Source organism: Devosia nitrariae, assembly GCF_030160115.1.
Lineage (GTDB): Bacteria > Pseudomonadota > Alphaproteobacteria > Rhizobiales > Devosiaceae > Devosia > Devosia nitrariae.
On sequence record NZ_BSNS01000023.1, the window covers coordinates 1 to 104,952 of the forward strand.

Annotated in this window: 138 protein-coding genes and 1 pseudogene (1 of these 139 only partly in view); 77 read left to right on the top strand and 62 right to left on the bottom strand. The window is 63.5% G+C overall.

What is annotated here, in order from left to right:
* Window positions 1-186 precede the first annotated feature (186 nt).
* Window positions 187-813, bottom strand: coding sequence for a TetR/AcrR family transcriptional regulator (locus tag QQK18_RS22025; protein ID WP_284342545.1), 627 nt, complete (start codon window positions 811-813; stop codon window positions 187-189).
* 99 nt (window positions 814-912) lie between these two features.
* Between QQK18_RS22025 and QQK18_RS22030 the strand changes: the two genes are divergently transcribed.
* Window positions 913-1,641 (top strand): NIPSNAP family protein, encoded by a 729-nt coding sequence (locus tag QQK18_RS22030; RefSeq protein ID WP_284342546.1) that lies wholly within the window; start codon window positions 913-915, stop codon window positions 1,639-1,641.
* Window positions 1,642-1,868: 227 nt separating this feature from the next.
* Here QQK18_RS22030 and QQK18_RS22035 read toward each other — a convergent pair whose 3' ends face one another.
* On the bottom strand, window positions 1,869-2,441 hold the full coding sequence (locus tag QQK18_RS22035; RefSeq protein WP_284342547.1) for a dihydrofolate reductase family protein: 573 nt from the start codon (window positions 2,439-2,441) through the stop codon (window positions 1,869-1,871).
* On the bottom strand, window positions 2,441-3,295 hold the full coding sequence (locus tag QQK18_RS22040) for a metalloregulator ArsR/SmtB family transcription factor (protein WP_284342548.1): 855 nt from the start codon (window positions 3,293-3,295) through the stop codon (window positions 2,441-2,443). Before QQK18_RS22040 ends, QQK18_RS22035 begins: the two co-directional genes overlap by 1 nt.
* Before the next feature lie 355 nt (window positions 3,296-3,650).
* Here QQK18_RS22040 and QQK18_RS22045 point away from each other — a divergent pair, with 355 nt between their 5' ends.
* From QQK18_RS22045 to QQK18_RS22055, 3 genes are read left to right on the top strand one after another with little or no spacing between them, the layout of a single operon-like run.
* Window positions 3,651-3,998, top strand: a complete 348-nt coding sequence (locus QQK18_RS22045; RefSeq protein WP_284342549.1) for an ArsR/SmtB family transcription factor — start codon at window positions 3,651-3,653, stop codon at window positions 3,996-3,998.
* Window positions 3,999-4,006: 8 nt separating this feature from the next.
* Window positions 4,007-4,495: an SRPBCC domain-containing protein gene (locus QQK18_RS22050; RefSeq protein WP_284342550.1), complete on the top strand. Its 489-nt coding sequence runs from the start codon at window positions 4,007-4,009 to the stop codon at window positions 4,493-4,495.
* Between the two features lie 5 nt (window positions 4,496-4,500).
* Window positions 4,501-5,382, top strand: coding sequence for an alpha/beta fold hydrolase (locus tag QQK18_RS22055; RefSeq protein WP_284342551.1), 882 nt, complete (start codon window positions 4,501-4,503; stop codon window positions 5,380-5,382).
* 217 nt (window positions 5,383-5,599) lie between these two features.
* Here QQK18_RS22055 and QQK18_RS22060 read toward each other — a convergent pair whose 3' ends face one another.
* Both QQK18_RS22060 and QQK18_RS22065 read right to left on the bottom strand, forming a co-directional pair.
* Window positions 5,600-6,112: a cupin domain-containing protein gene (locus QQK18_RS22060; RefSeq protein WP_284342552.1), complete on the bottom strand. Its 513-nt coding sequence runs from the start codon at window positions 6,110-6,112 to the stop codon at window positions 5,600-5,602.
* Between the two features lie 273 nt (window positions 6,113-6,385).
* Window positions 6,386-6,964 (bottom strand): TetR/AcrR family transcriptional regulator, encoded by a 579-nt coding sequence (locus QQK18_RS22065; RefSeq protein ID WP_284342553.1) that lies wholly within the window; start codon window positions 6,962-6,964, stop codon window positions 6,386-6,388.
* Window positions 6,965-7,083: 119 nt separating this feature from the next.
* Between QQK18_RS22065 and QQK18_RS22070 the strand changes: the two genes are divergently transcribed.
* The 6 genes from QQK18_RS22070 (at window position 7,084) to QQK18_RS22095 (ending at window position 11,986) form a co-directional block, all read left to right on the top strand.
* Entirely contained in the window at window positions 7,084-7,347 is a 264-nt protein-coding gene (locus QQK18_RS22070; RefSeq protein ID WP_284342554.1) for a DUF1127 domain-containing protein, read from the top strand.
* Window positions 7,348-7,429: 82 nt separating this feature from the next.
* Complete coding sequence (locus tag QQK18_RS22075) at window positions 7,430-8,092, top strand: hypothetical protein (protein ID WP_284342555.1); 663 nt, start codon at window positions 7,430-7,432, stop codon at window positions 8,090-8,092.
* Window positions 8,093-8,206: 114 nt separating this feature from the next.
* Window positions 8,207-8,584, top strand: a complete 378-nt coding sequence (locus tag QQK18_RS22080; RefSeq protein WP_284342556.1) for a nuclear transport factor 2 family protein — start codon at window positions 8,207-8,209, stop codon at window positions 8,582-8,584.
* 47 nt (window positions 8,585-8,631) lie between these two features.
* Window positions 8,632-8,994 carry a nuclear transport factor 2 family protein gene (locus QQK18_RS22085; RefSeq protein ID WP_284342557.1) on the top strand — a complete coding sequence of 121 codons (363 nt, stop codon included), beginning with the start codon at window positions 8,632-8,634 and terminating at the stop codon, window positions 8,992-8,994.
* A gap of 77 nt (window positions 8,995-9,071) precedes the next feature.
* Complete coding sequence (locus QQK18_RS22090; protein WP_284342558.1) at window positions 9,072-9,356, top strand: putative quinol monooxygenase; 285 nt, start codon at window positions 9,072-9,074, stop codon at window positions 9,354-9,356.
* 482 nt (window positions 9,357-9,838) lie between these two features.
* A complete protein-coding gene (locus QQK18_RS22095; RefSeq protein WP_284342559.1) occupies window positions 9,839-11,986 on the top strand; it encodes a methyl-accepting chemotaxis protein in 2,148 nt (715 codons plus the stop codon).
* Window positions 11,987-12,085: 99 nt separating this feature from the next.
* Here QQK18_RS22095 and QQK18_RS22100 read toward each other — a convergent pair whose 3' ends face one another.
* On the bottom strand, window positions 12,086-14,536 hold the full coding sequence (locus QQK18_RS22100) for an ATP-binding protein (protein WP_284342560.1): 2,451 nt from the start codon (window positions 14,534-14,536) through the stop codon (window positions 12,086-12,088).
* Between the two features lie 111 nt (window positions 14,537-14,647).
* Between QQK18_RS22100 and QQK18_RS22105 the strand changes: the two genes are divergently transcribed.
* Together QQK18_RS22105 and QQK18_RS22110 are read left to right on the top strand one after the other, a co-directional pair.
* Window positions 14,648-14,839 carry a hypothetical protein gene (locus tag QQK18_RS22105; protein WP_284342561.1) on the top strand — a complete coding sequence of 64 codons (192 nt, stop codon included), beginning with the start codon at window positions 14,648-14,650 and terminating at the stop codon, window positions 14,837-14,839.
* A gap of 69 nt (window positions 14,840-14,908) precedes the next feature.
* Window positions 14,909-15,271, top strand: coding sequence for a putative quinol monooxygenase (locus QQK18_RS22110; protein WP_284342562.1), 363 nt, complete (start codon window positions 14,909-14,911; stop codon window positions 15,269-15,271).
* A gap of 697 nt (window positions 15,272-15,968) precedes the next feature.
* Here QQK18_RS22110 and QQK18_RS22115 read toward each other — a convergent pair.
* Together QQK18_RS22115 and QQK18_RS22120 are read right to left on the bottom strand one after the other, a co-directional pair.
* On the bottom strand, window positions 15,969-16,775 hold the full coding sequence (locus QQK18_RS22115; protein ID WP_284342696.1) for an alpha/beta fold hydrolase: 807 nt from the start codon (window positions 16,773-16,775) through the stop codon (window positions 15,969-15,971).
* Between the two features lie 39 nt (window positions 16,776-16,814).
* A complete protein-coding gene (locus tag QQK18_RS22120; RefSeq protein ID WP_284342563.1) occupies window positions 16,815-17,042 on the bottom strand; it encodes a DoxX family protein in 228 nt (75 codons plus the stop codon).
* A gap of 313 nt (window positions 17,043-17,355) precedes the next feature.
* Here QQK18_RS22120 and QQK18_RS22125 point away from each other — a divergent pair, with 313 nt between their 5' ends.
* The 6 genes from QQK18_RS22125 (at window position 17,356) to QQK18_RS22150 (ending at window position 22,820) form a co-directional block, all read left to right on the top strand.
* Window positions 17,356-18,777 (top strand): winged helix-turn-helix domain-containing tetratricopeptide repeat protein, encoded by a 1,422-nt coding sequence (locus tag QQK18_RS22125; protein ID WP_284342564.1) that lies wholly within the window; start codon window positions 17,356-17,358, stop codon window positions 18,775-18,777.
* 125 nt (window positions 18,778-18,902) lie between these two features.
* Window positions 18,903-19,409 (top strand): GNAT family N-acetyltransferase, encoded by a 507-nt coding sequence (locus QQK18_RS22130; RefSeq protein ID WP_284342565.1) that lies wholly within the window; start codon window positions 18,903-18,905, stop codon window positions 19,407-19,409.
* Window positions 19,410-19,840: 431 nt separating this feature from the next.
* Entirely contained in the window at window positions 19,841-20,686 is an 846-nt protein-coding gene (locus QQK18_RS22135; protein ID WP_284342566.1) for an EamA family transporter, read from the top strand.
* 106 nt (window positions 20,687-20,792) lie between these two features.
* Window positions 20,793-21,383, top strand: coding sequence for a hypothetical protein (locus QQK18_RS22140; protein ID WP_284342567.1), 591 nt, complete (start codon window positions 20,793-20,795; stop codon window positions 21,381-21,383).
* A gap of 50 nt (window positions 21,384-21,433) precedes the next feature.
* Window positions 21,434-21,994 (top strand): class I SAM-dependent methyltransferase, encoded by a 561-nt coding sequence (locus QQK18_RS22145; protein ID WP_284342568.1) that lies wholly within the window; start codon window positions 21,434-21,436, stop codon window positions 21,992-21,994.
* 277 nt (window positions 21,995-22,271) lie between these two features.
* The gene (locus tag QQK18_RS22150; protein ID WP_284342569.1) at window positions 22,272-22,820 is read left to right on the top strand and encodes an ATP-binding protein; all 549 of its coding nucleotides are present in this window, start codon (window positions 22,272-22,274) and stop codon (window positions 22,818-22,820) included.
* A 152-nt stretch (window positions 22,821-22,972) separates the two neighbouring features.
* Here QQK18_RS22150 and QQK18_RS22155 read toward each other — a convergent pair whose 3' ends face one another.
* Window positions 22,973-23,608, bottom strand: a complete 636-nt coding sequence (locus QQK18_RS22155; protein ID WP_284342570.1) for an alpha/beta fold hydrolase — start codon at window positions 23,606-23,608, stop codon at window positions 22,973-22,975.
* Between the two features lie 335 nt (window positions 23,609-23,943).
* On the opposite strand from QQK18_RS22155, the gene QQK18_RS22160 reads away from it, so the two are divergent.
* Window positions 23,944-24,327: a hypothetical protein gene (locus QQK18_RS22160; protein WP_284342571.1), complete on the top strand. Its 384-nt coding sequence runs from the start codon at window positions 23,944-23,946 to the stop codon at window positions 24,325-24,327.
* Window positions 24,328-24,446: 119 nt separating this feature from the next.
* On the opposite strand, the gene minE is transcribed toward QQK18_RS22160, so the two are convergent.
* The 3 genes from minE to minC are packed head-to-tail and all read right to left on the bottom strand — an operon-like array spanning window position 24,447 to window position 26,255.
* Window positions 24,447-24,707: a cell division topological specificity factor MinE gene (gene minE / locus QQK18_RS22165; RefSeq protein WP_284342572.1), complete on the bottom strand. Its 261-nt coding sequence runs from the start codon at window positions 24,705-24,707 to the stop codon at window positions 24,447-24,449.
* The gene (minD, locus tag QQK18_RS22170; RefSeq protein WP_284342573.1) at window positions 24,704-25,519 is read right to left on the bottom strand and encodes a septum site-determining protein MinD; all 816 of its coding nucleotides are present in this window, start codon (window positions 25,517-25,519) and stop codon (window positions 24,704-24,706) included. Before minD ends, minE begins: the two co-directional genes overlap by 4 nt.
* 22 nt (window positions 25,520-25,541) lie before the next feature.
* Window positions 25,542-26,255 carry a septum site-determining protein MinC gene (minC, locus tag QQK18_RS22175; RefSeq protein WP_284342574.1) on the bottom strand — a complete coding sequence of 238 codons (714 nt, stop codon included), beginning with the start codon at window positions 26,253-26,255 and terminating at the stop codon, window positions 25,542-25,544.
* Between the two features lie 282 nt (window positions 26,256-26,537).
* Here minC and QQK18_RS22180 point away from each other — a divergent pair, with 282 nt between their 5' ends.
* The 5 genes from QQK18_RS22180 to QQK18_RS22200 all read left to right on the top strand — a co-directional run bounded on the left by QQK18_RS22180 (window position 26,538) and on the right by QQK18_RS22200 (window position 29,671).
* On the top strand, window positions 26,538-27,320 hold the full coding sequence (locus tag QQK18_RS22180; protein ID WP_284342575.1) for a metallophosphoesterase family protein: 783 nt from the start codon (window positions 26,538-26,540) through the stop codon (window positions 27,318-27,320).
* A 104-nt stretch (window positions 27,321-27,424) separates the two neighbouring features.
* Window positions 27,425-27,790 (top strand): alpha-hydroxy-acid oxidizing protein, encoded by a 366-nt coding sequence (locus QQK18_RS22185; protein WP_284342576.1) that lies wholly within the window; start codon window positions 27,425-27,427, stop codon window positions 27,788-27,790.
* Window positions 27,791-28,010: 220 nt separating this feature from the next.
* A complete protein-coding gene (locus QQK18_RS22190) occupies window positions 28,011-28,376 on the top strand; it encodes a hypothetical protein (protein ID WP_284342577.1) in 366 nt (121 codons plus the stop codon).
* A 219-nt stretch (window positions 28,377-28,595) separates the two neighbouring features.
* A complete protein-coding gene (locus QQK18_RS22195) occupies window positions 28,596-29,060 on the top strand; it encodes a GNAT family N-acetyltransferase (protein WP_284342578.1) in 465 nt (154 codons plus the stop codon).
* 101 nt (window positions 29,061-29,161) lie between these two features.
* Window positions 29,162-29,671: a DEAD/DEAH box helicase family protein gene (locus tag QQK18_RS22200; protein WP_284342579.1), complete on the top strand. Its 510-nt coding sequence runs from the start codon at window positions 29,162-29,164 to the stop codon at window positions 29,669-29,671.
* A 403-nt stretch (window positions 29,672-30,074) separates the two neighbouring features.
* Here QQK18_RS22200 and QQK18_RS22205 read toward each other — a convergent pair whose 3' ends face one another.
* From QQK18_RS22205 to QQK18_RS22215, 3 genes are all read right to left on the bottom strand, one after another.
* The gene (locus QQK18_RS22205; RefSeq protein WP_284342580.1) at window positions 30,075-30,605 is read right to left on the bottom strand and encodes an NUDIX hydrolase; all 531 of its coding nucleotides are present in this window, start codon (window positions 30,603-30,605) and stop codon (window positions 30,075-30,077) included.
* A 245-nt stretch (window positions 30,606-30,850) separates the two neighbouring features.
* Window positions 30,851-31,531 (bottom strand): glycerol-3-phosphate 1-O-acyltransferase PlsY, encoded by a 681-nt coding sequence (gene plsY, locus QQK18_RS22210; protein WP_284342581.1) that lies wholly within the window; start codon window positions 31,529-31,531, stop codon window positions 30,851-30,853.
* Window positions 31,532-31,560: 29 nt separating this feature from the next.
* Entirely contained in the window at window positions 31,561-32,340 is a 780-nt protein-coding gene (locus tag QQK18_RS22215; RefSeq protein ID WP_284342582.1) for a class I SAM-dependent methyltransferase, read from the bottom strand.
* A gap of 196 nt (window positions 32,341-32,536) precedes the next feature.
* On the opposite strand from QQK18_RS22215, the gene QQK18_RS22220 reads away from it, so the two are divergent.
* Complete coding sequence (locus QQK18_RS22220; RefSeq protein ID WP_284342583.1) at window positions 32,537-34,066, top strand: aminoacyl--tRNA ligase-related protein; 1,530 nt, start codon at window positions 32,537-32,539, stop codon at window positions 34,064-34,066.
* A gap of 72 nt (window positions 34,067-34,138) precedes the next feature.
* Here QQK18_RS22220 and QQK18_RS22225 read toward each other — a convergent pair whose 3' ends face one another.
* Window positions 34,139-34,951, bottom strand: a complete 813-nt coding sequence (locus QQK18_RS22225; RefSeq protein WP_284342584.1) for an aminoglycoside phosphotransferase family protein — start codon at window positions 34,949-34,951, stop codon at window positions 34,139-34,141.
* A 298-nt stretch (window positions 34,952-35,249) separates the two neighbouring features.
* Here QQK18_RS22225 and QQK18_RS22230 point away from each other — a divergent pair, with 298 nt between their 5' ends.
* Complete coding sequence (locus QQK18_RS22230) at window positions 35,250-35,492, top strand: hypothetical protein (protein WP_284342585.1); 243 nt, start codon at window positions 35,250-35,252, stop codon at window positions 35,490-35,492.
* A gap of 6 nt (window positions 35,493-35,498) precedes the next feature.
* Here QQK18_RS22230 and QQK18_RS22235 read toward each other — a convergent pair whose 3' ends face one another.
* The gene (locus tag QQK18_RS22235; RefSeq protein ID WP_284342586.1) at window positions 35,499-36,791 is read right to left on the bottom strand and encodes a cation:proton antiporter; all 1,293 of its coding nucleotides are present in this window, start codon (window positions 36,789-36,791) and stop codon (window positions 35,499-35,501) included.
* Between the two features lie 229 nt (window positions 36,792-37,020).
* Between QQK18_RS22235 and QQK18_RS22240 the strand changes: the two genes are divergently transcribed.
* Window positions 37,021-38,190, top strand: a complete 1,170-nt coding sequence (locus QQK18_RS22240) for a YihY/virulence factor BrkB family protein (RefSeq protein WP_284342587.1) — start codon at window positions 37,021-37,023, stop codon at window positions 38,188-38,190.
* A gap of 4 nt (window positions 38,191-38,194) precedes the next feature.
* On the opposite strand, the gene QQK18_RS22245 is transcribed toward QQK18_RS22240, so the two are convergent.
* Window positions 38,195-38,452, bottom strand: coding sequence for a methyltransferase domain-containing protein (locus tag QQK18_RS22245; protein WP_284342588.1), 258 nt, complete (start codon window positions 38,450-38,452; stop codon window positions 38,195-38,197).
* The gene (locus QQK18_RS22250) at window positions 38,445-39,176 is read right to left on the bottom strand and encodes an AAC(3) family N-acetyltransferase (protein WP_284342589.1); all 732 of its coding nucleotides are present in this window, start codon (window positions 39,174-39,176) and stop codon (window positions 38,445-38,447) included. The genes QQK18_RS22245 and QQK18_RS22250 overlap by 8 nt, the downstream gene beginning before the upstream one ends.
* 206 nt (window positions 39,177-39,382) lie before the next feature.
* On the opposite strand from QQK18_RS22250, the gene QQK18_RS22255 reads away from it, so the two are divergent.
* Complete coding sequence (locus tag QQK18_RS22255) at window positions 39,383-40,333, top strand: GNAT family N-acetyltransferase (protein WP_284342590.1); 951 nt, start codon at window positions 39,383-39,385, stop codon at window positions 40,331-40,333.
* A gap of 35 nt (window positions 40,334-40,368) precedes the next feature.
* On the opposite strand, the gene QQK18_RS22260 is transcribed toward QQK18_RS22255, so the two are convergent.
* Entirely contained in the window at window positions 40,369-41,049 is a 681-nt protein-coding gene (locus QQK18_RS22260; RefSeq protein WP_284342591.1) for a hypothetical protein, read from the bottom strand.
* Between the two features lie 248 nt (window positions 41,050-41,297).
* Here QQK18_RS22260 and QQK18_RS22265 point away from each other — a divergent pair, with 248 nt between their 5' ends.
* The gene (locus QQK18_RS22265; protein ID WP_284342592.1) at window positions 41,298-42,347 is read left to right on the top strand and encodes an MraY family glycosyltransferase; all 1,050 of its coding nucleotides are present in this window, start codon (window positions 41,298-41,300) and stop codon (window positions 42,345-42,347) included.
* 25 nt (window positions 42,348-42,372) lie between these two features.
* Here the strand turns inward: QQK18_RS22265 and QQK18_RS22270 are convergent, their stop codons facing one another.
* Entirely contained in the window at window positions 42,373-43,218 is an 846-nt protein-coding gene (locus QQK18_RS22270; RefSeq protein WP_284342593.1) for a tellurite resistance TerB family protein, read from the bottom strand.
* Window positions 43,219-43,633: 415 nt separating this feature from the next.
* Here QQK18_RS22270 and QQK18_RS22275 point away from each other — a divergent pair, with 415 nt between their 5' ends.
* Window positions 43,634-44,644 carry an alpha/beta hydrolase family protein gene (locus QQK18_RS22275; RefSeq protein ID WP_284342594.1) on the top strand — a complete coding sequence of 337 codons (1,011 nt, stop codon included), beginning with the start codon at window positions 43,634-43,636 and terminating at the stop codon, window positions 44,642-44,644.
* Window positions 44,645-44,688: 44 nt separating this feature from the next.
* Here the strand turns inward: QQK18_RS22275 and QQK18_RS27635 are convergent, their stop codons facing one another.
* Window positions 44,689-45,138 (bottom strand): TetR/AcrR family transcriptional regulator, encoded by a 450-nt coding sequence (locus QQK18_RS27635; protein WP_284342595.1) that lies wholly within the window; start codon window positions 45,136-45,138, stop codon window positions 44,689-44,691.
* Here QQK18_RS27635 and QQK18_RS22285 point away from each other — a divergent pair.
* Both QQK18_RS22285 and QQK18_RS22290 read left to right on the top strand, forming a co-directional pair.
* Window positions 45,106-45,468 carry a nuclear transport factor 2 family protein gene (locus QQK18_RS22285; RefSeq protein WP_379994170.1) on the top strand — a complete coding sequence of 121 codons (363 nt, stop codon included), beginning with the start codon at window positions 45,106-45,108 and terminating at the stop codon, window positions 45,466-45,468. The genes QQK18_RS27635 and QQK18_RS22285 overlap by 33 nt on opposite strands.
* Window positions 45,469-45,504: 36 nt before the next feature.
* Complete coding sequence (locus tag QQK18_RS22290) at window positions 45,505-45,789, top strand: putative quinol monooxygenase (RefSeq protein ID WP_284342597.1); 285 nt, start codon at window positions 45,505-45,507, stop codon at window positions 45,787-45,789.
* Here QQK18_RS22290 and QQK18_RS22295 read toward each other — a convergent pair.
* The 5 genes from QQK18_RS22295 to QQK18_RS22315 form a co-directional block, all read right to left on the bottom strand.
* Window positions 45,786-46,232, bottom strand: coding sequence for a hypothetical protein (locus QQK18_RS22295; RefSeq protein ID WP_284342598.1), 447 nt, complete (start codon window positions 46,230-46,232; stop codon window positions 45,786-45,788). The genes QQK18_RS22290 and QQK18_RS22295 overlap by 4 nt on opposite strands.
* 308 nt (window positions 46,233-46,540) lie before the next feature.
* Window positions 46,541-47,719: a galactonate dehydratase gene (gene dgoD, locus QQK18_RS22300; protein WP_284342599.1), complete on the bottom strand. Its 1,179-nt coding sequence runs from the start codon at window positions 47,717-47,719 to the stop codon at window positions 46,541-46,543.
* 11 nt (window positions 47,720-47,730) lie between these two features.
* Window positions 47,731-49,005 (bottom strand): TRAP transporter large permease, encoded by a 1,275-nt coding sequence (locus tag QQK18_RS22305; RefSeq protein ID WP_284342600.1) that lies wholly within the window; start codon window positions 49,003-49,005, stop codon window positions 47,731-47,733.
* Window positions 49,002-49,511, bottom strand: coding sequence for a TRAP transporter small permease (locus QQK18_RS22310; protein ID WP_284342601.1), 510 nt, complete (start codon window positions 49,509-49,511; stop codon window positions 49,002-49,004). Before QQK18_RS22310 ends, QQK18_RS22305 begins: the two co-directional genes overlap by 4 nt.
* 180 nt (window positions 49,512-49,691) lie before the next feature.
* Complete coding sequence (locus QQK18_RS22315; RefSeq protein WP_284342602.1) at window positions 49,692-50,714, bottom strand: TRAP transporter substrate-binding protein; 1,023 nt, start codon at window positions 50,712-50,714, stop codon at window positions 49,692-49,694.
* 152 nt (window positions 50,715-50,866) lie between these two features.
* Between QQK18_RS22315 and QQK18_RS22320 the strand changes: the two genes are divergently transcribed.
* The 8 genes from QQK18_RS22320 to QQK18_RS22355 all read left to right on the top strand — a co-directional run bounded on the left by QQK18_RS22320 (window position 50,867) and on the right by QQK18_RS22355 (window position 58,349).
* On the top strand, window positions 50,867-51,604 hold the full coding sequence (locus QQK18_RS22320) for a FadR/GntR family transcriptional regulator (RefSeq protein WP_284342603.1): 738 nt from the start codon (window positions 50,867-50,869) through the stop codon (window positions 51,602-51,604).
* Between the two features lie 78 nt (window positions 51,605-51,682).
* Entirely contained in the window at window positions 51,683-52,810 is a 1,128-nt protein-coding gene (locus QQK18_RS22325; protein WP_284342604.1) for an iron-containing alcohol dehydrogenase, read from the top strand.
* Between the two features lie 348 nt (window positions 52,811-53,158).
* Window positions 53,159-54,124 (top strand): helix-turn-helix domain-containing protein, encoded by a 966-nt coding sequence (locus tag QQK18_RS22330; protein ID WP_284342605.1) that lies wholly within the window; start codon window positions 53,159-53,161, stop codon window positions 54,122-54,124.
* Window positions 54,125-54,232: 108 nt separating this feature from the next.
* Entirely contained in the window at window positions 54,233-54,487 is a 255-nt protein-coding gene (locus tag QQK18_RS22335; protein ID WP_284342606.1) for a hypothetical protein, read from the top strand.
* A gap of 276 nt (window positions 54,488-54,763) precedes the next feature.
* Window positions 54,764-55,747 carry a LuxR C-terminal-related transcriptional regulator gene (locus QQK18_RS22340; RefSeq protein ID WP_284342607.1) on the top strand — a complete coding sequence of 328 codons (984 nt, stop codon included), beginning with the start codon at window positions 54,764-54,766 and terminating at the stop codon, window positions 55,745-55,747.
* Window positions 55,748-55,877: 130 nt separating this feature from the next.
* Window positions 55,878-57,299 carry an aldehyde dehydrogenase family protein gene (locus tag QQK18_RS22345; RefSeq protein ID WP_284342608.1) on the top strand — a complete coding sequence of 474 codons (1,422 nt, stop codon included), beginning with the start codon at window positions 55,878-55,880 and terminating at the stop codon, window positions 57,297-57,299.
* A gap of 318 nt (window positions 57,300-57,617) precedes the next feature.
* Window positions 57,618-57,911: a hypothetical protein gene (locus QQK18_RS22350; protein WP_284342609.1), complete on the top strand. Its 294-nt coding sequence runs from the start codon at window positions 57,618-57,620 to the stop codon at window positions 57,909-57,911.
* 93 nt (window positions 57,912-58,004) lie between these two features.
* Entirely contained in the window at window positions 58,005-58,349 is a 345-nt protein-coding gene (locus QQK18_RS22355) for a hypothetical protein (RefSeq protein WP_284342610.1), read from the top strand.
* Window positions 58,350-58,493: 144 nt separating this feature from the next.
* Here the strand turns inward: QQK18_RS22355 and QQK18_RS22360 are convergent, their stop codons facing one another.
* A complete protein-coding gene (locus QQK18_RS22360; RefSeq protein ID WP_284342611.1) occupies window positions 58,494-59,243 on the bottom strand; it encodes an NYN domain-containing protein in 750 nt (249 codons plus the stop codon).
* A gap of 144 nt (window positions 59,244-59,387) precedes the next feature.
* On the opposite strand from QQK18_RS22360, the gene QQK18_RS22365 reads away from it, so the two are divergent.
* Together QQK18_RS22365 and QQK18_RS22370 are read left to right on the top strand one after the other, a co-directional pair.
* On the top strand, window positions 59,388-59,900 hold the full coding sequence (locus QQK18_RS22365; RefSeq protein ID WP_284342612.1) for an AAA family ATPase: 513 nt from the start codon (window positions 59,388-59,390) through the stop codon (window positions 59,898-59,900).
* Between the two features lie 52 nt (window positions 59,901-59,952).
* Window positions 59,953-60,354 (top strand): DUF1801 domain-containing protein, encoded by a 402-nt coding sequence (locus tag QQK18_RS22370; RefSeq protein ID WP_284342613.1) that lies wholly within the window; start codon window positions 59,953-59,955, stop codon window positions 60,352-60,354.
* A gap of 9 nt (window positions 60,355-60,363) precedes the next feature.
* Here QQK18_RS22370 and QQK18_RS22375 read toward each other — a convergent pair whose 3' ends face one another.
* The gene (locus tag QQK18_RS22375) at window positions 60,364-61,062 is read right to left on the bottom strand and encodes a glutathione S-transferase family protein (protein WP_284342614.1); all 699 of its coding nucleotides are present in this window, start codon (window positions 61,060-61,062) and stop codon (window positions 60,364-60,366) included.
* A 486-nt stretch (window positions 61,063-61,548) separates the two neighbouring features.
* Here QQK18_RS22375 and QQK18_RS22380 point away from each other — a divergent pair, with 486 nt between their 5' ends.
* Complete coding sequence (locus tag QQK18_RS22380) at window positions 61,549-61,698, top strand: hypothetical protein (RefSeq protein WP_239369110.1); 150 nt, start codon at window positions 61,549-61,551, stop codon at window positions 61,696-61,698.
* A gap of 110 nt (window positions 61,699-61,808) precedes the next feature.
* On the opposite strand, the gene QQK18_RS22385 is transcribed toward QQK18_RS22380, so the two are convergent.
* The 7 genes from QQK18_RS22385 to QQK18_RS22415 form a co-directional block, all read right to left on the bottom strand.
* Window positions 61,809-62,429 (bottom strand): dihydrofolate reductase family protein, encoded by a 621-nt coding sequence (locus tag QQK18_RS22385; RefSeq protein ID WP_284342615.1) that lies wholly within the window; start codon window positions 62,427-62,429, stop codon window positions 61,809-61,811.
* Entirely contained in the window at window positions 62,429-62,935 is a 507-nt protein-coding gene (locus QQK18_RS22390) for an SRPBCC family protein (protein ID WP_284342616.1), read from the bottom strand. Before QQK18_RS22390 ends, QQK18_RS22385 begins: the two co-directional genes overlap by 1 nt.
* A gap of 3 nt (window positions 62,936-62,938) precedes the next feature.
* Window positions 62,939-63,280 (bottom strand): ArsR/SmtB family transcription factor, encoded by a 342-nt coding sequence (locus QQK18_RS22395; RefSeq protein WP_284342617.1) that lies wholly within the window; start codon window positions 63,278-63,280, stop codon window positions 62,939-62,941.
* Window positions 63,281-64,028: 748 nt separating this feature from the next.
* Entirely contained in the window at window positions 64,029-64,532 is a 504-nt protein-coding gene (locus tag QQK18_RS22400) for an SRPBCC domain-containing protein (protein ID WP_284342618.1), read from the bottom strand.
* A 15-nt stretch (window positions 64,533-64,547) separates the two neighbouring features.
* On the bottom strand, window positions 64,548-64,889 hold the full coding sequence (locus QQK18_RS22405) for an ArsR/SmtB family transcription factor (RefSeq protein WP_284342619.1): 342 nt from the start codon (window positions 64,887-64,889) through the stop codon (window positions 64,548-64,550).
* 246 nt (window positions 64,890-65,135) lie between these two features.
* Complete coding sequence (locus tag QQK18_RS22410; protein ID WP_284342620.1) at window positions 65,136-65,588, bottom strand: VOC family protein; 453 nt, start codon at window positions 65,586-65,588, stop codon at window positions 65,136-65,138.
* Between the two features lie 118 nt (window positions 65,589-65,706).
* The gene (locus QQK18_RS22415; protein WP_284342621.1) at window positions 65,707-66,723 is read right to left on the bottom strand and encodes a Kelch repeat-containing protein; all 1,017 of its coding nucleotides are present in this window, start codon (window positions 66,721-66,723) and stop codon (window positions 65,707-65,709) included.
* A gap of 165 nt (window positions 66,724-66,888) precedes the next feature.
* Between QQK18_RS22415 and QQK18_RS22420 the strand changes: the two genes are divergently transcribed.
* Window positions 66,889-67,191, top strand: a complete 303-nt coding sequence (locus QQK18_RS22420) for a putative quinol monooxygenase (protein WP_284342622.1) — start codon at window positions 66,889-66,891, stop codon at window positions 67,189-67,191.
* 4 nt (window positions 67,192-67,195) lie between these two features.
* Window positions 67,196-67,945, top strand: coding sequence for a helix-turn-helix transcriptional regulator (locus QQK18_RS22425; RefSeq protein ID WP_284342623.1), 750 nt, complete (start codon window positions 67,196-67,198; stop codon window positions 67,943-67,945).
* A gap of 81 nt (window positions 67,946-68,026) precedes the next feature.
* On the opposite strand, the gene QQK18_RS22430 is transcribed toward QQK18_RS22425, so the two are convergent.
* From QQK18_RS22430 to QQK18_RS22440, 3 genes are all read right to left on the bottom strand, one after another.
* Window positions 68,027-68,842, bottom strand: a complete 816-nt coding sequence (locus QQK18_RS22430) for a hypothetical protein (RefSeq protein WP_284342624.1) — start codon at window positions 68,840-68,842, stop codon at window positions 68,027-68,029.
* A gap of 2 nt (window positions 68,843-68,844) precedes the next feature.
* Window positions 68,845-69,459, bottom strand: coding sequence for a hypothetical protein (locus tag QQK18_RS22435; protein WP_284342625.1), 615 nt, complete (start codon window positions 69,457-69,459; stop codon window positions 68,845-68,847).
* A gap of 384 nt (window positions 69,460-69,843) precedes the next feature.
* Complete coding sequence (locus tag QQK18_RS22440; RefSeq protein WP_284342626.1) at window positions 69,844-70,878, bottom strand: P63C domain-containing protein; 1,035 nt, start codon at window positions 70,876-70,878, stop codon at window positions 69,844-69,846.
* Window positions 70,879-71,142: 264 nt separating this feature from the next.
* Here QQK18_RS22440 and QQK18_RS22445 point away from each other — a divergent pair, with 264 nt between their 5' ends.
* Entirely contained in the window at window positions 71,143-71,940 is a 798-nt protein-coding gene (locus QQK18_RS22445; RefSeq protein WP_284342627.1) for an SOS response-associated peptidase, read from the top strand.
* Here QQK18_RS22445 and QQK18_RS22450 read toward each other — a convergent pair whose 3' ends face one another.
* A complete protein-coding gene (locus tag QQK18_RS22450; protein WP_284342628.1) occupies window positions 71,941-72,258 on the bottom strand; it encodes a hypothetical protein in 318 nt (105 codons plus the stop codon).
* A gap of 73 nt (window positions 72,259-72,331) precedes the next feature.
* Here QQK18_RS22450 and QQK18_RS22455 point away from each other — a divergent pair, with 73 nt between their 5' ends.
* A complete protein-coding gene (locus QQK18_RS22455; RefSeq protein ID WP_284342629.1) occupies window positions 72,332-72,766 on the top strand; it encodes a hypothetical protein in 435 nt (144 codons plus the stop codon).
* A 75-nt stretch (window positions 72,767-72,841) separates the two neighbouring features.
* On the opposite strand, the gene QQK18_RS22460 is transcribed toward QQK18_RS22455, so the two are convergent.
* The gene (locus QQK18_RS22460) at window positions 72,842-73,219 is read right to left on the bottom strand and encodes a hypothetical protein (protein WP_284342630.1); all 378 of its coding nucleotides are present in this window, start codon (window positions 73,217-73,219) and stop codon (window positions 72,842-72,844) included.
* Window positions 73,220-73,343: 124 nt separating this feature from the next.
* On the bottom strand, window positions 73,344-74,231 hold the full coding sequence (gene ligD, locus QQK18_RS22465; RefSeq protein ID WP_284342631.1) for a non-homologous end-joining DNA ligase: 888 nt from the start codon (window positions 74,229-74,231) through the stop codon (window positions 73,344-73,346).
* Window positions 74,232-74,347: 116 nt separating this feature from the next.
* Between ligD and QQK18_RS22470 the strand changes: the two genes are divergently transcribed.
* Window positions 74,348-74,590, top strand: a complete 243-nt coding sequence (locus QQK18_RS22470) for a DUF6894 family protein (RefSeq protein ID WP_284342632.1) — start codon at window positions 74,348-74,350, stop codon at window positions 74,588-74,590.
* Window positions 74,591-74,675: 85 nt separating this feature from the next.
* Here QQK18_RS22470 and QQK18_RS22475 read toward each other — a convergent pair whose 3' ends face one another.
* Window positions 74,676-75,542: a hypothetical protein gene (locus QQK18_RS22475; RefSeq protein ID WP_284342633.1), complete on the bottom strand. Its 867-nt coding sequence runs from the start codon at window positions 75,540-75,542 to the stop codon at window positions 74,676-74,678.
* 333 nt (window positions 75,543-75,875) lie between these two features.
* On the opposite strand from QQK18_RS22475, the gene QQK18_RS22480 reads away from it, so the two are divergent.
* Together QQK18_RS22480 and QQK18_RS22485 are read left to right on the top strand one after the other, a co-directional pair.
* Entirely contained in the window at window positions 75,876-76,211 is a 336-nt protein-coding gene (locus QQK18_RS22480) for a hypothetical protein (RefSeq protein WP_284342634.1), read from the top strand.
* A gap of 55 nt (window positions 76,212-76,266) precedes the next feature.
* Window positions 76,267-76,779 carry a GNAT family N-acetyltransferase gene (locus tag QQK18_RS22485; protein WP_284342635.1) on the top strand — a complete coding sequence of 171 codons (513 nt, stop codon included), beginning with the start codon at window positions 76,267-76,269 and terminating at the stop codon, window positions 76,777-76,779.
* Window positions 76,780-76,889: 110 nt separating this feature from the next.
* On the opposite strand, the gene QQK18_RS22490 is transcribed toward QQK18_RS22485, so the two are convergent.
* The 4 genes and pseudogenes from QQK18_RS22490 to QQK18_RS22505 all read right to left on the bottom strand — a co-directional run bounded on the left by QQK18_RS22490 (window position 76,890) and on the right by QQK18_RS22505 (window position 79,606).
* Complete coding sequence (locus tag QQK18_RS22490; RefSeq protein ID WP_284342636.1) at window positions 76,890-77,123, bottom strand: hypothetical protein; 234 nt, start codon at window positions 77,121-77,123, stop codon at window positions 76,890-76,892.
* 137 nt (window positions 77,124-77,260) lie between these two features.
* Window positions 77,261-77,998: pseudogene (locus QQK18_RS22495) on the bottom strand (phosphotransferase); the annotation flags it as partial.
* A 223-nt stretch (window positions 77,999-78,221) separates the two neighbouring features.
* On the bottom strand, window positions 78,222-79,016 hold the full coding sequence (locus tag QQK18_RS22500) for a transglutaminase domain-containing protein (RefSeq protein ID WP_284342637.1): 795 nt from the start codon (window positions 79,014-79,016) through the stop codon (window positions 78,222-78,224).
* Between the two features lie 101 nt (window positions 79,017-79,117).
* Complete coding sequence (locus QQK18_RS22505; RefSeq protein WP_284342638.1) at window positions 79,118-79,606, bottom strand: hypothetical protein; 489 nt, start codon at window positions 79,604-79,606, stop codon at window positions 79,118-79,120.
* Between the two features lie 196 nt (window positions 79,607-79,802).
* On the opposite strand from QQK18_RS22505, the gene QQK18_RS22510 reads away from it, so the two are divergent.
* On the top strand, window positions 79,803-80,381 hold the full coding sequence (locus QQK18_RS22510; protein ID WP_284342639.1) for a dihydrofolate reductase family protein: 579 nt from the start codon (window positions 79,803-79,805) through the stop codon (window positions 80,379-80,381).
* A gap of 69 nt (window positions 80,382-80,450) precedes the next feature.
* Here QQK18_RS22510 and QQK18_RS22515 read toward each other — a convergent pair whose 3' ends face one another.
* The gene (locus QQK18_RS22515; protein ID WP_284342640.1) at window positions 80,451-81,275 is read right to left on the bottom strand and encodes a class I SAM-dependent methyltransferase; all 825 of its coding nucleotides are present in this window, start codon (window positions 81,273-81,275) and stop codon (window positions 80,451-80,453) included.
* A gap of 228 nt (window positions 81,276-81,503) precedes the next feature.
* Here QQK18_RS22515 and QQK18_RS22520 point away from each other — a divergent pair, with 228 nt between their 5' ends.
* From QQK18_RS22520 to QQK18_RS22530, 3 genes are all read left to right on the top strand, one after another.
* A complete protein-coding gene (locus QQK18_RS22520) occupies window positions 81,504-82,094 on the top strand; it encodes a GNAT family N-acetyltransferase (RefSeq protein WP_284342641.1) in 591 nt (196 codons plus the stop codon).
* A gap of 110 nt (window positions 82,095-82,204) precedes the next feature.
* A complete protein-coding gene (locus tag QQK18_RS22525) occupies window positions 82,205-82,750 on the top strand; it encodes a GrpB family protein (RefSeq protein ID WP_284342642.1) in 546 nt (181 codons plus the stop codon).
* Window positions 82,747-83,136 carry a GFA family protein gene (locus QQK18_RS22530; protein WP_284342643.1) on the top strand — a complete coding sequence of 130 codons (390 nt, stop codon included), beginning with the start codon at window positions 82,747-82,749 and terminating at the stop codon, window positions 83,134-83,136. The genes QQK18_RS22525 and QQK18_RS22530 overlap by 4 nt, the downstream gene beginning before the upstream one ends.
* An 84-nt stretch (window positions 83,137-83,220) precedes the next feature.
* Here QQK18_RS22530 and QQK18_RS22535 read toward each other — a convergent pair whose 3' ends face one another.
* The 5 genes from QQK18_RS22535 to QQK18_RS22555 all read right to left on the bottom strand — a co-directional run bounded on the left by QQK18_RS22535 (window position 83,221) and on the right by QQK18_RS22555 (window position 85,342).
* On the bottom strand, window positions 83,221-83,601 hold the full coding sequence (locus QQK18_RS22535; protein WP_284342644.1) for a RidA family protein: 381 nt from the start codon (window positions 83,599-83,601) through the stop codon (window positions 83,221-83,223).
* A gap of 13 nt (window positions 83,602-83,614) precedes the next feature.
* Window positions 83,615-84,220 (bottom strand): TetR/AcrR family transcriptional regulator, encoded by a 606-nt coding sequence (locus QQK18_RS22540; protein ID WP_284342645.1) that lies wholly within the window; start codon window positions 84,218-84,220, stop codon window positions 83,615-83,617.
* Window positions 84,221-84,275: 55 nt separating this feature from the next.
* Window positions 84,276-84,551, bottom strand: coding sequence for a DUF1905 domain-containing protein (locus QQK18_RS22545; protein ID WP_284342646.1), 276 nt, complete (start codon window positions 84,549-84,551; stop codon window positions 84,276-84,278).
* A gap of 79 nt (window positions 84,552-84,630) precedes the next feature.
* Window positions 84,631-84,915 (bottom strand): hypothetical protein, encoded by a 285-nt coding sequence (locus tag QQK18_RS22550; RefSeq protein WP_284342647.1) that lies wholly within the window; start codon window positions 84,913-84,915, stop codon window positions 84,631-84,633.
* Window positions 84,916-84,934: 19 nt separating this feature from the next.
* Window positions 84,935-85,342: a hypothetical protein gene (locus QQK18_RS22555; RefSeq protein ID WP_284342648.1), complete on the bottom strand. Its 408-nt coding sequence runs from the start codon at window positions 85,340-85,342 to the stop codon at window positions 84,935-84,937.
* A gap of 226 nt (window positions 85,343-85,568) precedes the next feature.
* Here QQK18_RS22555 and QQK18_RS22560 point away from each other — a divergent pair, with 226 nt between their 5' ends.
* Together QQK18_RS22560 and QQK18_RS22565 are read left to right on the top strand one after the other, a co-directional pair.
* Complete coding sequence (locus tag QQK18_RS22560) at window positions 85,569-86,078, top strand: GFA family protein (protein WP_284342649.1); 510 nt, start codon at window positions 85,569-85,571, stop codon at window positions 86,076-86,078.
* Window positions 86,079-86,281: 203 nt separating this feature from the next.
* Window positions 86,282-86,629, top strand: a complete 348-nt coding sequence (locus QQK18_RS22565) for a hypothetical protein (RefSeq protein WP_284342650.1) — start codon at window positions 86,282-86,284, stop codon at window positions 86,627-86,629.
* Between the two features lie 161 nt (window positions 86,630-86,790).
* On the opposite strand, the gene QQK18_RS22570 is transcribed toward QQK18_RS22565, so the two are convergent.
* Window positions 86,791-87,549, bottom strand: coding sequence for a phosphotransferase (locus tag QQK18_RS22570; protein WP_284342651.1), 759 nt, complete (start codon window positions 87,547-87,549; stop codon window positions 86,791-86,793).
* 128 nt (window positions 87,550-87,677) lie between these two features.
* Here QQK18_RS22570 and QQK18_RS22575 point away from each other — a divergent pair, with 128 nt between their 5' ends.
* The 4 genes from QQK18_RS22575 (at window position 87,678) to QQK18_RS22590 (ending at window position 90,621) form a co-directional block, all read left to right on the top strand.
* Entirely contained in the window at window positions 87,678-88,166 is a 489-nt protein-coding gene (locus QQK18_RS22575; protein WP_284342652.1) for an NUDIX domain-containing protein, read from the top strand.
* A gap of 157 nt (window positions 88,167-88,323) precedes the next feature.
* Entirely contained in the window at window positions 88,324-89,046 is a 723-nt protein-coding gene (locus QQK18_RS22580) for a DUF899 domain-containing protein (protein WP_284342653.1), read from the top strand.
* Between the two features lie 346 nt (window positions 89,047-89,392).
* The gene (locus QQK18_RS22585) at window positions 89,393-89,560 is read left to right on the top strand and encodes a hypothetical protein (RefSeq protein ID WP_284342654.1); all 168 of its coding nucleotides are present in this window, start codon (window positions 89,393-89,395) and stop codon (window positions 89,558-89,560) included.
* Window positions 89,561-89,637: 77 nt separating this feature from the next.
* Complete coding sequence (locus QQK18_RS22590; protein WP_284342655.1) at window positions 89,638-90,621, top strand: hypothetical protein; 984 nt, start codon at window positions 89,638-89,640, stop codon at window positions 90,619-90,621.
* 27 nt (window positions 90,622-90,648) lie between these two features.
* On the opposite strand, the gene QQK18_RS22595 is transcribed toward QQK18_RS22590, so the two are convergent.
* Window positions 90,649-91,548, bottom strand: a complete 900-nt coding sequence (locus QQK18_RS22595) for a LysR family transcriptional regulator (RefSeq protein ID WP_284342656.1) — start codon at window positions 91,546-91,548, stop codon at window positions 90,649-90,651.
* A 105-nt stretch (window positions 91,549-91,653) separates the two neighbouring features.
* Between QQK18_RS22595 and QQK18_RS22600 the strand changes: the two genes are divergently transcribed.
* The gene (locus tag QQK18_RS22600) at window positions 91,654-92,643 is read left to right on the top strand and encodes a zinc-dependent alcohol dehydrogenase family protein (protein ID WP_284342657.1); all 990 of its coding nucleotides are present in this window, start codon (window positions 91,654-91,656) and stop codon (window positions 92,641-92,643) included.
* Window positions 92,644-92,843: 200 nt separating this feature from the next.
* On the opposite strand, the gene QQK18_RS22605 is transcribed toward QQK18_RS22600, so the two are convergent.
* Window positions 92,844-93,413, bottom strand: a complete 570-nt coding sequence (locus QQK18_RS22605; protein WP_284342658.1) for an alpha-ketoglutarate-dependent dioxygenase AlkB — start codon at window positions 93,411-93,413, stop codon at window positions 92,844-92,846.
* A gap of 195 nt (window positions 93,414-93,608) precedes the next feature.
* On the opposite strand from QQK18_RS22605, the gene QQK18_RS22610 reads away from it, so the two are divergent.
* The 9 genes from QQK18_RS22610 (at window position 93,609) to QQK18_RS22650 (ending at window position 98,465) form a co-directional block, all read left to right on the top strand.
* A complete protein-coding gene (locus QQK18_RS22610; RefSeq protein ID WP_284342659.1) occupies window positions 93,609-93,821 on the top strand; it encodes a hypothetical protein in 213 nt (70 codons plus the stop codon).
* A 147-nt stretch (window positions 93,822-93,968) separates the two neighbouring features.
* On the top strand, window positions 93,969-94,175 hold the full coding sequence (locus QQK18_RS22615) for a hypothetical protein (RefSeq protein ID WP_284342660.1): 207 nt from the start codon (window positions 93,969-93,971) through the stop codon (window positions 94,173-94,175).
* Between the two features lie 146 nt (window positions 94,176-94,321).
* Window positions 94,322-94,816 (top strand): DUF421 domain-containing protein, encoded by a 495-nt coding sequence (locus tag QQK18_RS22620; RefSeq protein WP_284342661.1) that lies wholly within the window; start codon window positions 94,322-94,324, stop codon window positions 94,814-94,816.
* A gap of 95 nt (window positions 94,817-94,911) precedes the next feature.
* Window positions 94,912-95,163 (top strand): PilZ domain-containing protein, encoded by a 252-nt coding sequence (locus tag QQK18_RS22625; protein ID WP_284342662.1) that lies wholly within the window; start codon window positions 94,912-94,914, stop codon window positions 95,161-95,163.
* A gap of 251 nt (window positions 95,164-95,414) precedes the next feature.
* Window positions 95,415-95,666, top strand: coding sequence for a GlsB/YeaQ/YmgE family stress response membrane protein (locus tag QQK18_RS22630; protein ID WP_284342663.1), 252 nt, complete (start codon window positions 95,415-95,417; stop codon window positions 95,664-95,666).
* Window positions 95,667-95,933: 267 nt separating this feature from the next.
* Complete coding sequence (locus tag QQK18_RS22635) at window positions 95,934-96,281, top strand: hypothetical protein (RefSeq protein WP_284342664.1); 348 nt, start codon at window positions 95,934-95,936, stop codon at window positions 96,279-96,281.
* 273 nt (window positions 96,282-96,554) lie between these two features.
* On the top strand, window positions 96,555-96,881 hold the full coding sequence (locus QQK18_RS22640; protein ID WP_284342665.1) for an NIPSNAP family protein: 327 nt from the start codon (window positions 96,555-96,557) through the stop codon (window positions 96,879-96,881).
* A 348-nt stretch (window positions 96,882-97,229) separates the two neighbouring features.
* Complete coding sequence (locus tag QQK18_RS22645; RefSeq protein WP_284342666.1) at window positions 97,230-97,835, top strand: hypothetical protein; 606 nt, start codon at window positions 97,230-97,232, stop codon at window positions 97,833-97,835.
* A gap of 330 nt (window positions 97,836-98,165) precedes the next feature.
* Window positions 98,166-98,465: a sunset domain-containing protein gene (locus tag QQK18_RS22650; RefSeq protein ID WP_284342667.1), complete on the top strand. Its 300-nt coding sequence runs from the start codon at window positions 98,166-98,168 to the stop codon at window positions 98,463-98,465.
* Between the two features lie 185 nt (window positions 98,466-98,650).
* Here QQK18_RS22650 and nusG read toward each other — a convergent pair whose 3' ends face one another.
* Window positions 98,651-99,268 carry a transcription termination/antitermination protein NusG gene (gene nusG / locus QQK18_RS22655; RefSeq protein ID WP_284342668.1) on the bottom strand — a complete coding sequence of 206 codons (618 nt, stop codon included), beginning with the start codon at window positions 99,266-99,268 and terminating at the stop codon, window positions 98,651-98,653.
* A complete protein-coding gene (locus QQK18_RS22660; protein ID WP_284342669.1) occupies window positions 99,265-99,468 on the bottom strand; it encodes a hypothetical protein in 204 nt (67 codons plus the stop codon). The genes nusG and QQK18_RS22660 overlap by 4 nt, the downstream gene beginning before the upstream one ends.
* Window positions 99,469-99,794: 326 nt before the next feature.
* Here QQK18_RS22660 and QQK18_RS22665 point away from each other — a divergent pair, with 326 nt between their 5' ends.
* The gene (locus QQK18_RS22665; protein WP_284342670.1) at window positions 99,795-100,037 is read left to right on the top strand and encodes a DUF982 domain-containing protein; all 243 of its coding nucleotides are present in this window, start codon (window positions 99,795-99,797) and stop codon (window positions 100,035-100,037) included.
* A gap of 44 nt (window positions 100,038-100,081) precedes the next feature.
* Window positions 100,082-100,291, top strand: a complete 210-nt coding sequence (locus QQK18_RS22670; RefSeq protein WP_284342671.1) for a hypothetical protein — start codon at window positions 100,082-100,084, stop codon at window positions 100,289-100,291.
* 12 nt (window positions 100,292-100,303) lie between these two features.
* Here QQK18_RS22670 and QQK18_RS22675 read toward each other — a convergent pair whose 3' ends face one another.
* The 3 genes from QQK18_RS22675 to QQK18_RS22685 all read right to left on the bottom strand — a co-directional run bounded on the left by QQK18_RS22675 (window position 100,304) and on the right by QQK18_RS22685 (window position 101,953).
* A complete protein-coding gene (locus tag QQK18_RS22675) occupies window positions 100,304-101,197 on the bottom strand; it encodes a hypothetical protein (protein WP_284342672.1) in 894 nt (297 codons plus the stop codon).
* Between the two features lie 334 nt (window positions 101,198-101,531).
* The gene (locus QQK18_RS22680; RefSeq protein ID WP_284342673.1) at window positions 101,532-101,708 is read right to left on the bottom strand and encodes a hypothetical protein; all 177 of its coding nucleotides are present in this window, start codon (window positions 101,706-101,708) and stop codon (window positions 101,532-101,534) included.
* Window positions 101,705-101,953, bottom strand: a complete 249-nt coding sequence (locus tag QQK18_RS22685; RefSeq protein ID WP_284342674.1) for a transcriptional regulator — start codon at window positions 101,951-101,953, stop codon at window positions 101,705-101,707. Before QQK18_RS22685 ends, QQK18_RS22680 begins: the two co-directional genes overlap by 4 nt.
* 114 nt (window positions 101,954-102,067) lie before the next feature.
* Here QQK18_RS22685 and QQK18_RS22690 point away from each other — a divergent pair, with 114 nt between their 5' ends.
* From QQK18_RS22690 to QQK18_RS22705, 4 genes are all read left to right on the top strand, one after another.
* On the top strand, window positions 102,068-102,721 hold the full coding sequence (locus QQK18_RS22690; protein ID WP_284342675.1) for a S24 family peptidase: 654 nt from the start codon (window positions 102,068-102,070) through the stop codon (window positions 102,719-102,721).
* A gap of 291 nt (window positions 102,722-103,012) precedes the next feature.
* A complete protein-coding gene (locus tag QQK18_RS22695) occupies window positions 103,013-103,312 on the top strand; it encodes a GIY-YIG nuclease family protein (RefSeq protein WP_284342676.1) in 300 nt (99 codons plus the stop codon).
* Window positions 103,313-103,637: 325 nt separating this feature from the next.
* Window positions 103,638-104,048, top strand: a complete 411-nt coding sequence (locus QQK18_RS22700; protein WP_284342677.1) for a hypothetical protein — start codon at window positions 103,638-103,640, stop codon at window positions 104,046-104,048.
* On the top strand, window positions 104,045-104,242 hold the full coding sequence (locus tag QQK18_RS22705) for a hypothetical protein (protein WP_284342678.1): 198 nt from the start codon (window positions 104,045-104,047) through the stop codon (window positions 104,240-104,242). Before QQK18_RS22700 ends, QQK18_RS22705 begins: the two co-directional genes overlap by 4 nt.
* A gap of 69 nt (window positions 104,243-104,311) precedes the next feature.
* On the opposite strand, the gene QQK18_RS22710 is transcribed toward QQK18_RS22705, so the two are convergent.
* On the bottom strand, window positions 104,312-104,593 hold the full coding sequence (locus QQK18_RS22710) for a hypothetical protein (RefSeq protein ID WP_284342679.1): 282 nt from the start codon (window positions 104,591-104,593) through the stop codon (window positions 104,312-104,314).
* 95 nt (window positions 104,594-104,688) lie between these two features.
* Here QQK18_RS22710 and QQK18_RS22715 point away from each other — a divergent pair, with 95 nt between their 5' ends.
* Window positions 104,689-104,952, top strand: partial view of a hypothetical protein gene (locus tag QQK18_RS22715; RefSeq protein WP_284342680.1) — the beginning only. 450 nt of this gene lie beyond the right edge of the window; 264 of the gene's 714 nt are visible here — the first part of the coding sequence; it begins with the start codon at window positions 104,689-104,691; the stop codon falls past the right edge of the window.

Below are 104,952 nucleotides of genomic sequence, written 5' to 3' on the forward strand. Positions count from 1 at the left end.
CATGCGACACCTCCCCATCCTCTCAGATTAGAGGTGTTGCGATGACCGGTTGAACTCACCACCCCATTGCGGCCTTTCAGCCAAAATTGCCGCGACCCGAAACCCGCCATCGGAAAGGTATCTGGCTTTCGGCTTGGACAGGACCGTTCACCGCCTTCCTCCAGGACCGCTTTTGATATTGAAGCATTAGCCAGCCGGAACTGTCGGAGAATATTTCGATGCCAGAAGCGCCGCGAGTTCCGCCCGGCAGTTGATGAGCGGGCGAACATCCTGGCCGGCCTTTGCAATCGCCATCGCTCCGGAATAGGCGGCAACGACCAGCGTGGCGAGGCGGCCAGGATCGATGCCGACAACGCGGTTTGCGTCGATGTCCTTCTGAAACTTTGCCGATAAAGCCTCCTGCCAAACGGCGAAAACACTGCTGAGCGCATCGCGCATCTCTTCATCGTGCCGGGAAACCTCCATCGCCATGTTGTTGAGGGGGCAGCCAGAGACCGAGCCTTTGCGCATCAGTTCGCTGACGATGTTTCCAAAGATCAGATCAATGGCCGTTGGCGCGTCCGCACAGGCGTCAAGCGGCTCGATCCATGTCTGGCGAACGGCTTCGGCCACCCGATTGCGGATGACCGCGAGTCCGAGTTCACGCTTCGCCGGGAAATGATGCGCCATGGCGCCACCGGATACTGAAGCCTTTTCGCGCAGTTCCAACATTCCTGTCGCGAGATAGCCCTGGGTGACGAAGGCATCGTAGGCGGCGTCGACAATCCGGCGACGCACGGCCTTGGGGTCAATGGTTCTTCTGTTTCCGGTCATGGAAGCTATTTGCAATTTCGTTCAACAATAGCGTCTTGACAAAACAGGTCAATCGTCCTGTTGATATCAACAGGACGATTGACCTGTTTGAGAGATATCATGGACACGCACACCGTTTTTGAACTGCGCCGCTATCGGCTTCGGCCAGGGGGTGGGGAGACATTGATCAGACTGTTTGACAGCGAATTCGTTGAGCCGCAGGAAGCGCTGGGCATGCGCATCGAAGGCGAGTTCCGCGACCTTGACAATCCCGATGCCTTTGTCTGGGTGCGCTCTTTCAAGGACATGGAAGCCCGAACGGCAGCGCTCGGATCGTTCTATTCAAGTGCGATCTGGAAGAAACACGGACCGGCCGCCAACGAAACGATGCTCAACTCAGATAACGTGTTGCTCCTGAAGCCAACAAACGATGTGCAACCGTTCGCTCACAATCTGCCAAGAAGACAGGAGGGGGAGCGGCCCGAAGCATGCGGCCTCATCGTCGTGAATCTCTGCTCGCTGGCTCCCGGGACAGAGGACGAGTTCGCCCGGTTCGTCAATGAAAACGCGCTCCCAATTATGCGAGACGCTGGCGCCCGCATTGACGCTGTATTTGTCACGGAGCGCAGCGTGAATGGCTTTCCGAGGCTCCCGGTTCGCGAGGGAGAGACTGTGCTTGTCTGGTTCGAAAGCCACAAGGACGAAGACAGCGCAGCCCACTACCGGGAGCGCTTAAGACAGAACGTCAACTGGACCAACGACGTCTATCCCCGAATGGACGGCCAGTGCTGGCGGAAGATCGAGGTGGCACGCTTGACGCCGACGCCGCGGTCGCTTTGCGCCTGGTAGGTGGCTTTGTCCGCTCTTTGGCGCGGTTGCCGTCGAAGTGCGTCAGCCACATGAATGGCCGCTTGCCCAACTGCTCCACCCAGAAGCGGTCCGGCGGTTTTCCACCCCACAATGGTCATTGTCCATGTTGGTCATTTGTAACCACAACATGCCCGTGCATGGACCGTCCGGAACGCGCCAATCGGGCGGGAACACCATTGTCCGGTTCAAGTCGTGGGCTTACGCGCTTACCTTCTCGGCTCGTAGCGCAGCGCTACAGCGCCTGAGCTGAGCTCCTTCCGGTCGACGAGCTTCAGCTCGACGTATTTGGAGAGCCCGGCGAACAAGGTGGGCCCATGGCCGGCAAGTCTGGGCTGCACCACGAATTCGTACTCATCGATCAGGCCCAGCTCCGCCAGCACCATCGGGAGCTTCACGCCGCCCGTGAAGAGTGGACCGCCCGGCTGCTGCTTGAGCTTTTCCACCTCCTCACCCAAGTCTCCGCTCAAAAGCTCCGCGTTCCAGTCGACCCGGTCGAGCGTTGTTGAAACGACGTATTTCTTCATCGCGTCGATGGTGCGCGCGAAAGGTTCTGTCCAGTCAGGTGGCGTCGTAGTTCGTGTATCCAGCCGCCACGCCCCTTCCATCATCTGGTAGGTGACGCGGCCGAACAGCAGGGCGTCGGCTCGGCCGATGCTCTCGGTGGCGTGACGATGCGTTGCCCGCAGTGTCTCCTGCTGGAGCGCCTCGTCCGCCGGTATCGCGTTGTGGTGGACGCACCCGTCGAGCGTTGCGTTGATGGAGTAGAGAAGCGGTCGCATTACGCTCGTTGCTCCTTTGTCGCTCGTGCCGCGATGGCTATGTCGAAGCGTTGCAGCTGGCTGGTCAGTCCAAGGATTGCGCCGCGTGTCATCTCGGGGTCCGGGTGGCGATCGGCCGTCAAGATCATCCGAACCCGCCCGGCCTCGGCGTGGAGCTCGACCATCATGTCGTAGGGGTACGACTCGACGCCGGGGACGAAGTCGATGTCGAAGCGGATACGCAGCCGCCGGTGGCGCACCATCTCAACGAATCGACCGCTTACCCGCACGGTCTGCGGCCTGTCGAGGTTCGCCAGGTAGGCGACCTGCTCGGCGCCCACCGCGGTCATCACGTGATCGAAGGCACCGCCGACCCGCAGCTCGAGGGCCGACACCTCGACGCGCATGCCCTCGGGCGCGAACCACTCCTCGAGCCCTTGTTTCGTGGTCCACAGCGCCCAAACGTCCTCGATCGATGCGTCGTAGACCCGCTCGAACCTGATCGTACCCGCGCCCTGCTCGCTGGCCTGCACCATCACTTCTCCCCCCCCGGGTTGCCGCATGCTCTGCCGTCGCGCCAGGGCTGCGTCGAAGCGATCGAGCCGGCTCTCCCAAAGCTTGCGATAGCTGCGAACCCAGTCGTCGATCGCCAGGAACGGCTCGGGTCGGAGCGAATAGAGGTGCCTCGCCCCATCAGGCCTCATCGAAACGAAGCCGGCTTCACCAAGGATCCGCAGGTGCCGCGAAACGCCGGACTGATCTATGTCCACGGCACGAACCAGGTCACCCACGGCCTGCTCGCCGTCTGCCAGCGCTTCAACGATGCGAAACCGCGTGGGGTCGGCCAATGTCTGGAATACGCTTTGTTGCATCATTATGCATATGTATCTTCGTGCATATTAAGGGTCAAGCCGTTTTCGACCGAGGGTGTGCCGCGTGCGAAATGTGTGCCGCGTTCCGCGACGACGACCGTCACCGATGGTGAGCACCCGGCTGGTCGTCCGTCGTGGGGCTTTCGCGGCTGACCGCGCTGTCACTGAGCGCGATGGCATGCAGCGGCAGCGACGCTCCGCTGCCGACATCGGGTGCCGGCGACCGCCCAGCCTCGGCCGCCGGCGTGAGCTTCAGCGCTCCCGTTCCCGTGAAGGCGATCGCCCACCCTCCTTGACACACCTCCCTACCCGCTGTATCTAACCATCAGGTTAGCTAACCAATCGGTTAGGAACAGACATGCAACCCGACCAGGTCAGCCTCACACTCTCGGCCATTGCCGACCCCACCCGCCGGGCCATCCTGATGCGGCTGATGGATGGCGAAGCGTCGGTGAAGGAGCTCGCCGCGCCGTTCGAGATGAGCATCCCGGCGATCTGCAAGCACCTCAAGGTCCTCGAAGGCGCCGGCCTCATCAGCCGCGGACGCAAGGCGCAGCTCCGGCCCTGCCGGCTCGAGGCGCAGCCGCTGCGCGAGGCCTACAGCTGGATCGAGGAGTTCTCGAAGTTCTGGGACACAAACCTCAACCGGCTCGACGGGCTGCTCGAGCGCCTGCAGTCGGCCGATCCCGCGGCCAAGAAGAACTGAGGCGCGCCATGGCCCGCGACCCGCTGGAACAGCGCGAGCTCGTCATTACGCGCCGCCTCAAGGCGCCCCGCAGCCTCGTCTGGCGCACCTTCGAGGACCCGTACCTGCTGGCCCAGTGGTGGGGCCCCGAGAACTTCACCTCGGTCATCACCAGGTTCGAATTCCGCGCCGGCGGCGCGTGGCACGTCACCATGCGGGCGCCCGACGGCACCGAGCGTCCCGTGCGCTACCACTTCGTCGAGATCCTTGCGCCCGAACGCATCATTTACCGGCCGCTGCCCTCGCCGGCGGCGGTATGGCGCGGCAACCCACCGCCGACCTATCTTGCGACCCTCACCTTCGAAGCGCTCGGCAACGAGACGCTCTTTACCATGCGCGCCGAGTTCGAGAGCGCCGCGGACCTCGAGTTCGCGAGCAAGAGCGGCTTCGTCCGCGGCACCAACCAGGCCTACGACAAGCTCGAGCGCCAGCTCGCGACTTACCGATCAGAGGAGTAACCATCATGCTGAGGCGCGCCCTCTTGACCTTCGCCTTTGTCGCTGCGGCCCTCGTCGCTGCGCCCGTCATTGCCCAAACCGCAGGAGACAACCCGATGAGCACCCCCAGCAGCACGGGCAAGGTCCCGGTCGGCGGCGCCGAAATCCACTACGAAATCCACGGCGACGGTCCGCCGCTGGTGCTGCTGCATGGCGGCGTCAACCCGTCCGACACCTTCGGCGCCCCGCTCGCCGCGATGGGCAAGAGCCACAAGGTGATCGCCATTCACCTGCGCGGCCACGGCTTCAGCACGGACAGCGACGAGCCTTGGTCCATCGAGGCGATGGCCGACGACGTCGCGGCCGTGCTCGGGCAACTCGGCATCGGCAAAGCGCGCTTCATGGGCTATTCGCTCGGCGCCGCTGTCTCACTGCAGGTCGCGATCCGGCACCCGGAACTGGTCGAAAAGCTGGTCGCGGTGTCAATCGCATTCCGCGCCGATGGCAACTATCCCGAAATCCGGCAGGCCTTCGAGCAAATGCCCGGCATGGCCGCCGCCATCGGCCAACAGATCTCGGGCTCGCCGCTCGCGCAGCTCTACCCGGACGTCGACTGGGAGACGATGTTCCGCAAGACCGGTGAGATGTTCCAGGCGGACTACGACTGGACCGAGGGCGTCGAGGCCATCAAGGTCCCGACCCAGCTGGTCTTTGCGGACGCGGATTCCATCCGGCCCGAGCATATGGTCGAGTTCTGGAAGCTCCTCGGTGGCGGCCAGCGCGACGCCGGGCTCGACGGCTCCCTGCGCCCAGCCAGCCAGCTCGCCATCATCCCCAACACCACGCACTACAGCCTGATCCAGTCGCCGCTCCTCACCGAGGTCGCGACGGCCTTCCTCACGCAGTAGCGCTCGGCTCACGCGCAACAGGACGTTGCCGCCCTTGCGGCCGGTGTCGAGTAGCGGTGCGCCTCGACGGTCCCGCCCGGGTGAAGGTGCGGCAAGCTAAGCAGACCGGCGGCTGTTGGGGAAATACCCGAACCGCCAGAATGGCTAGCGCCCATTGGGACGCGCGAACCGTAGCGTTGCGCTGGCGGCCACCGGGAACCGCCAGGCAAACCCGTATCTATTTTCCACCATCCTTTTCCGCCCCGATGTCCTCACCTTCCCAATAGCCAAACGGCGTCAGCTTACCGCCTTCCTTGAAGGTGCCGTCGAAACGATGATAGCCGGTGGCGCCGACATCGACACGGACGCGGCCGCTGTCGGGATATTCGATCACTTCGGCGCTCGTGTTGTTCGACACCGCCAGGTAGCGCAGTGGTTCGCTGCCGGTATTGAAAAGCTGATGGGCAGCGCCGGCGGCGGGTGCCCCCAGGCAGTCGCCCTCACCAACGGGAATTCGCTCATCACCGAGGCGGTATTCACCACTCCCCGAGAGAATGACAAACATCTCGTCCGAGGTGTGGTGGCGATGGAACGGCACCGCCGTCTTGCCGGGTGGAACGATGTAGTATGTGGCCCCGAGCCATTTAAGGCCGAGAGGTGTCCCGATCTCGGCAACTTGGGCGACAAACCGGCTTCCGGTCTGCTCTGGCTTGAGCGGAATGCTGCCAAGGTTGACGATAGCTTCGGTCATGCGCCCGGCTCCCATATGATTGCGTCGTGTCCCGACCGGCGTTCTGCGGACAAACTCCGAGTTGGTCGGGTGGCGCGATGGAGGCTAGGCGATGGCCGAAGGAAAAAACAGAGGCTTGCGTTCGGACGCACCGCTCAGTCCGATCAAGCCGCACGCAAGGCCGCCCGCCTTCGGCCTAAAGCCGCCGAAGCAGACGGTCTGCATATAGATGGATTTGGAGGTCTATCGGAGGTCCGAGTTGGGCAGCGATGTGTATGCATCGCAGAGCACCGCCTACCGCGGAACCAGGATTCTCGCCAGCGCCTCCCGGATCAGGGCTGCGATCTGCTTGGCGTCATCCAGATAGGCGCTTTCCAATAAGCCGTCCGACACCGCAACGAGCAGCGAGGCGGTGACGGCCGGGGCGGGATCGCCGTCTGCTTCAAGCAACTCCCGGAGCACGCCGTGATACCAGGCGCGCCGCGCATCAATGGCCTGCCGCACCGGGCTCGTCGCGTTCGGGTATTCGGCTGCCGCGTTGAGGAACGGGCATCCTCGCCAATCTCCCACGACCACGGCCTCGCTGATACGTCCCATGACGGCCGCGATCATCTCCCGCGGCGGCCGCTTCGGCAACGCGGCCACCGCTTCCCGTCCAATCCGATCCTGATCTTTGATGTAGGCCAGGACGAGGTCGTCCTTGGACGGAAAGTGATTGTAGAACGTCGCCTTGGCCACGCCCGCCTCCGCGATGATGCGGTCGATGCCGACGGCATGGATGCCCTCGGTATAAAACAGCCGGGTCGCGGTCTCGAGCAGGCGCTGACGCGCGGGACTGGCCGACGGCCCGCTATCGGGATTCCGTAAATTCATCGTTTGAGAGTCTCTGTTTTCACCGCTTGACAGTAACAGACAGGTCTGTATAGTGCAACAGACAGACCGACCTGTCTGTTCATCACAACCGAGGACCACCAGGCAAAGGAGATTCAAAAATGACAACTCTCGAACACCAGGAATTCGTAACCGAACGCCTCGGAACAAGCGGCTTCCTCAGCAGCCTTCTGCGCGTCTTCGCCTCGGTGGAGCGCTGGCACGGCCGACGGCAGACGCTGGCCCTCCTGTCGCGCCTCGACGAACACCTGCTCATGGACGTGGGCCTGGAGCCGGGCTTCGAGCCCTCCGACGTCTACGGCGCGCTCGACGGGCAGCACGCCTCGCCGTGGGGAAAGCCCCACAGCCGGCCGGACATCCGGTGAAGAGTGGCGTCGTCCGCCAACCGAAGCGCGGACTCCCCAGCAAGTCGCAGGGTTCTCATCATCCCCAAAAAGGGCATCTGACATGAGCAAGACTCCTCGCATCAGCACCACTGGCCTGCGCCAATTCTTAAATGTTGAGCAGCAGCGCAACTGGATGGAAGGCAACACGGACCTGCCTGACGCCGACGAGCGCTCGCAATCCATGGAACTGCGGTTCAAGTACATGCCGCGAGTCCAGAAGCTGCTTGCTCGCCCGCAGGCACAAGACGTTCTGAAGATTCTTCGGCATTACGGCCGAAACTGCATCCCCATGCCACGCAGGACCGAGCGTCAGTACTGGTCGGTGTCTTGTCTGCCGTCGACGTCCGATAAGCCGCTCGTCCGCGTCAATACGAGCTGGATGGAGCTTTTCACGATCTATGCGGACGGCGAGGGTATCCGCGCGAGAGTCATCGTGCACCTTTCGGATTTCACCGCGGACCGTTCAACCGAGCAGGGCCAGGTGGATGAGGTCCTGCTCGAGCACTGCGTCGCGACGCCAGAAGACGTCAGCTATTTCTTCCCACGCGGCGAGGACATATTCGGCATCAATGTGCGTGGCTCCGCCTCGATCCACACATTCCTCGCAGCCCCCCACGTGCTGCGCGCCATTCGAAGATTCAATCTGACGCACATGAACCGGGGGCGGAACGCCTACCAGGCGAGCCACTGCTACGGCGTCGCCGATGTCATGGTGGGAGGTTGACTGGCTGGGATGCCCGCCGCCTTGGCGAGCTTTGTCGAGATCGGCCCGTCACCGGCTCCGGAAGTCGCCCGAGGCTCGTGGAAACTGACCTGTCTGAAATAGGAGATGGAAAAAATGCAATCGAACGACACATCTGAAATCGTCCGCCGGTTCAACCGAGCGTTTGAGGAGCACGATCCTGCGCTCCTCGAAGACCTGGTCGCACCGGATTGCGTCATGGAGTCGATACAGCCGGCGCCCAACGGCACGCGCTACGAAGGCTCTGCGGTGAACTTGGCGTTCTGGAAAGCAATGGCGGCCGACCGCATCAACCGCTTCGAAGTGGAGGACACCTTCGTGATGGGCGACCGCGCGAACGTGCGCTGGCGCTTTCACTTCGGCGACGGCGGCTCCGTCCGCGGCGTCAGCCTGATGCGAGTCCAGGGCGGCAAGATCGTCGAAGCGCTGGCTTACGCAAAATCACCTGGTGACGCCGCGCCCTTGCCGGAATGAACCCCGGCACCTGGTATCGTAACCAACCGAACTCAAGCAGGTAAGCAATGACTGACGCAAGCAACACTACCCACACGCTCATGCAGCGCTTCCACGACGCGTTTGAGGCGCATCGCCCCGATGACCTCGATGAGCTGATCGGGGAAGGCTGTGTTCTCGAGAACACGACCCCCGCACCCGATGGCGCACGCTACGAAGGACGTGAGGCATGCCTCACGTTCTGGAAGGGAGTCGCATTTAACGCCGACCTCGCATTCGAGCTTGAAGACATCTGGGCCAGCGACGATCGCGGCATCATCCGCTGGCAGCTCCGCTGGGGCAAGCGCGATGCCGACCGGGTCAGGGGTGTCAACATCATGCGCGTGCGGGACGGAAAGATCGTCGAAGGCATGGGCTACGTGAAGGGATAACCCGCCGCAAGGCATATCCTTGCGGCAAGCTGCCTGCGGGAGTGCTGACCTGGCACCACTCAAAAAGGAGAAGTACAATGATCATCATCGCTGGTTACTCGCTTGCAAAGAGCGTCGAAGACCGGGACGCCGCGGTCGCGGCGTTCGCAGAAATGGTCGGACGGGCAAGGACGCAGGACGGATGCATCGACATGGCGATCACGGCGGACTCGCTCGACCCGACGCGCAGCAACATTATCGAGATTTGGCGCGACGAACAGGCATGGAAAGCTTGGCGAAAAGTGGCGAAGGGGCCCAGGTCACGGGCGCAAGAGAGCCATGTTTCGCTCTATCGGAGCGATAGGGTCGAGAAGCTGGCTTAAGCCGCGCACGGCGCATCGATCGTTCAGGTGAGCCGCTTGCGAAGCGTTCGTCATTCTCAACGAACGCGGCCCGAAATACCAGTTGCCCGGCTCGGAAGGCCACGTGAATGCTCCTCTCGGCCGTGAGTCCGTGCTGGAGTGGCGGCGACCTTCTTCTTTGACACAAAGAGGCCGCTTTTCAAAAGATTCTTAACTCGCGCACTCTTACTGTCCTGCCGTCGGTCGGCTTGCGGCCGATCAAGAATCAGCCTCTCTCGACTGTTGCGGTTCTCAGCAGAACCCGCGGATATTCCTGACAGGTCCCACCAACGATTTGGGAGCGTGCTCCCATCCTCCGCTGCGTCGATGTCAGGCATATCCGGAACCTCACAGAACTCCTCGGCCAACAAGGGCGACCTTGTGGGGGAGCAGTTGTGCGTGGGCTCGCGGATGGCAACGGCCACGGCGCAAGTCTTTTAGGCCCCTGAGGAGAAGCTGACGCAATGAACATGTCGACCATCAGAGCGCGCACGATACTTGCCGGCGGCTGCGTACTCGCCGCGCTCGGGCTCATAACCTTCTCAGGATTTCAAACCCGCAGCGCCGCCGGGGCGGTCAAGGCCGCCTATGAAAGCCAGACCTATTCTCTGGAGCTTGCGCAGGAGCTGCTGTCGGATACGCAGAACCTGACACGATATGCCCGCACCTATGCGTCCACAGCCGATCCGTTCTACGAGGAACAGTATAATCGTATCTTGGCGATTCGGTCGGGCGAGGCGCCGCGACCAGAGGAATTTCAGCGCATCTACTGGTCGTTCTACGACGCTGAACGCCGCCCTCCACGCCCAGACACCGCGACCACGGTGCCGTTGCAGGAGCTGATGCGACAAGCCGGATTCACGAAAGCCGAGTTCGACCTTCTTGCCAGGTCGCAGTCGCTCTCAAACGAACTGGTTGCGCTCGAGGTTAAGGCAATGAACGCCGTAAAGGGCATTTTCGCCGACAATCAGGGCAACTATACGGTTCACAGGGAGCCTGATCTCCAGCTTGCAACGCAGCTACTCAACTCGCCCGAGTATCACGGCTATGCGGCTGATATTCAGGAACCCCTGGACGAGTTCAACGTCCAGTTGGCGGCGCGCACCCAGAACGCCATCGAGCAGGCTGAAGCCGGCCAGACTTTTGCCCTCACCATGCTTATCGGCTGCACGATGCTCACGATTATGGTGTGCGGGGCGTTCGGCCTCTATCTGGCGCGCAGCGTCTTGGCACCGATGGGCCGCCTGACTGCAGTGATGGGTAAGCTCACTCAGGGCGACCACGACATCACCGTGGAGGGCAAAGACCGGAGCGACGAACTCGGTTCGATGGCTAAGGCAGTCGAGGTGTTCCGCGAGAATGGCATTCGTATCGCCGCACTTGGCGAGGAAGAGGCCGAACGCACCCGCACAGCGGCCAAGCGGGCGCAGATGATGCAGGACTTCCAGAACGCCTTCGACAGCGTCGTCGAAGCGACCAACAACGGCGATTTCTCGAAGCGCATCGACGCAAGCTTCAACGACCAGGACATCGACCGCATCTCCACCAACTTTAACGCGATGCTGGAGACAGTGAACGCAGGCCTGGACGAGGCCGGCGATGTTCTGGCCGGGCTGGCCAAGGCGGATCTGACCCTGCGCATGAAGGGCAACTACCGCGGTGCCTTCGCCGAACTCAAGCAGGACACCAATGCCGTGGCCGAGAAGCTGAACGAAGTGGTTTCGCAATTGCGGCATACCTCCAGCGCCTTGCGCTCGGCAACCGGGGAAATCCTTGCCGGTTCGAACGATCTCAGCGAACGCACGACCAAGCAAGCCGCGGCGATCGAAGAGACCTCCGCTGCAATGGACCAGTTGTCCTCAACTGTCGTCGACAATGCCAAGAAGGCAGAGGAAGCCTCCGAGCGCTCCGAAGCGGCAACTCGGCTGGCCAATGAAGGCGGCGAAGTGATGGATCGCGCGACTGGTGCTATGGAGCGGATCACGGCCTCGAGCGCCAAGATCTCCAACATCATCGGCATGATCGACGACATCGCCTTCCAGACCAATCTTCTGGCGCTGAACGCGTCGGTGGAAGCGGCACGAGCTGGAGAGGCCGGCAAGGGTTTTGCCGTGGTAGCGGTGGAAGTTCGGCGCCTGGCGCAATCGGCGGCCGAGGCCTCTTCGGAGGTGAAGGTGCTGATCGAGCAGAGCTCCCAGGAAGTTGATACCGGCTCCAAGTTCGTGGCGGAGGCTGCCAGCAAGCTCGCATCCATCCTGGGTGCGGTGCAGGACAACTCGGTGCTGATGAAGGCCATCTCGACGGGCAGCCGCGAGCAATCCTCGGCCATTGCCGAAGTCAGCACTGCAGTCCGGCAAATGGATGAGATGACCCAGCACAATGCAGCGCTGGTTGAAGAAACCAACGCCGCCATCGAACAGACAGAGGCGCAGGCCGTCGATCTGGACAGGATCATCGCGGTGTTCAAGACGGCTGAGAACACAGGTCAGCAGTCGTTCCAGGGCGCTGCCGAGCGCTCTCCGATCAAGAAGCTGCAGCAGAAGGCCAAAGCTGCGGTGAGTTATCTGAGCAACGGCAATGCCGCCGTCTCTACGGATTGGGACGAGTTCTGATAGGCTTGCTGTCATCGGAACCGCCGCCGACGACGACCGTCCGGTCTGCGGCGGTGGCCGGTAACGGTGAGGATGGGAAGGGTAAGCGCGAGGGTCGTGCTACATCGCTGCCAACTGCCGCGCATCCTCGAGGTCGAGATTGGCGCCCTGTTCGCGCAACCGACGGTACTCGCCCTCACCTAGCGCCTCGGCCAGTCGCTCGCGCAGCCGGTCACGCTGGATCTGTTCGGTCGCCTGCCTGCCGTCGGGCCAGGCTTCGACGCGCTTGTCGACGATGCCGAGCAGCAACGACGCGCTGATGTGGTCGCCCCGCCAGTAGTGGCACTCTGCGGCGTTCTGCAGAACGCACAGGTGCCAGTAACTGCCGTCGGGCCACATAACGGGCGCCGATTCCAGATGCGCCCTTTCGGCCTCCTCGATCTCGCCGACCCAGAACAGATAAGCAGCGATGTTGCCGAGTTGATTGGAGAGGTGGAACCGCGTGGCATACTGGCGCACGTCCGGCAGCACCGACTGCGCCAGTTCAAGCGCAAGCCGCGTGTCGCCTTCCTTGTGAACGATCTCGGTAAAATTCATCAGGGAGCGGAAGCGTCCGCGCAAATTGCCGGTTTCGATATGCATGGCGGATCCGGCCTGACAGCGGGCAAGGCCCGCTTCACGATCGCCGCTGAGCCACATATGTGTCCCCAGCGCGACCAGGGCCCACGCCTTGGTCTTGGAGACCGGCATGCGGTGCAGCACGTCGCCCAGTTCCTTCACGAGCGGCAATGCCTCGCTGCGATCGCGCGAGAAGGTCGTGATCCAGGTCAGCATCACCAGTGCTTCGAAGTAGCGCAGGCCCCGATCGTTGTCGCGCAGCCAGCCCAACGCGCTTTCGATTCCCTGCCGGCCCTTGATATCGGCGGCGTTGACCCTCGCCACCTCGGCCAGCGCCAACCCAAGTCGCGCCTGCGCCTGGGCGCTGGCGTCCGGTGCGGAGGGAAGAGCAGATTCTATGGTCGCCAGCCCTTCGGCACCCAACTGCTCTTGAAGGAAGAAGCGCGTCGTTTCGGCGACGAGCTCGACATACCCCGCGCTGTTCGGCTTGGCTTTGGTCCACGCGAGAGCCGCACGCAGGTTGTCGCCATCCGGCCTGAATGTGGCTTCCCAGATCGTATCGGGCATCGTCTCCCATAGCTCGATGCTCGAGGCAAACAGCCGTGTCACGAACGCCGCATGGCGGTCGCGTGCCAGGCTTTCCTCTCCGGCAGCCGCGAGTTCCTGCAGCGCGAAGCGGCGGGTGCTGTCGAGCAGGCGATAGCGTCCGCGATTGGCAGTGTCGCGGGCAACCAGCGAGCGACGAACGAGTTCGCCAATGTGCGCCTCGGCGCTCTCCCCGGCCACGGCGAGGGCACCGGCGAGCGAAAACGAGCCGTTGAAGACGCCAAGGGCACGGAGTGTTCCCCGCACGTCTTCGGGCAGCAAATCGTAGCTCCAGCGCAGCGAGGCGAGCAGCGATCGGTGCCGCGGCAGAGTTGTATTCCAGTCGGCTTCGAGTCCCGCCAACTGCCGCTCGATCTGCTCGTCCACCGCCTCCAGCCCGATCGTTGAAGCGCCGGCAGCGGCCATCTTGAGGGCGAGGGCTACGCCGTCGAGGCGACGGCAAAGCCGCTGAATGACGGGGTAGTCGTCGCGAGACAGGGTCTCCCCCGACATTTCGATGCAGTGGCGCAGAAACTGTCCCGCTGCCGGCAATCCTTCGTCCGCCCCGTCGGCCAAGGCGAACGGCAGCAACTTGAAGATGCGCTCGCCGGCAACACCCAGCGGAACCTGGCTCGTGGCCAACACCCGCAGCGCTGGGACCTCGGCGAGCAGCTTTGCGATGATTTGCGCGGCCTCGGCCTGGACATGCTCGCAATTGTCGAACAGCAGGACCGCTTGGGCACGGCGCAGGTGCTCTGCGACAAGCTGCAATACCTGTGTTTCGCTGCGATAGGGAATGGCGAGCGTCTGGATCAGCGCACTGTCGATGAACGCCCCGCTGTCGAGGGACGCGAGATCGATCAGCCAGACACCGCCCGCCGCCTCGCGGCTGGTCGCCACCGCCGTAGCGACGGTCGTCTTGCCGACGCCGCCGGATCCGACGATGCTCACCAGTCGGTGCTGCTCCAAAAGACGCGCGATCGCGCTCGCCTCGGCCTCGCGCTCGATACAATCGCCCAGATAGCGTTCGATGTTGCCACTATTGTGCTCAGGGGCCGGCTCCGGCACGCCCGGCGCATGCGGCCGCGGGCCGACATACTTGTAGCCGCGCCCGTGGACGGTTGTGATGTAACCGGTGCCGAGCGCCTTGCGCAGCGCCGACATGTGGACCTGGAGCGTGTTGTCTTCGACGATCATGCCGGGCCACGCCGCCGCAAACAGCGCATCCTTGTCGAGCAACCCTTCCGGCTCATCCAGCAGCGCGCGCAGCAAATCGAACGCCCGCGCCGAGAGAGCGACGTGTCCCGCCGGCCCGATCAGTTCGCGCTCGCGTATCTTCAGCCGGTAATCGCCAAAAACGAGTTCCATGAAACGCCTTATAGCCGCTCCGGCGGTTTTTCAGAATTCTTCAGGATTGCGCCAAGGACCTGAAGCGCCTCGCGGTCGCATGCTCCTCCAGTCAGGTCGAGGAGACACAAAATGCTTTATCGCCAACGCCGCTCTTCCGCTGCCTCTATTCTCCGAGCCGTGCTCGCCCGCCTCGTTGGGCTTGTCGCCGAACTCCACCGAACCGGAACAGACACGGCCTATCTCGACCGTCTCAGTGACCATTCGCTGCGTGACATCGGCGTCCGCCGGATCGCAACCCGTGACGACATTGTCTACCGCTGACGGGCGGCGCTCCGAACCATCAATCTCGAGCTTGGCCGGTAGGGCCAGCCATTTCAAAGGATGACAACCATGGATGAAATCAAGGGTATCGCCCGGGCCAAGATCCGCCCCGGCAAGCTGGAAGAATACAAGCGCCTGTGTGAGGAGGCGATGGAGATCGTCCGGACCAAGGACACCGGCACGCTCCAGTACGAGATCTTCTTCAACGAAGACGAGAGCGAGGCAATGGTGTTCGAGCGCTATCGCGACATCGACGCTGCGATGGAGCATTTTGCCCACATCGGTCACCTGATGGAACCGCTGATGGCGACGGCGACGGTCACCGGCGAGGTGTTGGGCAGGCCCGATCCCAAGATGCAGCTCGGAGAGGGCGGCCCAAAGCTGTTCACGCCGTGGAGGGTATTCCAGGACCTGAAATCGGCGGCGGAATAACCGCCGCCCGGTGTGCGGGTCGGGCTTCCGGAGCGGGCTTCGATCGGCCGGAAACAGGCTTTCAGAAGCGCCGCATCCCGGCCTGTGCCGAGTCCTGACGATCGCCCCTGCCCACAGCAGGTCAAACTCGTCACGGGGAGGTCCGACGGCGTTGGTGCGCGGGCCGTCCGGAACGCAGCAAGGATTCCAATATCAATCCATCACGAGAGTGGCAGCAACCGACCCCATTCCAGCCATCGGTGCTTCGCTCTCATATTGACCGCTTTTGGCCCAGAGCGGACCATCGGCCTACCCGCACACCCTCTGTACGGCGGCGGCCTTCGGGAATGAGGGGAGCGTTCGCGTGGGTAGACATAGCTGCTCGCGCTCTCGTCGTGGCTGGGTGTCTACCCGCACCTCGCTCGGGTTTTGTATGCCGTGCATGCTCTCAGAGGCCACCGACACCTCGTGTCGCAGAAGGTAGTCGAGTCCCGGGGTGAGTCCGTGCGCTGGCTGCCCAGTTGACGAGCCCGCGGCAAGGTCCGCGTCATCGGAGCCCCCCGTCACGGAGAAGGATCGCAGGCTTGCAGATCGCGTTCGCGCCAACACGCGGCGAGACTCCGGAACTCAGGAGTCGCCGCTCACCGACCGATGCTGACGTGGCCGATGGGCCTGCGTTCCGAAGCGACCCACGGTCGCGACCTGATCAGTCGACGGGTTAGTGGTTGAAGAACGTCTTCAGTACACGGGCCATGAGTTCGGGGGCGACGACGTGTCCCTGCCCGTCGAGCGTGTGTCGTTCGGTCTGGGGGATGGCAGCGGTTATCGCTTTCGCGGCGCGGTCGAAGAAGTCGGTCGGGAGGCCTGCGAACTGGGGCTCGGTGGTCGGACCCTCGGTGGTCACCAGGACCGACTGAGTGATGCGGGCAAGTCGGTTCGTGGGGATCTTGTAGTCATTGAGGATCACGGCGTCTTTGACGAGCGTGTGGGCGAGCGCGACGGACGAGGCCCACATCGGGTGCTGTTTGCCAGCCGCGATGTCCGCGTCGGGTCCGCCGGTAAGCCTCATGAACAGTTCCAGGAGCTCCTCGTCCCGGCCGGCTTTGTATGCCTCGTGGGTGTCCGCGAGATACTGGTTGAACCTCGGCCACAGGTCGTCCCCGATCACGTACGGCACATCCCACACCGCGATCTTGTCGATCGCCGAACCTGCCGCTGCTGCCTCCAGCGCGAGGGCGCCGCCAGATGAGGCGCCGTACACGTGAGCTGAGCCGCCGGCTGTCGCAATCAGCGCGTCGAGGTCTTCCACCTCCCGCGCCAAGGCGTACGGCGGTGTATTGCCGCTGGCGCCCCGGCCACGTCGTGCGTAATTGTAGACCGTGAAATGGTCGGCAAGGAGCCGGGCCAGCGGCGCGTTCTCAGCGCCGTCGTCTAGGGTGCCGCCGACGAGGATCACCGCCGGGCCAGTGCCTTTCCGGTCGTAGGCGATCCTCGTACCGTCGGCGGACGTCACACGAAGTGTCATCTCGTTCACTGCTTCTCTCCATTTCTCGATGCGTGGTCGTCACCGTCGGAGAATGTCGACCAGGATTGAGTTACTGGATCTGCGAGCCCAGGCGATCACCGCAGCCACTACCAGGAGGGCCAGGGGCAGCCACGGGCTCTCCTCCAGAAGGAACTGGTTGGTCATGGCCGCGCCGACCATCACGGCGGCGAGTCTAAGGGCTGCGAGGCTCGAGAGCAACGGGATCAGCAGCCCGACCGCGCCGGCCACCTCCAGCACGCCGACCACGTAGCGCAGCCTTCATGATGCCGCCCCCCGGCGAACTGGAAGGCCAGGACTGCCTGCAGCACCCACAACCCGACATTATCTGTGGGGGCCTGATGTCCGCTGTTGGCGCTTAACTACCTTTGGCTACCGCCCGTTGGAACGGCTGCTTTCCACCCCGAAGCGGACGTTGACGCGCTTGAGTTCGCAAACGAAATAGCACGTGATAGTCTCGCGGACGCCTCAAGGTGGGGGATGAGTTCACCCTTGGTGGGACCGCATGAAGTTCGGGGACTTCGAGTTCGATCCGGCGACAGGGACGCTCTTTCGCGAGGGCGTGGCCGTTGCGCTCGGCCACCGTGGGAGCGGATTGTTGCGCGTTCTCACGGCGAAGCGGGGCGAGATCATCAGTAAGGACGCACTGCTCCAAGCGGCATGGCCGGGCCAGGTCGTCGAGGAGAGCAACCTATCCGTGCAGATCGCTGCATTGCGTAAGGCCCTCGGCACGTCCCCTGCAGGCCAGGAATGGATCGCTACGGTGCCACGCATTGGCTATCGCTTTCTTGGTCCTGGTAATGCTTCGCGGACAGACAATGCCACGCCGGTCATTGCCGTTCTGCCGTTTGACAACGTGAGCAGCGATCGCGAGCAGGAGTTCTTCGCTCAAGGGCTAGCGGAAGACCTGATCACGGATCTCTCGCGCGTGCCGGGCCTGGTGGTGATCGCGCGCAACTCGTCCTTCGCCATGCGCGAACGGCGCGGCGACACCCGTGGTATCGGCGCTGACCTCGGCGCCAGGTTCATCATCGACGGCAGCGTGAGACGGTCTTCCAACAAGGTGCGTATCAACGTGCAGCTGATTGAGGTCGCCGAGCAGGCACAGCTTTGGGCCGAGCGCTTCGATGGCGATCTCAGCGACGTGTTCACACTACAGGATCAGGTGGTGGGACGGGTCGTGGGTGCCCTGTCGCGAGTGCTGGCTGTCGGCGACGCCCCTCGCAATCGCCGTCCCGTCGATATCGGCGCCTACGACGCTTTCCAGCGGGGCCGTTCGATCTTTCTGCGGTCTCCGGAAGGGTATCGCGAGGGCGTTGCGCTCTTCCACAAAGCTATTCAACTCGATCCTGATTTTGCCGAGCCGCACGCGTGGCTTGCCATGAGCCATGTGCAGTCGGGTCTGCATTGGGGGGTTGAGCCAAGGCAAAGCATCGAGAACGCGGTCACGGAGGCAGAAGCAGCCATCGGTCTCGACCCGGATAATGGCGACGCCCTCGCGCATCTTGGTTACGCGTTGGCCTTCACGCCACGCCTGGGGGAAGCGGGCGCGGCCTTCGCTCGGGCGTTGAACATCAACCCCAACCATGCGGACGCCATGGCCCTCAAAGCCGAACTCCTGGTCATCGAGGGCAGGCCCGGCGATGGTGTGGACCTCGTACGCTCGGCGATGCGCCTCAATCCGTACCCCCCCAGTTGGTACGACTGGATGCTCGCTTTCGCCTACTATGCTGGCGGACGCTACGAGGACGTCGTGGCGACGTTGAATATAAGCGGCGTCGAGCGCGCGCCCTCCGGCCGACTTCTTGCCGCCGCACTGGCACAGCTTGGGCTGACAGACGAGGCTCGCGCGGCGGCCGCGGCGTTCCTGAGGTTGATGCCAGGTTTTTCAATCCAGCGATGGCTGACGACGCAGAACCTGCAGCGCCAGCAGGATGCTGATCGATTTGCCGAGGGTTACCGCAAAGCGGGCCTCCCGGAATAGCCACGGCCCCGGCACGCCTCTTCAAGACTTTTCGGAACTCTTCACCGTCGGCTTCAAGACCGGAAAGGCCATCGAGCCCATAGTCTCTGCATCAACAGCCCGATGGGGCCAGCATGGAGGGAACGATGGACTACCTTACGATGGCATTGCGAGCTAACGAAGTGGCTGTGCGCGAACTCAGGGGATACGCCGATATGACATTGACCTATCGGCTGATCCACCAACTCAATCCTGAGCTGGACGAGAACACGTTTTACTCGCGACTCGACCACATGCTCAAAGAAGGCGGCTATCGCTGCATTGCAGCGTATCGCGATGGAGTGATGGTCGGAGTTGCCGGCTTCTGGGTCGGCACAGCACTCTGGTGCGGCAGCTACATCGAGCCCGACAACATAGTGGTCGACGAAGACGTTCGCGGCGCGGGGATTGGCGCCATGATGATGAAGTGGATTGAGAAGGAAGGCGAGCGTCTCGACTGTGATATCATGAAGCTTGAGTGTTATGCCGAACGACAGCGCACACGCAGCTTCTATCGAGGCATCGGCTACGGTGAGCTGGGTGTGGTCATGATGAAGTCACTCGACGACAAAGCAAGGTCGGCAATCGTCGCCAAGAACGGGGAGTTACGCTAAACCGGCAACGACGTTGGCGAAGCATCCGCCCGGGCTTCTGGCGGGCCTACCAATATAGCGCACCGACAAAGGTGCCGGCTTGGGCCCGAGCCGGTGCCACCAATATCGTTGACTTTCTGTCCCGACGGCAAGGTGAGGCACTTTGATACTACTATTTTGGCGCTGAGGTATCCCGCATCTTGCCCCCGACGGCCCCGTCGGAGAGGCCCAAATTGACCTATGGTCTATGGGTTCGCTTGTGGCGCTTAGCTACCTTTGGCTACCGCCCATTGGAACGGCTGCTTTCCACCCCGTTGGGGATAGTCACCGTCGGACAATTGTGCACACAACATGCTGTTGAGATGACCGCCCGGGAACGCAGCAAGGATTGGAACCCGCGCCAAGCAGTCGAGTTCCTCGACGTTTTGTTCAGATTATGATCGGTTTGGGCTATGAGCTCGGAAATCGTACTCGTCGTCTTGTTTGCAGCGGCGCTCAATGCAGGGTGGAACGCTCTGGTCAAGGTCAGCGGCGACCGGATAGCGACCATGGCGATTGTAACGTTCATGGGCGCGCTGGTCTCTCTCATGGCCCTGCCTTTTGTCGAGCTGCCGGATCCTGCCAGTTGGCCACTACTCGCGTTGGCGATTGCCCTCCACACGGCCTATCACTTTGCTTTGCCGGTCGCGTACAATCACGGCGACCTTGGACAGGTGTATCCCATCTCACGGGGGTCGGCTCCGTTGCTCGTGACGTTGGGCGCGGCTGCCTTTGCCGGTGAGGTCCTGGGGATACCCTCGCTCTTCGGCGTCATCTTTCTATCCGCCGGCGTGATGGCCCTCGCGTTCGACCGCAAATCCGGTCTCAGGCGCCGTCCTCACGCCGTCCTCCTGGCGCTGCTGACGGGCACTTGCATTGCCGCCTACACCCTGGTGGATGGTCTTGGCGCGCGGCAGGCAGGATCGGTATTGGGCTTTGCCGTTTGCCTCACGATTGGCGATGGGCTCCTGACGTTTCTGATCGCCTTGATCTGGAAGGCCCGGGAAATGCGGTCGGTCGTCACAACTCAACTGGGTTCATCTGCACTCGCTGGGGCGATGCAGGTCGGGTCGTACTGGATGATCATCTGGGCAATGGCCTACGCGCCTCTGGGCGCCGTCTCAGCGCTCAGAGAGACAAGCGTTCTCTTCGCAGCACTGATATCGACGTTCATTCTCAAGGAGGGTTTTGGAGTGTGGCGCTTTGTATCTGCCGGAATGATAGCGTGCGGCATTGGCCTGACCCGATTCAAACCTTGAAGCCGAGCCGGAGTATGCCGGGAGTGTCGGGGCATCTCCCGAACGTCACCTCTGCCGGCGTCTGAAATGTGGACCAAAGGGCAATTGTTCACGCGCGACTGGGTAGATGGAGATGCTGGTAAACATCAACGGATGGCCGGGTGTGGGAAAGCTCACAACAGCCATGGAGTTGTCGCTGCTGGTCGACGGTCGCCTCCTCGATAACCACACCATCCTGAATGTGGGCAAGGCAGTGACAGTCGAGGGTAGCGCCGAATTCTATGCTTTGGTGCGAGCGGTTCGTTCTCTTGCCTTCGACGCCATCCTGGCCCTGCCGCCTAAAGAGCCGGTCATCTTCACCAACGTCGTTGCGCGAGGAGGGACGAGCGGATTTTTGGAAGAGAATTGGCAAGCCATCATAAAGCTGGCTGAGGCACGCTGCTGCGACCTCTACTCCGTGACGTTGACGTGCGCCCCAGACGAGAATGCCCGCCGCATCGTGCGCGAGGATCGGGCACTTTCCCGCAAGCAGCGGGATCCAGAGCTCCTCGTCGAACTCGCCAATGAGCGGGTACTGTTCGACGATGGTGCCACGCATCGAATGACGATCGACAACACCTCGCTGTCACCCAGGGAAACGGCCATACGTATCCGCGATTGGATCGATGGAACCTTGCCCCACGCGCGAAAGCCCGGCCAGCGAGCTGCTAGTGATTGAGAATACCCTGAAAATGCTCGCGAGCGGCCGATGTGGGGAGGATGGGTCGAGTGCTGGAGTTGACGATACAGGGGCTCAATCTTCGCCTTCAGACCGAGCCAGGTCTGTTCTCCCCCAGGGGCGCTGATGCGGGCACATTGGCCATGCTCTCGCTGATCGAGTTCTCGCCCGACGACAAGGTCCTGGACCTGGGCTGCGGGTACGGTCTCGTCGGAATAGTCGCTGCCAAGCACGTCTCGCCCGCCCAGGTCCATCTGCTGGACAACGACCCGAGAGCGGTAGAGACCGCCCGGGCCAACGCGGTGCGCAACGGCGTACCTGATGTCACCCTGGAGCTCAGCGACGGCTTCAAGAGCACGCGCGAGATGGACTTCACCAAGATCATCTCCAATCCGCCCTACCACGTCGATTTCTCCGTCCCCAGGCATTTCATCGAGAAGGGATTCAACCGCCTCAGGATCGGCGGCTCGATGTGGATGGTGACCAGGCGGCTGGATTGGTATCGGAACAAGCTCATCGCCATCTTCGGTGGCTGCCGTGTGCATGAGGTCGACGGCTACTTCGTCTTCGAAGCGACCAAGCTCCGATCTCAATACGCGCACGCCCGGTAAGAGCTCAACCACTGCTTGAAGCGCGACCCGAGTGGGTATGGGAAGAGTGCCACCTCCGCACCTCCTGCCACCGGCGCCGCCCCATCCCCGATGTCATCCCAGCGAAAGCTGGGACCCATCCTGAGATTTCTCCACGGCCGCAAGGTGTGTGAATTGGGCGGGATGAGCGAACCCTTCCGTGCGTGTCGAGGTGTTCGGGCGTAAGGCACAGCATCCAACTTCTAGGCGTCCCGCTCACCTGATAGTTTTGGCGCTCACTGTGAATTAGGCTGAGCCGATGGTTCGAATTCATGTTCTGGGCGCGTCCGGGGCGGGGACAAGCACGCTCGGTGCTGCAGTTGCCGATGCGCTGGCTGTTCCTCACCTGGACACGGACAACTTCTACTGGTTGCCGACCGACCCTCCATTCACTTCTCCCCGGCCTAGGGAGGAGCGGATATCCATGCTGATGGACAGGATAGCATTCGAGACTGGCTGGGTGCTTTCTGGCTCTGCGATCGGCTGGGCTCAGCCTCTCGAACCGCTATACGACCTAGTCGCGTATGTCTGGCTCGATCCCAGCATCAGAATGGCTCGACTACGGGAGCGCGAGCAAAAACGTTACGGTCAACGCATCGCAAGAGGCGGTGATCTTGAAGGAGCACATGCGGAGTTCCTCGCTTGGGCAGCCAGATACGATACCGCTGGGCTGGAACAGCGTAGCCGCGCAGCACATGAGGCATGGCTTGCGAAACAAGAAGCACCGGTTATTCGGCTCGACGCATCCAGACCTGTGAATGACCTCGTAATTGAAGTTCTCGCTGCGGCTGGCTCCTCACAGCATTGAGTTGCGGCGTGTCTGTTTGTCACCACCCCTGCCATTAGCCGAGGTGCAGGAAAGTTTGAAGTGTATCAGAAACGGATGCTTGGCTGGGTGAGCGGTTGCGCCCAAAACCTGCTGCTGCAGTGTCCGCCCGCAAGCACCACAGTCATTTCGGTCTACTTCATCCTGGCCGCTTCCAGCAGCAGCTCGGCGGTTCGCTCAGGTGCCGCGAGCATCATGGCGTGACCGGTATGAATTTCGCGCAATGCCCACTCCCCACCGCGCCGCGCGACCGCAGCGTGGCGGGGATAACCCATGATTTCGGTCGGCGGGTCGGTGGCGAGGACATAGGTCTTTTGAACGCCGTCGGCACCGCCATTGGGCAGGTTCACCGGCTCCAGCCAGGTCGTGAGCGGATGAGGCACCAGGCGCGGGGTGACGGCCGCCATCGTCTCCGGCCTGGTGACACCCACTGACGCCAATGCTGGCGGCAAGAGCCATACGCCGTCGGGCGAGAGACGACGGAAGAAGTCGCGGCGTTCCTCTATCTCGACGGCCGTGAGACCGGGCACGGCCGAGGCTAAATCGTCACCGTCCTCCGGCACCGCCGCATCGAAATACACCAGCCGCGCCAACCGCCTTTTTAGTCTGTCTGCAACGCCGGTGATCACCATTCCCGCGTAGGAATGCCCAACGAGGATCACGTCGGAAAGGTCTCTGCGCGCGATCAGGTCAGCAACGGCGTCGATATGGGCCAGAAGGGGATGCGGAAACGGACAGGTCCAGCGTTGGCGACAGCACGCGGTGCCCATTGGCCTCGACAATGGCCTGCACGCCATTCCAGCACCAACCGCCAAGGTTCGCACCATGCACAAGTATGAAAACTGCCGGTTGAGACATGGGCGATATCAAGACGTTGGATCATCATCCTGGTCAACAGTCCGGGCGAACGCTGCGTTGGGATTGTCCGACGGTAGCGACACGGCCGACGTTCAGTCGGCCGGCGCAAGTGCCCAGCGGATCTGGATCGATCAATTTTATGCAATCATTTCACACGATCGCATGATCGAGCGCTTACAAGAGAGACAGGATAATGGGTTGGGGGCTCCTATAAATGTTCAGAAGAACATTGGTCTTCGCGTGCGTCGTGCTGGCAACTGTCGGCGCCGTGCGCGGACAATCGACCATTCAAAGCCTGTCGATGCAGGATCGACTGATTGAGAGCTACATCGCCGAGATCAGTTTGCGCGATCTGTACAACTCCAGCGGGGTCCCATTGAGCAGGCCTTGGCAGGTGCTGAGGCAGGATCGGGCAAACTTCCACCGCTTCGGCTGGCGCGATCCGCTCGATCAGTGGGACAGCTTTTTTGAGATCGAGGAGAACCGGGCCATCATGGAGAACATGCTCTCGCGCGGATCGATCTCCCCGCAAGCGGCACGTGATATCATGAGTGGCGATGCAATTGTTCTCGTTGAAATTCACGGTACCGGGGCGACGGGGCGCGAACTTCACATCACCGTGGCACGATGAATGCACCGCCCAGCCCAGTTCCAGAGCGCGACGCACGATTGACCGCAAGGCCGTTCCACTCGAGCGAGGCTCCTCGGGGAGGACGACACCCCTGATTCTTGTGGAGGATGCTAGCTGAACTAGGCGGCGGCCGCGTTGGGGATGTTGATGTTGATGTCGATCTCGAGTGTCGACATCGTTTCCCCCCGTTCCATGGTTATCTGCACATCGTCCTGGTCGACTGTAACGTGCTTGGCGATCACCGCCATGATCTCTTCGCGCAGGACCGCGACGAGATCGGGCCGCTGACGGTTGCTACGCTCGTATGCGAGCAACACCTGCAGGCGTTCGCGCGCAACCGGTGCGCTGCCCCGACGTTTGAAGATGTCCAGCAGGCTCATGCCGCTCTCCTTCCGAACAGTCGATCGAGAAAGCCCTTCCTTTCGGCCGGCAGCACCAGAGGCACGTCCTCGCCCTGCAATCGCCTGGCGGCCTCTATATAGGCGCGTGCCGCGACATTGTTTGGCTCGTTGAGCGTCACGGGTGAGCCGACGTTCGAGGAACGCAGTACACCTTCGTTTTCGGGGATGATGCCGAGCAGGGGCGTCGAGAGGATATCGAGAACGTCGTCGATGGTGAGCATCTCGCCGCGGGCGGCACGCGCAGCATCGTAGCGGGTGATGAGCACGTGCTTGGCTAAGCTCTCGCCCTTCTCGGCACGCAGGGTCCGCGAGTCGAGAAGACCTATGATACGGTCGGAGTCGCGCACGGAGCTGACTTCCGGGTTGGTGACGATCACGGCCTCGTCAGCGAAGCGCATCGCAAGCTGGGCACCGCGTTCGATGCCGGCTGGGCTGTCGCAGAGCACGTAGTCAAATTTCTCGCGCAGCTCAGCGATGACCTTGGCGACGCCCTCTTCGCTGAGGGCATCCTTGTCACGCGTCTGCGATGCGGGCAGCAGGAAGAGCGAGTCGATGCGCTTGTCGCGAATAAGCGCCTGGGAAAGGTTCGCCACCCCCTGTGTCACGTTGATGAGGTCGAACACGACGCGGCGCTCGGCTCCCATCACGAGGTCGAGATTGCGCAACCCGACATCGAAGTCGACCACGGCCACGCGCTTGCCGCTTTGGGCGAGGGCGGCGCCCAGAGCAGCAGTCGAGGTCGTCTTGCCAACGCCTCCCTTGCCCGATGTGACGACCACTACCTTGGCCATTTGCTGTGTCTCCAAATCTGAATTAGTCGAGGGCCGTGACCCAAAGCACGCCATTGTCGAGATAAGCCTGTATCGGACGCCCCCGAGAGGATGGCTCGATGTCGTCCGCCGTGCGGTACCAGCCATCCACGGCCAGAAGCTCGGCTTCGTTGCGCCGACAGAAGATGCGGGCCGATTCGCAACCGGAGGCGCCGGCAAAAGCACGGCCGCGCAGGGTCCCGTAGATGTGAATGGAGCCGCCGGCGATGATCTCCGATCCCGACCCGACGGAGCCGAGGACGACCACATCCCCATGCGGATGGAAAATCGACTGGCCGGAGCGGATCGGCTGATCGATGATCTTCGTATCCGGCTTCGGGAGTTCCCCCGTTTGGGGGGCATCGAGGGCTTGCGAGGTGCGCTCTATGTCTTCGATGAGCGTTTCCTTGGCACCTATCAGCAGCGGCGGCAGATCGGGCCCCAGGTCCTCAACGCCGGCGGCCTCGATGGCATAGACGCGTATGCGGCGCTGCGAGAGCTGCGATACGAGCGCCGTGACGTCGTTGCTGCCGGGCTTTAGCAGACTCAGGTCGAGCACCACCGGGCGCCCCTCGAAGAAACCTGGCGAGTTCGCGGTCCAGCGGTCCAGCCTGTGCAGCCAGTCGGAAATGGGTGCTTCGGGCGTCAGCGCGAAGGCGACGAAGGAGCGCGCCTTGAAGCGGAGTGATTTTTTCTCGATGGGCGCTGCGGTGGTCACGAGGAATGCGGTCCTTACTGATTGGTTAAGGCTAGCCTCCCATGGTTAATCGAAGGTAAATCGCAGCGTTTTCGTACTCCGGCATCGATCCGATCCGTCTCGACCTCGATGCTACGAGACCGCTGCCGAAACAGGGTGCGCTGCTTTCCAGCCGATCGGGACTTGGCAATTTCGTTGTCCCAGTGGATCTTGTGAGAGGCTGGCCCTTTCGACAGAGCATCACGATTGCTCTAGCTTGCCCATGAAAGCACACTGAAAACTGCGTCAAAACGGAAAGAGTGAATGGCTGGACCACCAGGGGCCAGTGAGCGGATTGCCATTATCTCGGATGTGCATGGGAATCTGTCCGCGCTGGAGACTGTGCTCGCGCATATCCGCGCGGCGGGCATTGAACGGATATTCAACCTCGGGGATCTGGTTGGAAAGGGGCCACGATCGGCAGCGGTCGTCGATCGCTGCCGGGAGGTGTGTGAGGTCACGGTACAGGGCAATTGGGACGCCGCAATTTCGGAAGGTCCTGATCGCGAGCAGCCGGCTCGCCAGTGGCACCGTGCGCAGCTGGGACAAGAGCGCCTCGACTACCTTGCGGGGCTGCCCGGCAGCTTCGATTTCACGCTCAGTGGTCGACGGGCAAGGATCTTTCATGCCAGCCAGCTCAGTGTCCACCATCGCGTGCACGAGACCGGGACGCGTGAGGAGCATCGCGCCATGTTCAGCAACACGCTCTTCACGGGGTTCGGTCAGGAGCCCCAGATCGTCGGGTATGGCGATATTCACACCGCCTACGCACGCAACTTCGAACTTCGCACGCTGTTCAATGCCGGCAGCGTAGGCAATCCGCTTGATATACCCCTCGCCTGCTACGCCGTCCTCGAGGGCAGGTACGGTGTTGAGGCACCACACCCGTGGTCCTTGCACTTCGTCCGCCTGCCTTACGATATCGAAGGCGAAATCGCGGCGGCTGAAGCCAGTGGCATGCCTGCTATCGGCCACTATGCCAGCGAGCTGCGCACCGCAGTCTATCGCGGGCTTACCGCCGCTCCGCTGACGGGCTCGCCTGCGTAGGCTACAGGATCGCGAGCCGGTCATTTTTGCGACGTTGCAGAGGTCAGGCTAACATATCGAGCAAAACTCGGGAGTTTTGCGGATTGGACCACCCAGGAGGCGCGATGAGTGCAGGAGAGGACGCTTTCCCAGCTAGCGAATTCGAGAGCTTGCACGAGATCGTTGGGAAAGCTCACGAGATGCTGCCGAAAGAAAAATGGGACAGCCTTACAGGTGGCGCGGAAACGGAAACCACGCTCAAACGAAACCGTCTCGCCATCGATTCCATCGCTTTTAAACCGAGTGTGTTACGCAACGTCAGCAAAATAGACCTTTCTGTCGAGCATTTCGGCCGCAAGTTGCGACTGCCCGTATTTCTCGCGCCTACCGGCCCACTGAACCTATTCGGCTCTGGCGGAGGCGCAACTGTTGCAACGGCCGCGCGAGCTTTCGACATAGGCCACTCCGCCCGGACGACGCTCAAGGATTAGCATATGCCTCTGCCGATACGGCTCGGCTCATGTGCCTGAATGCGGACGCCGCTCAGTCACCGGCTTGCAGTTCTTGGTGGCTGGTGCATACTCCGGCCCGGCCGTCCCAGCCGAACCTGCCGCCGGGTTGAAGGGGGCACACCCAGGTCATTGCGAGCGACGACCTCAGTCCATGGTCGACGTGTAATCGGTGGACGTCGACCGAGATGAGAGGTTCGTCATGCCTTTCGGCATCGTCCCGTTCACCCGCGACGGCATCACGGCCGTGAAGCATCGCATCCGCGACCAGTGCCCCGATATCAAATCGTCCCACATCGACGAAGCCATCGCTTTTGGATTTGGATTCCACACCTACGCGGCGATGCTGCCGGTGCTGGAACGGGTAGAGGCAGTCAGCAGCTTATCCGCTCAGATGGTGCCCCAATGGGTAATGTTGCGGTTGGCTCAGTTGGGCTACGAACCAACGCGCTTGCAGGAGTTGCAGGGGTTGCTTTGGAACCCGCCGGTCAGGCTATCTGCCGAAGCCCAGGCGCGTTACAGCGATTCGTCCCAACTGTTTAGGCCAGCACCTGCCAACGACGGCTAGTGGCTGCCATCTACAACCAACTGTGCTTACGTGGTGGCGGCGTGGCCTAATGCCTGACCCCGGCTTTGAATGCCCGCATAAGTTCGCAAGCGATCGACGTCGGCAGGATGGGACGACCGGCGTTCACGCGCGACCGGGCTGGCGATGGTTCTCGCATCGAAGAAAAGGGGCGTTCTCGAGCCCGGTCCCGGGAGGGCTTATGAAGACATGAGAGTGGAGATGAGCATACGGGAAGCCCTTCCGGCGGATGTGGACTTTTTGCGCCAGGGGTTGCGTAGCCTCGATGACGAAATGCGCGAGCTGGCAACAGCGTCTGGCTTTCACCGTGAGGGTATGCCGGGCCCTAACATAGAGGCGCTCCTGCAACGCGAATTGTTCTTCATTGCTCTCTATGGTGATGAGCCCTGTGGGTTCCTTTCGATCTGGTTCTCCCATCCGGCACCAGAGAGGGCCCTTGTGCCGCCGCCACAACAGGCCACGATCAATACGATGTACGTGCTGCCAGCGTTTCGCAGGCGAGGAATTGCCTCGAGGCTTCTGGGAGCTGCTGAAACCCGGTGTCGTAGCTTGGGGGCGCCCGGCATCAGCCTTGGTTTCATCGATGGGAACCAACCGGCTGAAGCTGCATACAAGAAGGCAGGATTTGTGACGATACGGCACGCAATGTGGCTGTCGCTGGATTGATTGGCAGGCCTCGACCAGGTCCCAAAAACTGCCGTTTGGCGGAGCGTATTCTCTTGTGAAGTATCTTCTCAGGGGATCGCGGGCCGTGGTAAGCGGCGCTTATGGGCATCAAGAACTACTTGATCGAAGGCAGCTCCGGCACTGGAAAGACGTCTGTCGCTACTGAGCTGGAGCGGCGTGGTTTTCATGTCGTCCATGGTGATCGGGTCTTGGCCTATGTCGGGGACCCCGAAACCGGCGATGCGCTCGAAGGACCGCCGCAAGGTGTGGACCGCGTCGTTTGGGGGTACGCGCACTGGATCTGGCCTGTTGAAAAGGTTCGAGCCATCGCCGCTGACACCACCCATCCTGTCACCTTCTTTTGTGGCGGCTCCCGCAATTTCCATAAGTTCCTGGACGTGTTCGAAAAGGTTTTCGTGCTCGACATAGGTGTCGAGACGTTGAACAGACGATTGGACGGGCGGCCAAATGAGCCGGGTTTCGCGCCGGACGAGCGTGCGGTGGTTCTACGCTACCATAGGAGCAACGAACACTTTCCCTCCGGGATCAGTATCGACACGACCGGAACGGTCCCGAGCGTCGTCGACGATATCCTGGCCCAACTGACCTGACGCCTGGATGGGGGGAAGCACTCGAACATTGGGGGAGAGACGCGAGCCGTCTGGAGCGGCTAGGAAGAAGGTTGCTACAAATTGATCTGGTACCTCTGCCCAGAGGATTTGACCAACTGCCGAAGACTCACGGCACCTCTCATCCTCGAACGCTGACGCACGGCATACGCCAGCTACCGCACCCACCTTTCGTGCATGTTGCACATCCCGCCTGGGCGCAACAGGCACGGGGCCAGAGTGCGGTAGCTGTCGGATTCCGTGTGGCGGGCCGACGCAGTGCTTCGCAACCAGAACCGCTGCACATAGGATTCAACCAGCCACCAAAGAGTCATAACTCCTGTGCAGAGGTACTAGGCTGACCTGGTGGTTGGCAATTTCCCGCCTTTGGGCTTTGATCATGCTCTCAGCGCCAGCGCTCCCAGAACCGCCCGCTGAACGCCGACGACAGGGGCGCGCTCTCATTCCGCGGCCGGAACACCTGGTGCTGCAGGCGTTGATCCAACTCCCATAACGCGGTCCTGTTCGAATCCCAGTTCAGCCGATCGATGGCGATGTTCAGGGGAAACCACCCTGCCTCCCCATGCTCATGGGAAAGGACCAGTTCGCTGTGAGTGGCGTCGACGCCGAAGCTGAATTCGGGAACGACGAGTATCTCAGGCCCCCAATGCCCGTTTCGCTGAAATTGCGTCCTGGGCACCATGGCGATCGTGTCGAGGGGCAGCAGCGGAAGGTTTCGTGGAAGGCCGCTTTCTTCCTCCATCTCCCTGCCGGCAGCGATGAGTGGAGCCTCCCCCTCGTCACCTCCGCCCGCAATCCCCTGCCACTCCCCGCTGTCGCTGCGGCGGAACAGTCCATACTCACGCCCACCCTCAGCCAGGCGAAAGGGAAGAACCAGGACCTGGAACGGGGCGCGTCTGTTTGCGGGATCGCTCACTCATCTCTCTCCATTTGGCGCGACAGGAGGGGCGCCTTGCTAGTATTGGATCACCGGCAGATAGAGGATAGGCAGACCATCGCGGACGAGACAAACGCCCTCGGTCAAGCGAACCCGGGGGGAGCCGCTCGCGCCCACCCATCTGCTCGATTGTCCACTCCCGAAAGTCCTTTCGTGACAATCCTGCGCGGTTCAAAGAGGCAGGCAGCTCGCGTTGACGGTCTCAACAGCTCAGAGTGCACACATCAGCTTGGCGAGCTCGTACTCGATTCCGGGCTGGTTTGCCCCAGGCGTGGCTCTGTCCCCGCCAGCAGTCGCTGGATGTTGGCGCGATGGCGCGCGATCACGTAGATGCCACCCGCGATCACCAGCAACCGGTAGGGTAAGGGCTGCTCCAGGCCGAAGATGAGGACGATCGCGGTCAACGCCGCCAGCATCGAACTGAGGGAAACGATCCTGGAGATGGCCAGCGCAATGGCAAAAACCGTCGCAGCACCTAGACCTACTGGCCAGGACATCGCCAGCAGCACGCCCAGCCCTGTTGCAGCGGATTTGCCGCCGGTAAAATTCAACCAGATCGAACGGCTGTGCCCCAACAGCACGGCAAGTCCGGCCAGGCAAACGGCCCAGGGCACCCAGGTTTGCGGTTCAAGCGGTGGCGTGTCGTTGCCCAACGCATCCAGCCAGGGATAAAACCAGCGGGCAAAGACGATCGCTCCCGCGCCCTTCAGCACATCTATCACCAGCACGACCAGCGCAGGCCACTTCCCCAGAGTCCGCAATACGTTCGTTGCGCCAATGGATCTGGAGCCATGCTCCCGGATATCGATGCCCCTAAGCAGCTTTCCCGCCAGATAGCCCGTCGGCGTGGACCCGAAGAGATAAGCGATTGCCAGTCCAATCACACTCGCTATCCAGAAAACCATAGGACCTCCCCTCATCCCATCCGGCGGCCTCAGCCGGCCCTGATCGCCCCCCACACCAGTTTGGTGCGCACCCGGTACGTCAGCCGCCCGTCGACAGCATGCGGCCGCAGGATCTCCTCGAGTTCCGCATCGAACGCCGCGCCACGTGCGCCGAGCTTGGAGGGTGCGAACGTATCGCGCGAGTGCTGGCAGGCAATGAAGTCGGCAACGCTCTGCTCGAACGGCGCCGAGAGGAACTGTTCCTCCCCCCTGATATCGAGATACGCGCTGAAGCTCCCCCATTGCCGGGCCTTGCCGACAGGATCGAGCGGCCCTCCGGTGACCTCCAGTACCCAACGCCCAAGAAATGTGAGCCAGTCCGCCTGCCACGGCGGCTCGAACGCATCATCGCCCGCAACCACGGCCACGACATGGCCGGAACGTTGGTGCGCGGCTAGGCGCGGAAACAGGCGCGCGTGGTCCATCCAGTGGATGCTGTTGGCGGCAACCGTCAGATCGAACCTGCGGCCTTCGATGGCAAAATCCTCGGCAAACCCTTCGATCCACTCGATATTGGCCGCATCGCCTCCCGGCATCGACCGCCCGAGCGCGATCATCGACCACGACGGATCGACGGCCGTGACTGTCTCGAACTCCCGAGCCAGGACCCGCGAGATCTTGCCCGGCCCGCAGCCGATATCGAGCAGCGCCCCGCGCGCCGGCGCGATCTCGACTAGCCTTGCGAACAGGGCATCCGGATAGGGCGGCCGGAAGGGGTAGTTCTCGACAACGTCGACTTCGGTAAAGGAAGCGCCGGCGCGTTCACTCATCATTCCCCCTGTCTTCATCGTCACCCGCGCCATGTTATGCCGTGTACAAGGACTGCCATCTGCCCTTGTTCAGCGAATGGTGCATGAGTTTTCGACTGTCGCAAGGTGGCGCACCAGAGAACGCGGAAAGCCGCCCCAACTTGACATGATTATCGTCCCTATGGCCTTTCGCACCCCTCGGAAAGGGCAAAATCCCATGATCAAGCACGCATTGACGGTCACTCGCAGCGACGATTTCGCGGCGTGGTACCAGCAAGTTATCACCGAAGCTGAGCTCGCCGAAGAGTCCGGCGTTCGTGGGTGCATGATCATTCGACCGTGGGGCATGGGCATCTGGGAACGCTTCCAGAGATTGCTCGATGACCGCATCAAGGCGCTCGGCCACGACAACGCCTATTTTCCGCTGTTCATCCCCATCTCGTACTTTGCCAAGGAAGCCGAGCATGTCGAAGGGTTTGCCAAGGAGATGGCGGTTGTCACGCACCATCGCCTGAAAGCGGTCGATGGCGCGTTGCGCCCGGATCCGGATGCCGAGCTGGCAGAGCCCCTGGTCGTCAGGCCCACCTCGGAAACGGTTATCGGGGCCGCGTTCAACCGCTGGATCAAATCCTGGCGCGACCTGCCGGTGCGGATCAATCAGTGGTCCAACGTCGTGCGTTGGGAGATGCGCACGCGCATGTTCCTGCGCACCAGCGAGTTCCTCTGGCAGGAGGGCCATGCCGCCTACGCCACCGCCGACGAGGCGCGCCGGGCCACGCTTGAAGCCCTCGAGCTCTATCGCGAGTTCGCACAGCAGTGTGCCGCCATGCCCGTCATTGCCGGCGAGAAGCCGGAGAACGAGCGCTTCCCGGGCGCCGTCTCCACATTCTCGATCGAGGCGATGATGCAGGACGGCAAGGCACTGCAGGCCGGCACGTCGCACTTGCTGGGCACCAATTTCGCCGCTGCCCAGGATATCCGGTATCAGAACGAGGACAGCCAGTTCGAGCTTGCCCATACCATCAGCTGGGGCATGTCGACGCGCATGATCGGCGGGCTCATCATGATCCACGGCGACGACGATGGGCTGCGTGTTCCGCCGCGTGTCGCGCCGTGGCAGGTTGTCATCGTGCCGATGTTGCGGGGAACGCCGGAAGGCGCGGATCTCCTCGCCTACTGCGACGAACTGCAGGCGGCCCTCGTCCGCCAGACCGCCTTCGGCGAACCGCTTCGGGCCTTCATCGATCGGCGGGCGATGAAGACGGCGACCAAGCGTTGGTCCTGGATCAAGAAGGGCGCTCCGATCGTCGTCGAGATCGGCGCAAGGGATCTGGCGGCCCGGAAGGTGACCTTCATTCGCCGGGATCGGCTTTATGGAGAGGACGGCCAACCCTCCAATGCAAGCCTCGATATCGACTCGTTCGCCGGACAAGCTGGAATGACCCTCGATGAGTTGCAGCAGGGCCTTTTCGATGAAGCCAGCGAACGCCTCGAACGCGGCATTCGACGCGACATCTCCGACCTCGGCGCACTGAAGGAGCACTTCGAGGGCACGAAGCACCCCGGCTGGGTCGAAGTCGAGTGGGCCCGCCCCACCGGCGCCGACCTCGAACAGATCGTCGGCCAGTTGAAGGCGCTCAAGCTCACCTTGCGCAATGTGAGCATGAATGCAGCCCCCGCGACCGGCAAGTGCATCTTTACCGGCGAGCCGGCAGCCGAACGCATACTTGTCGCGCGGGCCTACTGACTTCGGAGGAGGCGTCGGGTGCAGCACAGCAGAAGGGCCGCGCAAGCGAATATGGGCACCTGCAGACCGGCCTCACCTGAAGATCAACTCACCTGCATGCTCCTCAACCCACGCAATCTCTTGCGCCCCTTCGTCGAGCACACCGCGACGAGCAAGCTCTACCTCCCACTCGGATCCGTCGGCGACAAGCTTCCACATGTGGTCCTGCAAATGCCGCATCCGCGCGATGCCCGCCTCGACGACGCCGACATCAGGCTCGCAACCGTAGGCGTCGAGCAGCAAGCGAAAGCGGCGGGCCTTTTCGCCAACGCCCGTCGGCAGGCCATGTGCCCGACACTTCGCGTCGCGCCAGAACGGCACCCAGCGCCAGGCGACAAAGCCGAGGTCTGCGGCGCGAGGGCCCGGCGCCGCGGCGTCCCAATCGATGAACGCCACCGGCAGGCCGTCTCGAAACACGGTATTCCAGGGCGTCAGATCGTTGTGGCAGATCGTCTCGACAGGCAGACGAGGCTCCAGGCGCCACGCGCGGCCGGCCCATGGAAAGCTCGCCGCGGCATCGTGATAGGCACGTATAAGCGTGCCCAGATGCACGAGCACGTCGTCACGCCAGACATAGTCCGGGAGGCGAAGGTCGAAGCGGCCGCCTTCGTCCGGGATGAAACCGGCGCCTTGCCCGACCTCCCCCTCGATGTAGCTCAGGACCTCCCGCCCCTGGTCGTCGAAGCCCAGCGCTCGGGGCGCCCCGGCAAATCCTTGACGCTCGACGTGCCGCAGCAGATCGAGGACGGCGTGAGACCAGGAGCGAGCGTCGCGCCGGACCGTCTCGCCGACGCGAACGACACGCGAGTCCGCACCGCCCTCCAGCGGAATCTCTGCCTCATCCATACGTCCGGCTAACTCCCACCGTCGTGCGTCGACGGTGTCGATGGTAAGGCCGACACTGCGCCATCGGCAATGACCCAGGCCTCTGGCTCTTCGTCGTCGCCGGTTACGATTGCCGCCCCCTTCGTCTTTTGGGCTGCAACGCCGGCTTCCGCGCGGCGTTATCAAAATTGAGTCCAACCAGCCGCTCGGGTGACTTGGAGCGCCGGTCATTCGGAGAGGCGATCCATTGCGCCGGGACGAGCCTCTGTCCGGCGTGGCAAGGCGACGGCAGCGGGAAAAGGACCGACCGGATCTTGGAATGACCACCTCTCGGGACCGGTACTACCCTACCACCATCCTGGCCTGGCGCGCGCACGTCGATGCCTTCTATGGGGATCTCGCGCATTATGACCGGGCACCCGCCGTGCGTACGATGCTGTTTGCCTGCATCTCCTGGCTGAACACCGACCCTGGGGACACGCAGTTGCGCGACCGTATTCAAAAGGTCAAGGACGAGCTTGAAACGTGGCTTTCAGATCGCGGAGAACCCTACTTGGGGTGAGGGATGTCACCTTTCGACCTCGGCCGGCTGCTTATTGTGGCCCGCGGCAAGCTGCCCGTCGCGCGTCACCCGCTCCACCACGGCCCCTGCGGTCAATCCGTGGATGATGGTGGAGAGCGTGATGGTCAGGGCAATGGTTGCCCAGAGCTGCCCCTCGTTCAAGAACTCGATGTGAGCGGCTGCGTAGGCGAGATAGTAGATCGAGCCAATTCCGCGAATGCCGAAGACAGCAACGACCATCCGCTCGCCCGACAAGAGCTGCGTCCCTGCCAGCCCCAGCCAGCCGACCGCCGGACGGATGACGAGCAGCAAGGCGAGGCTGATCGCGATGTGCTGCCAGTCGAGCACCGGCAGGAGCACCGGCAGTACGCTGCCGATAAGGATGAGAATGACGGACGTCAACGCGTGCTCGATCGCCTGGGTGAAGCTGTGAAGGGTCACGTGGAATTCGTGCCGGGCTTCCGCCCGCCGCAGCACGAGGCCGGCAACGAACGCGGCGATGAAGCCATAGCCCTCGATGAGCTCAGTCGCGCCGTAGCAGAGGAGGATACCCGCAAGCGCCAGCACGCCCGAGCCTGTATCGGCCAACGCATTGCCTCTGGGCACGACGAACAGGATCCTGCCGATCAGCCAGCCGAGCCCCGCGCCGGCCACGAGGCCGACGATGATGCGATAAAAGACATCGAGCGCGAGCCACCGCAGTCCCCAGGCTTCCGGCGCGAACCCCTCGGCGGCGATGATCAGACCCAGATAGACGAAGGGAAAGGTGAGGCCGTCATTAAGGCCGGCCTCGGCCGTCAGCGAGAAGCGCACCGGGTGCTCTCCGCCTTCCGTGGGCGGCCCCACCTGCACATCCCCGGCGAGCACCGGATCGGTTGGCGCGAGCACGGCACCGAGCAGAAGCGCTCCGGCAAGAGTCATTCCGGCCAAAAGCCATCCAAGCAGAGCCACTGCGGCAATCGTCAGCGGCATGACGACGGCGAGCAGCCGCACTGTGGGTTGCCACTTCCGGTAGCTGCTCAGATTGTCGATGCGCAGGCCCGTGCCGAAGAGGGCGACGATCACCGCCAGTTCGCTCGTCAACTCCCAGATCCGCGGCTGCGTTCGCGGGTCGATCACCGCCGGCATGCCCGGAATCCAGCTGAACGCCAAGGCCCCTGACAGGATCAGCAGCGCCGAAGCTGCCGGTTCGCGTCCTGAAAGGAACCGGGGGATCCAATAAGCTAGTATCATGCCGGCGCCGATCGCCACCATGGCGACATGGTAGGGGTCCAGCCCGAAAAAGGATTCACTCTGCATTAAAAGCCCAAACCACCTCCCGACGCTGATGAAGGTAAGCGCGAATGGGCTGTCCGGGTTCCGGCACCCGTGCCGATCGGCCGTTTCCGGAGGTTCGGCACCGGACGGCTTTTCCAGTCCATGGTCAGGAGCAATGACCTTGTCCAAGGCCTAACCGATGTGCAGGCCAGCGCCAAACTGCAACCGGGCAGGGTTGTGTTCGTTGGGCTGTGAGGAGCCGGGAGTCGCCATGACAGATGCCACCCAAAAGCTCTCGCAGCAGGAACCCGGCCGCGGCAGGGGAGCCGAAAGCCCGCAGGAGATTCCCTTCCGAGGCTGGAAGGATGTGCTCTGGCGCACCTACCATGAGATCAGGGAGGATCGGGTGACGATGATCGCGGCGGCCGTCACGTACTTCCTGTTGCTGTCGATGGTCCCAGCGTTGACAGCGCTGGTGTCGATCTACGGGCTCTTCACCGATCCGGGGACGGTGACCGAACACATTCGCCTGCTTTCCTCGGTCGTGCCTGAAGGCGGCATGCAGATCATCGAGGAGCAACTGACGCGCCTTAGTTCCGCCGGCCGCACGACACTGGGCTTTGCCCTGCTGTTCTCGGTCGGCATCGCACTCTGGAGCGCCAGTGCGGGGGTCAAGAACCTGTTCGAGGCGATGAATATCGCCTATGAGGAACACGAAAGTCGGAACTTCTTCCAGCTCAACGCCGTAGCGCTGCTCTTCACCCTCGCCGGGCTCGTAGCGATCGTCGCCATGATCGGCGTCGCCGTGGTTGTCCCGGTGGTGCTCAACCTGCTGGGTCTGGGTGGTGGGCTGGACTGGCTCGTGCAGATCGGTTCCTATGTTCTCCTGGCCCTGTTCCTTCTCACCGGTATTGCCGCCCTCTATCGCTTCGGGCCCAGCCGGCAGCAGGCGACCTGGCGGTGGATCACTCCCGGGGCGGTCTTTGCGGTCGTTGCCATCCTCGTCGTCTCCATCCTCTTTTCCTGGTACGCCAGCAACTTCGGCAATTACGACAGGACCTACGGATCCCTTGGCGGCCTCATTGCGCTTTTGACCTGGATCTGGATTTCCATGATGGTCCTGATCATGGGTGCCGAGCTGAACTCGGAGGCCGAGCGCCAGACCAGCAAGGACACTACCATTGGCCCCGACGAGCCGATGGGAGAGCGAGACGCCACCGTTGCCGACACGGTCGCCCCTTGGGACGGCAAGCACGACCGCGGTGACGGCCATAGCGGGGAATGGCAGGCCGGCTACAATGCAGCCATGAGGATGCGGCCAACCGCCCGCCGTCCACTCTCCCTCAGCTCACTGCTGATCGCCATACCGGCCGCGGCCGCCGTCGCCCTGCTGGACCGGGGTAGGCGGGAAAGCAGCGACAAGGCCAACAGGCCGCCTTAGAGCCTCATTCGCCCCCGAGCGCGATCATGTTCCACGACCGATCGACGGCCGTGACCGTCTCGAACTCCCAAGCCAGCTGCCGCGAGATCTTGCCCGGCCCGCAGCCGATATCGAGCAGCGCCCCGCGCGCCGGCGCGATCTCGACAAGTCTTTCGAACAGGGAATCCGGATAGGGCGGCCGGAAGGGGTAGTTCTCGACAACGTCTGCTTGCGTAAAGGAAGCGCCTGCGCGTTCGCTCGATGTCCATCCCCGATCAGCCAAGTCTGTCCTCCATCCATGTCGTGGCAAACTCCACAAAGTCCCGCGCCGGAACCAGTTCTGCGTTGCACCGCCCTACCAGGCCGGTACGTGCCTTACCAGTGGCCAGGAAGTCGATGAGGATGCGCGCGAAATAGTCGTCGTCTCCGCCATTCTCCCAATCTGCTATGCCATCGGTATCATCAAGGGATTCGATCCATTGCTCCCCGATGTCAGCACGCAAATAGCGTAGTCGGCTGCGCCGCTTTTCAGGAAGCTCGGCCAGGTACTCCGCATAGTGGGTCAAAGTCATGGTGTCGGTATCTGCGCCGAGGCGGAGCACCGCGCCGCCGATCTCCACAAGCCGTTCGAGCACCGATCGCGGCCCATGATAATCGTGCAGCGGCATCGGTTCGAGGAGTGGTGCAGCTAGCGGCCCGATCGCCGCATATCGAGATGCTGCATGATCGTTGACACGAACACCAGGCCGCCTGCGAAACGTTTCAGCAAGAACGCCCATTTCTGGATCAGCCGGGGTTGTCGCGGCGTCGAAGGGGACGGAGGCATCCGCGCCGAGCATCATGAGGAGCGTGCCGTCCGGGGCGAGCGCCTCCTGCAAGGCGTCGAGTACGCCATCGGCCCCGCCTGCCACGGTACCGAGCCGCCGCAGGCTGGCATGCACCATCAGCGCCCCGCCCCCAACGCCGAGCGCGCGCAATTGCTGAGCAAGTTCTTGGCGGTCGATCATGCGCGCGCAACGACGGTGTCTGCTTGCTCGACCCATACCTCATTGGAGGGCTGTAGAGTAGACGTCGTTCTCCGTTTCGTCGGCCTCTGCCCACCCAACACCGCCGATTGCCGTGCAAATTGGTCCTCGCAGGATGTCTCCGGCACAGCGGCCGTGTCGATGTGGCGCCAACCAGTCTTTCCGCTAATATCGGACGCGGAGGAACCATGACCGAACTCGTCATCCGCCCGCTGCGACCGGGCGAAACCGAGCTTTTCCTGTCGTACCCGTTTCCGCGCCAGCGCGAATTGTGGGAAACGGGGCGCGACCACGCCGCCTTGCTTGCGTCCGGTGAGTATCGGCCCGAGCACACCTGGGTGGCGATCCGGGACGGGATTGTCGTCGCCCGGGCGTGCTGGTGGACGGGACAAGGGGATGAACGGCCGGCATCGCTCGATTGGATCGAGGCCGAGCCGGGGCCGCAGCAGGTCGAACTCGCAACGAGGCTCCTGCTCGCTGCGCACGAGACGATGCGCAACGACGAGGGCAAGCGCCCAGACTGTCACCTGTTCCTGCCGCCCGGCTGGCGTGACAACGAGGCGCTGCGGGTTGCGGGGGAGGCCAGGCTGCAGGCGGCGCAGAACGCCGGGCTGACGCTGTTCGTTGAAAGATTTTCATACCGCTGGTCGGCCGAACGTGACGGCCTGCCGGCGCGCAGCGATCGACTGGAGTTCCGCCCCGCCGAGGATAGCCAGATGCTGGCGGCGCTCCGCCAGGTGTTGATCGGCACCCTCGATGCACACGACCGACGCAACGTTGCCGCCCACGGCATCGACCGTGCGGCCGAGCTGCAGTTGCAGGGCCTCAACTGGTTTCCCTCCCCGCGTGACTGGTGGCAGTTGGCGTACACCGGGTCGGGCGAGCTCGTGGGCGTGATCGTGCCGGCGCGTAACTACACCATGCCGACGATCGGCTACCTCGGCGTCGTCCCCAGGGAGCGCGGCCGTGGCTACGTCAACGACCTCCTGGCCGAAATGGCCTGGCGCCTCAGCGAGCTCGCGCCCGGCGAGGAAGTCGGCGCCGACACCGACTTCGACAATGTGCCGATGGCGAGGGCATTCACGCGCGCCGGTTTCCGCACCACCGAGGAACATCTCGTGCTAACCGACACGCAATGATGTCTTTCAGGCGGACGCCCCCGTCCCGCAGCCGCCTAGTCAACCCACGGAAACCCATCAGGATCGGCCTTGGCGCGCGCCAGAACCGTGTCATCGTCATGGCCACGGATGTGTTCGAGAAATGGGAAGTCGTCCGGGCTGACGGTGATCCGCGCCATGGGGCGAACCGATTCAAGGCTCGCCCACTGGGGAACATGCGCGCGGCCGCCGTGGACGTCCTGTGGCGGCATGAGCTCGAACGTGTCGCGCGGCAGGAAATATACGACGCCGCTAGCGAAGGCGCGCGCTTCGAGCGCCGGGCGGCTGACCGAGAAGAAGTAGTGAGGAGCGCCGAGTCCGCCATCGGTCTCAAGGCGCAGCGCGGCGTTGACGATGAACATTGGAGTGGAGGGTCGGTCGAGGACTGCATAGAACATAGACCACAGCCCGTCAGATGTGGCGTACACGGCCTTGCGGTCTCCGAAAGGGTGCACGTCGTTCGACTGGCGCGGCTCGAATACGTCGATACCCGCGTTCTGTGAGCCATGCACCACAATCGGCCGGGTTTCGGCAATGTGGCAGATGAACTGCCAGCGCGGCCAAGGAAGGTCGTATGCGATGGGTGCGTTGCCGCCGCGGCGGACGGCTGCATCGAAAAGCGCGTCAAATGCCGCGCGCGCCACGGGGTCGTCGACGTGCGGCGGGCGAGGCATGAGGAAGTCAGGGTAAGCTGGCATCGCGCGAATCGTCCTCTTTCGCGCATCCTATCAGGCGAATGACGGAGTCACTCGGTCCGGTGGGCTCGGTCTATGCGCAAGCCTGGTACGAGCGCCTGACGAGCTTGGGCTCAGTCCCGATTTTTGGAGAGTGTGTTCGGCCTACGCTTTCGCTCCATCCACAGCCTTCGACGCCACGGGCTTCAAATTACCCCGATTCTCGGGGCATCTCTTGTCTCTAACCCAACAGCTCCTGAGAATTCCGGCCGATGCTCCCTTACCTGTCCGAACTGCTCGCCCCGTATTGGGGTCCGGCGAGGCTCTTTTCCTCCTACGCCATGCTCGCCACGGTCGGATCGTTCTTTTCGGCCTTGGCGAGCGTGCTGTTGCTGCCGCGCCTGTGGCATCTGGCGACCAAGGACAAGGGGCGGGCCCACGCGGTCGACTCCGAACAGAGCGTCGGCAAGCCCGTGGGTGTGGGCATCTTCGTCGTCCTCATCACCGCAATTTTCCTCGCCCTGTTTGCCCCGGTCGATGCCCGGATCTACTTCTGTTTCGGTGCGGTGCTGCTGGCATCCTGCGTCGGTTATGTCGACGATTTCAAGCCCGGCGGCCTCAGCCAGCTGACCCTCGGCCTCACCGACCTCGCCATGTCGATCTTCGTGTGTGTCGTGATCCTCAGCGGCTACGACGCCGAGCTATGGCTTCCGTTCACCTCGACGCATTTCGACGTTCCGTTCTGGCTTGCCATGCTGATCTACGCGCCGGTCGTCTGGATCTGCATCAACGCCATCAATTGCAGCGATGGCGTGGACGGGGTCTCCGGATCGCTCTCGGCTGTGACCATCGGCGCCCTCGGCTTCATCCTTTATGTCGTGGTCGGTGATGTGACCAATGCGCAGTATCTGCTGGTTCCCTTCCGCGCCGACGCCGCCAACTGGGCGATCGCCTCCGCCATCTTCTGCGGGGCAATCGTCGGCTATCTCTGGCACAACGCCCCTCCGAGCGCGGCGCTCATGGGCGATGCGGGCTCACGTCCGATCGGGCTTTTCATAGGCATGTGCATCGTCGTCTCCGGCAACCCGGCGATCGTGTTCTTCGTCGCGCCCCTGCTGCTGTTCAACGGCGCCACCGGCCTCGTCAAGGTCGGCCTCATCCGCGTGTTCGGCTGGCGCACCCTCGATTCGATCCGGTTTCCGTTTCACGATCACGCCCGCAAGAACCTGCAATGGTCGACCTCGCAGGTCCTGCTCCGCTTCCTGCTCATCCACCTGGCGAGCCTCTGGTTCCTGCTCACGCTTCTGATCAAGGTGCGGTAAGGCCGGCGCCACCGCCCGGAAATGATCAGGGCGCAGGCGACTCCGTCAGGCCGTGCAGGCGTTCCACCACGCCGCGATCGAGGCGAAGTGCGTTCGCCAGTCGTTGCAGGTAATCCCGCTCGGCCTCGGTATTGATGTCGACCGCCAGTAGGGCACCCAGGTAGACTTCGGTGGCGACCTCCGGCCGGCTCACTTGCACGCCGAGCTGCTCAGGGTCGACCGGTCGGCTCATTTCCTGGCGAACCGCCTGCCGCTCCTCTTGCGTAGCTTCATCATTGCTGAGCTGGCCGAGAATCTTCTCCATCTCCTGCTCATCGAGGTGACCATCGGCTTGCGCGGCCCCGATCATTGCACGCAGCACCAGCCGTTCGGTCGCAACGCTCGTCATCGCCTCGACCTGGCCGGACGTCGGCGCCTGGTCGCCCTGCTGGTTCTGGTGATCCTGCCAGGCCTTGAACGCAAGCGTGCCGAGCACGGCCATCGCGCCCCCCTTGGCTGCGCCACCCAGGCCCCCACCAAGCAGGCCTCCCGCAAGAGCGCCGAGGCCGCCGATCTTGGCGCCGCTCATCCCACCCACCTGCTCCTTGCCCAGGAAATCCTTCGCCATTCCGGCAAGACCCCTCCCGCCCTGCCCGTGAGAGCCGGATCCGCTGCCCAGAAATGAGCCGAGCATCTGCTCGACGCCGCCGGAGCGGTCGGCGTTCTGTGCGCCCGATCGGAGCCTGTTGTGCGTTTGACCCGACATTCCCTGGTTCAGCAGGCCTCCGATGATATTTCCAAAGCTCATCGTCTCCACCCTTTGTTCGGTCACTGGTAAGCACCAATGCCGAAGGCTTGGCTCCGTTCCGCGCAAGTGCGGCAGATCGAACACATGCTCACGCCTGAAGACTGGCGGCGCAGGAGGAACGTCGCATTTAAACCGTCCCTCGCCAGGACGCGCGCCGTGGCCTCCACCAGCGCCCTCACCGTCTCCTACGCCCGCGTCTGGCGACCGTCTTTCTGGGCTTGAGGTTCCGCAACGGTCATGAGAGAGGCCACCCGGGCAAGCGGCATAGGCCGTCGCTGGAAGCATGCTCGACGTCCTGGACAAGTACCTTCGCAGGTGAGCTACCCGTTTCCGGGCGGCCGCTGACCGAGGGGTCGTCCCGAGGCGGCCGAACGAACGCGCCCCTCGCACTGCAGGTCATTGACACCCTGACGCCCCTGCATTTCAGTGCCTCTTGAAGGGCGATCGGATCCGCATGCGGACACGTGCGGCCGGCTTCGAACAGAAGAGGAACGCACAAGTGGCAGAATACGCATCCCGGCAGGCGCTCCCGCCGCAGCTCTGCCGCTGGAACAACGGCCAGGTCGATCGAACGGGGACCTTGGTGATCCCGGCAGGCGTCGGGACCGTACCCGCGGTCATCGTACTGCATTCAGCTGCCAATCCGATCGGAAGCGCTCCACTGTACCGGCATCTGGTCGATATCCTGGTGCCGCGGGGCGTTGCCGTGCTGCGCTACGACCGATGGCGCGCAGACGGAACCGAAGTGCGCCCACCAAGCTACCAGGACCTCGCGACCGACGCGGCCGCTGCGTACGACAGCTTGTGTCGTCACCCGAGAATCGATCCGACCCAGATCGGCTTCTGGGGACTTAGCCAGGGCGGATGGCTGGCGCTGCTGGCGGCGAGCCTGGTGCATAGCGCTGCGTTCACCGTCGTTGTCTCTTCGCCCATGTGTACGCCCAAGACACAGATGGAACATGCCGTCGCCAACGTTCTGCGCATTCGAGGTTTTGAAGAGCAGGACGTTGCTGATGCATTGTCGCTCCGCTCCGCCATCGATCATTTCGCCCTGACGGGAGAAGGGAAGGAGCTGGCATCGCAGCGCCTGGCGCTGGCGCGATCGCGTCCATGGTTCGACCACGCCTATGTCGCACCTGACCTGCCGACCGCCGGGACCTCCCGGTGGGGGGAGGACATGCGGCAACAGCCATTGGACGCGATCGCAAAAGTTCGGGGTCCTGTTCTCGCCGTTTACGGCGGACACGATCCCTGGGTGCCGACGGAAATGTCGATGGAGGCCTTGAGACGGTTGCAACGTCCCAATGTCACTGTTCTCGAGATCGAGGACGCCGATCACGTGATGATGGTGGGGCGTCCGCCTTTCGACCAGGTGGACCCGGGCCTGTTTGCCAAGGACGCTCCCAACAGCAGCGCATACTTCAGTGCGCTCACCGAATGGTTGGCCTTGCATGTCGCACTCGACGAGGGGAACGATCGCGGCCTTCGCATGTCTGCGATGAACCCGTAGCGCCGTCCTGGAGCCGGAATATCCGACCTGATCGATGGGCCCTTCTATGACGGCTCGATCTGCTCGATCTGCTCGGCCATGACAGCGCAGGATCGCACGACAGGTTTGACCGCCATGTCGCGTGGACGTTGCTTCGGCAGAGCTGCGGTCGCTTGCCGCCCGAGCCGATCCACCTCTTCGATATAGGCGAGGACGAGATCATCCTTGGATGGGAAGTGATTGTAGAACGTCGCGTTGGCGACGCCCGCTTCCGCGATGATGCGGTCGATGCCGACCGCATGGATATCCTCTGCATAAAAGGGCTGTGTCGAGCAGGCGGCGCCGCGCCGGGCTGGTTGCAGGGTTTCTGTCTGAGTCGATCTTGTTCGTGGGTTGACTCTACCAGACAGATCTGTATGCTGTAGTAGACAGACCTGTCTGTATAAGAGGATAAAATGCAGTCGAACGAAACAACTGAAATCATGCGCCGCTTCAACCAGGCGTTTCTCGAGCACCAGCCGGAGATCCTCAGGGATCTTGTCGCACCCGATTGCGTCATGGAGTCGATCCAACCGGCGCCGAACGGCACGCGCTACGAAGGCTACGATGTGTGCGTGGCGTTCTGGGAGGCTCTGGCCGCCGATCGCGCGACCTGGTTCGAGGTGGAAGACACCTTTGTCATAGGCGACCGCGCCAACATCTGCTGGCGCCTCAATTTCGGCGAAGGTCAGTCAGTCCGCGGCGTCAACCTGGTGCGCGTCCGCGACGGCCGCATCGTCGAAGCGCTGGCCTGTTCGAAGATACCCGCCGAGGCCGCGCCTTTGCCCGAGACGCCCGCCGCATAGCGGATTCCAACCCAGCAAGTTTCAAAGGAGGAACACATGATCATCATAGCTGGCCATTCGCGGGCCAAAAACGCAATCGAGCGCGACGCTGCCGTTTCTGCGTTCGCCGACATGGTCGAAACAGCAAGGCAGCAGGACGGCTGCCTTGATTTCGCGATCACCGCCGACTCGCTCGATCCAGAGCGCGTCAACATTTTCGAATGCTGGCGGGACCAGCAGACCTTGAACGCCTGGCGCAAGATCGCCAGAGGCCCGAAGGTCGTCCTGCGGGAACCCCAGGCAAAGCTCTATCGCAGCGACAAGGCCGAGAAGCCGTTTTAGACTAGTTCGGCCAGGCCGGCTCCGGCTTGGTGCTCATCATCGCAAAGATCAGCGCGAAGAGGGTGATGGACGCCAGGCGCGCCAGCAGCGCGCGATTGTCCCTGACCAGGGCTTGGGCGCTGGTGCTGCCCCCGGCATCGATCGGGAGTGAACGAAGGTTGGCGGTCCATGCTGCCGTCGACGACGATCAACAGGCCAATCATGGCGAACGAGCACAGCAGCCATGGGGTCAGCAGCGGCCATCCTCCCACGATGACGACGCCGATCCCGGCCAGGAGCCCGACCGGGATGAGAACGCCCACCGCTCGCGTTGCGAGCAAGGCCAGCCTCAGCGATGCCAGTTGCCCCAGCCGTGCCGGAATGAGCAGCACCTCGCCCAGCACCATCAAGGCCAACGCCGCGGTCATGGCGGTGGCATGAATTGTGACGACACCTGCATACATTGGCACTTCCCCCGCGTTGCAGCGTCAGCGACGCCTGATCCTTGAGCGCGTCCGTTTGAAGACGCCGCACCTCAAGGCAATATGGCGGTCGATCCGGAGCGCATCAACGTCTTCGAATGCCGGCAGGACCAGCGGGGCTTGAACGCCTGGCGCAGGATCGCCAGGCCGCCGCGAGTTGCTCTGCGGATACCTGAGATAAACCTCTATCGCAGCAGCACGGCCGATAAGCCGTTATGAGGCGGGGCGGCATACGGCTTTCGCGCGAACGCGACAATGTCGTGGCGCGCGTCGACTCCTTGCCTCCTGCCCTACCAGTTGGCGATGCGGCCGTCGGGCAGGATGGCTTCGAGCGCGGGGATCTCTTCCTGCTTGAAAGGATGGCGGGCCGCGGCGGCCTCGTCGATCTCGATGCCGAGCCCCGGAGCCTCGGGCACGCCCCAGACTCCGTTCTGCATGTCGAGCGGATAGGCATCGGTGCAGATGTCGCGGAACCAGGGGACGAGCCCCACCGCCTCCTCCTGGATGAGGAAGTTGGGGGTGGCGAGATCGAAATGGAGCGCGACCGCGCCGGCGACCGGGCCCATGGGATTATGGGGAGCGACGCCCATATGGGCAGCCTCGGCTATGGCGGCGATCTTGCGCCCGCCGGTCAGGCCGCCGCAATGGGCAAGATCGGGCTGGATATAGGCCACCGCCCGGTGCTCGGCGATCTCGGCGAACTCGCGTGGCGTGAACAGGCGCTCCCCGGTGGCGAGCGGGCAGTCGACGCGCCGGGCGAGATCGGCCATGGCCGGAGCGTCGCCGGGCTGGATCGCCTCTTCGACGAACAGCGGGCGGATCGGGGCGATCGCATCGATATAGGCCTTGGCGGCCTCGATGCTGTCCGGCCGGCCATGGAAATCGGTCATGATCTCGATTTCGTCGCCCACCCGCTCGCGCACGGCCGCGGCCAGCTTTTCCACATGGCGGACCGCGGGCAGCGGCGCGTCATAGCCGGTATAGGGGACGAAGCCGAGCTTGATCGCATTGTAGCCCATCTCGACGGTTTCCTGCACCGCGTCGCAGAACACGCCGATATCGCTGGTCGGCACCTGCGCCCCGATCTTGGCGCGGCGCAAATGCGTATAGACGCGCACATGGTCGCGCACGCGCCCGCCGAGCAATTGGTGGACGGGCACGCCCAGCGCCTTGCCCTTGATGTCCCAGAGCGCCTGCTCGATGCCAGAGACGGCGGTGAGCCCGATGGCCCCCAGCGGCCAGAAGCTGAAGCCGGTCATGCGACGCACCATGTGCTCGATACGCATGGGATCCTCGCCCACGACGAACGGCGCCAGGTCCTCGATGGTGGCGCAGACTGCCCGGGTCTTCCACTCGAGCGTCGCCTCGCCCCAGCCGTGAAGGCCTGGCTGGTCGGTCAGAACCTTGACGAAGATCCAGTTGCGATGAACGGCGTTCACGACGACCGTTTGAACGGCAGTGATCTTCAATTGAGCCTCACTCAGGGATTGAGAACTTTTGGAAGCCAGGTCGAGATTTCCGGGACGAGGCAGAGGATGACGACGGCAACAAGCTGGGCGAGGAGGAAGGGCACCAGCGCCCGCATGAGCGGGATCATGCGGATATTGCCGACACGCATCACGACGAACAGCACGACGCCGACCGGGGGTGTGACCAGCCCGATGGCGAGTGTCACCACCACGACCATGCTCGCCTGCAGCGGATCGATGCCAAGCGCCGCGGCCGCGGGCATGATCAGCGGCATGAAGATGAGGATCGCCGCGCCGATATCGAGGAAGGTACCGAGGATCAGCATGAGCACGGCCAGCGCGAAGAGGAAGTTGAGCGGCTGGCCCTCGAAGATCATCGCCGCGTCACGCACGAATCCGGAAATGCCGAGAAGGTTGAGCGCATAGGAAAGGATGGTCGCCGCCGCGACGAGCAGATAAATGGTGGCCGAGGTGCGCGCTGCCCGCATGAAGGCCTGCCACAGCCCCGCCATGTCCATCTTGCGGAAGACGACGACGGAAAGGAAAATGGCATAGGCGACCGCGATGCCCCCGCCCTCCGTCGCCGTATACGCACCGAGCACCATGCCGCCCACGATGATGAACGGCAGGGTGGCGACGGCCATCCCCTCTACGATCATGCGCACGCGCGATTGCGAGCTTTCACCGATCCGGGGCTTGGGGAGCTTGCCACGCAGCGCGCCGATGAAGACGACGCCCGCGCAGGCGAGGCCGAGCAGCAGGCCGGGGCCAACCCCGGCAAGGAACAGGTCGATGATCGAGACGCCGGTAACGGCGCCGATGAGGATCGCCAGCCCCGATGGAGGGATGATCGGCCCGATGATGGAGGAGGCGACGGTCACCGCGGCCGCATAGGGGCGGGTATAGCCTTCCTTGGGCATCTCCTGCATGAAGACGCGGCCGAGCGCGGCCGCATCGGCCACCGCCGAGCCGGAAATGCCTGCAAACAGGACCGAGGTGCCGATATTGGCATAGGCGGTGCCGCCGCGCAGCCAGCGCGTGGCCCCCGAAGCGATGGAGATGAGCCTGGTGGTGATGCCGCCCTGGCTCATGATCTCGGCGGCCAGGATATAGAAGGGGACGGCCAGGAACACGAAGCTGTCGACCCCGGTGAACAGACGCGTCGCGACGATCGAAAAGGGGATGTCGGCGATCCACACCCCGACGAGCCCGGCAAGCCCGAGAGAGAAGGCGACCGGTACGCCGATGAGCAGCAGGCCGAGCCCGGCAATGGCGACCCAGATCATGCCGCGCCCCCGGTGGTCTCGGGCGTGATGCGGTCCGCATCGAACGCACCGAACCAGGAGAGCGCGATCTGCACGAGAATTAGGAAGGCCCCGACCGGCAGCGCCATATAGGGGTAGATCATCGGGATTCCCGAGGCCGGGGCGACCTGGCCGGCATTGCGCATGGCGAGCGGCCAGCCATAGATGAGAACCACGACGCAGAAGATGCCGCCGATTGAATAGAGCGCCGAGCGCATCAGCAGCGCGTGTCGGGCGGGAACCATGGATTCCAGCGTTTCCACCCCCATGTGCTCGACCCGGTAGATCGCGGCGACCGAGCCCAGCATCATCAGCCAGATCATCAGGTAGCGCATCAGCTCCTCTGTCCAGCTGAAGCCGATGCTGAAGGCATAGCGGCCGATCACCTGGGTGAGGTTGAGCGCAGTGACGGTGATGAGCAGCAGCGTTGCCAGCGTCTCGGTGGTTCGGGCGAGCAGCAGCGCGGCACGGCGGGCTAAAGCCTGCATGGAAACATCCCTCCGGTGCCGCGGGCCAGAGCCTTTCCCGTTCCGATTGAAATCGGAACGGGAGCTCCAGCTCGTTGTATGTTCGCGTCTTCGAACCGCAAAAGTGGTGTCCACCCCGGATCAAGCCCGGGACAGGCTTGTTGCTGAAAACGCTCTAAAGTCCGCGGCAAGGTGTTGAGCCTACTGGGCGCCGTACATGCGGGCCTTGACGGCCTCGACTTCGGCGAGCAGCTCGTCGACCAGCTCGTCACCCACATTGCCGCGGATGAACTGCAGGACGGGCGCCTGCACGACATCGCGGAAGGCGGCCTTTTCCTCGGGCGAGGAGACGTGAATCTCCATGCCGAGCTCTTCCTGGAGACGGCGGCTGTAGAGCCAGTCGCCCTCGGTCTTTTCCAGGTTCTCGGTCAGGGCGGCGAGCTCGGCGGCGTCCTGGATGATCTGCTGGTGGCCGGGCGAGAGGGCTTCGAACCAGTCATTGTTGGCAACGATCACGTGCAGCCCGAAGGTGTGCTCGTTGAGCGTATAGTATTGCTGCACTTCGCCATGGCCGCCGCTATAGACCACGGCGGGCGGGTTTTCCTGCCCGTCGACTACGCCCTGGCGGAGCGCCATCACCACTTCGGCGCCGCTGATTGGCACGGCGGTGGCTCCGAGCGCCTTGACCATCTCCATATAGACCGGGCTTTCCATGGTGCGGATCTTGAGGCCGGCCATGTCGTCGGGATCGACGATCGGACGGACATTGTTGGTGAAGGACCGGAAGCCATTCTGCGAGAAAGCCAGCGCGCGCATCCCGGTCTCTTCCAGGATGTCCTGGCGCATGGCATCGCCGAAGGGGCCGTTCATCACCTCCCAGGCGATCGGAGCGCTCTCGAAGAGGTAAGGCACCGACCAGACCTGCATGGGCGGATAGAAGCCGGCCATGGCCCCATCGGCCGGAAGCGTCAGCTCGAGGCTCCCCTGCTGGACCTGCTCGAGCATCTCGCGCTCGCCGCCCAGCTGGTTGCCTGGGAAGAGGCGGACGGTGATCTCGCCATTGGTCTTGAACTCGACATATTCCTTGAACCGGACGACGGCGTTGTACTCGGGGTAATCCCCTTCGGCGACGCCGATGCCGAACTTGATTTCGGCGGCCACGCTAGCCGATGAAAGAGCAATGGTTCCCAACAGGGCAATGGCTGCGGCACGCGTTATAAACATTTCGATCCTCCCAGGATGCGGCCCTTGAGGCCGGATTTGCATTGACGCCGAGCGCGACTGGCGGCGACATGGGGCTACCATGCAATTCTTTAGATCATATGTAAAGATTCAGGATGACCGATACGATCCCTTCGAGACCAAAGACGCGGCCAGTGGTCCTGACCCTTCCGGTGGATCTGGGTTCGTCGCTGCCCACGGGCGCCACCAAGATCGCGGTGGACGTGCTCGGCCGTCGGATTGCAAATGACGCCTATCGGCCTGGCGAGGTGATGCCGACCGAGCCGGAGCTGGCAAGTTCGCTTGGCGTGAGCCGGGCGACCGTGCGCGACGCAATCAAGGTGCTGTCGGGCAAGGGCATGGTGCGTACGGCACGCCGCTATGGCACGCGGGTGCGGCCGGTGGAGGAGTGGAACCTGCTCGATGCCGACGTCGCCGCGTGGCACGACCCGACCCATCCCCGCCTGCAGGTGATGTTCGCCGAAACCACGGAGCTTCGCGGCATCATCGAGCCGCAGGCAGCGGCGCTGGCGGCGGCGCGGGCGACGGACCGGCAGGTCTCGGCCATCGTCGAGGCCGCCTATGCCATGCACCCGCAATCGGGACCCGTGGAAGAGCTGTTTGCCGCCGACTGCACGTTCCACGCCACTATCCTCGACGCAACCGGCAACCTCCTTATGCGGCAATTGCGCCCCATTATCCTCACCATGCTGTGGATTTCCTATGAATACGGCGTGCTCGCCAGGAGCGAGGAACCGGTGTCCCGGGAGGGCCATATCAAGGTGGCCGAAGCGATCAGGAAACGGGACGCAGCGGGCGCGCAAAGGGAGATGACCCAGATGCTCGAGCTCAACCGCCGCACGGCGGCGCTCCCGACGCCCGAGCCGGACTGACGGCCGAAACTTGAAGGGAAAGCCTGCATATCTGAAAGCGCGTAGCCCCACGCACCCACGCCAAGGAGCCGGAAACAGATGAGCCTCATCACCTATCTCACCACGATCGAGTTCGGCGCCGGTTCGCTGGCAACGCTCCCCCAGCATCTCGAGGCCCTGGGCATCAGGCGGCCGCTGCTGGTCAGCGACCACGGACTTGCGGGCACCGGTCTCGTCAATGACGTTCGCGCGCTTTGTCCCGATGGCGCCACGGTCTTTCTCGACGTCCCCTCCAATCCCACCGAGGAAGCCGTCAGTGCTGCAACTGCCCTGTTCAGGGCCGAGGCCTGCGATGGCGTGGTTGCCCTTGGCGGCGGCTCGCCCATTGACCTTTCCAAGGGCGTGGCGCTGCTCGGCACACATCCCGGTCCGCTCGAACCCTATGCGTCGATCCTCGGCGGCCTCGATCGCATCAGCGAGAAGGTGGCGCCGGTCATCGCAATTCCAACGACCGCCGGAACAGGTGCCGAGGTCGGCCGCGCCGCGCTCCTGACCCTCTCTGACGGGCGCAAGCTCGGCTTCATCAGTCCGCACCTGATCCCCCGTCGCGCCATCTGCGATCCCGAGCTCACCCTCGGCCTGCCGGCGGGACTGACGGCCGCGACCGGGCTCGACGCCTTCTCTCACTGCATCGAGACCCTCTTCTCCCCCCGCTACAACCCACCGGCCGAAGCGATCGCGCTCGATGGTGCCGGCCGCATCTGGCGCGCCATCGCGCGCGCCGTCGCCGATGGCGGGGACATCGAGGCGCGCACCGAGATGATGATGGGCTCGCTGCAGGGCGGATTGACCTTCCAGAAGGGCCTCGGGGCCGTGCATTCCCTCTCCCATGCACTGGGCGGGTTGAAGGCGGTGTCACTGCACCACGGAACCCTCAACGCCATCCTCATGCCCGAGGTCCTGGAACTCAACGCGAGCGCCGCTCCCGATAAGCTCGAGCGGCTGACCCGGGCGCTGGACCTGCCAGCCGACAGCGACGTGCCCGAGCACCTGCGGGCCCTCAACCGGCGCCTCAAGATGCCACCGGGCCTCAGAACGCTCGGGGTGACCGACGACATGCTCGAAACCGTCGTTGCCGGCGCCCTGGCCGACCACAGCCACCCCACCAACCCGAGGCCGATGTCCGCCGAGGACTATATGGGTATCCTCAAGAGAACGATGGTTTGAGCTTGAGGCTGAAGCGGATCGGCAGGGGAAGATCCGGCCCTCTGCGAGCTGGATTGTCAGGCGCTCACCGCCGCGGTTGCCGCCACCGACGTGACTCCTGCCACCAACGCCACGCCACCCACCGCTGTCATCCCAGCGAAAGCTGGGACCCAGCCTGAGATACCGCGCCAGCCGCAAGGTGTGTGAACGGGGCACGCGACACAGAATAACCGCTCCCTCCATGCACGTGATGTGTTCAGGGCTGGGTCCCAGCTTTCGCTGGGATGACACCTTGTGGGCCGGAGCCCACAATATTGTCGGCACCCGGGCGTCTGGCGTAGCATTCCTGCCATAGGGAGGGGCGCCGCCATGGCGAACGATCAGGAAGACGAGGCAGCCATAGTCGAGCTTCTTCATGCCAACCGCATCGCCATGTGGACGGCCGATTTCGATGCATGGCGGGAGTGCTTCGTGCATGCCGACTACACCACGCGCTGGGGCTGGTGGCGAGCGGGCGGCGTTTTCGTGCGGCGCGGCTGGCGGGAGATCGAGGGGCGCGTCGGGCGCGACTTTCCCCGTGTCCGCCACGACTATGCCTATGACACCAAGATCCGCAATCTCACGATCCGCATCGTCGGTGACGTGGCCTGGGCGGTTTTCGAGCAGCTTTACCCAGGATACGACATGCTGCCCGGTCACGTCGGGCCGAGCCTCATCCATGAGATGCGCATTCTCGAGCGGCATGATGGGCGCTGGAAGATCGCGTTCCTCGGCTTTCTCGACGGCAATGCCGGCGAACCGGGCGCCAGGATTATTCAGCTTGCCCCGGATGCCACAGTGCTGTGGGTCAACCCGGCGGCCAGCGAAGTGCTACCGGACCATGACGATCTCGTCATCCGCAACAACCGGCTGCGCTTCCGCCAGACAAGCATTGACGCCAGGTTCCGCAGCGCACTCGACTGGGCCGCGCACCTCGATGACGGACTGATGTCCCGCCGGGGGTCGATGCCGCTGGTGGTCGAAGCTGGGCAGGGATTGCCGGTCAACGTCTATTGGGTGTCGGTGGAGGCGGGAACGCTGTTCCTCAGCTTCGGGCCCCTTGGATCGGCCGAACGCCGCCTCGGCCTTGCCGCGAGGATCTTTGGGCTTTCAGAGGCACAGACGCGGTTGGCCACTCACATTGCCGAGGGACTGACACTGCCCGATGCGGCGGCCGCCATGGGCGTGACGCTCAACACCGCCCGCACGCACCTCCAGCGCATCTACGAAAAGACCGGCGTTCATCATCAGACCGCGCTCGTGCGCGTGCTGCTCTCGGTAGGCGCGGCGGGGTAATTACGTCACCCGATCGGGTGACAGGCAACCGTCCCCTGCCCGGATGACAAGCGTCCACGCTGCCCGGTGCTAGATTGTCCCCATCCACTCGGTCACAGGAGGATGGAAGTGGCTGTTCTCGATCAGCGCTTTGACGCAAACCCATCACCCGCCGCCCCAACACTTCACGCCTCATGGTGGAAGGACGCCTTTCCCAAGCAACGCTTTCGCGCATGGCTGCGCCTGCAGCGCTGCCGGCGCCGGCGTGCGCTTCTGGCCCGGACCATCGCCTTTGAGCGTTTCGACGGATCGCCCCGCACCCCGGGGCAACGGGAAAGCGAACTATTCTTCGCGCGGCTGGTGCAGGCCATGCTGGCGCGCTAGAGCGTTTTCAGCAAAGAAACGTGCCCCCTCCTGACCCCGGGGTGACTACCGGTCCTTGGCAAAATCCCCGAGTTGCGTCTACCGCCAGCCCATGAACAGGCCTGGATCGCTCTTGCAACAGTTCACGCCTATGTAAAAGCACGAAGATAAGTTTTGAACTTCGCCGGTTACTATCGGCGCGCTTGGCTCAACGATGGCGTCTGGCCCAGAGCAGTCTTTTCGCGTTCGAAAGGGTGCGATATTCTTGCGCTGAGGGTGCGCCGTCGGAGGGCGGGCATGAACGTCGCGACACCGACTGTAGTAGATGACATCGTTGCCGTCATAAAGGCCGAGCATGTCGCCTTCTGGATGAAGGACCACGACGGCTACGCGCGCTGCCATCTCCACGCGCCGCATACCTGGTGGTGGAGTTACTGGCGTCACGGAGGCCTTGCCATACGGCACGGATGGGACGAGATCGGCGAGCGCTCTCGTAAAGCCATGGCCGCCTTCATCGCCCCCAGTCCGAGCTACGCCTACGAAACCACCTGGGATAACATGGTGGTACGGATATGTGGCGACATGGCATGGGCGACGTATCAGCTGCACTACCCCAGCAGTGACGGACCGATCAGCGAACTGCGCGGCACCACCAGCCTCGCCTATGAACTGAGGATTCTCGAAAAGCATGCTGGCGAATGGAAGATCGCGCTCTGCAGCGTCATGGTCCCGGGCCTCGACCAGCTGGGTGGCCCGCTGCTGCAGCTCGGCCCGGATGGACGGGTGATGTGGAAGAGCAGGGACGCCGGAGCCGCCCTCGATGACGACGATGACCTCGTCATCCGGGGCGATCGTCTGCGCATCCGCGGTCGAGCGGCCGATCTGAGGCTGCAATCAGCGATCCAATGGGCCGCCAAGCGGGATGGATTCCTGATGGCGCGCCGGGGAGCGATGCCGATCGTCATGGACGCCGGCGAAGGACTGCCGACTAAGCTTTGGTGGGTGATAGCGGAATCCGGCATGATCCTGTTCTCGTTCGGCAATCGCCACCTGGCCGAGGAGCGGCTGGCAATGGCTGCCTCGGCCTTCGGCCTGTCTCCCTCGCAACTGCGTGTTGCCAGAAGGATCGTCGAGGGGCTCTCGCTGGTGGAGATTGCCGACGACAGCGGCGTGAGCGTCAATACGGCGCGCACGCAACTCCGGCGCATGTTCGAAAAGGTCGGCGTCCACAGCCAGCCGGCGTTGGTTCGGGCGCTGCTTTCGGTCGCCGTGCCGCGGTAGGCGTTTTCAGCAAAGAGCCTGTCCCGACTTGATCCCTACCCTGATTTGTCACGCGATCGGATGACAGAGGACAGCGCGCACATCCGTCAGGCTGAAGCGGTGGATTGGCACATCTGCGAAGAGTTCGGCCATGATCTTCAAGCTTCTCATCGACGGACGGTCGGTTGCTGGCGACGCGTCTGCGCCCGTGATCAATCCCGCGACCGAACAGGTACTGGCTGAATGCCCGCGCGCCTCCGAGGCGCAACTCAATCAGGCGGTAGCCGCGGCCAAGGCGGCGTTCCCCGGCTGGGCAGCAACGCCGATCGACGAGCGGCGGGGTATCCTTAAGGCCACCGCCGATCGCATCGACGCCCACGCCGACGAACTGGCGCGGCTCCTGACAAAGGAGCAGGGCAAGCCGATCGGCAGCGCCAAGCATGAGCTCCGGTTCCTGGCGCATGCGTTGCGCACGCATGCCGGCTACGAACTGCCGTTCGAAGTTATGAAGAATGGCGCGGGCCATCGGATCGAGGTGCGCCGCAAGCCCCTGGGCGTCGCGGCGTTGATCCTGCCCTGGAACTACCCAATGGCGCTGCTCGGGTTTAAGTTGCCCTTCGCATTGCTCGCCGGCAACACGGTTGTCACCAAGCCCGCACCTACGACGCCCCTGACGACACTGCGCCTGGGGGAGTTGATTGCCGATCTGTTGCCGGCCGGCGTGCTCAACGTCATTGCCGACGCCAACGATCTCGGCGACGCGCTGGTGCGGCACCCGGACGTGCACAAGGTCGCTTTCACCGGCTCGGCCGTGACCGGCCGCAAGGTGATGGCCAATGCCTCGGCAACACTGAAGCGTTTCTCGCTCGAGCTCGGCGGCAACGACGCCGCCATTGTGCTCGAGGATGCCGATCCCAAGGCCGTGGCGCCAAAGGTGTTCGCCTCGGCCTTCGGCAATAGCGGCCAGGTGTGCATCGCCATCAAGCGGCTCTATGTGCATGACGTGATCTACGATGCCATGTGCACCGAGCTAGCGACGCTGGCGGATGCGGCGATTGTGGGCGACGGGTCCGAGCAGGGGACGACGCACGGGCCGCTTCAGAACAAGGCGCAGTTCAACAAAGTTCTCGAGATCCTCGACGACGCGAGAAAGCACGGAACGGTGATCGCCGGCGGCACGATACCGGATCGGCCGGGGTATTTCCTGCGGCCGACGATCGTGCGAGATATCGCCGAGGGGACGCGGCTGGTTGACGAGGAGCAGTTCGGGCCCGTGCTGCCGGTGATCCGCTTCAGTAGCAATGAAGACGCCCTCGCGCGCGCAAACAACTCGCCCTATGGGCTCGGCGGCTCGGTCTGGTCGGCGAATGTCGAGCGGGCCCGGGCGCTGGCCGAGCGGATGGATGCCGGAACGGTCGGCATCAACCAGCACGCGGGCATCGACGCGGACGTGCCACTAGCTGGTGCTAAGCAGTCGGGCATCGGCACCGAGCTCGGACAGGACGGGTTGCTCGAGTTCACCCAGCTCAAGGTGCTTGCCTCGCCCAGCCCGCAGAAGCCAGATCCTGCTTGAGCCCCGCCTTACGTTCGTGCGACTGCCCCCATCTGGCGCCAAGCGGCCGTTCCGGGGCGGATGGGGCCGGTGCGAAGCCAACGACGATCTGGATGGGGTGATGTCCAGTTTGGCTGAGGGCCCCATCCGGCATGAAGTGATCCCGTCGCCTGTTGGTGAGTTGACCGATCGCGGCGAGATACGGGCATACTACCAGATGCTCTATTCGAGTGCCCCGGGGCGAACGAGCCACCTGTATCCGGCGTCTCTACGGAGATGATTTCATGGTCGGCGAGACGCTCTGGGAGGGGGAGGGGGAGGGGGAGGGGGAGATGGTGGATGGCAAGCCATTCCTTCTCGACGGGAAGCGTGGGCGCGGCGCAAACCGGCTCCTGCAGTAGCAACCAGCCCCGCCCGCGGATGTGGTCCCGCAATGACCCAACCCTCTTCATCATCACTGGCGCCATGGCCGCCGGCAAATCGACCGTCGCCAAAGCCCGGGTCCAGCGCTTCCCCCGCTCCGCCCATGTCGGCGGCGATGCGTTCCTCAGGATGATCGTCAATGGCGGCGCCGTCATGGGCCCGGTGCTCAAAGCCGAGGCACGCGCCCAGCTGACGCGCCGCCTTCAATAGGCCGCGTTGGTCGACCCTATTGGAGTAACCTCGAGCAAATCGTCGGTCTCAATCCAAGGCTTGAGCTGAGCACCCCGGAGACGCTGACACGCGATGTTCGATGCCCAAAACTCCAGCTCGATTTCCCGCGCCGGCGCGGCAATCGCCTCGTATTTCACCTCCCGGCTTGCCGGCACCGCACCTCTCGCCATCGTTTTCTGGCGCGACATGGTCGCCATCGGCTCAGGCCTTGTCCTGCTCAGTCTTGCGCTTGTCGTCGTTCTGGCGCTCAACAATGCGCCCACTGCGTGGATCGTCATCGCCTATGTCGCGAACTGGCCCTACTGCGTCTTTGCGACATTTGCCGTCTGGAAGGCTTCTTTGCAAAGCAGTCCGGTACAACGAGGACTCGCCCGTCTGGCCGCGCTTGCCTGGCTTTTGTTTGCCCTGGTTGTGTAAAGGATCCAGCAACACAGTCGGCCATCGCGCAGCAGCGTTCATCATGCCAGGGTGGAACCCCCTGCCGCTTCCGGCACGTGTGACGCCACCAGCACCAGAGCCACAATTCGGCTTTTGGGAAGCCCAATGGCAAGGCCGTCAGAATCACCGTCTCGCAGAGGCTTTGGATGGTGATGGTTTTTCGCGAATGCGAATGGCCCGCCCTTCCGGGTGGTCGATCTCGAAAGCATCGGTCTTGCGCACGAGATCGCTGAGCTTGCGAAAGCCGTAATTGCGCGGATCGAAATCCGACGAGAGGTTCGCCAGTTGCGTTCCGACAGCTCCGAGCGGTGCCCAACCGTCTTCTGTCTCCATCTGGCCGAGAACGCGCCGGATGATCGTCGCGGCCGCACCCGGTGGCTGCAGCGGCTTGGCTTTGCTGCCTGCGGCCTCCACATTGGCTGGCGCATCGGGGAGCAGGTTTTCGGTGTAGGTGAAGCGCCGGCAGGCCTGACGAAAGCTCTCTGGCGTCTTCTGTTCGCCGAACCCGAAGACGTCGATGCCCTGCTCGCGAATGCGAGCGGCCAGCCGCGTGAAGTCGCTGTCCGATGAGACCAGGCAAAAGCCGTCGAAACGGCCGCTATGCAAAAGGTCCATCGCATCGATGACGAGCGTGATGTCGGAGGCGTTCTTGCCGGTCGTATAGGCGAACTGCTGCTGCGGGATGATGGCATGGCGTGCCAGGACATCGATCCACGCTTTCGATCTCGAGCTGGCGAAGTCGCCATAGATGCGTCGAACGCTGGCCTCACCGATCTTGGCGATCTCGTCGAAAAGACCGTCGACGATCTTGGCCGACGCGTTGTCTGCGTCGATCAGAACTGCCAGGCGTGGAGAGCGCTTCTCGGTAGCCACTGATCAGGAGTCCTTTCAGGCACGGGTTGTTTTTGTCTACCTATCACGCGTTTCGTTTAAACAACGATGCCTGAGATTCAGTTCAATCGGTTTGCCAGGTACCCTGATGTAGCCAACGACTGCACCCACTTGTACCGTCGGCCAATGAGCCAACCCCTCTTCATCATCACCGGCGCCATGGCCGCCGGCAAATCGACCGTCGCCAAGGCGCTGGTCCAGCGCTTCCCCCGCTCCGCCCATGTCGGCGGCGATGCGTTCCTCAGGATGATCGTCAATGGCGGCGCCGTGATGGGCCCGGTGCTCGATGCCGAGGCCCGCGCCCAGCTGACGCTGCGCCAGGAGATCGCCACCGACGTCGTCCGCCGCTACCACCGGGCGGGCTTTGCTGTGGTCTATCAGGATATCCTCATCGGCGAGGATCTCCTTTCCGCCATCGACCGCCTCGCCGACCTCGAGCCCCGCGTCGTGGTGCTCGCGCCTTCCATCGAGACCCTCGCCGAGCGTGATCGCGACCGGGCCAAGACTGGCTATTCCGACGGTTTCCCGCCATCGGTGCTGGCCGAGGCGCTGGTCCGCGAAACGCCACGGGTCGGCAAATGGATCGACTCGTCGGGGTTGACTGTGGAAGAGGTGGTGGCGGTGATATTGGGGGAGTGAGGGGGAGCGGCTGCAACCGACGCCGTTGAGGAGATTGGACAAGGACGGCCCCATGACGGCAGAAAAGATCAAGGACATCCTCGCCTACAATGATGCGCAGACCGGCGAGGACCGCCAAATCTGCACTGCGCTGAAAGAGATCATCGATCGGCAGCTCCCGGAGGCCGAGAGCAAGATCTGGCATGCGCATCCCGTCTGGTTCCTCGATGGCAACCCGATCGTGGGCTACAGCAAGCTCAAGTCGAGCGTGCGCCTGCTCTTCTGGAGCGGCCAGTCCTTCGCCACGCCGGGCCTTACGCCCGAAGGGACCTTCAAGGCGGCCGAGATCCGTTATACGTCCCCTGATGAGATCGACGCTGCCGCGCTCGCCCGCTGGCTGGAAGAGGCGCGGCTGATCCAGTGGGACTACAAGAACATCATCAAGAAGAAGGGCCGGCTGGACCGGATATCCTGAAGCGGCCCTCTATCCGACTGCCACCGGCCTGTCGGTGTTGACCGCCCGTTGCGCCGCGAACGCGCGCCGGTAGGCCGGTCGCGCTTCGGCGCGGGCGACATAGGCGGCAAGCCTGGGAAACTCCTCGAGCAGGCCCGACGGCTTCAACCTTTGCAGCACGCTGACCATCATCAGGTCGCCGGCGCTGAACGTGCCGTCGAGCCAGTCGGCATCGCCAAGGCGATCGGAAAGCTCGCGCAGCCGCTTGCGCACACGCTCTGTAACGAGCGGCAGCCGCTCTGCCGACCAGATCTCGCCCCCCTCGAGGAGCCTGGCGTTCTCGCGCTCGAGGATCGGCGGCTCCACGGTGCTCACCGCCGCGAACATCCAGGTGATGGCGCGCGCCCGGGCATCGGCATCCTCGGGCAGCAGGCCCCGATGACGCTCCGCGATATGAAAGATGATCGCCCCGCTCTCGAAAAGCGCGAGATCCCCCTCCTCATAGGTCGGGATCTGCCCGAACGGATGCACCGCGCGATGCGCCGGCTCCTTCATCGCGCTGAATGAGACCAGGCGCACCTCGTAAGCCTGGTCCACTTCCTCCAGCGCCCAGCGCACGCGCGTATCCCGCGCCAGCCCCATCCCGCCATCGGGCGAGCGCTCGAAGGCGGTGATGGTGGGGGTCGTCTGCACGCTGCGGGCAGCTGCAATGGCGGCGATGTTGCTCATCTCTGGTCTCCTTTTTATGGAGTAGACGAACGGCCGGCCGGGCGATCGACAGGGGGCCGGGTGTTTTTTCGCCAAGGGATTTGCGGTGGGAGGGGACCAGGCCGAGGTGAGGCACCACACCACCCCACCCACCGGCTGTCATCCCGACGAAAGTCGGGACCCATCCTGAGATGCCGCAGCAGCCGCAAGGTGTGTGAATGGAGCACGGGTAGCGAGCGTCACTGCACTCTTGTTGCAGGGCAGGTCGTCAGAGCTGGGTCCTCGCCTGCGCGAGGATGACACCCGGTGGGTGGGGGGCCTTATGCCTCACTGCCGCTCGGCCTTGTCGCCCCTACCTCCACAACCACCGGCTGTCATCCCGACGAAGGTCGGGACCCACCCTGAGATGCCACACCAGCCGCAAGGTGTATGGGCAAGCCCCGCAGCTCCGACGCACCCAGGAACCCGGACGGCCACAAAGGATTTATGGACATCAAGGAGGTTGCCATGATCCGCAAGCTGAAATCGGGCGAATATCGTCTCTATTCGCGAAAGGTCGATCCAAAGACCCACAAGCGCAGGAATCTCGGAACGTTCAAATCTCGCGAGGCCGCTGAAAAGCACGAGCGCGAGGTGCAATACTTCAAGCGTCACTAGAGCGTTTTCAGCAAAAGTGGACACCACTTTTGCGGTTCGAAAACGCGCCACTTCAAAGATTTGGAGCCAACGCTGCCGCCCTCGGCAGGGGAGCGCCGAGGCCGAGACCGTTACCGCTTCCGGACTGCGTAGGTCAGGTGGGTCACGCGCTGCGACGGCTCCGCGCGGACCGGCTCCAGGGCGACGCGGCTCGCGTCCACGCCCTCGAACAGGCGGATGCCCGAGCCGAAGAGCATCGGTGAGAGCGCGATCGAGAACTCATCGACGAGGCCCGCGTTCAAATATTGCAGAATCGTTGCGCCGCCGCCCGCGATGCGCACATCCCGGTCGCCGGCGGCCGCTCGAGCCTGGTCGATCGCGGACTCGATGCCATCGTTGACGAAGAGGAAAATGGTCCCACCCGGCCGCTCCCAGGGAGCACGCTTCTCGTGCGTCACGACGAACACCGGCGTATGGAACGGCGCCTCCTCCGGCCACGCCTTTTCGCCGGCGTCGAACATGCGCTTGCCCATCACGCTCGCGCCGGTGCGCTCGAACGTCTCGCGCGCAATATCATTGTCGCGCCCCTCCTCGCCGCCCTTGCCGAGCTTCAGGTTCTCCCGGATGAACCGCAGCGGGAACAACCATCGCTGCAGTTCCACCCACTTGGGCCCCATCAAATCCTTAGGGGACTCGGGTGCGATGATACCGTCCAGCGACATCGTGACGCTAAAGAACACCTTTCCGGCCATCAGTCCTCTACTCCCTTGCGAGCGATCTGGGCGACATAGGCGGCGAGCTTCATCAGGGTCTGCTGGCCGCCCTCGATTGCGTGGTATTTCTCGACCGCCGCGTCGCGCAGCTCTTTGGTGGGGAACACTGTGCGCATCTCGACCCGGGTCGCCGCGCCCTCGGGCGCGAAGGTTAAGGCCGACTCGAAGGCGTTCGGGTCGCCGCGGGACTCGCCGTGCAGCATCGCGATCTGCTCCGGCGGGGTGATTTCGGTCCAGGAGATCCACTCCTGATAGTCCGTCCCGTCGGGTCCGTGCATCACGAAGTCCCACACCCCGCCGACGCGGAACTCGAACGCCCGCGTGGTGGTGGTGAACCCCTCCGGTCCCCACCATTGCGACAGGTGCCGGACGTCGGTGAACGCCTCGAACACCAGCTCGCGCGGGGCGTTGATGACCCGGGAGATCACGATCTCGCGGTCGGTAGTCGCGGACTGCGCGGGCATTCCTCGTCCCATCGCGCTCATCGGCTATTCCTTCTGCCTTGCCTGCTTGAGGCCCTGCACATAGGCATCCAGCCGGTCGAAGCTCTCGTTCCAGAACCCCTCGAACCCGCCGGTCCACTCGTGGACCGCTCGCAGCTGGCGTGCATCGAGGCCGTAGAGGCGCTGCTTGCCTGCCTTGCGGTCCCGCACGAGCCCGACTTTCCGGAGAACCCGCAGGTGCTTCGACGCCCCCGGCTGGGTCATTCCCAACGCCTGGGCCAACTCGGTCACCGGCCGCTCACCCGCCCGCAGCAGGACCAGGATCTCCCGGCGCTGCGGCTCGGCGATCGCGTTGAAGACATCCGACGTTGTCGCTGCTCGTGCCATGAACGCATCATATGCCGATATAGGCATATGTCAAGACGACACCCGATCACCTCCCCCGGTCGCGTCCACCAGAATTTCAGTTTTCGCTGGAATGACACCTTGTGGATGCGGCATCACCTCTGACAACCCCGGTACCGCTCTGGCTTAAGGCCGCATCTGGGGCGGTCGATTCCGGTTGCAAGCAGTGGACGACGAATGCCGATGATGTTGTCGGCACTCCGGCGTCTGGCGTAGCGTTCCCGGCACGGAGAGGGGGCGCCGCCGCAGTCCCCCGCATCGACCGCCGTCCAACAGCGACCGCACCCCGGCGCCGGGCGTGTTGTGCGCTCGGCCTGGGTCCTCGCGTCGAAGCGCGAGGATGACAGCGGTGGGTGGGTGTCCTTGGTGGTCGGCGGAGAGATCGGGAGTGCCCGTCCGGTTGGCCAGGGGCGAAGATGTGGAGACGCTGCTGCGGCTTTAGCACTGCCGCCTCACACCCCGCGATGTCATCCTCGCGCCTCGACGCGAGGACCCAGGCGGGGTGTGCGACGTGCTCGCAGGGTTGGATGCGGTAGCTGGGCGCGTGCCGTAGTGGCTCCTTGGTTGTTGTTCAAATTCTCTGCGCAGAGACGATGCTCTGGATGGTGTTAGCTTGTCACGAATGCGCATGCCCCCGTCGAAATCGAGAGCCACGCCGACAATGCAGGCAGCAAACGTGGCGCGGTCCCCACTCGAGTTCCGCGCCACGCGATTTTGAGGCAGGGTGGATCTACCCTTCGGCTTTGAGCTGTTCGAGGATTTCGTCGAATTTGACCATGGAGACATTGGCGCCCCATTCCATGCCGGTATCGACCGTGGCGTTGCGCATCTCGAAATCGGGAAAGTTCGAGATCGAACGGTAATAGGTCTTGCCGTCGCGCTCCTCGAAGTGATGCTCCTCGTAATAGCGCGGATCCTCTTCGAACATGCCTTCGACGACAAAAGTGTTGCGGATCATCGACTTGGGTTCGACCGCCAGGTAGGTGCCGAAGAAGGTGATTTCGGACTTGTCGGGCATGGTCGATACCACGCGCCATTTGCCGCCGGTGCGAACATCGTATTCGACGACACGATTGGCCTCATGCGGCCCCCACCATTGCGCAACGTGCCGGGCCTGGGTCCACACCTTCCACACCAGGTCCAGCGGTGCATCGAACGTGCGCGACATGATGATCAGCGGTTCGTTGGCGGGCAGTTCGGTCTTGAAAGGATTGGGGAAAGTCTGGGCGTTCATCGCAAGTCTCCTCGTTTAGTTTTTCGTGTTGGAGTCCGGGGTCTGAAGTTTCCTGAGATAGGCATCGAGCTGATCGAGGTTCTGTTCCCAGAAGCGGCGATAGGTCTCGACATAGGTGGCCACCTCGCGCATTGGCGTGGCGTCCAGCGCGCAGGGGCGGTACTGCGCCTGCTTGCTCCGGCTGACGAGTCCCGCATTCTCCAACACCTTGATGTGCTTGGAGACGGCCGCCAGCGTCATGTCGAAAGGTTCGGCCAATTCATTGACGCTCGCCTCCCCCGTGGACAGGCGCGCCAATATGGCCCGTCTCGTGGGGTCGGCCAGGGCAGCGAGCGTCGTGCTCAGAGGATCGGTCATCGTGCTCAACCATTCGTATTTTACTGATGAGTAAAATACCAAACGGTTTAATACAGGTCAAGCCGATTTGAGCGGAAACGCGAAAGGGCCCGTGTCCTTGGACAGGTGCGCGAGTGGAGGTGACTGTGGCGGGCGGAGCGCTACGGCATTGCGCCAGCGGCCCGTGGCAAATCCGAGAGGATCCCGCTGGAGCGGGGATTGCTTGCGGTTGCGACCCAAGATGCTGAGCGGCGGCGCACCCCGCTTCTAGCCGGGCGGAGGCTCAGTCGTGCGCTCTTGAAATGTTCGGGGGGTGCCGTCCTTGGGAAAGCTGACTTCCGCTTCCATCCCGTCGGGGTCGAGGAAGGAAAACTGCTCCAGCATGCCCCAATCCGCAATCGTGCCGTCCGTTACGCCCTCGGCCATAAGACGATCGCGCAAAAGATGCAGCGTCTCCTTGTCCGAAACTGCAATCGACAGATGGTCGATATGACCCCGTGCGAACATTCCCGGTTTTGCGTTCGCTTCTGGATTTCCGTCGCCGAATTCGAAGGGGTGAAGGCAGAAGCCACCGCCGAGATCGACAAAGGCGTGTTTCACTTGTCCCTCGTCAAGAACCCAGCGGGTGTTTGCGTCGAAGACGCGCTCATAGAAAGAGATGAACCGCTCAAGGTCCGCTGTCACCAAAGCAATATGCTGGCAGCCGGATGCTAGGGGCATGCTTCTCGTCCTCCCAAGCGTGGCAGTCCAAGCCTACAACAGTCTCCTTCTTTTGTCAGCTTTGGGCCGCTGGCCGCCAGTTGGTGCGCGCCACACGGCCCGACCGAACGCGCCAGCGTCAATCTTCCGGTGCGAGAACTTCGTGTGTGTCGCTAAAGGTAAGCCCGGCTTGCGGCCCGCCGGCAACGGTGTGGATGTGTCCTCTGAGAACCGCAACACCAAGGCCGTGGCGCGCCGTCGGCATGGCCGGCAGCGTCGCCCAGCTGTCGCTTGACGGGTCGTAGCGCTCGGCCTCGTCAAAGGTGGAGCGCGGGTCAAGCGCTTCGCCCCCGAAGAGATAGACTTGCCCGCCCAGCACCGCGGCCGCGACGCCGCTGCGCCCGGTCGGCACATCGGCACCACTGCGCCAGCGGTCGCCTTTGGGATCGTAGATCTCGTTGGCGGTCAGGGTGGAGGTCTCCCGGTTGCGACCGGCGAGCACGATGATCTCGCCGCCGGCAGAGGCCGCGGCATGGTGATTGCGGGGCGTCGGCAGGGCGGCCGCATGCGTCCAGCTTTGCGTTTGCGGGTCGAAAATCTCGTGAGCGCCAGTGTTCCCGTTGTGGTCAACGCCGCCAATGGCGTGGATGCGGCCCTCGTGCACCGCGACCGCAAGTGCACCGCGCGCCGTCGGCAGTGGCGGGCCCTCGCTCCAGCTGTTTCGCTCGATGTCATAAATGCGCAAAGCGTCGATGGGCTCGGAGGTTGTCTCGCGGTAGCCGCCGACGACGTAGAGCCTGCCATCGAGATGGACGAGTGGAGCGTGGTTCACGCCTTCCGGAAGCTCGCTCAGTTTGGTCCAGGCATCCGCGTCGGGTTCATAGGCAAAGAGCGCGCGTGATGCGCCGGCCGAAGTCCCGCCCGTCTGGGAAAAGCCGCCGGCGAGATAGAGACGCGTGCCGTCACTGGCCAGGCTCACTTCGGTGCGCGCTTCCGGCAGCGCCGCCGCATTCATCCAAACGCCTGACGCTTCCGCAAGCTGAGCGAATGCGAGGTTCGGCGCGATGAGCGCGAGCATCCCCGCGAACAGGAACATGCGCAGATTGGCAAGGATCGGCATGGTGGCCTCCAGTGCGCGGCGGCCCGGAGCCGTCATGCGCACCAAATCCGTTTCCACCACTGAATTTATCCGGCATTTCGGGCGGCAAGTTGGCAGATCGGAGCAAAAGATTGTCCGGCGAACGCAAGCCTGCCATTTCGGGCGATGGCACTGTTGAGGCGTGGTCTTCATCACCCCGCCAGGACACGAAAGGACTGTTCTATGCTGGTTGTGCATCTTCGCTTCACCGTCGCACCCGAAACGCGTCAGCAGACCCTCGAAACCCTTGTCGCCGGCGCACCTGTCGTGCGGGCGATGCCGGGTTGCATCGCTTATATTCCCTTCTCCGATCCGACTGACGACACGGCTGTCGGTATCCTGCAGGAGTGGGAGGCCGGGGAGGACCTTGCCGCCTATACCGCTTCCGAGACCTTCAGGAGCTTTGGTGCGGCTCTGCGCCCGATGATGACCGCCAAACCCGTCAGCAAGCGCTTCAGCGCGGAACTCATTGAAGTGATAAACTGACGGCATGGAGCCGCAAGCCTATTGCATCCACCGCGCCTTCGAAGCCGCCGGTCCACGCTTATTCCGCTTGGACCGGCACTATTTCGTCTATGCCCTCGAAGGCTCGTTGCGACTCGAGGCAGACGGGCGGCGCTGGACGCTGCCGCCGGCGCGCGGGGCGCTGATCGAGGCGGACCATCCGGTGAGGATATCGGTGCCGGCGCGCTTCATCTCCGCCTCGGTTCTCTTCGACAGCGCGATGTTCAAGCCGTCCCAGCCCCTGGCGGTGTTCGACGTCTCGCCCCTTGCCCGCGAGCTGGTGCGCGAGTGCCGCCAATGGGGGCGCGATGACGAAGACCAGACCCCCCATGCCCGCCAAATGTTTCGCGCCCTGGCCTCGGTGATCGGCCAGCTGGCGCGAACGCCCAGCCCCTGCGTGTTGCCCGTCCCCACCAGCCGGGAAATGATGCGGGCGCTCGCCATGATCGAGGACGCCCCTGCCGACCAGCCGGACTTTGCCGTGATCGCCCGCGCCACCGGCCAGTCCCCGCGCACGCTCGCCCGGCGCTTCGCCAGCGAAATGCGCATGACCGGGCGCGAGACGCTGCAGCGCATCCGCATCATCCATGCGGTCGAGATCCTGGCTCTTGGCAACGCATCCATCACCGACGTCGCCTTGCAGGTCGGCTACACCTCGCTTTCGGCATTCAACGCCGCCTTTCGCCAGGTGATGGGTATGACGCCGTCACAGTATCGGATGGCGTATCGGGGGTGACGGGGCTGGGCGCGCCAGTCTTCACGCCGGCGGCGATGGGGCTCTGAGGATGGTCGTCAACAGCGGCGTCGTGCGGCCAAATCACTCTGGCTGAAGTTCACATACGACCGTCATCATTCCGCGACCCACGCCCTCGCTGCTGCTGGCTTGGGAGTAGGGGCAGTCCTGATAGTTAGCCATCTTAAATGTATACGAACTCAGATTGCCTGGCATTGTATCGAGCTGTGCGGTTGTTTGGGCAACATGAGTTTTTCCTCGATAAAGATCCGCACCTTCCGGAATCGACTGGAAGGTGACGAGCACACGCTCGGTTGGTCCGATCTCCCATCTGAAGGTCATAGCCCACACCATCGCGGCTTGTGATCGATCCTCCAGCACCGCCGGGTCTGGCCCGGCAACACTATACCCATAGCTAGTGGGCTGGTCACTGCCATCGTCGATATACGGCAACATCGCCTCTAGGTCAGGCAGGACTAGGGATTTCACGTTAAGCGTGACCTCCGGTTTCCATTCAGCAATTGCCGCCTCTACCGCGTAGAACTGACTGGTTTTTGTGTCCTCGACAAGCCAGTAGTCAGCAACCTTAGCGACCGTTCCATCACTCTCCGGAGTAAGTGCAGCAAAGAATGCACGCACGCTCCGGTCCGCAAGCGGATCTGCATTCACCACCACGGTCACCGGCCAGTTGGTCAGGTCTTCAAACTGGCAGCCATAAGCGGACGAGAGTCGTTCGATCCCTTCGCTTCCATCAACCACGATCTCATCTGGTAGGCCTGCCATGGCCTTCGACACAAGTTCGGGCGTACACGGCGCCAGTGTGTCCTGCGCCGAAGCATTGCTCGATAGTCCTGTCGCAGCGGCAGCAATAACCGCTGCCTTCCAATAGAGACGAGCCAAAATTATCCCCCCTGCTCCAACGCCTCTTTGGGCGAAACAGCCACCTTCCCGCCAGCATGCACTGTTACGATGATCGGGAAAACGATTGCATCGTCGCGGGCCACCCCCCCTTTGTCGACAATCGCTCTGAGAGCCAAGAATATTGCGAAAACCGCCGCAAGCCCCGCGCAAAACGCCTGTCGACCTAGGTTAGCCGACAGCGCGACTTCCAGTAGCTTTATAGCCTCTACCTCGTCGTAGGGCTTCGGCAGGTGAACTACGGCCTGGATCCGGGCAGCATGGCCCAGATAGACAGCGAGAAACACGAATATCAGGAACAATGCTCCAGCCGATCGGTCCCAGGCATTGAAACTCGAGAAATGCCTGTCAGAGCGACTAATGGCGAAACCGACCAGGACAAATAGTCCAAAAATCAGTCCTGTTATCATCGTTACCGACTGGTCAACTGCGGTCAAAAGACGGGTTGTTGACTGCGAAAGTTCCAAGCTGGTGGCGTCGCTAGAGACCACCACATCTTCCACGGGCACAATAATCAGCCAGCCCACCAGCCACACCAGAATGAACAGCAGCGCGAGCAGCCCGGACGCGATGAATGGTATTAACTTGATATTGAGCATACCCCTCCCCCAAAAGGTATTCATCAAGTGAAGTTATAGACTATCACGCCCCTCGCCAAGGCACAACGCGCCTCCTGCCAAAGTCAGATCTCCAATGAACCGCTCGTGTCAAACCTGTTCAGATTACTACTCACCCGTCCGAGCGCAGGCCGCAAGTGGTTGTCGAGTTATATTCGCACGGCATTGGGCAGATGCCTCACACGGTTGCCCTTGAACGAGGGATGCCTCAGCGTCTCCTCCTCGGGCACCTCCGTAAAGGCGACGTCCGCGATCACTCGCGGCCCGGTCTAACGGCCCAGGCGCTTCTCCTCGCGCGGTACCGAGAGGGCTGGTCGATCTCGATTAGTTCAACAGCTCCCAAAACCCCCGTCGCTCCCTGTTCACTTAATTGTCGAACAGATCCGGATCCGTGCCCACCTTCGGGAACCGCCGGGCAAATAGTTTTTTGAACTGAGAGACGTTGTCGGACACCTTGATGAGGGTAAGGACCTCTTGCACCTGCCGCTTGAGCTTCTCGATACCATATCCCTCAGTCAGGTGTTGGTGGAACCGAGCCCTACGCGTACCCTTTGCGTCGATCTTGGGGTTGATCCGGTCCAATTCCTCCAAAACCGCTCCATTCTCAAGCGGGTGATAGACGTAGGACCGCGTGAACCTAGCGAAGTGCTGAGGACGGTTCTGGATCACCGTGCCGTTGGCGGTCGTGGTCAGCTTGCGGCTGCCATATACCCGGTTCAATTCATCGTAGTAGTCGTTCGGGAACTGCTTGTCCCATTCCCTCTTCTCGACCTCGATGTACTGCTGCACCAAAAGCCGAAGTGCGTCAGGCTGCCGGATCTCCTGGAAACCCGTGGCCTCATCGATCAGCGCGGTAACGCCAACCTTGGCGAAGGCATTCAAAAGGATCCGCGCTTGTGCCGCCAGCCCCTCTTGCGCGCTCGTCAGCTTGCCGGCGTCGTCTGCACGGATGATGGCCTTGCACACGTCGACCAAAACCTCTGCGTCGTAGCCGTGGCCTAGATCCAAGGTCAAAGGTTTGAAATTGATCGGGTTTTCGATCTTTTGAACCAGCTTTTGGTCGAGTTCGGATCCAAGCCCCTTGCGACGCATCGCCCGCATGAAGACGTTCCCGCCCCCGGACTTCATGTTCAGCGCCCGTGCCATCCCGCGCTTGTGGAACAACCGCCGCCCATCAGCCAGGACATAGCAATCAAGTTCCAACGCGCCCACCGTCATCTTTCCCTGATGAGTGGCGACGGGCAGACCCGGAGCAACGTCCTTCCCGCGAGGCGAACCCCATCTGGCCGCTGCTCCGCGCCGCGCAATATCGCTCTTTTCTTCAGGAGATAGGGTTTTGGCTCGCGCCTTGCCCCCCTTCTGCTGGGGAGTCTCGCCCGGACCGAATAGATCTTCAACCATGTGGAATCACCTTGTGTCTGCTCACAAGGTGCGTACCGTATGCTTGCTGGCCTTAGCAAGCATAATCAGCTAGAATTTCACAAATTATGCTTGCTGATAGGTCCAGCGCTTGGCCGCTGCCTTCAGAGCAATCTCCGCCCGACGCTCCGCGTCATGGACTCGCGCGCTTCCTGCCGCACTTGCGCCCTAGCCCTCGGGCCTCTTGCCATCAACACGCAAAAGGACCTCAATACATCCCGGTCCTGTCCATCGCCCTGAGCGCCCATGTGCAACCTCTATTCGATGACCTCGAACGTGCAGGCGATCCGCGATTTCGTGCGGACCAGCCGGCAGTGGCGTGAGAACCAGAACCTCGGGAACTTCGCGCCGATGCCGGGGATCTTTCCCGACCAGTTCGCGCCGATCGTGCGCAACACCGAGGCGGGCGTGGAGCTTGCCATGGTGCGCTGGGGCATGCCGACCTCGTCGCGCGAGCTGTTCGAGGCCGCCAAGCGGCGGGCGCAGAAGATCCGCCAGAAGGAAGGGCGCGACCTCGACAAGGACGAGTTCAACGCGCTCCTCAAGATGGAGCCCGACCGCGGCGTGACCAACATCCGCAACACCACGAGCAAGCATTGGGAACGCTGGCTCGCGCCCGAGTTCCGCTGCGTCGTGCCCTTCAACAGCTTCTCCGAGTTCAAGGCCGATGAGGGCGGGGACATCTGGTTCGCCTTCGACGCCGAGCGCCCGCTGGCCTTCTTTGCCGGCATCTGGACCCCGCAATGGACCAGCGTCAGGAAGATCAAGGAAGGGGAGGTCACCATTGACCTCTTTGCCTTCCTGACGACCGAGCCCAACGCCGAGATCGCGCCGATCCACCCGAAGGCCATGCCGGTGATCCTGAGGACGCCTGAGGAGGTCGAGACCTGGATGACCGCGCCATGGGAAGAAGCCAAGAAGCTTCAGCGCCCCCTGCCCGACGGCCTGCTGAAGATCATCTCGCGCGGCTTCAAGGAAGACCCGCCGCCGGAGGGTGAGACGCCGGCAGAACCACCCACGAACCCCCAGGGCTCGCTGTTTTAGTTAAACCTTGTCCCCCAGCTTCACCGTCTTCCACTTCTGGATCGTGACCACCTTCCACGGCCGGCGGATATCCATCACACCCACGTCCGCCTTGGTGGCCTCCTTGAGAAATACGCCCATGGCGTCGCGCGTGCCGCAGGTCGAGCAGGGATAAGGCGGACAGGTGATGTCCCAGTCCTCGCCCTTGACCGCGGCGATGTCCTCGACGAGGTAGCGCACGATCCGGTGGCACCCGCCGCACTTGACCACCATCACCCGGTCCTTGCCCATGTAGTTCCTGACCCGGTACTTGCCCGGCGGTGGATAGCGTTCCGGCACTCTCTTGACCTCCTTTCGAGGTCTGAGTCATAGAATAAGAACATAACAGGAACAAATCACATCGAGACGACCGATGAGCAAACCGCCCCGCCTGCCCTGGCGCCGTAGCTCCGACGACAGGCCCGACGACTACCAGGCCGATCTGCCGATCGACCGCATCGCCTGGGCGCGGATGTTTCGGGCCACCTCCGGCGAGAAACGCTGGGTGTGGTCGGCATGCGTCGGCGACTTCAACGACCATGGCAGGTGCCTCGGCAAGCAGGAATGCGCCGACGCGGCAACTCTGGCCGTCTGGCAGCTCAAGCGCCGCGACGATCTCGCCCGCAACCTGCCGAGGAACGAGCCGTTCGAGATCGATCTCGATGGTCCGACCGAAACGCTCGAGGACTATCTCTTCATCATCGATTTCCGGTGGGGCGAGCGGCTGATGCACGGCACCGCGCCGCCTCACATCGCCGAGACCCATGCGGTGCTATCCCGGACGCTGCTCAAGCGCGCCGGCGGCTAGAACGATTGCGGTCACCCTCAACCTCCAGGCGCGCCGTCCGGTCACAAGACCAGGGGAGCGTGCGGCGCGCCTGGCTCAGCGGTCTTCCGCCTCGCAACCGATGCCGTCACCGTCCTTGTCGAGGCCGAAGGCATCGGGACCCGCAATTGTGACGGGGCCGGTGAAGTTGCTGCAGTCCACCTCGACGCTTCCCACCTGCTGCGTCGATGCAGCCGGGACCGGCGTCGAGTAGATCACCTGCGTTGCCACCTGGGGGGCATCGGCACCCGGCATCATCAGGAACGACGGCAGGCCGACGACAGGAGCAAACGCCTGCGGCGAAGTCGGGAACACATAAACGATCGTTGTGTCACCACCGGCAACGATGGGCGCGGACGTCACGTCCTGCGCTGCGGCGGGGACGGCTGCGAAGGCGGCAAAAGCCACTGCCGTCACTAAATCCAAGTGCTTCATCATGGGCCTCATCTGAATGCCCCGCGCTTTTCTAGAACGCAGCGCGTCGGCTCATGTGTCCCTTGCAATTTGAAACAAGATGGAGGGGTCGGGGCTTTCCAAGGCCGTTTTCGTCGGTCATCGGTCACCTCACACGGATGCCCTTGAACGAGGGGTGACGTAGTGTCCCCTCCTCCGTCACCTCTGTAAACGCAACGTCGGCGACCAGCCGCGGTTCAACCCACCGGCCAAGCTTACGCTCTTCCCGCGGCACTGCCAGGACCGGCTCGTCGACCTCGATGAGTTCAACCGCACCCAGAAAACCCGGCCGCTCCCTGTCGGTGATGCCCGAGCCGACGCGGCCGCGATAGACGAGCTTGCCCTCGATCTCCTCGGCAAGATGAAACGCGCGCAAATCCTCACCCTCTTCATTGGTCCGCCAGCCGACCACGAGGAATTCCTGCCGCTTCGTGCATTTGACCTTCAGCCAGGTCGGCGAACGATCACCGCTCTGGTACCTCGCGTTCAGGCGCTTGGCGATCACGCCCTCATGGCCGCTGGCGCACATTCTCTCGAACACCTCCTGGCCGTGGCCGATGATGTGGGAGGAAAACTGGATGGGATCGGTCGGTCGCCGTTCCCCAAGCAAAGCTTCAAGGCGATCCTTGCGCTCGATCAACGGCAGGCCGCGCAGGTCCTCGCCATCCTGCTCGAGGAGGTCGAAGGCATAAAAGACGATAGGGGCTTTCCGCTTCAGCGAGTTCTGCAGAAGGTTGAAGCTGGCGCGGCCCTCATCGTCGATGGCGACAACTTCCCCGTCTATCGATGCCGAGCCCTTGGTCAGCTTCTGGAATGCGGGCACCAGATGCGAGAAGATCCCGGTCCAGTCATGTCCGCCACGCGAATAAAGGGTCACCTTGCTGCCGAAGAGTTCGGCCTCGCATCGGTAGCCATCGAACTTCATCTCGAAGAGCCAGTCGTCACCGTCCGGCACTTTGTCGACGAGCCTGGCAAGCTGGAAGCGCCGGAACATCGTTTGAGGTAAACGCAGCGTCGACAGAAAAGATGGATTTTTAACTATACGAAGTGAATGCCGGCAACGAGCCGGCATGGAACGGCATTGGGACGTACTCTGAGGAGGTGACGTCCATGCCGCACTACTTCTTCGATGTTGAGAACGGAAGCGCCTTTCGTGACTATGTCGGGCGGGATCTGGCAAGCCTGCAGGCAGCAAAGAGAGAGGCAGACGAGGCGCTCAGCGCCGCTGTGAAAAACGATCTCTCCCGGGACACACGACGAGACATAGCCATCAACGTCCGGGACGAAGCCAGCATCGTGGTCCTACGGGTTGCTCTCTCTTATTCCGCAACGCCGCCCCTGCCCCAGGGGTGACTGGCGGAAAGCATTTGCCGTCTTTTGATCATCCTCGACAATCGCGACGGGTCCGCGCCAGGTGGAGTTCGCCCCTGCTGATTGACTACTCCAGCCGAACGAACATCGCCGGACCGACGGCACCGGCAGGCGGAGGCGTGAACAGCCCGCTCGCAATCATCGCCTTGGCGGTGGCCCAGATCATCTCGTGGCCGAAGATGACGTTGAGTTCGGCTTTGGTCAGGTGCACGTCGAAATCGGCGAGCCGCGCCAGCAGGTCCGTCTCTCCAGCCATCCGATCCGCGATGATTTCGGCGAGTCGCGCGCACTGATCTTCGATCCAGAGTCCTGCGGTTGCGCCGACAACGGGCAGTTCGGCGCCCAACAGTTCAGTCCTTCTGCTGGATCCGGAGACCCCCTTCAGAACTATTTCGGTTTGCGGGGCAGCGGCAATGGCGCGCAACGCATCGGCATTGGCCTCGTCCCACACCATCACTAGGCTCGCTCGCCCGCAGGTCAGTTCGTTGGTCCCGCCGGCGTAGTCGGCCTTGGGGTAGCTCGCCCAGAAGAGACCGTTCCAATCCGGCCGTTCCGCGGTGAGCGTCGTTTCGGGCAGATCGGCCTTCACGCGCACAGCGTTCCAGGCGAGCCCATCGAGGACATGACCGAAGAGGATGGCTTGGCCATGCGCGCCGAAGCCCTCGTCACGCAAGGCGTCGACGACCGCTTGGGCACCCGCGCGCATGTCCTCAACCAATTCGAGCGCAACCGCGCCGGCACGCCGCCTCAGAACATCGGTCGGCTCCGGGCCAAGAATGGGAAAAGCGGGTCTGACACTGTCGCCGGTTCGCACCAGCAGGCGCGTCGCTTCCAGCCGCGCCAGGTCGGAATGCGCCACGCTCCTGACAGGGACACCCGGCAGGGCCGCGAGCAGGAGACGGCCATGCGCGCGCACCTCGGCGTGCGGCGTCACGCGCGCACCGAGGCAAAAGCAGTGAAGGCTCCAATCCGTCAAATCGTCAGGTGCTTGCATGCGGCAACAATATTGACCGGTACTGCCGGCGCAAGCCTCCGCGGGACCTTGGGCGGCGGTGCATGAGCGGGGTAGTTCCCGCAACTGATGGCCGTCACTGCCGGAACGTCAGCCGCCCGCGCACGGTGTCGAGGATAGTGACGTAAGGCAGGCTGACGGCAAACTCTCCCGTCGCCGGTCTGTAGATCGAAAACCGGATCCCCGCCTCCAGCATCGACGCAGCTTCTCGTTCCGTCAGGGGCGGCTTGTGCGCCGGTCGCGCCCCGGGCGCGGATGTTCCTGGCCACCTCCGGCGAGAAGCGTTGGGTATGGTCGGCAAGCGTCGGCGACTTCAATGACCATGGCAGGTGCCTCGGCAAGCAGGTATGCGCCGACGCGGCAACGCAAGCCGTCTGGCAACTCAGGCGCCGCGACGATCTCGCCCGCAACCTGCCCAGGAACGAACCGTTCGAAATCGATCTCGATGGTCCGACGGAAACGCTCGAGGACTATCTCTTCATCATCGATTTCCGCTGGGGCGAGCGGCTGATGAACGGCACCGCGCCGCCTCATATCACGGAAACCCATGGGGTTCTTTCCCGCACGCTGCTCAAGCGCGCCGGTGGCTAGCCAGGCAAGGTGCCGCCCGGCTAGCCTGTCCGCAGCAGCGATCCGGAACCCGCCAATGCCCTTCACCCCCATGCCCCTCCACCTCGAGACCGCACGCCTGACCCTCCAGCCCTTCACCCAGGCGGACGGAGCCTGGTGGCGGCAGCTTGTTGTCGAGCGCAATGGACAGATGCCGTCGGCCGACGAGGCGCGGGAAGTCATGGGGGTGCAGGAGGATAGCGCGGCAAAGACCGGCATTGCCCTGTTGACCGTGCGCCGGCGCGCCGAGGGCGATTGCATCGGCTATTGCGGGCTGATCATCGGCCGGTCCACCATCGAGGAACCCGAGATCGCCTATGAGCTCTTCCGCGGGGCCCACGGCTTCGGCTACGCCACAGAGGCGGCCACCGCCATCGTCGAAGCGGCCATCGCCACCGGCCGGCGGCGCCTGTGGTCGACGGTGCGGGCGTGGAACACGCCTTCGTTCCGCGTGCTGGAAAAGCTCGGCTTTTCCCGGCACCACAGCACGGATGACGAGCGCGGAGAACTGGTCTGGCTGGTGCGGGAGCTGACAGCGCCGAAGCCGTAGGCCGGCCTGCTTCCGTCCGGTATTATCACGCCAGACGACGTGCCCGTCCTGATCCGGTAAATCATTATGAAGTATCCGCGTGTACCGCGGATTTTCTGAAACGCTTTTCCTCATTGCCGGAATGTCAGTCTCCTGCGCACGGTGTCGAGGATGGTCACGTAAGGGAAGCTTACGGCGAACTCACCGGTCGCCGGTCGATAGATGGAGAACCGGATACCGGCCTCCAGCATCGACGCTGCTTCCCGTTTTGTCAGGGGCGGCTTGTGCGCCGGTCGCGCGCCGAGATCGATGGTGAACTCGATGTATTCGGGAACTTCGACGGGTTCATATGCGGAAGTAGGCATGGCGGGACTCTGCAATTGTTCTCGTTTTGTTCGCATATTGCAAAGGCCACCAATGGTTGTCGAGTCACATTTGCACGGTGTCGGGCGCTCCACTCCGCAGCCTGGGTCGGCACCCTGCTGTGATCTCGGCCGCGCAGCTACCCGAAGACATCCGCGCCGGCCGCGTTCAGCAGCTCGATCTTTTCCCGCTCGCCCGCGATCTCAGAGCGATCCCCCCAGCTGATCCCGAGCAGCACGATGAGCTTGAGAGCATCGATGATATGCGCGCGCTCGGTTTCGCTCAGCGACCGATGCTTCTCGTATTCAGCCACGATGAAGCGCGTCGCCTCGCGTCGAAACCCCCCTTCAGGCGGCATGGCCCACCAATAGATGAGGCTGGCGATGTCGTAGATGAGGAAGCCATAAAAGCTCATGTCGAAATCGAGGACGGCGACGACCTCGCCGTCCCTGAACAGGAAATTGCCGTAGTTGAGATCGGCATGGCAAAGGCCTTTCGGCATGTCGGGCGGAAACACCAGCCCGTCGAGCTCGGCCTTGAACCACCGTCCATCCGCGGTCTCGATCAAGTCCTGGTGCTTCCTCTGGAACTGCCGCCAGCAATAGGCGACGTCGAACGCTTCGCGGTTGGAAAAATATGCGGGGCAATAGTCCTGGATGGTGGTGTGCAGCCGGGCAACGGTCTCCACCACCAGAGCGGCGTGTTCGGCATCGAAGCGGGCGTTCGGATTCGCGCCGTGCTCACCCTCGATGAACGCGATGAGGATGTAGGGCTTGCCGCGATAGGTGCCTGCATATTCCCCGGCGCGATTTTTGATGATCGCCGGCACGGGATACCGCTTGCTCGTAAGGCGGAAACCTGCGCTTCGAAAGCGACGTGCTCGACCGTGCGGTTCTCGTAGTACCGCAGCACCACCTTTCGCCGGGTGGTTTCCAACAACACAGTGGTCTGCCCGGCACCGTTGGCGAAGGTCTGGAAACCGCGATAGCTGCCCAAATCGTAATTGGAGAGGATGGCGGGAAAATCATTCTCAGAGATGCTGGTTTCAACGGGCATGTCGTGAAGCTAGCAGCCCTCCCGAGTGGACGAAACAGCCCGATCTATACGATCCACTCCGGAGTGGCGGCGATCAGTTCCTGCTCCAGCCGCGCAGCAAGGCTGTCGAGCAGCTGCAGCTCCTCATCGCACACAGTTCGCGATGCAGCCGGCGCCTCCCGCCAGCGGTCCCAGAGCGATGTTTCGCGCCCGTTGAGCACATGGTGGTCGCGCAGCACATTGACCTTGATGAACCACATGCCCGTCGTCTCGCCATGGCCGAAGTCGCCGGCATCGGCCTCTGCCCGCCGGCACTTCGTCCACGCCTCGCCCGCCGTCAGGAACACCTCGCGCGGCATGTCGGCCGGATTGAAATCGATGCGATTCTGCCGCTTGAGCATGGGATCGATCTGCGCATCGCTGAGGCGCCAGGACCGGCGCCTCGCATCCCAGTATTCGCACACCCAGTGATCCTCCCAGACCAGGTGGAAGTAGGCGGCAAAGCCGCAGCGCACGCGGGCGGGAATACCCTTGGCGCGGAGGATCGCGCAAAGCATCAGCGCATAATCCCGGCAGGTTCCGATGGACCTCAGCTCGGGTGGTCGCTGTGCCTCGAGAGGGCGTGGATCCCTTGCCAGGATATCGTCCAGCCGCTCGGCAAACGGCAACGTCGTTCGAGCCCCGGCGTCGAGTCTCGGTGTATCGAGCCCGTATTCCCTCAGCCAGCTGGAATGCACCAGCACGCCCTGGATGATCTCGTTGAGACGCGCGACATCGGCGGAAAGGGCGGCGATCGACCGGGCATGGCGGCCAGGATTGGAAAAGCGCGTATGGGTGAGCCAGCGATCGAGATCTTCCATGAGGTTTGCCGGCGGTCGGTACGGGAAACCCAACAGAACCCGGTTCGGCGACATGAGGGAAGGCCGGCAACGGGCTGAACCGTCCAGTCGCGACGGGCAAGTTACTCCAGCCGTTCACGCCGCGCGATGCCGACGCGCCGGAGATAGGCAAGTGCCGATCCGCTTATCCGCACTGCGGTGGGATGGGCCATCACTCGAATGTCAGGAGGTCCGTCCAGCCCCGTGGCATCGCGAATGGATTGGTGCGAGGTCTCGAGCTCTTCGGGCGTCGCGCCTGCGACATGCCAGGCAATGCCAAAGAGGAGCTCCGCGAGCGTCGAGGCTGGAATGGTGCGGGTGACGTGGATTTCGACGTTCGCGTGAACGTTTGGCCTCTCGAGCGAATAGTCGTCCGCGTTCGATAGAACAAGCGTGCCCACCTGATGCGAGGCGTTACGGATCGCATAGCGCCTCTGATACCTCGACCCTCGCTCACCCCTGCTCGATCCATCGGTGTCGGAGATTTCCCGCACGCTCCACGGTGACCGCTCGAAATAGTGGTTGAGCATACTCCCGAAGCCTTCGAAGTGGTCCAGGAAGAGCTGGGTCATGCCACTGGTCCCTTTTTTTGCAGCTCGCATGCCGGACCGCGCTCGGTCGCATGAACTGAAGTACTGCATTGGCCCGTGCAGAACAAACCCCCTCAGCAACCGCCAATCGCGCCGCCAATGTTACTCACGGGCGACCTCCGCCAGGATGTAGGCATCCCCCTCGCGGCGACGGGGCCGCCAAACACGAGGAATTGCCATGAGAAGAATGATCGCTGGGATGCAGGTGTCGCTGGACGGGTTCACGCAAGGGTCCGACCAGACGGGAGAAGAGTGGGTGGATTCGTGGGCAGATGCGCTGGAGCTCATTCCGGACGTCGATGCTTTCGTCCAGGGCGCGGGCATGTATCCGGGCTATGGCGACTACTGGGCGGCCATCCACGCCGAGCCGCAGAGTATTCCGCCCTTCCAGGCACGCCTGCCCTACGAGCGCGAGGTCGCCTATGCGCGGCGGGCTGCCGAGACGCCCCACTATGTCGTGTCCAAGACCTTGGAGAACGTCTCCTGGCCGCCAACGGCGCAAATCGTCAAGGATCTCGATAAGCTGCGTGAGCTGAAGGACAAGGAGGGCGGAAACATCTACGTCGTCGGCGGTCCGACGCTGGTCACGAACCTCCTGAATGCGGGGCTCCTGGACGAGCTCCGGCTCATCGTGCATCCGCTCCTTCTCGCCGGCGGCCGGGCCTTGTTCGAAGGCGTCAGCGACAGGCGGCAGCTCACTTTCGTCGGCGCGCAGCCGGCCGCCTCCGGCCGAGTGGTGTTGAGCTACAGGACGTGACCCAACGGCTGCGGCGCCATCGATCCGCCACCGCATGGAGCTCCCGTTCCGATTCAATCGGAACGGGCTCTACCCCGTGGCTGTGAGCAGGTTGGTGCGCACCTCGAAGGCCAGCGTGGTTCCGTCACTATAGGATTGCTCCACGGGAACGCTCTCGCTGACGATCGCCTCCATTACCCGGCTGCGTTCGTCTTCGCTCATGGCCTTGCCGGCAGCGCTCATGCCGATCAGCGCCATCGTGTTCAGACGCACGAAGGGCGTACCCTCCTCGAACCTCAAGGTGAGCGACAGGATCCTCGAGGTGATGTCTTTAAAGCCCGCGTGCTCGAACAGCGTCTCGAGCCGGGTCGCATCGCCAAAACCGTAGCGCGGATCGGAGATGGGCCCCAAATATCGCTCAGCGATCCGCCGCAGCTCTAGATAGAACGGGACCTCCTCATCGGGGCGCCATGTGGCCACCGCCAGCCGTCCGCCCCGCGCCGTCGCGCGGCGCATCTCACGCGCGGCCGCCGGCTTGTCGGGAAAGAACTGCAGGCCCTGCTGGCAGGCGACGATGTCGAACTGCTCTCCCTCGGCGAGCGGCAAATCGCCCGCATTGCCCTCGCGCCAGTCGATTTCCGGCGCTTGCGCCCGGGCAACTGCAAGCATGCCCGGGCTGACGTCGATACCGACGACGCGGCCGTCGCCGCCCAGCTGCTCCCACGCCACCCGCGCCAATATGCCCGTGCCGCAGGCGATGTCGAGAACCCGATCGCCCGGAGCCAACCCCACCTCCGCCAGAGCCGTTTCGGCCCATGGCCGGAACAGGGGCCGCGCGAGCCAACGCTCGTACATCTGCGGAAAATTCGCCTGGTCGAACGCAAGACCTGGCAGGGTCATCACTGCCTCCGCCATTGCCGTCTCCTCCCTCGAGCCGCCGGCGCTCCGGCTGTCGAACGAGAGTAGGTTTGCTGACGCGATGCAGCAATTGCCGAGATTTCATCGGGCCGATGACTGGAAGGCATCGCGTGGGGGCCATCCTGCCATCACCCCGGTGGCCTGGTGCGTACCCCCACCGCACTGGATTTGGCCGCGGGAAATCAATATTGCATTGGTCCCCCACCATATCCCCAGCTTCCTGCCATGCCCCTTTCCCCCGTCACCCTCTCCGGCCGCCACGTCGACCTCCTGCCGCTCTCGCCCGACCATCACGACGGCCTCGTCGAGGCGGTCAAGGACGGCAGCCTCTGGGAGCTCTGGTACACCAAGGTGGCGACACCCGAGGCGATGGCGGGGGAGATCGAGCGGCGCCTGGGGCTTTTGGCTGGCGGCGCGATGCTGCCCTTCACCGTCTTCGACAAGGCTGCCCAACGCATCGTTGGGATGACAACCTACCTCAATGTCGACCTCGCCGTACCGCGCGTCGAGATCGGGGCGACCTGGTATGCGCGCGGCGCGCAGCGCACGCCCCTGAACACCGAAGCCAAGCTCCTGCTGCTCTCCCACGCCTTCGACGCTCTCGAATGCCGCGTCGTCGAGTTCCGCACGCATGTGCTCAACCAGCAGAGCCGCCGCGCCATCGAGCGGCTCGGGGCAAGTCTCGACGGGATCCTCCGCCAGCACATGCGCATGCCCGACGGCACCATCCGCGATACCTGCGTCTACAGCATTATTGCCCAGGAGTGGCCGGCGGTGCGCTCGCACCTCAACTGGCTGCTTGAAAAGCCGCGCTGAAAAGGAGGGGCAGGCGAGCTGCGGCCGGCGGTCCAACCTCAAGCCGCCCGCTTGCATCGCCGTACTTTCGCCCTTCTATTACGTTCGGGCGGAAACGCGGGAGGCACCCAATGCTCGGTCTCAAGCGCGGTGTGAACGTGCTGGTCGATTACGATCCGGCCTGGCCGGCCGAGTTCGTCGCCGAGCGAGAGCGGCTGACGGCGGCGTTGGGGACGATTGCTAAGGGCATCGAGCACTACGGGTCGACTTCCGTCGTCGGCATGCGGGCCAAGCCCCTCCTCGATATTCTCGTCGGCGTTCTGCCACTGGCGGATTGGGCATGCTGCCCTGAGCCGCTGGCCGCGCTCGGTTACGACTATGCTGAGAACGCAGGCGTTGCCGGCCACTACATCTTCGGCCGGGGCCCGGAGGCGGGCGTGCGCACGCATCTGGTGCATGTGGTGGAATTCCAAGGCGAATCCTGGCGCTCGAACCTGGCCTTCCGGCAGGCCCTGCGCGGTGACGCGGCCTTGCGCCAAGCCTATGTCGCGATCAAGGAGGCGGCGGTTGCGCAAGCGCCTGTCGGCCGCGGCAAATATACGGCGCTGAAGCGCGATTTCATCGACACGGCCAAGGCTGCGCTGGCGGGGTCACCGCAAGCGGAGGACCACCCATGACCACCGAACCCATCCGAGCCGGCGGGTGCCTTTGCGGCGCGGTGCGCTATGAGGTGCGCGGCGAGCCCTATCAGGCCGGCGTCTGCCACTGCTTGACCTGCCGCAAGCTCACCGGCTCGGCCTTCTCGGTCACCGCCGACTGGCGCCTCGACCAGTTCTCGATGACCGGAGAGGTGAAGACGTTCGAGCGCCGGCAATTCTGCCCCGCCTGCGGCGCGCGCCTTTTTTTCCTCTATGACCAAGGCGTCGAGATCTTCCTCGGCACCCTCGACGAGGCGCCGAACGGCATTACGCCGTCGGTCGAGATCTGGACCAACCGCCGCGAGCATTGGCTGGCGCCCGTCGCCGGGGTCAGCCAGCATGAGGGGAATCCGCCGAAGGGTTAGAGCGGGATGCAGGGTGACCGGGAATGCGACACTGACTTCTTCCGCACCCTCGATCAGGCCCCTGCACCGCCCCAGGTGCGCGGCTCAGTCGACGGCGATCGCCTCGATTTCAACGAGAAGAGATGGCGCCGCCAGCGCCTTGACGATGAGCAGGGTGGTGGCCGGCGGAGGTGACGGCAGCGCATGGGCAGCCGCCTCCATGAAACCCGGCACCGAGCTTTCATCGGTCAGGTAGATGGTGACCTTGGCGAGGTTGCGATTGTCCATCCCAGCCTCGCGCAGCACGGCATCGAGATTGGCGACGGCGATCTTCGCCTGCTCGCCGATGTCGGCTCCGACATATCCCTTGGCATCCACGCCCACCTGCCCCGACACGTACACGGTGCGCTGCGCCCCTCGCACCTCGGCTGCCTGGCTGTAGCTGGGCGACGTCGGATAGCCGGCAGGGTTGATCATGGTGAGCATGGAGGTTTCCTGGTCAGGGAGTGTTGGCGTGGGCAGAAGCGTCGTCCCTTTGCGCGCGCAATTGCCTGAGGCGGGTGAATTCAGCCCGCACCGTCTCGGCCATCGCCTCGAGCGGCGTGCGGCTTCGCGAGAGGGTGAGGATGCCGAGATAGAGGACGAGAAGGTGCGTGGTCTCGGCATCCGATGCCTGCGGTCCGAGTTCGCGCTTCAGCACCCCGTCGATGGCATGCCGCACCATGGAGAGGGTCTCATCGATGTGTTTCGAGGCAATGCCCTCGGCATTGCCGAACTCAATGATCGAATTGGCCACCAGGCACCCATAGCCGTCGGCAAGAGGCGGCTCGAGCGCCGTAATGAACAGGCCCTCGAGATCCTCGAGCGCCGCACCCTCGCCCGCATGGACGACCAGCCGCTGTTTGACGAACCCATGGACATACTGGTGCAGAGCCGCCTTAAAGAGACCGGCCTTGTCGCCGAACGCATTGTAAATGCTGCCGGAGGCAAGCCCCGTCGCCTTTTCGAGGTCACCGATCGAGACATCCCTGTAGCCGCGCTGGCGAAAGGCGTTGGCGGCGGCAAACAGGACAGTGTCGCTATCGAATGCGCGTGTTCTAGCCATGGAGGGCATTATAGAGAGAACATTCTAGAATGCAAGTTCTAAAAACGCCTGCGTATCAGTCCAGACGCTCGGTAAGGCGCACCTCCACCTGCTGACCGGCCGCCTTTCCCAATGCCTTGCAAAGCTCGGCCTTCACCGGGAGCTTGTGGTTGCCGTCACCCAGAGGCATGAACGAGCTCGCGAAGGGCTTTCCATCGATGGTTCCGCGCACCTTCACCAGGCCACGCGTTCCAAACGTTGCTGCCGACTTCGGCCAGACAAGGAAGGTCCATCCGCCCTTGGCAGGGCTTTTCTGCAGCTCGGCGCGAAAAACCAGATCGAGTTCGGACATGGTCGGCTCCCCCTTTGAGCGTACACCACAGTGTCGTTCGACAAGGGCGCATTTCGACAGCCGCCGGACTTCGATGCCGTTACCGCGTCATCAGCGCCAGCACGCCCACCCCCAGCATCAGCACGTAGGCCATGCCAACGAGCCCGAGATAGTAGAGCATGCCCCGGTCCTGTTCCGGACCCGAAGCTCTGGGCCGCGAGCGCACCTCGGCCTGGCGTTCCGTTGCGGTCGGCGGCTCACCCGCTGCCTCCGCGTCGGTGCCAAGAGGCGCCGCTGCGGGATCGGGAAAGTTCACCTTCTCGCCGGTGCTCTCGCTGTCGATCGCCGATCGCAGCTGGTCCGTCGTCGGCGTCCGGTCACCCATGACTTTCCCCCTCAACGCTTCAGCCCGCCTCGCCCCCGGATGCCCCGGCGGATCCGACCCGGTGGTACTCGATCGTGTTGCAGAGGATTCCCTGGCAGCCTTCGATATCGATGGTGTCGGGTCCGGTCATGGTCACCGTGCCCGTGGCCTCGCCGCCGCCAAGCATCATCTTGCCCTGCCACTGGTTGGGCGCGATCATCTGCCCCTGCAGGACCTCCTCGTTCAGATAAGCAAGGTTCTCCTCGGTGCGCGACTCGCCCTGGAGATCGGTCATCACCACGCAGAGCTGCGTGCCGTCGTCGCCGCACAGCGTCATGTGGAACGACGTCCCCCATTTGTCTATCCAGTCACCCTCGATCGAGGCCTCCTGCGCCAGGGAACCGGCGGACAAGAGCACGAAGGAGAGAACGGCCAACAGCGAGCGCATGATTCACCTGCCATACAAAGGTTCACATCAGGAACGAAAGCCAACAACAAACGTGGCTCCGCACCCAGGGTTCCCCGCGGCCGCCTCGTCTTCATCTGGTTAAGCCGATCCCATCATAGAGGAACGCCGCGGCCGGATTGGGGGAAACGCCCGCCGGTGATTCCATCAGACCGCATCGCGCTCTAGACTGGCTGAGTCTTGAACCGCCAGCCGATCGGGGGATGATTTGGCCTACGAAGACCGCATTCCGGTGGATCTCACCGGCGGCTGCCAGTGCGGGGCGGTGCGTTACCGCGCCAGCGAGCGCAACGACAACGCGCATATCTGCCACTGCCGCATGTGCCAGAAGGCGATGGGCAATTATTTTGCCCCTCTGGTTTCCGTAGATCGGCGGGCCTTCACCTGGACACGGGGCGCGCCGGCGCGCTTCCGCAGCTCGGCCAATGTCGATCGCGGCTTCTGTTCGGCCTGTGGCACGCCGCTGTTCTATGACGATGTCACCAGCACCCATATCAGCATCACCCTCGGCTCCCTCGACCACCCCGAGCTGGTACCGCCGGTCACCCTCGACGGCACCCAGGGCGTGATGCCGTTTTTCGCCACGCTCCACCAACTGCCCGATACCGGCGTGACCGGCGACGACGATCCCGACTGGGCCGCGGCGATCGCCGCCAGCAACCGTCAGCATCCCGACCACGACACCGACGACTGGCCACCGGTGCATCGGCCGGGTTGAGAGGTGAGTGCGATCGCCGCCTCATCCCCAATTCTTTTGCGCATTTGAGTATTTCCGAGAATTTCCGACCCCGTGCGCTCTCATGACGAGAATTTGACAGGGGGGAACGTCCGATATTAACCGTTTTGCCTGCCGCCCCCGTGCTAACGTTACTGCAAGGCGAGCAATGCTGCCGCCTCCAACGAAATGGGATTGGGGACATAATGAACATTCCTGCATGGACTAAACCCGCGCTATATGGCGCGGTTTCTGGCGCTGTTCTTCTGGCGATCGTCGGCTTCATGTGGGGCGGCTGGGTCACTGCAGGCAGCGCGCAGGATCTGGCGACGAAGAAATCGGCTGCCGACGTGGTCGTCGCCTTGACGCCTTATTGCGTGGAAAGGTCGAGGACCGATCCTGCCCGCGTCACCGTCCTTGCAGAACTCGAGGCTGCCAGATCGACGGCCAAGCGCGCCGTCATTGAAAAGGCCGGCTGGGCGACCCCGCTCGGGTCCGAAAGCCCCAACCGCGCCCTCGCCACCGCCTGCATCACGGCCCTCGAAGCCGCCTGACGCTGGCAACGGTTGCACGCGTATCGAGAGCCGCCGGGCGATCCGCCCGGCGGCTCTCGACCACCAGCACTCCACCACCTTCGATGACACCCGGTGGGTGGGGCGGCCGTGTGCCTCCATCAATTTCATTTGGCGGTTCCGGCTCTCGGATAACCAGCCGGCTACTCCTTGCCGGATACGAAACCCGCTGCCCTCGAGGTCATACGCGCTTCCGGAAATGCCGTCGGCAGAATCGGCTCCAGCACCTCTCGAACCGTCCATTCCCGACACGCCGCCGCCCATTCGGCCATTTCGGGCTTGCCCTGCATGTGCGCCCATGTCGAGAGCGCCGACTGGCGGGCGACGACGAAGACCGCAAGTTCGGATACCGAAAGAGAAGCCATTCCGTAGCCGTCGAGGAACACCCCAAGGCGCCGGATCTGCTCCTTGCCTGAATACTCGTCGTCGTTGCCGATATCGAGCCACGAAAAAGCCGAGTAGCCGAGGTCCCAAAGCCTTGGCCCGGGCGCCAGCGTGTCGAAATCGATGATGCCGCAGGGCATCCCGTCGATGAGCACGCAGTTCGGCGGGCCCCAGTCATTGTGGCACATCACCTCTGCCCCGGCTGCCACCACCGCCGGCAGATCCACCGTCGCATCATGAAAGCGGCGCAGCAGGCGCGCTGCCTGGTGCAGTTGCTCGTCCGTGAAATGCCCGAGATCTGCGGGCACCTCTCCGGCGATGAAAGACAGCACCTCCCGGTTCATCTCATCGACGCCCAGCAAGCGCGGCGTTCCCACAAAGCCCTTTGCTTCCAGATGGCTGAGCAGGTCATGCTGCAGCGTGCGGTCGCGCGATATCGGCCGCCTGACCGTGTCGCCTATCCTGACGACCCCGGCTGTGACGCGACCACCCGTCAGCGCAATCTCAGGCTCTTCCATACCCAACGCTTAGCGCGTCGCCGCGCTCGACGCGAGAACTGAGGCGAAGCGAAGTGCCACGAGGTGGTGACAGCGCCCACCAGACGCGTGCTAGGTTCCCCGCCCGACTGTCATCTGGGAAGGACCGCATGGCCGATTTCTCGCAAAGTTATCTCGGGCAGCTGCGCCAGTTGGTCGGCGACCGCCTGCTCATCGTTGCCGGCACGCGCATCGTCATCGAGAACGAAACCGGATCGGTCCTCCTCGATCTGCGCGCCGATTTCGAGGTCTGGGCGTTGCCCGGCGACGCCTGCGAGCCGGAGGAGGATGCAGCGCAGACCATCATCCGCGAGGTGCGCGAGGAATCCGGGCTCACCCTCGAGAGCGTCACGCCCTTTGGCTTTGCCAGCGACCCGCACTGGGAAACGACCACCTTTCCCAATGGCGACGTCTGCCGCAACTTCTCCCTGATGTTCACCACGCGCGCCTTTTCCGGCACGCCGCGCCCGCTCGACGGCGAAGCCCTCGAATACCGCTGGTTCGACCCCCAGGACCTTCCCGAAATGGTGCCCAACCACCTCCGAAGCATCGAAGCCTGGATGCGCTGGAAAGCCGGCGAGGGGTTCCAGTTGATCTAGGGCAACGTACGATCGGGGTAAGACGGTCGCATTCAGGGAGAGTCGAAGCTTCTAACCGCAACCCGCGTGCTGCATAGCCGTTGCATGCGGACATGCAACACGTTCAGCGGAGGAGAAAATGGCTCGACAAGAAGGTCCCGGAGTCCCTGCTCCGTCCATGCGCGAACCCATTGGCGACTTCGATGTGGTTTCGCAAGATGAATGGAAGGCTGCCCGCGAGAAGCTGCTCGCGGAGGAAAAGACCCTGATGAAAGCCAAGGACCGTCTGGTCGCCAAACGCAGGCTCCTCCCGGTGACCGAAGTTGACCGCAGTTACAGATTCATGGGCACGAATGGCGATCGGGATCTGCTGGGGCTGTTCGAAGGACGACGACAGCTTATCGTCTATCGTTTCTTCTATGCGCCCGATGTCGAGAATTGGCCGGATGGGGCGTGCAGCGGTTGCTCGATGTTTGCTGACACCGTGGTTCATCCTGCGCACCTTGCAGCACGCGACACGACCCTCGCCTTCGTCACTGCTGCTCCTGTCGACAAGATCGAGAGCCTGCGCGAACGGATGGGATGGGATCACATCCCTTTCTATTCGCTGCCCGACGAGCGGTTCTCTCGGGATTTCGGTGTTGAAGAGCTATTCGGCCTCAACGTCTTCATCCGGCGCGGTGAACGGGTTTTCCGCACCTACTTTCTGAACGGACGCGGCATCGAGGAAATAGGTCCCGTCTGGTCATTTCTCGACATGACGCTGTTAGGTCGGCAGGAGAATTGGCAGGAGGTGCCGCCTGGGCGCCCTCAGCGCGATCCCTACACGTGGTGGCGTCTTCACGACAACTACGGCCCAATCGCTGCTCCCAACCCTCCGCAACCGAAGGGAGACGCATGAGTTGGCGAGCCTCTGAGCGTATCGCAAACGTGAGCGGCGATCTCGGGGCCGATTTCGAGGGGCAACGGGGCCGCAACCCTACGCGTTCCGCGGCGCGTGGCGGCGCTGCCGCAGGATCGTGCGTAGAGGCACGAACCCCACGGCTGCATGCCTGCCGCACCCCGCGTGCGCGTCTATGCGCCCCGGTCTGCCCAAGATCATCGGCACCATCTCACGCAAACCTGTTCTACCCGACCACCCCAAAACCACCTCTGTGAGAACGCTATTCCACCGCAGCGACACGATAGGTCGTTGCTGTTGATGCGCGATGGTGGTGGACTAAAGTCAAACGCGGGAAGGAACAGCAATGGACTACAAGTCATTGAACACCCGGCTGATGGCGCTCGTCCTCGGCGCGGTCGCGGCTCTCGCCCTCGTCATGTTCGCCAGCACCATGTTCAACGCACTCGAACCCGTCGGCGTCGCCGTCACAGGCGGCCCGGTGACGACCGCCGGCGTCTCCGCCAACTCTTAGCCTCCTCACGCAAAGCGCCATCAGCCGATCGGCCTTGGCTACCCTGATGTCAAAGCCCGGCAAGGGAGGGCCTGCCCATGGCGCGACGGGCACCTGCACTGATCTGGGCACTGAGCCTGTTCCTTCTCGCCCCGCTCATCGGCGAGTTCCTGCTCGGCAACTTGCCGATCACTTTCCTCCCGGCCCTGATCGCGCTTGCCCCCCTCTATGGTGGTGGTGCGCTTCTCATTCGCGAGACCGCCCGGCGGGCCGGGCTCGGCTGGCCGGGCATGCTCCTCCTCTGCCTCGCTTTCGGCGTCATCGAGGAAGCGTTCGTCACCCAGTCGCTGTTCGATCCCGACTATCTGGGGCTCGGCCTCACCGCCCACGCGGAGGTGCCCTGGCTCGGTATCGGCATGTGGTGGACGGTGTTCGTCCTTGGTCTGCATGCGGTGTGGAGCACGGCCGTCCCCATCGCGCTGATCGAAACGCTCGCCGGCGCAGAGCGCGAAACGTCCTGGCTCGGCAGGTTCGGGCTCGCGGTCACCGCCCTCCTTTTTCTCGCCGGCTGCGCGATGACGGTGATGTTCGAGCAGTCATCGTTCATCGCCGCGCCACACCAGTTCGCCATCGCCGCGATTGCCGTGGTGGCACTGGTCGTCGGCGCATTCATGCAGCGCGGCCGGGCAGGCGCCAACGACACCACCCGCACGGCGCCCCGCCCGCCTGTCGCCGGCCTTGCAGCCTTTGCCGCCGGCAGCATCTTCCTTGGGCTCGCCTATCTGCGCGATATTCCCAACGCCTGGGTCAGCGCCGCGCTCATGCTGCTGACGGCGGCGGCCTTCGGCCTCACGCTCCGATACTGGTCACGCCGAGACGGCTGGACGCAGACCCACCGCTTCGCCGTGGCCGCCGGGATGACCCTTACCTATGTCTGGTTCGGCTTCCTGCAGGTGCCCTCGATCGGCGGCGTCGACCTCATGACCGACCTTGTCGGCAACGCCGTGTTCTCAGCCGCAGCCATCGCCCTATTGTTCGCTGCCGGCATGCGCGTGCGCCGGGAGGGTGACGCGCGCCGGTGATTGAACGACCGGACTCATCGTTCCCGGTCACGCCAACACCCCCGGCAATTCCGCCGCGAGCGCATCGATGGCGAGGCGGATCTTTGCCGGCAGGTGCGGCGTCTCGAGCCAGAGGACGTGGTTGTCGAACACATAACCCGGGTGATCTGTCAGCAACGGCACCAGCGTGCCGACCGCAAGGCGTTCGCGCACCAGGAACGAGGGGAGCCAGGCGAGCCCCATGCCGGCCTCCGCCGCATCGGCGATCGCCTCGAGGTCGTCGAGGCGCAGTCGCGCCGGCGGCGACACCCGCGCCGGCTCCTCCCCCTCGCGCGGAAAGAGCCAGGCATGGGTCCAACCGGGCCGGCTGTAGATGATCGCCTTATGCCGTTCGAGGTCCTCGAGCTGACGGGGCCGGCCGTGTTGGGCGATGTGCGAGGGTGCCGCGCAGACGATCATGGTGTGGCGCCCGATCCGGCGCGTCATCAGCCCGGCTCCCCCCGTAAGCGTCCCGGTGCGGACGGCAAGGTCGAAGCCGTCCTCGGCAAGGTCGACGATACGGTCACCGAACGAAAGCTCGAGCTCGAGCTCCTTGTGCCGCTGCGCCAGCGGCAGCAGGATCGGCGCGATGCAGCGTCGCCCGATAAGGGCCGGCATGGTCACCCGCAGCTTGCCCACCGGCGCGCTGATCTGCCCGCCGACCAGCGCATCGGCGGCCTCGGCCTCCGCCAGCACCGTCCGGCAGCGCTCGTAATAGGCGCGCCCGAATTCGGTGAGGCTCTGGCGGCGGGTGGTGCGGTTGATGAGGCGCACCCCGAGGCGCTCTTCGAGGTGCCGCACATGCTTGCCGACCATGGGCCCGGAAAGTTCGAGCGCTTCCGCCGCCGCCGCGAATGAACCGAGATCTGCGGCCTTGACGAACACGGCCATGCTGGTCAGGCGATCCATGATTTAGAAACTCCTGGTTTCGACTCTCCTGCCTGAACGGCTGTTTATCGGCGAAAATGCCTGAGGCAAAGCTCATTGCGCTCAATTGTTTTCGGAGTTTGTGCGATGGCGCGTGTCGTTCGCTTTCATCAGCTTGGCGGTCCCGAGGTGCTGCGCATCGAGCATATCGATGATGCCGAACCCGGCCCGGGTGAGGTCCGCATCCATGTCAGGGCGCTGGGCCTCAACCGGGCCGAGGCTCTGGTCCGCCGCGGCGCCTATATCGAGACCGCGACCCTGCCCTCCGGCCTCGGCCTCGAGGCCGCGGGCATCGTCGACAAGGTCGGTGAAGGCATTGCCGGCTTCGAATCCGGCGACGCCGTCAGCGTCATACCGCCAAAGTCGATGCTCTCTTCGCCGGCCTATGGCGAACTCGTGACCTACCCCGCCGGCCTCGTCGTCAGGCACCCGCCATCGCTGTCGATGGAAGCGGCGGCCGCCAGCTGGATGCAATACCTCACCGCCTATGGCGCCCTCATCGACATAGCCGGGATGCGCAGCGGCGAACCCGTCGTCGTCACCGCCGCCTCGAGCAGCGTCGGCCTCGCCGCCATCCAGATCGCCAACGCCGTCGGCGCCATCCCGATCGCCGTCACGCGCACCTGCGCCAAGAAAGATGCGCTGCGCGCAGCCGGGGCGGCTCACATCGTCGCCTCGGCCGAGGAGGATCTCGAGCTCGCGCTACGCGAGATCGCCGGGCGGGACGGTATCCGTGTCGTCCTCGACGCAGTCGGCGGCCCCATCTTCGAGCCCCTGACGGCGGCCATGGCGCCCGGCGGCATGCTCATCGAATATGGCGGCCTCAGCCCCGAGCCGACACCATTCCCGCTCCCTGCGATCCTGCGCAAGACCCTGACGCTGCGCGGCTACCTCGTCCACGAGATCACCGGCGATCCGGCCCGGTTGGAACCGGCTAAAGCCTTCATCCTCGATCACCTGGCCACGGGCGCGCTCCGCCCGGTGATCGCCCGCACCTTTCCCTTCGAGGAGATCGTCGAAGCGCACCGCTACCTCGAGTCGAACGAGCAGTTCGGCAAGATCGTGGTGACGGTGTGAGGGCGTTGGGGCTCCTGCCGGCGCAGCTGCTCCTTCCGCGCAGGCCGGGATCCATCCTGAGACCCAGCCCCAGCCGCAAGGTGTGTGTACCGGGCACGAAACCGCAGCACCCGCACTTCCCGTGCTCGCTGATGTCTTCAGGGCTGGATCCCGGCCTTCGCCGGGATGATACCCTGTGGGTGTTGATAGATGGTGCTTCCCTACCCCCGCATCGATCGGAACGTCACCGAGTACCTCAGCTCCTCTACCGGCGGGATCGAGTGCTCCCAGAGCGTGCGCGCCTCGCCGCTGATGAGATAGGCTGAGCCCGGCTCCAGGGTCAGGTTGCGCCGCTCCCACTTCGCCCCGGCCTTGCGCCGGAAGCGCATCGTGCAAGGCGCGCCGAGCGAGATGCCGATGACCTCGTCGAACACCGCCTTGTCCTTGTGCCAGCCGATGGCGGCGCCCGGCTGGTATTCGGTCACCAGTGCCTGCTCGAGAGTTTCGGGGGGAAGCCCGCCGAACGAAGCGGCCTTGTCGCGCAGCGGCACAAGGAACGCCGGCATCGGCTCTATCCTCTCGACGCGCTCCGAGGCAAAGTCATATTTCCAGCCGAACGAAACGACCCGCCGCTTGCCGGTGAACCCGTGGAACTCGAACGCCTTGAACGGCAGCTGCGCGATTGTCTGCGTCAGCCGGTCGGCCTCGTCGACGCCCATCAGCCCCGGCTCGTAGCGCAAGCCCGGCGGCAGGTCCGGCAAAGGCTCTCCAAAGAGGTCCGGCTGGCTCATGGGGCATGAATGAGCCTCCCTCCTGCGAGGTTCCTTCGCGACAATTCCAAGGTTCTTTCGCGACAGATCAAGCTGTTGGCCTGCAGGCCGGCAGCGCGCGGTTTGCCAGATCGATTAAAATCGTGATGGATCGTTTGCGTGGATTATTTCATTTTTGTGACTTAACATCAGTGGCAACCCTGGGAGTTGCGGCCCGTGAAGCTATTGCTGGCAGTCGACATCGCCGATCGCGTCAACCGCGCGGCCGAAGCGGCCGAGACCATCGACTTCGATGCCGAAGCCGACGCGCTCATCGCGCGGCACCCGGAAGCGCACATCTCGCATAACGAGGTGGTGGCGGTGCTGATCGAGGAAATCCAGGCCTTTTCCGGCGACGAAGAGAGCAAAGACGAACCCGTGCGCGCCTGATTTGAACGGCACGGCTTTTGCGCCACCGGTGCCGTGGGTCCCACCTGAGGCCGGCCCCTTCCGATAGCCTGGGTTAACTTCTTGGCGTTCGCGGCACCGGCGGCGGGTTTGCCGCATTGGTGCTGCAGTACGCCGGGAGTAACCCCTATGGACGAATGGACTTTCGACCCGGTGGTGGCCGACGCCATCCTTCGCACGCGCAAGCTCCACCTCAAATCGCTGCGCGAGACGGCCGAATACGCCCTCGACACCAAGCTCGGCGAAGCCGATTGGGCGATCCTCGAGCCGATCTGGCGCTGGCACGACGCCATGACCAGCGAGGAACTGGAGGATCGCCTCAAGGCCGGCGCCTGACCAGGCCGGCGTCCCTGCGCAACCGCCCCGAGCAGTGCGCCCGCCCACCCTTTTCGCCGGCGCCTTCGGTGGCCACCCATTTGAACCGCCGCGCATCCCCGGCGATTACCCTGATTAGGCAATGCTGCGCGAGAAGGGAGAGGCCCATGGACTGGACGGGGATGTTCTTCCAGGGTTGGCAAGGGATCGTCAGGACGCTGGTCGTCGGCGCCCTCGCCTACATCACCCTGGTCCTGTTCCTCAGGTTTTCGGGCAAGCGGACGCTCGCCAAGCTCAACGCCTTCGACCTCGTCGTCACCATCGCGCTCGGCTCGACACTATCGGCTATCCTGCTGCAGGAATCGATCGCGCTGGCCGAAGGTGCGGTGGCCTTGGGCCTCCTCATCCTGCTGCAACTTCTCGTAGCCTGGTTGTCGGTGCGCTCGCGCCCATTCGCCCGACTGGTGCGCTCCGAGCCGACCATGCTCGCCCGCTCCGGCGCCTGGTGCGAGGAGGCAATGCACCGCGAACGGATCACCAGGGAGGAAGCGATCAGCGCCATTCGCCAGTCCGGGGGGTCGGACGTCGCCGACGCCGAATTCCTCATCCTTGAAAGCGACGGCTCGATCAGCGTGGGCCTACGCCACCAGGTGAGCCGCTAGGACGGCGCCGTCCATCTCCGGCGAACTCCCAAACCGATAAGTTCTCACCGACTTCCTTCAGCCCGCGTAAGCAAAATCGGCGCACACCACGTGGGATGAAGCTCCTCGAGGAAAAGCGCCGATTTCGCCGGTACCGCCTGCACATCGGCGCCCAGGTTGTCATCGATGACGGGCTGACGCGCGTGCCCGCGCAGGTGCTCGACGCCTCGACCTTCGGTGCCCGCATCCGCCTCGCCGAGGACGTTCCATTGCCCGCCGATTTCTACATGCTCTTTGCCCACCGCATCGAGCAGTGCCGCATGATCTGGCGGCACCAGCAGACGGTGGGGCTGGAATACGAGGATTGAGTGTCAGAGCCTCTTGAAGAGGCACCATGCCGCCCCACCCCACCGCGTATCACCGCGGTTGTGGTCGTCGCGCGCCACCCACCCACACTGAAGGTGCGCACCATTCCCCGCACCCACCGACACACCTGCCGCCGCTGCATTTTCGGAACGAACAACGCCTTGCCCGTGTTATAAAAACCAGGGGTCGTGCGGCGACCCGATACCTGTCGGCCGCCCGATCCATCTGAGGTCAACTTCTCGAGGAGGACACCATGGGTTTTGACGGGATAGGCTGGCTCGCAGCGATCATCATCGGCGGTCTCGCCGGCTGGATTGCCAGCATGATCATGAAGACCGACACCAATATTTTCCTCAATATCATCCTCGGCATCGTCGGGGCAGCGATCGCCAGCTTCCTCTTCGGCATCCTCGGCATCTCGTTCGGCGGCTGGCTCGGCTATCTCATCGCCGGCCTCGTCGGCGCCTGTATCTTGATCGCCGTGGTACGGGCTGTAAGACGCTAGCGCGTTCACCGATCGCAGCATGGGGGCCGCTGGGCGGATGAGCCCGGCGGCTCTTTTTGCTCTCTGTTGGTGGGTGAAGCACCAGACCACCCCAGCCACCGCATCCCACCCCCGCGCAGGCGGGGCCCGGCCCTGATCACCTCACCAGGCACGAAAAGTCCGGCACGGCCTGACACAGTGCAATTTCGCTTCTGCCTTCAGTTGGTTGCCGAAACCAATCTCCTCTCCGACCATTGTCCGGTCAAGGCATCTCTAAAGGAGATCACCATGCGTAAACTCACATCCTTCAACTTCGTTTGCGCCCTCGCCTGTGCACCCGCCGCGCTCGCCCAGGAAGCGACCATCTCGGTCGACATCTCCGCCATCTCGGCCGACCTGGCGACGGAACTTGATGTCGAGGCGAACGAGCTGCCGACCGCCGTCATGGTCTCGCCCGATGTCGCCGCCGTCGTCTGCGGCGTCGATGTCAGCTCGCTGACCGACACGTGCGTCGCTACGACCTCGAGCACCGAGCTGACGACGCAGCTCGGAAGCGAGATCGAGATCGAGGTCGAGAGCAACGGCGCCACCGAATCCGGGCAGGACGAGGGAGACGAGGGAGACGACGGCTACTGACGCCGCGGCCCGACTGGCGGGCCAGATCAGGAAGGACGAGAATCGGTCCGGCCCGTGCGGCCGGGCCCTTCTCCATGAAAAGCCGTGTCATCGGGATTCCCGGTCGGGTGAAGTACCGGGGGAGCGACGTGATGACCCGTTGCGCCATTCATGCCGGCTTCCCCGCCGCCGTGTCCGCAGCTACGGTGGCGCGGCCGCTGTTCGAGGGCCTTAGCGTCACCGAGAAGCTAAAAGCCCGATGCGGCCAGGACCGACTGATAGGAAGAGCACATCATGATACTTGAGACCTGGGTTTACCGCTGCCTGCCGGGACGACTGCCGGCCCTTCTCGCCCGCTTCGAAAACGCCACGATCGAACTCTTCCACAAGCACGGCTTCAAGCCGCTCGGATTTTTCACCACCCTTGCCGGCCCCTCGCACCAGTCGCTGACCTACCACCTGCAATGGGACAGCCTCGAGCAGCGCGAACGCTGCTGGGCGTCCTTCATCGCCGATCCGGAGTGGCACAAGGCGCTGGCCGAAAGCGAGAAGGATGGTCCGCTCTTGGTCGACAGGTCGAACACCCTGCTGCGCCCCACCAGCTTCTCGCCGATGCGCTAGAGGCAAGCTGGGCAAACAAGCCCCAAAGCATCATCCTGACGATCTTCCGCCCAGTCGAGCTGCCGGGGCGCAACGGAGAGTGTCGCGGGGCCGCATCCTGCTCGATCATGACCGATTTCTGGACATCAATCAGCGGCCCCTTCTTTCGCAGCATCGTTTCCGAGCGGGCGCACATGCTGCTCGCCGTTAAACCCGCAACAGCATCAGGCAGTTGAAGCCCCGGGCCGCGCGGTCGCCACAGCTGGCTGCCCGCCCGCGCCTGACACCTCGCTGACACAAGGCGTCATCCACATTTCATGATGAATTTCATAAGCTTATGGCCATCCGGGGCTCGCAAAGGAGATTACCATGCGTAAGTTGCAAGCCATCATGGCCATATCGGCCCTCGCTTTGACGCCCGCCGCGCTCGCCCAGGAGATGACGATCATCGTCGACCTCTCCGACATCTCGGCCGATCTCGCCGCCGAGCTCGAGATCGAGCTGGAGGAGGTGCCGACAACGGTGAACCTCTCACCGGACATCGCCGCGGTCGTCTGCGGTGTCGATGCCGGCTCGCTGGCCGACAGCTGCATCGCCGTCACCTCCAGTGCCGAGCTCACCGCCCTGCTCGAGGACGAGCTCGATGGCGACGAGGACACCAACAGCGCCGCCGCGTTCGCCCCCGGCCAGCAGGAAGGCCCTGCCCGCGACTTCGCCCCCGGCCAGCAGGACGGCCCGGCGACCGACTTCGCCCCCGGCCAGGTCAAGAAGGACATCGGCGGCGATGACGACCTCGATGAGGAGGACGACGTCACCAGCCGCGGCAACAGCGCCAATGCTCCGGGTCTCCAGGAAGGCGACGCCCGCGATCACGCCCCCGGCCAGACGAAGCAGGACGAGCACGACGGATCCGATTCCGCCAGCGATGAGGACGACTCCAGTCCCTCCGACGACGCTCCCGGTCAGAACAAATAGCCGGACGCACTATCGACAGCCCGACCCAGGCGGCCGGGCTTTCGCCGTGACGGCCGCTGGCACCAAGCCCACCGCACCCACCGGGTGTCACCCCAGCGCAGGCTGCTGCGGGTGACCCCGAGTTGTTGATCGTTGCGGGCAAGAGCACTGGCGCCAAAGATGCGCACCAGGCCCCTCACCACGTACAAAAACTGCGGCTGCGCCTCCAAAAACTCCGCTCATTTGCCACCACCGCGTCAACCCTTTCCCCACCATCCGCAAAGTTGATCATTGCTTGACCCGCAATGCCGCTGTTGCTTGTCCATGGCGGATCTTGGGGAGGGCCTGGCGATGAGGCGCGGGCTGCCGTTTCCGATTCAACTGGGCGCCATGGCGGCCATCGGCTTTGCCGGCATGTTTGCCCTGAACTGGGCAACGACCGATGCTGTCGGCGCGGCCCAGACGCTGCTCGGGCAACCCTCCACCGACTGCCGCATCAAGGGCAACATCTCGCACGGCGGCTCACGCATCTATCACCTGCCCGGCCAGGACTATTACTACGTTACGCAGATCCGCCCCGAATACGGCGAACGCTGGTTCTGCAGCGAGGCCGAGGCCCTGGCGGCCGGGTGGCGGCGATCGAAGGTTTAGTTCGGGCGCCAAGCTGGTCTACCCCACCGACGGGATGGCGACAGAGCCGACGCCGCATGGAGGTACCCTCTCCCCCCACCCACTGGCTGTCATCCCCGCGTAGGCGCCGCCTGCGCGGGGATGACATGCGGTGGATGGTGGAGCAGCAGTGCGGGAGCCGCACCAATGCCGCACGGATACACCCCTCAAGCCACCTTCTCCAGGTGCTTGACCGGCACCTCCACCGCCCGCGCCTCCCCGAACAATTCCAGCATGATCGTTGCCATCGGCCCGTTGATCTCCTCGACCGTCACCATCCGGTCACGGAACGGCCCCTCGACGATCTCGACTTCATCCCCGGCAGAAAATTCCTTGCCCGAGGCCATGAAGCGCTGCTCGGCCGGGGCGTGCGCCTCGCTGACGATCCGGTGCTTGACGCCCTTCTCGATCGTGCGCCCGCCTTTGACGCGCACCTCGACCGTCTCGATGGTCAGCCGCCCATTGGGGATGCGGGCGCGAAAGCGCGCCATGCGCCCCTCCTCGATCAACTGCGGCACGCCGCCGATGCCGACCACGGCCTTGACCAGTGAGACCGAGAACACCCGGTGCCAGGGCACCGGCCCGGCAAAGCCGGCGAAGACGTAGCGCGGCGCCACCGGAAAGGCGAACTCCTCCTTGGTCTTGGCGTAGCGGTTCTTGCGGCGCCAGCGGGTTTCCGTCGGCACATAGACGTCCGCCCCCACCTTTTCGAGCAGGAACGCTGCCACATATTCCTTCTGCGCCGGAACGACGAGCACGTACCAGTTGCGCTTAAAGCCTGTCATGGCTGCTGCCTCCTCTTTTCCTGCTGATGGGGCCGCGCCTGCGGCCGGCGCCGGTCGTATTCGCGCAGCGCCGCGAAGATCTCAGCCATTGAGGCCGTGGGGCCGAGGCCGAGGCGGTATTCCTCGGCGATCTCGCGAATGCGGGCGATGAACGCCGCCCGCGCCGAGCCGGAAGATGAACTGTGCGGGGAATAGGTCATGGTGCCCTCCTCTCGGCGGCTTTCGGCCGCTGCAGGGCACGCCATCGCCTCACCCACCGGCTGTCATCCCGGCGCAGGCCGGGACCCAGCCCTGAACATCTCAACACGCGCGGAAAGTGCGGTTGGCTGGTGATCCCGCCCCATCCACGCACCTTGCGGCTGACGCGGTATCTCGGGATGGTTCCCGGCCTGCGCCGGGATGACATCGAGGTGGTGGGAGCATCAGTGCAGGAGGCGCGAAGGCGGTTCATAAGGACCACCCGCCCCATGCAACCGCCCTCCCGGCCAGCCGTTGAGCTACGCTTGTCCTCCAAAGGGACCGACCGATGCTCGACACCACCAACCGATGGAAGCGACCCGTGACCATCATGCTTTCCGGCGTGCGCAACGACGTCACCGGACCGGTGCAGGCGCGGCACATCCTCCTGGTCGATTGGCCGGCCGAGCGCACGGACAAGCACAAAATCGCCAGCGACATCTGCCTTGCCGCCATGGAGGGCGCCGATCCCGAACCTGCCTGGATCGCCTTCATGGAGGCGGCGATCGAGGCCGGCATCTTCGTCGAGTGAGCGCCTCCGCCCGCTCCGATGACATGACCCAGGAGGTGAGGCTGATGGCCCAGCGCCCCAATGATTTGCCGCATGACGATCCGATCGAGCCCGAGGAGCCGGGTCCCGTGCCGCCGATGCCCGGGGAACCGGGCCGGCCGCAGGAGCCGCCGACGCCGTTCCCTGACCAGCCGCCGGGCGAAGTACCAGAGCCGCAATACCCGCCCGACCGTGACCCGTTCCCCGATCGCGATGTGCCCAAGGAGCCTTTCTGAGCGTGACGAAGGTCATGCCGCGCTCCTTGCCGCATCGAGTTCGCTCTTCAAAACCGTGATCCTGCCGCTGGCGCCAATGACGAACGGCCGGCCGCGCAGCGTCTCGAGGCGGGCAACGATCGGGTCCGTGGCATCGACGACGGCCATCTCGCTGCCGTCGGCGGCCTCGCCGTTGAGCCGCAGCTCGCCTGCACTGCGCCAGGCGCCCTCCCCGATCCACTTATCGAGCGGCGGCGCGTAGCTCAGCGCCTCGATGATCGTGCGCTTGCGCCGCGCCTGCTCCTCGCCGAACCAGGCTGCATAGCGCCTGGCCGCCGCGACGAGCGCGACCTGGTCGTCAAGCGAATGCCCGTCGAACGCCTTCCTCGCCTTGGCCTCTTTGACGTGCGGCGAACGCGGGAAGACCGAGACCAGTTCGTCGAAAAGCCCGCCCGCCCCGCCCCCTTGGGGGGCTGCGGGGGGTTTTTCTGGATTCTGGTTTCTGGCTTCTGGATTCTGGGTAATGGGGTACCCATTGGGCAACCCATTAGGTCCGCCGGATTCGTGAGGAAAATCAGCGCCTTGCGACCAGCGCTTTGCCGCCGATTTTCGGCCCTTGGCCGCCTGGGCGTTGTCCCTGATCATCCGGCGGGAATAGACGACGCCCTTGGCCGTCACGCTCAGCACGCCCGCTTGTGTCAGCTCGGCCATCAGCGCCGAAACCCCCTCCGCGGGCACGCCTGTCATGCGGGCGAGTGCATCGTCGTCTATCGTCCTGCCGTTGAGCAGCAGATGCCCATAGGGCTTGGCCTCGTGCATGATGCACAGGCACTCGATCCAGAGGCCGCGCGCGGCAACGCTCACCGCCCGCAGCGACTGGTCTCCCCGCCAGTCGCGGGGAAAGAATTTCATCCACGGCGCGCTCATCGCCCCGCCTCCCACGTTTGGTTCAGGGCACCACGCCGCCCCACCCACCGGCTGTCATCCCGGCGAAGGCAGAGACCCAACCCTGAACGCCTCACCACGCACGGAAAGGTCGACTTGCACGCGATCCCGCCCCACGCACACACCTTGCGGCTGGCGCGGTATCTCGGGATGGGTCCCGGCCTTCGCCGGGATGACACCGGGGTCGTGGGGGCAGCGGTGCAGGAGCACGGGAGAAAGGAACGGCCGGTGCGCCGAGGGAGGAGGACACAGCGCACCGGCCTGCGGACCCGCGCGGGAGGAGCAACGCGGGACCGATGGGAAACGAGCGGAGGGCTCATGCGATCCCTCCGAGGCTGAGATAAGCGCCGGCAATGAGCCCGCCGGCGCCGATCGCCAGCACCACGCAGAGGGCCGGGCCGCCGGCCTCACCGCGAGCGCCCGGCCGCCAGTAGAGCGCCAGCGGCGTCACGACCACCGCGCCGAAGAGCCAGAGGAAGATGAGCCAGGTCATGCCGCATCCGCCTCCTCGTCGTCCGTGTCGATCTCCGGCTCCGGCTCAGGCCGGATGAAGATCGCTGCCAGGTCCGGCCGCAGCACCTCCCGGCTGATACCGGTGACGCGCTCGACCTGAAGCACGCGCTCGGCCGGCACCTGCCGCCATTGCGAGATCGCCTGCGGCGTGATCCCAACAAGCGCCCGCGCCAGCCGGGCCGGCGTCCATCCATGATTGCGAAGTTGATCTATCGGTGTGTCCATGCACCATTTGAAAGCATAACTTACATCGTAATGCAAGTGCAACTTTCAGTGCATGAAAGCATTCCTTTCGCCATAATGTCGGCCATGGATACGAAAGGTCAGAGAATCATCGCGGTGCGCCGCAAGCTTCAGCTCACCCAGCAGGCGTTCGCCGATACGCTCGGCGGCGTGTCGCGCGGTGCCGTCGGCAATTGGGAGCGCGACCAGGGCATCAAGGAAGAGAACCTCGAGCTTATCAGCCAGAAAACCGGCGTCTCCTTCGAATGGCTGGCGACCGGCCGCGGCAGCATGGACCCGACCGGCCAGGCTGTGGTGCCCCAGAGCCAGAAGATCGTGCGCGTGCCCGATCTCAACATCTTCGGCGGCCTTGGCGGCGGTGGTCTGATGGAGGTGCTGGCCGACGAGGGCACCCCCGTCGATCCCGGGCAGTTGCGCGGCTACTGGACCTTCCCCGATTACATGCTCAACGCCTTCCGCTCGATGGAAGGCATCTATGCCTGGGAAGTGCGCGGCGACAGCATGCAGCCGACCCTGCCCGGCGGCTCGGTGGTCTTCGTCGACGTCACCCAGAACACCCTGCCCCCCGACGACATCTATGCGCTCGATGCCGGTGACGGCCTCGTCGTCAAGCGCCTGCACCTGGTGCCGCGCTCGGACAGCATCGACGTCATCTCCGACAACAAGGACCGCTACCCCGTCGACCGCCTTAAGCGCGACGACGTCGACGTCTACGGCCGCATCGTCGGCTGGTTCCAGTGGAGGAAGTGAGGGTTTGCCGCGCTACTGCGACGCCCGGACGCTGTGCGTCTCTTGATGCACCGTGCCGCCCCACCCACCGCGTGTCATCCCAGCGAAAGCTGGGACCCAGCCCTGAACACCTCACCGCGCATGGGAAGATCAGTGGCTTGAGATAGTGCCTCATCTACACACCTTGCGGCCGGCGCGGCATCTCAAGATGGGTCCCAGCTTTCGCTGGGATGACATCGAGGGCGGTGTGGCGCTGGTTCAGGAACCGAGGGCACTGGTGTAGCGGAGCAACACCCGTCCCTGTACCCGGCTATGCAGCGCACCTACTACGCCTACATCATGGCGAGCCGCAGGAATGGTACGCTCTATACCGGCGTCACCAACGACATCGTGCGTCGGACATGGGAGCACCGCGAGGGGCAGCTCAAGGGTTTCACCAAGGATCACGGCATCAAGCGCCTCGTCTGGTTCGAGGTGCACGCGAGTATCGACGCCGCCATCAGACGTGAAAAGCAGATCAAGGCCTGGCAGCGCGCCTGGAAAATCGAGCTGATCGAGCTGAACAATCCGGACTGGCGGGACTTGTGGTGGGATGTGACAGGGCAGAAATGACCCTGCCCGTCCAGCAATGCCCGTGTAGCGAAGCCGCGGGGTTGCCGGGCTGCGTGCGCGATTGAGGCACCACGCCGCCCCACCCACTGCGTGTCATCCCAGCTTTCGCTGGGATGACATCCGGGGTAGTGGCAGGATAGAGCTGGAGCCGCACCATACCTACGCTCCACCATGCACCGCACCTACTAGGTCTGCGTCATGGCCACCCGCAGGAACGGGAGACATTGCTTTCAACAGTTTGAAAGTAAAACTTGCTTTCACGTAACAGTTATGCTTTCATCACCCCATCACCAATGCGCATTGCCCAGGGCTGGATGGGGACAACATGGCCAACGACGACGCGCTCTGGCGCGCACGCTCACGCATCTTCGCACTTGCCGACCGCACCAACACGCTGAGCGATCTCGAGGACGCAGCAACAAACCTCATCGAAGGCAGACCCGCCTTCTGGACAAACGCCCAATTCGGCAACCAGCCGGCCACCCTCTTCAAGGCCACCGTGAATCGCCTGGCTTCCATTAAAGCCGCCCAGGCCGAGCTTTCCGCCCACTTCACCCGCAACCGCCGCAACGTCCTCTCGCCCGACTGGCTCGACACGCTCCTTCCCCTCAATCCGGCGGCGCTTGCCGATCTCCTTTCCGCCTACCGCCGCGCCGGCAGCTTCCGTACCGCCGAGGAGCTCCTGCGCCGCACCGAGCGCGCCGAAGGCCTCGACACCGTCGAGGTGGCGGCATGAGCGCGGTCGCAGTGGGAAGCTCCTCCGCCCTGCCCGAAGCCGGCCACCCGACATCCCCGCCCGCACCACAGCCTGTCGACGCCACCCAGGACGCCGTCGACCGTGCCCTCGACAGCGCCCAGCGCCTCATCTCCGAACTGCGTTCGGCACGGTTCGCGGCCCTCGCCCGCCAGGCGAGGGATACCGGCGCGTGACCACGCCCGGCTTTGCCACCACGCATCCTGTAGTCACCGGACGCAGCGGCACGCTCCGCCCGGCTCACTTTACTCGGCGGCAGCCCCCATCGCGGCAACGATATCGGGATTTTCCGATTGCAGGCGTCCGCCCGCGCCGGCCAGTTCCAGCGGATATTCGTTGAAGAGGATGAGGATGTCGTCGGTGTTGGCAAAGCCTGCGAAGGCCTTGGCCATGGCCCCGTTCAGCGTCTCGACCAGCTCGCGCCGCGCATCGAGGTTCGGCAAGCGCGGTGCTTCGACAAAGCACACTGGCCGGATCGGCTCGGCCTCAATGCGACCGGACGCAAACGCGCAGCTAGCGTCCGCCACGCCCCCCTGCGCTCTCCCGTTGCCGTTGTTCGCGCCAAGGCGCACAATGCGCCGAGGACAGCTTGTCCTTGAAGCCTTTGGAAGGAGGCAGAGCGATGCATACGGGGGCGACGCGCGAAGGCGCGATGAAACCGACCGCCAGGCAACTGTTGCGGTGGAGCGGGCTGGCCGCTGTGGTGGCCGGCGTCATCTTTGCGGGCATCCAGCCGATCCATCCGCCCGATTTTCTGGCCTCGGTCACCACGCAGGCATGGGCCGTCATCATGCCCCTCAAGACCCTCATGTGCCTCCTGTTCCTCATCGGCATTGCCGGCCTCTATTTCCGGCAGCTGGGCAACGTCGGCTGGGTGGGCTTTCTC

Coding starts and splice junctions, on each gene's coding strand:
- QQK18_RS22025 (WP_284342545.1), bottom strand. CDS start 813: ATGACCGGAAACAGAAGAACCATTGACCCCAAGGCCGTGCGTCGCCGG.
- QQK18_RS22030 (WP_284342546.1), top strand. CDS start 913: ATGGACACGCACACCGTTTTTGAACTGCGCCGCTATCGGCTTCGGCCA.
- QQK18_RS22035 (WP_284342547.1), bottom strand. CDS start 2,441: ATGCGACCGCTTCTCTACTCCATCAACGCAACGCTCGACGGGTGCGTC.
- QQK18_RS22040 (WP_284342548.1), bottom strand. CDS start 3,295: ATGATGCAACAAAGCGTATTCCAGACATTGGCCGACCCCACGCGGTTT.
- QQK18_RS22045 (WP_284342549.1), top strand. CDS start 3,651: ATGCAACCCGACCAGGTCAGCCTCACACTCTCGGCCATTGCCGACCCC.
- QQK18_RS22050 (WP_284342550.1), top strand. CDS start 4,007: ATGGCCCGCGACCCGCTGGAACAGCGCGAGCTCGTCATTACGCGCCGC.
- QQK18_RS22055 (WP_284342551.1), top strand. CDS start 4,501: ATGCTGAGGCGCGCCCTCTTGACCTTCGCCTTTGTCGCTGCGGCCCTC.
- QQK18_RS22060 (WP_284342552.1), bottom strand. CDS start 6,112: ATGACCGAAGCTATCGTCAACCTTGGCAGCATTCCGCTCAAGCCAGAG.
- QQK18_RS22065 (WP_284342553.1), bottom strand. CDS start 6,964: ATGAATTTACGGAATCCCGATAGCGGGCCGTCGGCCAGTCCCGCGCGT.
- QQK18_RS22070 (WP_284342554.1), top strand. CDS start 7,084: ATGACAACTCTCGAACACCAGGAATTCGTAACCGAACGCCTCGGAACA.
- QQK18_RS22075 (WP_284342555.1), top strand. CDS start 7,430: ATGAGCAAGACTCCTCGCATCAGCACCACTGGCCTGCGCCAATTCTTA.
- QQK18_RS22080 (WP_284342556.1), top strand. CDS start 8,207: ATGCAATCGAACGACACATCTGAAATCGTCCGCCGGTTCAACCGAGCG.
- QQK18_RS22085 (WP_284342557.1), top strand. CDS start 8,632: ATGACTGACGCAAGCAACACTACCCACACGCTCATGCAGCGCTTCCAC.
- QQK18_RS22090 (WP_284342558.1), top strand. CDS start 9,072: ATGATCATCATCGCTGGTTACTCGCTTGCAAAGAGCGTCGAAGACCGG.
- QQK18_RS22095 (WP_284342559.1), top strand. CDS start 9,839: ATGAACATGTCGACCATCAGAGCGCGCACGATACTTGCCGGCGGCTGC.
- QQK18_RS22100 (WP_284342560.1), bottom strand. CDS start 14,536: ATGGAACTCGTTTTTGGCGATTACCGGCTGAAGATACGCGAGCGCGAA.
- QQK18_RS22105 (WP_284342561.1), top strand. CDS start 14,648: ATGCTTTATCGCCAACGCCGCTCTTCCGCTGCCTCTATTCTCCGAGCC.
- QQK18_RS22110 (WP_284342562.1), top strand. CDS start 14,909: ATGGATGAAATCAAGGGTATCGCCCGGGCCAAGATCCGCCCCGGCAAG.
- QQK18_RS22115 (WP_284342696.1), bottom strand. CDS start 16,775: ATGACACTTCGTGTGACGTCCGCCGACGGTACGAGGATCGCCTACGAC.
- QQK18_RS22130 (WP_284342565.1), top strand. CDS start 18,903: ATGGACTACCTTACGATGGCATTGCGAGCTAACGAAGTGGCTGTGCGC.
- QQK18_RS22135 (WP_284342566.1), top strand. CDS start 19,841: ATGAGCTCGGAAATCGTACTCGTCGTCTTGTTTGCAGCGGCGCTCAAT.
- QQK18_RS22140 (WP_284342567.1), top strand. CDS start 20,793: ATGGAGATGCTGGTAAACATCAACGGATGGCCGGGTGTGGGAAAGCTC.
- QQK18_RS22150 (WP_284342569.1), top strand. CDS start 22,272: ATGGTTCGAATTCATGTTCTGGGCGCGTCCGGGGCGGGGACAAGCACG.
- QQK18_RS22155 (WP_284342570.1), bottom strand. CDS start 23,608: ATGGGCACCGCGTGCTGTCGCCAACGCTGGACCTGTCCGTTTCCGCAT.
- minE (WP_284342572.1), bottom strand. CDS start 24,707: ATGAGCCTGCTGGACATCTTCAAACGTCGGGGCAGCGCACCGGTTGCG.
- minD (WP_284342573.1), bottom strand. CDS start 25,519: ATGGCCAAGGTAGTGGTCGTCACATCGGGCAAGGGAGGCGTTGGCAAG.
- QQK18_RS22180 (WP_284342575.1), top strand. CDS start 26,538: ATGGCTGGACCACCAGGGGCCAGTGAGCGGATTGCCATTATCTCGGAT.
- QQK18_RS22185 (WP_284342576.1), top strand. CDS start 27,425: ATGAGTGCAGGAGAGGACGCTTTCCCAGCTAGCGAATTCGAGAGCTTG.
- QQK18_RS22190 (WP_284342577.1), top strand. CDS start 28,011: ATGCCTTTCGGCATCGTCCCGTTCACCCGCGACGGCATCACGGCCGTG.
- QQK18_RS22195 (WP_284342578.1), top strand. CDS start 28,596: ATGAGCATACGGGAAGCCCTTCCGGCGGATGTGGACTTTTTGCGCCAG.
- QQK18_RS22200 (WP_284342579.1), top strand. CDS start 29,162: ATGGGCATCAAGAACTACTTGATCGAAGGCAGCTCCGGCACTGGAAAG.
- plsY (WP_284342581.1), bottom strand. CDS start 31,531: ATGGTTTTCTGGATAGCGAGTGTGATTGGACTGGCAATCGCTTATCTC.
- QQK18_RS22215 (WP_284342582.1), bottom strand. CDS start 32,340: ATGAGTGAACGCGCCGGCGCTTCCTTTACCGAAGTCGACGTTGTCGAG.
- QQK18_RS22220 (WP_284342583.1), top strand. CDS start 32,537: ATGATCAAGCACGCATTGACGGTCACTCGCAGCGACGATTTCGCGGCG.
- QQK18_RS22225 (WP_284342584.1), bottom strand. CDS start 34,951: ATGGATGAGGCAGAGATTCCGCTGGAGGGCGGTGCGGACTCGCGTGTC.
- QQK18_RS22230 (WP_284342585.1), top strand. CDS start 35,250: ATGACCACCTCTCGGGACCGGTACTACCCTACCACCATCCTGGCCTGG.
- QQK18_RS22235 (WP_284342586.1), bottom strand. CDS start 36,791: ATGCAGAGTGAATCCTTTTTCGGGCTGGACCCCTACCATGTCGCCATG.
- QQK18_RS22240 (WP_284342587.1), top strand. CDS start 37,021: ATGACAGATGCCACCCAAAAGCTCTCGCAGCAGGAACCCGGCCGCGGC.
- QQK18_RS22250 (WP_284342589.1), bottom strand. CDS start 39,176: ATGATCGACCGCCAAGAACTTGCTCAGCAATTGCGCGCGCTCGGCGTT.
- QQK18_RS22255 (WP_284342590.1), top strand. CDS start 39,383: ATGACCGAACTCGTCATCCGCCCGCTGCGACCGGGCGAAACCGAGCTT.
- QQK18_RS22260 (WP_284342591.1), bottom strand. CDS start 41,049: ATGCCAGCTTACCCTGACTTCCTCATGCCTCGCCCGCCGCACGTCGAC.
- QQK18_RS22265 (WP_284342592.1), top strand. CDS start 41,298: ATGCTCCCTTACCTGTCCGAACTGCTCGCCCCGTATTGGGGTCCGGCG.
- QQK18_RS22285 (WP_379994170.1), top strand. CDS start 45,106: ATGCGCCGCTTCAACCAGGCGTTTCTCGAGCACCAGCCGGAGATCCTC.
- QQK18_RS22290 (WP_284342597.1), top strand. CDS start 45,505: ATGATCATCATAGCTGGCCATTCGCGGGCCAAAAACGCAATCGAGCGC.
- QQK18_RS22295 (WP_284342598.1), bottom strand. CDS start 46,232: ATGTATGCAGGTGTCGTCACAATTCATGCCACCGCCATGACCGCGGCG.
- QQK18_RS22305 (WP_284342600.1), bottom strand. CDS start 49,005: ATGATCTGGGTCGCCATTGCCGGGCTCGGCCTGCTGCTCATCGGCGTA.
- QQK18_RS22310 (WP_284342601.1), bottom strand. CDS start 49,511: ATGCAGGCTTTAGCCCGCCGTGCCGCGCTGCTGCTCGCCCGAACCACC.
- QQK18_RS22315 (WP_284342602.1), bottom strand. CDS start 50,714: ATGTTTATAACGCGTGCCGCAGCCATTGCCCTGTTGGGAACCATTGCT.
- QQK18_RS22325 (WP_284342604.1), top strand. CDS start 51,683: ATGAGCCTCATCACCTATCTCACCACGATCGAGTTCGGCGCCGGTTCG.
- QQK18_RS22330 (WP_284342605.1), top strand. CDS start 53,159: ATGGCGAACGATCAGGAAGACGAGGCAGCCATAGTCGAGCTTCTTCAT.
- QQK18_RS22340 (WP_284342607.1), top strand. CDS start 54,764: ATGAACGTCGCGACACCGACTGTAGTAGATGACATCGTTGCCGTCATA.
- QQK18_RS22345 (WP_284342608.1), top strand. CDS start 55,878: ATGATCTTCAAGCTTCTCATCGACGGACGGTCGGTTGCTGGCGACGCG.
- QQK18_RS22350 (WP_284342609.1), top strand. CDS start 57,618: ATGGCAAGCCATTCCTTCTCGACGGGAAGCGTGGGCGCGGCGCAAACC.
- QQK18_RS22355 (WP_284342610.1), top strand. CDS start 58,005: ATGTTCGATGCCCAAAACTCCAGCTCGATTTCCCGCGCCGGCGCGGCA.
- QQK18_RS22365 (WP_284342612.1), top strand. CDS start 59,388: ATGAGCCAACCCCTCTTCATCATCACCGGCGCCATGGCCGCCGGCAAA.
- QQK18_RS22370 (WP_284342613.1), top strand. CDS start 59,953: ATGACGGCAGAAAAGATCAAGGACATCCTCGCCTACAATGATGCGCAG.
- QQK18_RS22375 (WP_284342614.1), bottom strand. CDS start 61,062: ATGAGCAACATCGCCGCCATTGCAGCTGCCCGCAGCGTGCAGACGACC.
- QQK18_RS22380 (WP_239369110.1), top strand. CDS start 61,549: ATGATCCGCAAGCTGAAATCGGGCGAATATCGTCTCTATTCGCGAAAG.
- QQK18_RS22385 (WP_284342615.1), bottom strand. CDS start 62,429: ATGGCCGGAAAGGTGTTCTTTAGCGTCACGATGTCGCTGGACGGTATC.
- QQK18_RS22390 (WP_284342616.1), bottom strand. CDS start 62,935: ATGAGCGCGATGGGACGAGGAATGCCCGCGCAGTCCGCGACTACCGAC.
- QQK18_RS22395 (WP_284342617.1), bottom strand. CDS start 63,280: ATGGCACGAGCAGCGACAACGTCGGATGTCTTCAACGCGATCGCCGAG.
- QQK18_RS22400 (WP_284342618.1), bottom strand. CDS start 64,532: ATGAACGCCCAGACTTTCCCCAATCCTTTCAAGACCGAACTGCCCGCC.
- QQK18_RS22405 (WP_284342619.1), bottom strand. CDS start 64,889: ATGACCGATCCTCTGAGCACGACGCTCGCTGCCCTGGCCGACCCCACG.
- QQK18_RS22410 (WP_284342620.1), bottom strand. CDS start 65,588: ATGCCCCTAGCATCCGGCTGCCAGCATATTGCTTTGGTGACAGCGGAC.
- QQK18_RS22415 (WP_284342621.1), bottom strand. CDS start 66,723: ATGACGGCTCCGGGCCGCCGCGCACTGGAGGCCACCATGCCGATCCTT.
- QQK18_RS22420 (WP_284342622.1), top strand. CDS start 66,889: ATGCTGGTTGTGCATCTTCGCTTCACCGTCGCACCCGAAACGCGTCAG.
- QQK18_RS22425 (WP_284342623.1), top strand. CDS start 67,196: ATGGAGCCGCAAGCCTATTGCATCCACCGCGCCTTCGAAGCCGCCGGT.
- QQK18_RS22435 (WP_284342625.1), bottom strand. CDS start 69,459: ATGCTCAATATCAAGTTAATACCATTCATCGCGTCCGGGCTGCTCGCG.
- QQK18_RS22440 (WP_284342626.1), bottom strand. CDS start 70,878: ATGGTTGAAGATCTATTCGGTCCGGGCGAGACTCCCCAGCAGAAGGGG.
- QQK18_RS22445 (WP_284342627.1), top strand. CDS start 71,143: ATGTGCAACCTCTATTCGATGACCTCGAACGTGCAGGCGATCCGCGAT.
- QQK18_RS22455 (WP_284342629.1), top strand. CDS start 72,332: ATGAGCAAACCGCCCCGCCTGCCCTGGCGCCGTAGCTCCGACGACAGG.
- QQK18_RS22460 (WP_284342630.1), bottom strand. CDS start 73,219: ATGAAGCACTTGGATTTAGTGACGGCAGTGGCTTTTGCCGCCTTCGCA.
- ligD (WP_284342631.1), bottom strand. CDS start 74,231: ATGTTCCGGCGCTTCCAGCTTGCCAGGCTCGTCGACAAAGTGCCGGAC.
- QQK18_RS22470 (WP_284342632.1), top strand. CDS start 74,348: ATGCCGCACTACTTCTTCGATGTTGAGAACGGAAGCGCCTTTCGTGAC.
- QQK18_RS22480 (WP_284342634.1), top strand. CDS start 75,876: ATGTTCCTGGCCACCTCCGGCGAGAAGCGTTGGGTATGGTCGGCAAGC.
- QQK18_RS22485 (WP_284342635.1), top strand. CDS start 76,267: ATGCCCTTCACCCCCATGCCCCTCCACCTCGAGACCGCACGCCTGACC.
- QQK18_RS22490 (WP_284342636.1), bottom strand. CDS start 77,123: ATGCCTACTTCCGCATATGAACCCGTCGAAGTTCCCGAATACATCGAG.
- QQK18_RS22500 (WP_284342637.1), bottom strand. CDS start 79,016: ATGGAAGATCTCGATCGCTGGCTCACCCATACGCGCTTTTCCAATCCT.
- QQK18_RS22505 (WP_284342638.1), bottom strand. CDS start 79,606: ATGACCCAGCTCTTCCTGGACCACTTCGAAGGCTTCGGGAGTATGCTC.
- QQK18_RS22510 (WP_284342639.1), top strand. CDS start 79,803: ATGAGAAGAATGATCGCTGGGATGCAGGTGTCGCTGGACGGGTTCACG.
- QQK18_RS22515 (WP_284342640.1), bottom strand. CDS start 81,275: ATGGCGGAGGCAGTGATGACCCTGCCAGGTCTTGCGTTCGACCAGGCG.
- QQK18_RS22520 (WP_284342641.1), top strand. CDS start 81,504: ATGCCCCTTTCCCCCGTCACCCTCTCCGGCCGCCACGTCGACCTCCTG.
- QQK18_RS22525 (WP_284342642.1), top strand. CDS start 82,205: ATGCTCGGTCTCAAGCGCGGTGTGAACGTGCTGGTCGATTACGATCCG.
- QQK18_RS22530 (WP_284342643.1), top strand. CDS start 82,747: ATGACCACCGAACCCATCCGAGCCGGCGGGTGCCTTTGCGGCGCGGTG.
- QQK18_RS22535 (WP_284342644.1), bottom strand. CDS start 83,601: ATGCTCACCATGATCAACCCTGCCGGCTATCCGACGTCGCCCAGCTAC.
- QQK18_RS22540 (WP_284342645.1), bottom strand. CDS start 84,220: ATGGCTAGAACACGCGCATTCGATAGCGACACTGTCCTGTTTGCCGCC.
- QQK18_RS22545 (WP_284342646.1), bottom strand. CDS start 84,551: ATGTCCGAACTCGATCTGGTTTTTCGCGCCGAGCTGCAGAAAAGCCCT.
- QQK18_RS22550 (WP_284342647.1), bottom strand. CDS start 84,915: ATGGGTGACCGGACGCCGACGACGGACCAGCTGCGATCGGCGATCGAC.
- QQK18_RS22555 (WP_284342648.1), bottom strand. CDS start 85,342: ATGCGCTCGCTGTTGGCCGTTCTCTCCTTCGTGCTCTTGTCCGCCGGT.
- QQK18_RS22565 (WP_284342650.1), top strand. CDS start 86,282: ATGAACATTCCTGCATGGACTAAACCCGCGCTATATGGCGCGGTTTCT.
- QQK18_RS22570 (WP_284342651.1), bottom strand. CDS start 87,549: ATGGAAGAGCCTGAGATTGCGCTGACGGGTGGTCGCGTCACAGCCGGG.
- QQK18_RS22575 (WP_284342652.1), top strand. CDS start 87,678: ATGGCCGATTTCTCGCAAAGTTATCTCGGGCAGCTGCGCCAGTTGGTC.
- QQK18_RS22580 (WP_284342653.1), top strand. CDS start 88,324: ATGCGCGAACCCATTGGCGACTTCGATGTGGTTTCGCAAGATGAATGG.
- QQK18_RS22585 (WP_284342654.1), top strand. CDS start 89,393: ATGGACTACAAGTCATTGAACACCCGGCTGATGGCGCTCGTCCTCGGC.
- QQK18_RS22590 (WP_284342655.1), top strand. CDS start 89,638: ATGGCGCGACGGGCACCTGCACTGATCTGGGCACTGAGCCTGTTCCTT.
- QQK18_RS22595 (WP_284342656.1), bottom strand. CDS start 91,548: ATGGATCGCCTGACCAGCATGGCCGTGTTCGTCAAGGCCGCAGATCTC.
- QQK18_RS22600 (WP_284342657.1), top strand. CDS start 91,654: ATGGCGCGTGTCGTTCGCTTTCATCAGCTTGGCGGTCCCGAGGTGCTG.
- QQK18_RS22605 (WP_284342658.1), bottom strand. CDS start 93,413: ATGAGCCAGCCGGACCTCTTTGGAGAGCCTTTGCCGGACCTGCCGCCG.
- QQK18_RS22615 (WP_284342660.1), top strand. CDS start 93,969: ATGGACGAATGGACTTTCGACCCGGTGGTGGCCGACGCCATCCTTCGC.
- QQK18_RS22620 (WP_284342661.1), top strand. CDS start 94,322: ATGGACTGGACGGGGATGTTCTTCCAGGGTTGGCAAGGGATCGTCAGG.
- QQK18_RS22625 (WP_284342662.1), top strand. CDS start 94,912: ATGAAGCTCCTCGAGGAAAAGCGCCGATTTCGCCGGTACCGCCTGCAC.
- QQK18_RS22630 (WP_284342663.1), top strand. CDS start 95,415: ATGGGTTTTGACGGGATAGGCTGGCTCGCAGCGATCATCATCGGCGGT.
- QQK18_RS22635 (WP_284342664.1), top strand. CDS start 95,934: ATGCGTAAACTCACATCCTTCAACTTCGTTTGCGCCCTCGCCTGTGCA.
- QQK18_RS22640 (WP_284342665.1), top strand. CDS start 96,555: ATGATACTTGAGACCTGGGTTTACCGCTGCCTGCCGGGACGACTGCCG.
- QQK18_RS22645 (WP_284342666.1), top strand. CDS start 97,230: ATGCGTAAGTTGCAAGCCATCATGGCCATATCGGCCCTCGCTTTGACG.
- QQK18_RS22650 (WP_284342667.1), top strand. CDS start 98,166: ATGAGGCGCGGGCTGCCGTTTCCGATTCAACTGGGCGCCATGGCGGCC.
- nusG (WP_284342668.1), bottom strand. CDS start 99,268: ATGACAGGCTTTAAGCGCAACTGGTACGTGCTCGTCGTTCCGGCGCAG.
- QQK18_RS22660 (WP_284342669.1), bottom strand. CDS start 99,468: ATGACCTATTCCCCGCACAGTTCATCTTCCGGCTCGGCGCGGGCGGCG.
- QQK18_RS22665 (WP_284342670.1), top strand. CDS start 99,795: ATGCTCGACACCACCAACCGATGGAAGCGACCCGTGACCATCATGCTT.
- QQK18_RS22670 (WP_284342671.1), top strand. CDS start 100,082: ATGGCCCAGCGCCCCAATGATTTGCCGCATGACGATCCGATCGAGCCC.
- QQK18_RS22675 (WP_284342672.1), bottom strand. CDS start 101,197: ATGAGCGCGCCGTGGATGAAATTCTTTCCCCGCGACTGGCGGGGAGAC.
- QQK18_RS22680 (WP_284342673.1), bottom strand. CDS start 101,708: ATGACCTGGCTCATCTTCCTCTGGCTCTTCGGCGCGGTGGTCGTGACG.
- QQK18_RS22685 (WP_284342674.1), bottom strand. CDS start 101,953: ATGGACACACCGATAGATCAACTTCGCAATCATGGATGGACGCCGGCC.
- QQK18_RS22695 (WP_284342676.1), top strand. CDS start 103,013: ATGCAGCGCACCTACTACGCCTACATCATGGCGAGCCGCAGGAATGGT.
- QQK18_RS22700 (WP_284342677.1), top strand. CDS start 103,638: ATGGCCAACGACGACGCGCTCTGGCGCGCACGCTCACGCATCTTCGCA.
- QQK18_RS22705 (WP_284342678.1), top strand. CDS start 104,045: ATGAGCGCGGTCGCAGTGGGAAGCTCCTCCGCCCTGCCCGAAGCCGGC.